Raw genomic sequence first — 111,008 nt, 5'->3', positions numbered from 1 at the left:
GTGGTCGAACATGCTCGCTCCTTACTCTTCCTTGGCACCGTCGGACGCCGGCGTGGCATCGCTATCATCGGGAGGTCCGCGACGACCCGTCAAGCCGGGATGTTGCCAGCCGGGGATGGTCCGGGCGCGGCTGCGCGCGACGGTCAGGGCGTCGGCCGGCGCGTCGCTGGTCAACGTTGTTCCGGCACCGATGGTCGCCCGGTCACCCACCTGGACCGGGGCGACCAGCTGGCTTCCCGAGCCGATGAAGGCGTCGTCGCCGATCCGCGTGCGGTGTTTGCGGGCACCGTCGTAGTTGCACGTGATGGTCCCCGCGCCGAGATTGGCCCGGGCCCCGACCTCAGCATCGCCGACGTAGGTGAGGTGATTAGCCTTGGCCCCGGGACCCAGACGAGCCGCCTTGGTCTCGACGAAATTCCCCACCCGGGCGCCCTCCTCGAGCACGGTCCCGGGACGGAGATGGGCGAAGGGGCCGATCCGGCACCCGGGGCCGATCCGGGCCTGCTCGATGACAGTATAGGGTCCGAGGCGCGCCCCGTCCTCGACAACGCAGTCCCGGAGCACGGTGCCCTGGGCGATGTGCACGTTGTCGCCGAGCGCCACCTCGCCTTCCAGGGTACAGTCGGGGTCGATGGCGCAGTCGGTGCCGAAGCGCACTTGACCGCGCAGAGTGAAACGCTCGGGGGCCACCAGACGCAGGCCTCCGCGCAGCAGCCGCCGGGCCTCGCGGCGCTGGTACGCCTGCTCGACTTCCGCGAGCTGGACAAGGTCGTTGATGCCGCTGGCCTCGCCGGGGTCCGCAGTGAACCGGGCGAGCACCGGGACGCCGTCCGCGACAGCAGCGGCCACCGCATCGGTCAGGTAGTACTCCCCCTGGGCGTTGTCCGCCGACAGGGCTGCCATCCAGCGGCGCAGGTCGGCGGCCGGAGCCGCCATAAGCCCGGTATTGATTTCATCTACGCCCCGCTGCCCCGGGTCGGCGTCCTTCTCCTCGACGATCGCCACCACGCCCCCGGCTGCATCGCGGATCACGCGCCCGTAGCCGGTGGGATCGGGCACCCGGGCGGCCAGCAGCTCCAAGCCGTGGCCGTCCACCAGCGGCTCGAGGGTGGCCGGGGTAACCAGCGGGACATCGCCGTAGAGGACCAAGACCCGATGATCATCGGGGATCTGCGGTAGGGCGCAGGCGACCGCGTGGCCGGTGCCAAGCTGCTCGGGCTGCTCGACCCAGTGCACCGGATAGTCGGCGTGCGCCGCGGCGACCTCCTGGCCGCCGTGACCATAGACCACGTGCACCTGCTCCGGCCCCAAGGCGAGGGCCGTATCGAGCACGTGGGAGAGCAGGGAGCGCCCAGCCAGCGGCTGCAGCACCTTAGGCTGGGCCGAACGCATGCGGGTCCCCTTGCCCGCAGCCAGTATGACCACGGCAACAGGTGCCCGCATGGTCGGTTCCTCCGTTCGCGTCAGCGCTTGGCCCGCTTGCGCAGGCTCTCGAGGGTTCTCAGCTGCGCCATGGCTTCGGCAAGCTCCGCCTGGACGGAGCTGTAATCCACCTCGTCCTTCTGCTCGCGGAGCTTCTCCTCGGCCCGCCGCTTGGCCTCCAGGGCCGCGGCCTCGTCGATGTCACGTGCACGCACTGCGGTATCGGCGAGTACCGTCACCTTGTGCGGCTGGACCTCGAGCAGGCCCCCGGAAGCGTAGAAGAAGAATTCCTCTTCGTCGCCCTCCGGGGTGATGCGCAGCTCACCCGGACGCAGCCGGGTCAGCAGCGGGGCGTGACGCGGGGCGATACCCACGTCACCCTCGGCCGCCGGCGCAATGACCATGCTCGCCTGGCCGGCGTACAGCTGCTCTTCAGCACTTACGATGTCGACTTGGAGCGTGCTCATGGCACCCCCGGATTACAGGTTCTTGGCCTTCTCGGCGGCCTCTTCGACGGTACCGACCATGTAGAACGCCTGCTCGGGCAGGTGGTCGTACTCGCCGTCGATGATCGCCTTGAAGGACGCGACGGTGTCCTTCAGCGGGACGTACTTACCGGACATGCCGGTAAACACTTCCGCCACGAAGAACGGCTGGGACAGGAAGCGCTGGATCTTCCGCGCCCGGGAGACGGTGAGCTTGTCCTCCTCGGAAAGCTCGTCCATGCCCAGGATCGCGATGATGTCCTTGAGCTCCTTGTAACGCTGCAGGACACCCTGGACCCCGCGGGCGACGTCGTAGTGCTCCTGGCCGATGACCAGCGGGTCGAGCTGGCGCGAGGTGGAGTCCAGCGGATCGACCGCCGGGTAGATACCGAGCTCGGCAATCTGGCGCGAGAGCACGATGGTCGCGTCCAGGTGAGCAAAGGTCGTCGCCGGCGCCGGGTCGGTGAGGTCGTCGGCCGGAACATAGACCGCCTGCACCGATGTGATGGAACCGGTCTTGGTGGAGGTGATGCGCTCCTGGAGCTTGCCCATCTCCTCGGCCAGCGTCGGCTGGTAGCCGACTGCCGACGGCATGCGGCCGAGCAGCGCGGAGACCTCCTGGCCGGCCAAGGTGTAACGGTAGATGTTGTCGATGAACATCAGCACGTCACGCCCCTCGTCGCGGAAGTACTCGGCCATGGTCAGGCCGGTCAGCGCGACGCGCAGGCGGTTACCCGGCGGCTCGTTCATCTGGCCGTAGACCAGCGAGACCTTGTCGAGGACGTTGGAGTCCTTCATCTCGTGGTAGAAGTCGTTGCCCTCGCGGGTGCGCTCGCCGACACCAGCAAAGACGGAGTAACCGGAGTGCTCCACCGCGATGTTGCGGATCAGCTCCATCATGTTGACCGTCTTGCCGACGCCGGCGCCGCCAAACAGGCCGACCTTGCCACCCTTGGCGAACGGGCACAGCAGGTCGATGACCTTGATCCCGGTCTCAAGCAGCTCCTGGCCGCCGGACTGGTCCTCGTAGGTCGGCGCGTTGCGGTGGATCGGCCAGCGCTCCTCGGTCTTCACGTCGCCGGCCTCGTCCACCGGCTCGCCGAGGACGTCCATGATGCGCCCCAGGGTCCCCTGGCCGACCGGCACCGAGATCGGGCCGCCGGTGTTCGAGACTTTCTCCGAGCGCGTCAGGCCGTCGGAGGACCCCATGGCGATCGTGCGGACGACGCCGTCGCCCAGCTGCTGCTGGACCTCGAGGGTCAGGCCCCGCTCGTCGACCACGAGGGCGTCGTAGATCTGCGGCACCTGGTCACGCGGAAATTCCACGTCGACCACTGCACCAATCACCTGAACGATCTTTCCAGCGCTCATTCGGATCCCCTCAGATAGCTTCTCGCGGGCCGCGCAGGCCCGCCGTTGATATTGGAAATCGGTATTAGCCCGAAACGGCCTCGGCGCCCGAGACGATCTCGGTCAGCTCCTGCGTGATCGCCGCCTGGCGGGCCTTGTTGTACGTGATCTGCAGGTCGTCGATGATCTCCGCGGCGTTGTCGGAGGCGCTCTTCATCGCGATCATTCGCGCTGCCATCTCGCAGGCGATGTTCTCGACCACGCCCTGATAGACCTGGGACTCGACGTAGCGGCGCAGCACATCATCCAGCAGCGAGGCAGCGTCCGGCTCATAGATGTAGTCCCAGTTCTCGAGCATTTCCTCCTCGCGAACCGGCTCGACCGGGATCAGCCGCTGGACCTGCGGCCGCTGGGTCATGGTGTTCACGAACTGGTTGCTCACCAGGTTCACCCGGTCGATGGTGCCGTCCACGTAGGCGTCGAGCAGGACCTTGATCGGCCCAATCATCTGCTCGAGCTTCGGGCGGTCGCCGATGTCGCGGACCTCGGCGGGGATCTCGACCCCGGTGCGCTCGAAGAAGCCGATGCCCTTGGCGCCGATGGGCACGACCTGGGCGCCGACGCCCTGCTCCTGCCAGCCCTTGAGGTCGTTGATCGCCGCCTTGAACAGGTTGACGTTCAGACCCCCGCACAGACCGCGGTCGGTGGAGACGACGATGTAGCCGACGCGCTTGACCTCGTCGCGCTCGACCAGAAACGGATGGCGGTAATCCGGATTGGCGTGGCCGAGGTGGCCGATGACCTGCCGGATTTTTTCGGCGTACGGCCGCGTCGCCTCCATACGCTCCTGGGCACGCCGCATCTTCGATGCGGCGACCATCTCCATCGCGCTTGTGATCTTCTGCGTGTTCTGAACGCTCTTGATCTTGGTCTTTACTTCTTTCGCCCCGGCCATGCCGTCACCTATGTGTCGTTAAGGGGCCGGCCGGGGAGCGTGCAGCTCCCCGGCAGCGCGTGCTCACCACGTGCGATTTTTCTTGAACGCGTCCATCGCCTTCTGCATCTCGGCGTGGATCTCGTCGTTGTAATCGCCGGTCTCCGTGATGCGCTGGAGCAGCTCGGCGTGCTCGGCACGCAGGTAGTCGAGCAGCGCCTTCTCGAAACGAACCACCTGGTCGTTCTCGACGTCGTCGACATAACCCTCGTTGGCGGCGAAGAGCACGAAGGCCATCTCACCGACCGACTGCGGCTCGTACTGCCCCTGCTTCATCAGCTCCATGGTGCGCTTGCCGCGCTCGAGCTGCTGGCGCGTGGTCTCGTCCAGATCGGAGGCGAACTGGGAGAACGCCGCCAGCTCGCGGTACTGGGCCAGCGCCAGGCGGACACCGCCGCCGAGCTTCTTGATGATCTTCGTCTGCGCCGAGCCACCCACGCGGGAGACCGACAGACCGGCGTTCACCGCGGGCCGCACGCCCGAGTTGAAGAGGTCCGTCTCGAGGTAGATCTGCCCGTCGGTGATCGAGATCACGTTCGTCGGCACGAAGGCGGACACGTCGCCGGCTTGGGTCTCGATGATGGGCAGCGCGGTCAGCGACCCCGTCTGGCCCTTGACCTCGCCATTGGTGCGACGCTCGACTTCCTCGGCGTTGATGCGCGAGGCGCGCTCGAGTAGCCGGGAGTGGAGGTAGAAGACGTCACCCGGGTACGCCTCACGACCCGGCGGCCGGCGCAGCAGCAGGGAGACCTGGCGGTAGGCCCAGGCCTGCTTAGTCAGGTCGTCGTAGATGATCAGCGCATCTTCGCCGCGGTCACGGAAGTACTCGCCCATGGCGCAGCCGGCGTAGGGGGCGATGTACTGCATGGCGGCCGACTCGGAGGCGCCGGCGTTGACGACGATGGTGTTGTCCATCGCGCCATGCTCCTCGAGCTTGCGCACCACGTTGGCCACCGTCGAGTTCTTCTGCCCGACCGCGACGTAGATGCACTTAATGCCGCTGTCCTTCTGGTTGATGATCGCGTCGACGGCCACCGCGGTCTTGCCGGTCTGGCGGTCGCCGATGATCAGCTCACGCTGACCCCGGCCGATCGGGACCATGGAGTCGATCGCCTTGAGGCCGGTTTGCACCGGCTGATCGACGCCCTCACGGGTGATAACGCCGGGAGCGACCTTCTCGATGGGCTCGCTGGCCTCGGTCTTGATCGGGCCCTTGCCGTCGCAGGGGCGGCCCAGGGCGTCGACCACACGGCCGAGCATAGCCTCACCGACCGGCACCTCGAGGATGCGGCCCGTGCACTTGACGGTGGCCCCCTCCTTGATGTGCTGATAGTCACCGAGGAGGACGGCACCGACGGAGTCCCGCTCGAGGTTCAGGGCCATGCCGAAGGTGTCGTCAGGGAACTCCAGCATCTCGCCGAACATGACGTCGGCGAGGCCGTGGATGCGGCAGATGCCGTCGCCGACACTGACGACGGTGCCTTCGTTGCGGGCCTCAGCCGCCGCGTCGAAGTTCTCAATGCGACGCTTGATGAGCTCGCTGATCTCCGATGGATTGACTTGCATCGTCCTACCTCGTCAATGAACCAGTGCACTCGAGAGGCGGGCCAGTTTGCCCTTCACCGAGCCGTCTATGGTGGTGTCGCCAGCGCGGATAATCGCCCCCCCGATGAGGGACTCGTCGATCCGCGTCTGCAGCCGCACCTCTCGGCCGAGGCGCTTGCGGAGCGCTTCGGCCAGGCGTTCTTGCTGCGCGTCCTCGAGCTGGGTCGCCGAAAGCACCTCGACATCGACGATGCCCTCGGCCTCGGCACGCAGCTGCTCGTAGACCCGGGCGACCTCCGGCGCGTACTGCAGGCGCCGGTTGCTCGCCAGCAGCCGGACGAAATTCTTCCCGGCCTGCCCGATGTCGCCTGCCGCCTCGCAGACTGTGCCGGCGAGTTCCTCGGCACTGATCCGCGGGTGGGTGAGCAGCGAGGCGAGCTGGGGCACCTGCACCACCTCGGCCACCGCCGCAAGCCGACGCGACCAAGCCTCGCGCTCGGTCGCGTCGTCACCGGCAAGCTCGAAGACGGCGCGCGCGTAAGGTCGGGCCAGTGTGCTGCGCTCGGCCATGGCGCCTCCCTAGATTTGCGTCGCCAGATCGTCGATCAGATCCTTGTGCGCCTTGGCGTCCACCTCGCGCTTCAGGATCTGGCTGCTCGCCTGCACGGCGATGGTTGAGACCTGCTTGCGCAGGTCCTCGCGGGCCCGCTGGATCTCCTGATCGATCTCCTCACGGGCGGAGGCCAGGATCCGGTCGGCCTCGGTGCGGGCCTCGGCCCGCGCCTCTTCGATCATCTCGGCCTGACGCTTGTTGGCCTGGTTGATGATCTGGCTGGCCTGCTCGCGGGCGTCCCGCAGCATGGCGTCGACCTCGGCCTGAGCCTTCTCCAGCTCCTCCTTGCCGCGTTCACCGGCGGCGAGGCCGTCGGCAATCTGCTTCTGCCGGTCGGCAAGCGCCTGTTGGATCGGCGGCCAGACGAATTTCATGGTGAACCAGACGAACAGCGCGAAGCTGATCATCGGCCCCCAGAACGTGGCACCAAAGTTCACGGTTTCACCTCCGATCGAGCTGGCGGCTTAAAAGCGCCGGCGTGTGTTTACGCGCCGGCGGCGGCCTCGACAGCACCCAGGAACGGGTTGGCGAAGGTGAAGAACAGCGCGATACCAACGCCGATCATGGCGACGGCGTCGAGCAGGCCGGCGACCAGGAACATGCGAACCTGCAGCATCGGGGCCATCTCGGGCTGACGGGCGACGCCCTCGAGGAACTTGCCGCCGAGGAGGCCGAAGCCGATACCGGTGCCGATGGCGCCGCCGGCGATCAGGATGCCCACGGTCAGGGCGGTCAGCCCCTGGACGTTAGCAATGAGCTCTGCGAGTTCCATGTGATTCCTCCCGGATTCTCAGTATCGAAAGTGGGGCAGTTTAATGTTCTTCATACGCCATGGCCAGATAGACCACGGTGAGCATCATGAAGATGAAGGCCTGCAGCGGCACGACCAGGATGTGGAAGATCGCCCAGGGCGTGCCGAGCGCCCACTGGATCCACCACGGGAGCAGAGAGATCAGGATGAAGACCAGCTCTGCGGCGTAGAGGTTGCCGAACAGTCGCAGGGAGAGCGACACCGGCTTAGCGATGAACTCCACGACGTTGAGGATCAGGTTGGCCGGAGCCAGCCACGGGCCCAGGGGATGGGTGACCCAGCTCTTGAGCCAGCCACCGACACCCTGGCCCATCACGCCGTAGATGATGATCAGCGCCAGCACGCTCAGGGACAGGCCGAAGGTGAAATTCAGGTCGACACTGGGAAGGATCTTCCAGTAGTCCACCCCCACGGCCATCATGATGCTCGGCACCATGTCGATCGGCACGAGGTCCATCAGGTTGGAGAGGAAGACCCAGCAAAAGATGGTCAGCGCCAGCGGCGCGATGACCTTGCTCTTCGCGTGGAAGGTCTCCTTCACCGTCTTGTCGATGAACTCGATCATGGCTTCGACGAAGTTCTGCAGCCCACCCGGTACGCCCGGCGTGGCCTGGCGGGCGGCCAGCCAGAAGACGTAGCAGAACAACGCGCCGAGACCGAACGACATGATCAGGGTATCGATATGGAGCGTCCAGAAGCCGGTGGCCCCGGAGTCGATCGTACCCTCGGTCAGGTCCAGGCGAAGGTTGGTGAGGTGGTGCTGGATGTAGTCCGTCGCGTCGAACTCGCTGTCGGCGCTCATGGCAAACGTTGCTCCCCGGTTTGGTACCGCGCGGATGCGCTAGGTACGGAGGGCCCCCAAGAAGAAGAACCAGTAGGTGCCTAGGGCGGCTGCGTACGTTGTTATCAGCGGCAGAAAGTGCCCGCTTAACCATCGGAGCGCGATAATAAAGAGCACCGCCGTGAGAATCAACTTCACGACTTCTCCGATGTAAAAAGCCCTGAGCACTTGCCGGGGCGCCGTCCCCGGCGCCTTGGAAAAGACGTGGGCCGCGTAGTAGGCCGAGGGGACGATGGCGATCGCGGCACCGCAGGCCGCGGCGATGGCCGACCAACCACCGTCCAGGAGCCAGAGGCCAGTGGCTATGGTGCCAACGCCGGCTTGGGTCAGCAGGACGGCGATAACCACCCGTAACGCCGGGCGGCGGCTGCGCCACATGCCCTGTGGCTCGTAATCCTGATTGAGGGCTTCGCTCACTTCCACGCTTTACGCCCTACGGCATCGATAAGTGGCGGAGTCTAAACGGCGGCATCAGGGGGGTCAAATCAGGCTCCCTTACTCAACGGATACGTCCGAGGATGCCGTCGAGTTCCTCGAGGCTGCTGTAACGGATGACCAGCCGACCCTTGCCCTGGCGGCGGCTGTGCTGGATGTCCACCGGCGCCCCCAGCCGATCGGCGAGCGTATCGCGCAGTCGCTCGACATCCGGGTCGAGGCGCCGGGCATCACCGCCCTGCTCCTGTTCGCTCTCCGAGGGCGCCGCGGCGGCCTTCTGGTAGCGGCGGACCAGGGATTCCGTCTGGCGCACGGTCAGCTGATCGCGGGCTACGCGGGCGGCCGCCTCGCTCTGCGCGGTGCCCGTCAGTCCGGCCAGGGCCTTGGCGTGCCCGGCTTCGAGGCGGCCTTCGCTGACCAATCGCTGTACATCCTCATTCAGTTCGAGCAGCCGCAGCAGGTTCGTTACCGCGGTACGGGAGCGCCCCACCGCCTCGGCGGTCTTCTGATGGGAGAGGCCGAACTCGTGGATCAGCCGCTGCAGGGCACCGGCGGCCTCCAGCGGGTTGAGGTCTTCGCGCTGGAGGTTCTCGATCAGACCGACGGCAATGGCGGCCTCGTCGGGGATGTCGCGGACCAGCGCCGGCACGTGGTCGATACCGGCGCGTTGAGCGGCCCGCCAGCGGCGCTCACCTGCGACGATCTGATAGCGGCCGGCCTCGGTGGGGCGAACCACCAGCGGCTGGACGACGCCCTGGGCGCGGATGGAGTCGGCCAGCTCCTGCAGGGCCTGATCGTCAAAGTGGCGCCGCGGCTGATGGGGGCCACGCTCCAGCAGATCCACGGGCAGGTCATGAAGCTCGCCGCCATCCACCGGCTGGCCGGCGGCGACGGCACCGGGCTCGGCACCGAGCAGGGCATCCAGGCCGCGGCCGAGACCACGCTTCTTGTTCGACATACGTCTGCTCTCTCCTCGGGTTGCGTGCGGTGAGTCGATCAGGCGGAGGCGGCCGTGGCCGCCTGGCCGCTGCGGTGGCGGCGTTCCATCTCGGTGGCCAGGGCCATATACGCCAGGGCGCCGCGCGAGGCGCGATCGTAAGCAAGGGCCGGTAATCCGTGGCTGGGCGCTTCGGCGAGGCGCACGTTGCGCGGGATCATGGTGCGATAGAGCTGCGCCTCGAAGTGGGCGGCGAGCTGCTCACCGACCTGATTGGCCAGGTTATTGCGGGCGTCATACATGGTACGCAGCAGCCCGTCGATGGCGAGGCTCGGGTTGGCGCTGGCCTGGACTCCGCGGACGGTATCGAGCAGCGCAGTCAATCCCTCGAGGGCGAAGTACTCGCACTGGATCGGGATCAGAACCCCGTGAGCGGCCACCAGGGCGTTCAGGGTGAGGATATTCAGCGAGGGCGGACAGTCGATGAGGATGTAGTCGTAGTCCTCGGTGACGGCGCGGAGCTGACGACTGAGTCGCTGTTCACGTCGGTCCGCCTCCAGCAACTCGACCTCGGCGGCGGTCAGGTCTCCGTTCGCGGGCAGGACGTCAAAGCCGGCGCCCTCGATGGCATGGATCGCCTCGGAGACAGCCGCCTGCTCGGCCAAGACCTCGTAGGCGGTCGGGGCAATCGCGCGGCGATCCAGCCCCGAGCCGACGGTGGCGTTGCCCTGCGGATCCAGGTCGATGAGCAGGACGCGCTTGCGGTTGGCGGCCAGCGAGGCGGCCAGGTTGACGCAGGTGGTGGTCTTGCCGACGCCGCCCTTCTGATTGGTGATTGCGATGATCCGACCCATGACACTCTCCTGCGTTTCGGCTCCCGGCCAGGCCGGGGTCAGGGTTGAACGGGCGCGCGGCGGATGACGAGTCGGGCGCGCCCCTGACCGGCGATGGCCGGCAACTCGTGAACCTCGAGCTCCGCGGCAATTTCGCCGGGAAGCTCGGCCAACTCTTCCTCGATGCGCTCGCCCTTGAGGGCGAGCAACGCCCCGCCCGGCGCGAGCAGGCACCGTGTTCCCTCGATCAGTCTGACCAGTGGGGCAACGGCACGTGCGGTGACAACCGCAAAGGTGCGCTGGTCGAACGATTCCATGCGCGCCTGACGGACCTGGACGTGGCTCAGACCCAGTTCGGTGGCGCATTGGCGGAGGAAGCGCGTCTTCTTGCCGTTGCTGTCGATCAGGGTGACCGGCCGTTCGGGCTCCACCAGGGCCAGAGCGAGACCGGGGAACCCTGCGCCACTGCCGACATCCGCCAGGGCGCCGGGCGGGAGATGGTGCCGCACCACCAGGCTGTCGAGCAGGTGGCGATCGATGAGCGTCCCGGTATCCCGCGCAGCGGTGAGATTGTACGCGCGATTCCAGCGCATGAGCAGGGACAGGTACGCCTCGAGGCGCTGCCGGGCAGGGCCATCGAGGTCGATATCGAGCTCCTCAAGGCGCGCATTCAGGTGGTTACGCGGCATCTTCATCCTCACTGACAGCCCGCAGCCACCCGCGGCGGCGCAGATGAATGAGCAGCAGCGAGATGGCAGCAGGGGTCACGCCGGGCAGGCGTGCGGCCTGCCCCACCGTTGTTGGGCGCATACGGGTCAGCCGCTCGCGCACCTCGGTCGAGAGGCCATCGATGGCCCCATAGTCCAGGGCGTCCGGGATACGGACGCTCGAATAGCGCTGGTGGCGCTGGTTTTCCAGGTCCTGCCGTTCCACGTAGCCGTCGTAGCGCGCCTCGATCTCCAGCTGCCGCACGGCACGCTCGGTTGGCCGGTCGGTCTCCAGGGCGCCGATGAATCGGACATCGTCGTACGAGAGTTCGGGGCGGCGCAGAAGGTCGTAGAGGCTCTGATCGCGCCGAAGACGTGCGCCCAGACGCTCCTCCTGCGCAGCGGAGAGCCCCCCCGGCTGAACACGCGTCGCCTGCAGGCGCTGGCGCTCGCTCTCCAGCGCATCCCGGTAGCGCGCGAAGCCGGCCCACTGCGCCTCTCCGACCGAGCCCAGGCCGCGGCCGATCTGCGTCAAGCGGTCCTCGGCGTTGTCATCACGCAGACGCAGTCGGTGCTCGGCACGGCTGGTGAACATTCGGTACGGCTCGGTGACGCCGGTGGTGACCAGATCGTCGATCAGCACGCCGATATAAGCCTCATCCCGCGTCGGGAACCAAGGATCCTCGCCGGCGGGTACACGGGCTGCGTTGAGTCCGGCGATCAGTCCCTGGGCGGCGGCCTCCTCGTAGCCGGTGGTGCCATTGATCTGCCCAGCCAGATAGAGCCCGCCGACGGTGGCACTTTCCAGCCAAGGGGTCAGTCCGCGGGGGTCGAGATAGTCGTACTCGATGGCGTAGCCGGGGCGGGTGATTTGTGCCTGCTCGAGGCCCGGCATGCTGCGGATCAGGGCCTCCTGAACGGCAAATGGGAGCCCGGTGGAGACGCCATTGGGGTAGAGCTCAGTGGCGTGGAGCCCCTCGGGCTCGAGGAACACCTGATGGTGATCGCGATCGGCGAAACGTACCACCTTGTCCTCGATGGACGGACAGTAGCGCGGCCCAGAGGACTGGATGGCACCGCTGTACATCGGCGACTCATCGAGCGCATCACGGATGATGCGGTGGGTCTCGGGGGTCGTCCAGCTGATCAGGCAAGCCGCCTCGGGGAGCGGGCGCTCCGGCGGACAGAACGGCGAGAACAGTGGGCGCGGGTTGTCCCCGTGTTGGGCGTCTAAACGGTCAACCGCGACGCTGCGGCGGTCGATGCGCGGCGGGGTGCCGGTCTTCAGCCGCTGAACCGGCAGACCGAGATCGCGCAACGATGCCGCCAACTGATCGGCCGCCGGATCGCCGGCACGCCCCGCGCTGTGGCGGGAGGCCCCGATGTGGATCCGTCCGGCCAGGAAGGTTCCGGCCGTGATGACCACTGCTGGGGCATGGAAGCGGGCACCGCTTTCGGTCCGTACGCCGCAACAGCGATCACCCTCGATCAGCAGCTCGTCGGCAGCATCCTGAAAGAGCGCGAGGCTGGGAAGGACGTCGAGTGCCTGTCGAGCGGCACGGGCGTACGTCGGTCGGTCCGCTTGGATGCGGGTCGCACGAACCGCTGGGCCCTTGCGCTGGTTCAGCACGCGCGCGTGGATAGCCGAGGCGTCGGCAAGGCGCCCCATGACGCCGCCAAGGGCATCAATCTCACGCACCAGGTGCCCCTTACCGATCCCGCCGATGGCGGGGTTGCAGGAGAGCGCACCAATAGTCTCAAGATTGTGCGTGATCAGCAGGGTCGAACGCCCCAGACGGGCGGCCGCAGCGGCGGCCTCGGTGCCGGCATGGCCGCCGCCTATAACGATGACATCGTAGCGGTTGGTGTTCATGCGGGGATTTTGGGCCGCCGGGGCAGAACCCTCAAGGGGGATGTTCCACGTGGAACAGTGCACACCCCCCCGACTGGGCTCCCCTCCCCAAAACCGGAGTGTTCCACGTGGAACTACTTGCCGATGCAGAACCCAGAGAAGATCCGATCCAGTAGTGCTTCGTGGCTGACGCGGCCTGTAATCTCGCCCAGCGAGCTCTGCGCCCGACGCAAGGCCTCCGCGACCAGCTCTTCCTCACCGCCCCGCGTCGCTGCCCCCAGCGCCTCTTCGAGTTCTCCGGCGGCCCGATCCAGCGCATCCAAATGACGCTGCCGCGCCGCCCAGGCGTCGTCCCCAGCCTCGCCGGCCACCAGCGACTCCAGACCGTCGCGAAACGCCTCCATGCCAGCCCCGGTCCGCGCACTGACCCGCGCCACCGACACGTGCCCACCGAGTGCGCCACCCTCTTCCCACCCGGGTGCCTCCCCGGTCTCGTCGATCTTGTTCCAGACCACAACCGCCGGCCCGGGCGCCTGCGCCTCCAGCCGCTCTCGCAGCTCCCCGTCGAGCGCCCCACCGGCCTCCACAACCACTAAAAGCAGATCCGCCTCCGCTGCAGCCGCCCGTGCACGCCGGGCGCCTTCAGCCTCGATTTCGTCCTGCTCCTCGGCACGCCGTAATCCGGCCGTATCCAGCAGCTCCGCCCGCCTCGCCCCGATCACCGCCCGCTGCCGCACCACATCCCGCGTGGTGCCCGCGCGACCCGAGACAATCGCCGCCTCCTCCCCGCTCAGTCCGTTCAGCAAGCTCGATTTCCCCGCGTTCGGCGGCCCAATGAGCACCACCCGCATTCCATCGCCGAGTCGGACCCCTGCCGATGCACGCCGCCGAATCTCCTCAAGCTCCCCCAGCAAACCTCGAACCTCTCTGCCGAGCTCCGGCGGATCGGCCGGCACGTCCTCGTCGTCCGGGAAATCCAGGAAGGCTTCCACATGCGCCCGCAGCTCGAGCATGCGCTCCCCGAGCCGATCCACCCGCTGCCCGAAAGCGCCGGAAAGAGCGCGCAGCGCCGCCCGACGAGCGCTGTCCGTCTCCGCCTCGATCAAAGACGCCACCGCCTCGGCCTGCGTCAGATCCAGCCGACCATTGAGGAAGGCGCGCTCCGAGAACTCCCCGGGCCCAGCCGGACGCGCTCCCGCCGCGCAGAGCGCCCCGAGGATCGCTCCCACCGCCGCAGGGCTCCCGTGGCCCTGCAGCTCCACCACGTCCTCCCCGGTATACGACGCCGGCGCCTTGAAAACCAGAACCAGCCCTTGATCGAGCACTTCCCCGGCCGCATCCCGAAAGCGCCGCAGTGCCGCCTCCCGCGCCGCCGGCAGCGGACCGGCCACCGCTTCCGCGACCGCCAGTGCCCGCCGACCGGATACCCGAACGACAGCGACCCCGCCCTGCCCGGACGGGGTCGCCATCGCACAGATCGTGTCGGCCTGCCGGCCGTCGTCTACGCTGTGTCGGATTTCTCCACCTGACGCAGTATGTACCATTGCTGTGCGATCGACAGGATGTTGTTGGTCAGCCAGTAGAGTACCAGTCCCGCCGGGAACAGCATGAAGAAGCCGGTGAACACGAAGGGCAGGACCTGCATCACCCGCTTCTGGATCGGATCCATCGGCGGCGGGTTCAGCTTCATCTGCACCAGCATGCTCGCGCCCATCAGCAACGGCAGGATGAAGTAGGGATCGCGGCTGGACAGATCCTGGATCCAGAGCATGAACGGCGCGTGCCGCAGCTCGACACTCTCGACCAGGACCCAGTACAGGGCGATAAACACCGGGATCTGCACCAGGATCGGCAGGCAGCCGCCCAGCGGGTTGATCTTCTCCTTCTTGTAGAGCTCCATCAGCGCTTGGTTCATCTGCTGCCGATCATCCGAGTAACGCTCCCGGATCTGTTGCATCTTCGGCTGAACCTTGCGCATCTTCGCCATCGAGCGATAGCTGATCGCAGAGAGCTTATAGAAGGCGATCTTAATCAACAGCGTCAGGATCAGGATCGCCACGCCCCAGTTCTTGACCAGGTTTTCGATCTGATCCAACGCCCAGAACAGCGGGTTGGCGAGGATGGTCAGGAACCCGTAATCCACGGTCAGACGCAGGTCGTCGACCTCCAGCGCCGACCCCACCGCCGTAAGCCGGTCCTGCTCCTTCGGGCCGATGAACAGCCGGTTCGTCTTCTGCCCGCTTTCCCCCGCCTCGAGCTGCAGCCACGGCGAAGACATGCCGAGCAGGTACGTCTCCTGCGGGAGTGCCCGCGTGTAGTAACGGTACGTCTCGCCACGCTCCGGGATCATCACCCCGAGGAAGTGATGCTGGAGCATGGCCGCCCACCCGTCACGCACGTCCCGCGACAGGTCCGAGTCCTCCATGTCGCTGAAGGAGATCCGGCTAAAGCGATCCTCCTGCGTATACAGCGACCCCCCGGTGAAGCTGTGGATGTACCACGGCGTGGTGCCCGGCGGATCCGGCCGCCGACGCAGCTGGATGAACTGGAACCCGCTCCAGTCCGCCTCGGCGTTGTTCTCGACCTCGTGGCGGACATCCACCAGGTAGCTGTCCCGCCGGAAGGTGTAGACCTTGCGCACCTTGACGCCGTCTTGCTCCCAGACCAACGGAACCTCGACGGTGTCCTCACCCTCGCCGAGCTCGAACGCCTCCTGCTCCACCTCGTAGCGGGCGTCTCGGCCTGGTACAGGTCCATCGCCGCCGAGCCCCGCCTGAGCGACGAACAACGGTTCACCCTCATCGCGCAACAGCCGGTACGGCGTCGGGTCGTCCGAAGCCTTCTGGTGCTTGAGCAGATCCAGTTGCCGAATGTCACCGCCCCGGGTGCTGATCTCCGCCTCAACCAGATCGGTCCTCACCCGCACCCGCTTGGCATCCTCCTCGTCCGGATCCACGACCCCTTCCGCCATCGGGTCCCCGGCGTCGGGCTCCTCGGCCCGGGACGGTGCATCCGGTGCCTCGTCGTCGACTTCGACCTCCTGTTCCTCCACCACTGTTTCCGCGGGTTCCATCTGCTCCCGCTCCCAGGCGAAGTACAACAGCAGGCTGATCCCGGCCAGGGCGATCAGGAGGATGAGGCGTTGATTCTCCATGGGGATCTACTCTCGCGTACGGTCGGTGCGCTCCGGTACGGGGTCGAGCCCGCCCGGATGCCACGGGTGACATTTGCCCAGACGCTTCACCGCCAGCCAACCTCCGCGCCACGGACCGTGACGGGAGATCGCCTCTGCGGCGTATTCAGAACAGGTCGGGAGGAAACGGCAGCGCGGCCCCAGAAACGGGCTCACCACATACTGATAGGTTCGAATCACCCCGATCAGGAGCCATCGCATGGCCGCCCCCGCGCGTGCGCCCAGAGTTCCTCCAGCGCGCTGAAAAGGGTCGCGTTGTCCGCCTCGGCGACGGCACCGCGCACCCCAACCACAAAATCGCGGTCCGGCAGAGCCGCCTGCCGGACCCGGAAACTTTCGCGGATGATCCGCTTGACTCGGTGCCGTTGTGTGGCCCGGCGCAGTACCCGTTTGGGCACGGCCAGCCCCAGCCGCGGGCGCCCGCACCCATTTTGCCGCGCGCTGATGCGGAAGTAGCGGTTCGACGCCCGCCACTCCGGGGTTCGGAGCACTCCCTCGAACTCCGCACGCTGGAGCAGCCGTGCGGCCCGCGGGAACCTCTCGTCGACCGACAAGAGGAAGCAGGGACCCGGATCAGGCCGTCGGGGTCAGACGCTTGCGCCCCTTGGCGCGGCGGCGCTTGAGCACGAGGCGACCGCCCCGGGTGGCCATGCGGGCGCGGAACCCGTGGGTCCGCTTACGCTTGATATTACTCGGCTGATACGTGCGTTTCATGGTTCACGACTCATTCATAGAAAGGGATCGGGAGGCCGTCCTCCGGCCAGTGAGCCGCGAATCTACTTCGCCATCAAGGGCCTGTCAATTGCTACAGCGACGCACCGCGTTGCTGTGGAAAACCGGGGAAACCTGTGGATAACCTCCGGACCCCCATTTAGACTGTGTCGTCCACAACCCCCGGCCTTCCCGGCCCACCACCCGGAACAACGAGGTAGCCGTCACGATGGACGACTCGGTCTGGAGCGCGTGCCTTCAGCAGCTAGAGCGCGAGATCCCCGAGCAGCAGCTCAACACCTGGATTCGACCCCTGCAGGCGCAGCTCGAGGGCGACGCCCTGCGCCTCTATGCGCCGAACCGCTTCGTCCTCGATTGGGTGCGCGACAACTTCTCCGCGCGCATCGGCGAACTCCTCGCCGAGATCCGTCCCGGTGAAGCGCTGCGCGTGGAGCTTGAGATCGGCTCCCCGCCCACGCCGGAACAGCGCCAGGGCAGCACCGGCGGTACGGCGCAGGCGTCCACGCAGCGCAGCTCCGAACCGCGACAGCGACCCGTCGACTCCAATCTCAACCCCGGCTTCACCTTCGATTCCTTCGTCGAGGGCAAGTCGAACCAGCTTGCCCGTGCTGCCAGCATGCAGGTCGCCGACAACCCGGGCGGCGCCTACAACCCCCTCTTCCTCTACGGCGGGGTCGGTCTCGGCAAGACCCACCTGATGCACGCCGTCGGCAACGCCATCCGCACGGCCCGCCCCGAGGCCCGCGTCCTCTACCTGCACTCGGAACGCTTCGTCGCCGAGATGGTCAAGGCGCTCCAGCACAATGCGATCAACGAGTTCAAGCGCCATTATCGCAACCTGGATGCCCTGCTCATCGACGACATCCAGTTTTTCGCAGGCAAGGAGCGCTCACAGGAGGAGTTCTTCCACACCTTCAACGCCCTGCTCGAAAGTGAGCAGCAGGTGATCATGACCTGCGATCGCTACCCGAAGGAGGTCAACGGCCTCGAAGAGCGTCTGAAGTCCCGTTTCGGCTGGGGGCTCACGGTGGCCATTGAGCCACCCGAACTCGAAACCCGCGTCGCCATTCTCAAAAGCAAGGCCATCCGCGACGGCGTCGATCTCCCCGATGAAGTCGCCTTCTTTGTGGCCAAACGCCTGCGCTCGAACGTCCGCGAGCTCGAGGGCGCCCTGCGCCGCATCACCGCCAATGCGCAGTTCACCGGCCGCGCCATCGATGTCGACTTCGCCAAGGAAGCCCTGCGCGACCTCCTCGCGCTCCAGGACAAGCTAGTAACCATCGACAACATCCAGAAGACCGTGGCGGCCTACTACAAGATCCGCGTCGGCGATCTGCTCTCCAAGCGTCGCAGCCGGTCCATCACGCGGCCCCGCCACATGGCCATGGTCCTGGCTAAGGAACTGACTTCCCACTCACTGCCCGAGATCGGCGACGCCTTCGGCGGTCGCGACCACAGCACCGTCCTCCACGCCTGCCGCAACATCAAATCGCTGATCGAGGACGATGCACGCCTCGCCGAGGACTACGACAACCTGTTGAGAACCCTGAGTACTTAACCGGGGGCAAGCTGTGGAAAACCCGTGGAGGCTTTCCCGCCTCATTTTCCTCCCCAGGTTTTCCACACGTGGCACACCACTGGCACCGGTACTTGTTGTGAACTCTTTGTTCCTTCCCAGACAGTGCCTTATCAACGCTTTCCACAGGTTGACGCGGGGCCAATAACAACAACAAGCTTTCTCTTTTCCTAAGCAGTCATTACAGCCAACGAGGACGAACATGCGCTTCGAGGTCCAACGCGAACCCCTGCTCGCCGCTCTCCAGTCCATCGTCGGGGTCGTCGAGCGCCGCCAGACCCTGCCCGTTCTCGGCAATATCCGGGTCGAAGCACGCCCGGAACAGCTCCAGCTGACCGCCACCGACCTCGAGGTGGAACTCGTCGCCTACCTCGAGGCTCACACCCAAGACGAGGGTGTCATTACTCTTCCTGCGCGGAAATGGCTGGATATCTGCCGTAATCTTCCGGAAGGTGCCTCGATCAGCATCGAAACGAACCAGGATCGCGCTACGCTTCGTGCCGCCAGCAGCCGTTTTTCCCTCGCCACCCTGCCGGCCGACGAATTCCCCGAGGTAGAGTCCATCGGCCAAACCGAGTCCGTCGATATACCACGCACGGAGCTGCGCAAACTGATCGAGCGCACCCATTTCTCCATGGCGCAGCACGACGTCCGCTACTACCTCAACGGTCTGCTCCTCGAGCTCACCGGCAGCGGCGCGCGTGCGGTGGCCACCGACGGTCACCGCCTCGCCCTGGCCGAGAGCGACAGCCCGGTGAGCGTCTCCCAACCTCGGCAGGTCATCGTGCCGCGCAAAGGTGTCCAGGAGCTCTTGCGCCTGCTCGATGACGCTGATGAATCCGCCACCCTGGAATTCGGCACCAACCACGTTCGCGTCACCCTCCAATCGGTGCGCTTCACCTCCAAGCTCATCGATGGTGTCTTCCCCGACTACAATCGGGTGATCCCCCAGGACGGCGACAAGCACGTGCTGATCGACCGCCAATACCTGCGTCAGGCCCTGACCCGCGTCGCCATCCTCTCCAACGAGAAATACCGGGGCATCCGCTTTGCGGTGGAGGGCGACACCCTTCGCATCGGTTCGCACAATCCCGAACAGGAAGAGGCCGAGGAGGAAGTCAGCGTCGACTATGGCGGTGACGCCGTGGAGCTCGGTTTCAACGCGAACTACCTCCTCGACGCCCTCGGCGCCCTGGACACCGAACGCGTGCAGGTCACCCTGACCGATGCCAGCAGCAGCGGCTTGATCCGCGGGGAGGGCCTGGACAACGCCCGCTACGTCGTGATGCCGATGCGGCTCTGAGCTGAATGGAACGCCTGGAGGTCCACGGCTTCCGCAATCTGGATGAGACCCAGCTGCGGCCCCACCCTCACGTCAACGTGGTGATCGGGCCCAACGGCGCGGGCAAGACCAGCCTGCTCGAGGCAATCTACTTCCTCTCGCGGGTTCGTTCCTTCCGCACCCGGCAGAGCGATCGGTTGATCCGCTGGGGGGCGGACGAGGCGCGGGTCATCGCCGGCCGCGGCCAGGATCGCCTGGGGGTGGCCCGCTCCCCCGGCCATACCCGGCTGCGTCTCAACGGCGCCGACGCCAGCACCCGGTCGGCGCTGGCAGCCCGCCTACCGGTGCAGCTGATCAACACCGAGCACCAGCGCCTGCTGCTCGATGGACCCCGGGTCCGCCGCCAGTTCCTCGACTGGGGCACCTTCCACCTGGAGCCCGGCTACCGCGCGCTGGCGCAGCGCTACCAACACGCGCTGCGCCAGCGCAACGCCGCCCTGCGGGTTGGTGACCGCCGCAGCGAGCAAGCCTGGACCCCTGTGCTCATCCACTGCGCGACGGCCGTCGATGCCGCCCGCCACCGCTTCATCCAAGCCCTCCGCCCGACGTGGGCCGATCTGGCGCGCCAGTGGCTCGGCCTGGAGAACCTGGAGCTGCGCTACTATCGGGGCGCTGCCGCCGAAGCCGCGTGGGAGGATGTCCTCGATGAGCAGCTCGAGCGCGACCGCACCGCCGGTTTCACCCACCGCGGCCCGCACCGGGCCGACCTGCTACTCAGCCGCGAGCGCATCCCTGCCGCCGACGCCCTTTCCCGGGGCCAGCAGAAGCTGCTGGTCGTCGCATTGCTGGTCGCCGAAGTTCAGCTCTGGGCACGCCAGGGTCTGGCGCCCCTGCTCCTGATCGATGATCTGCCTGCCGAACTCGATCCGGTGCACTTGCGCACGGTGCTGCACACCGTGACCGATCAGCCGACCCAGATCTTCCTGACCGCCATCGACGGCGACGCCCTCCCGGTCAATCTGCCCCCGGGCCACTGGTACGACGTACGCGAAGGCAGCCTGTCAGCGATGGTATAATGCCGTTTTACGGCCGGACCCCCGGTCCAGACGCACCCCTTGAGAGGCTGAATCATCGATGACCACGGAGATTACGCCGCAGTACGACTCCGAGAGCATTCAGGTGCTGCGCGGGCTCGATGCCGTCCGCAAGCGCCCGGGCATGTACATCGGCGATACGGACGACGGCACGGGCCTCCACCACATGGTCTTCGAGGTCCTCGACAACTCCATCGACGAGGCCCTCGCCGGACACTGCTCCGAGATCACCGTCACCCTCCACGCGGATCATTCCGTCACCGTGACCGACAACGGTCGCGGCATCCCGGTGGACACCCATGCTGAGGAGGGCGTCCCCGCGGCGCAGGTCATCATGACCGTGTTGCACGCCGGGGGTAAGTTCGATGACAACAGCTACAAGGTCTCCGGCGGCCTGCACGGCGTCGGTGTCTCGGTGGTGAACGCCCTCTCCGAGCGCCTGCGGCTGGTCATCGAGCGCGATGGCAAGGTCCACGTGCAGGAGTATGCCGACGGTGCTCCGGTCACCTCGCTCAAGGTCGTCGGGGAGACCGAGCAGACCGGTACGCGCATCACCTTCAAGCCCTCTGAGGCCGTCTTCACCGAGGTCCAGTACAACTACGACATCCTCGCCAAGCGCTTCCGGGAGCTCTCCTTCCTCAATCCCGGGGTGCGCATCGTCCTCAAGGACGAGCGGACCGAGAAAGAGGACGTCTTCGAGTACACCGGCGGCATCCGCGCCTTCGTGGAGCACCTCAACCGCAACAAGACCCCGCTGCACCCGACGGTGTTCTACGTCACCGCCTGGCGAGACGGCGTCGGCGTGGATGTGGCGATGCAGTGGAACGACTCCTACCAGGAGAATATCTTCTGTTTCACCAACAACATTCCGCAGCGCGACGGCGGCACCCACCTGGCCGGCTTCCGCGGGGCGTTGACTCGTACGGTGAACGGTTACCTGGAGACCGAGGGCTACCTGAAGAAGCTCAAGTCCACTCCGAGCGGCGAGGATGTCCGCGAGGGGCTGACCGCCGTGGTCTCGGTCAAGGCGCCGGATCCCAAGTTCTCCTCGCAGACCAAGGACAAGCTCGTCTCCTCCGAGGTGAAGGGGATTGTCGAATCCCTGCTCTCGGAGTCGCTGCAGACCTTCCTCGCCGAGCACCCGCCGGAGGCTCGCGCCATCGCCGAGCGGGTCATCCAGGCCAGCCGCGCCCGCGAAGCGGCGCGCAAGGCCCGCGAGATGACCCGGCGCAAGGACGCCCTGGACATCGCCGGTCTGCCCGGCAAGCTCGCCGACTGCCAGGAGCGCGACCCGGCCAAGTCGGAGATCTATCTAGTGGAGGGCGACTCCGCCGGCGGCTCTGCCAAACAGGGACGGGACCGGCGCACCCAGGCGATCCTGCCGCTCAAGGGCAAGATCCTCAACGTGGAGAAGGCGCGTTTTGACAAGATGCTCTCCTCCGCCGAGGTGGGCACCCTGATCACCGCGCTCGGCTGTGGCATCGGCCGTGATGACTTTGATCCGGATAAGCTGCGCTACCATCGGATCATCATCATGACCGACGCCGACGTGGACGGCTCGCACATCCGCACCCTGCTGCTGACCTTCTTCTATCGGCAGATGCGTGAGTTGGTCGAACGCGGCAACGTCTACATCGCCCAACCCCCGCTGTACAAGATCAAGCGGGGTAAGCAGGAACACTACGTCAAGGATGAGCGCGAGCTGACCGATTACCTGCTGGAGCTGGCCCTTGACGGCGCCGCCCTCCACCCCGGCGGTGGTGCCCCGCCGATCACCGGCGAGGCCCTGGGTCGGCTGGCCCGTCGTTACTATGAGGCGATGGAGCTGATCGAGCACGTCTCACGGCGCTGGGATCCGGCCATCCTCGAGCAGATGACCACCCTGGCCCCGCGCGGCGAGGACGACATCACCGATGCCGCGGCCATGCAGGCGTGGTTCGAACAGCTGGTCGAGCGGGTGGAAGCCGCCACCGATGCCAGCATGCGTTACCGCGTGACGGTCCAGCGCGGCCCCGACGGGGGCTTCCAGGAAGCCGTCGTTACCCGGCGTCGCCACGGCCTGGATCAGGAGTACCGTTTTAACCCGCAGTTCTTCCTCTCGGCGGAGTACGAGACGCTGAAGGCCCTCGCCTCGCTGCTCGACGGTCTCCTGCACGAAGGCGCCGAGGTGCTCCGTGGCGAGCGGCGGAGACCGGTCGCCAGCCTCCGCGAGGCGGTGGATTGGCTCATGGAGGAGGCCAAGCGCGGGCAGACCATTCAGCGCTACAAGGGTCTGGGCGAGATGAATCCGGATCAGCTCTGGGAGACCACCATGAATCCGGAGACCCGCCGCCTCCTGCGGGTGACCATCGACGACGCGGTGGCCGCCGACGAGATCTTCACCACGCTGATGGGGGATCACGTGGAGCCGCGGCGCGACTTCATCGAGCGCAACGCACTGGCGGTCTCCAACCTCGACGTCTAATACCGCGGTCGCTCCCGGCGACCACGGCGGGGCGGCCGCGCCGGGGCGTTGCCGCCCCCGGCGCGGTTATCCGTCCGGGGGCCGGCCCTCCAGCTCCACCATCTGCCGCTCGATCCAGGCCTCGACCTCCGCGGTGATTTCCTCGGCGCTGCGGCCCTGGGTGGCCACAGGGGGACCGATGACAACCTCGATCCGCCCGCTGCGCCGCAGCGGGCTGTTACGGCCCCAGAACGAGCCGGCATTGTGCGCCACCGGCACCACCGGGACCCCGGCCCGGATGGCCAGCTCGGCACCGCCACTGCGGTAGCGGCCCTTCTGCCCTGGCGGGATCCGGGTTCCTTCCGGGAAGATAATGACCCAGCGCCCGCGCCGCAGCCGATCCGTGCCCTGTTCGATCACCTGTTGCCGTGCGGTGCCGCGGGCTTGGCGGTCGATGGCGATCGGCTCGAGCAGCCGCAGTCCCCAGCCGAAGAATGGGATGCGCAGCAATGACTCCTTGAGCACCCACGTCTGCGGCGAGAACCACTTCAGTAGGGCTAGCGTCTCCCACGCCGATTGGTGCTTGGCCATGACCACCGCGGCTCCCTCGGGGCGGTTCTCCAGTCCCTGCACCCGATAATCGAGGCTGCACAACCAGCGCGCCGACTCGATGACCACCAGCCCCCAGGCGCTAAGAAAGCGGTAGCGCGACCAGTAGCCGAGGGGATACGTAAGCAGCCCCAGCACGGTCCAGATCGGGGCGGTGACAGCCATCAAGGCCAGGTGTAGGCTGCTGCCCAGCCACTCGCGTGGAGTGCCGCCCTTGATTGTCATGGTTCCTCCTCCTCGAGCAGACGCGCCGCCGCTGCGGCCAGGTCGGCGTGGATCTCCGTCCCCGGCGGCAGCCCGCCCCGCGCCAACGTTTCCTCGCCCTTGCCGGTGCGTACCAAGATCGGTCGTGCGCCGACCGCGGCGGCGGCCTCCAGGTCCCGCGCCGAGTCGCCGATCACGGGTACGCCCTCGAGCCGCTCCTCCAGCCGTTCGGCCAGTTCGCGGTACAGTCCGGGGGCCGGCTTGCGACAGGTACACCCGTCCCCAGGACCGTGCGGGCAGTACGCCAGCGCATCGATACAGCCGCCGGCTGCAGAGACGGCCTGCTCGAGCTTAGCGTGGATGGCTTCCAGGGTCGCTGCGTCGAACAGTCCCCGGGCCAGACCGGACTGGTTCGTAGCGATGGCCACCCGCCAGCCGGCCCGGCTGAGCCGGGCCATGGCCTCGATGCTGCCGGGGATCGGTACCCACTCCTGCGGGGTCCGGATGAAGGCCTCGGAGTCGCGATTGATGACACCGTCCCGATCCAGGATGAGCCACGGCATAACGGCGGCTTCAGCCCGGCAGGTGGGAGAGGTCGGCCACCGCGCGGAAGGCGTGCCGGACGGCCCCGAGGAGCTCCAGCCGGCGCTGGCGCACCGCTTCGTCGTCGGCCATCACCATGACATCAGTGAAGAATCGGTCGACGGGCTCGTGCAGGCCTGCCAGAGCGGTGAGCGCTGCGCCGTAATCGGCCGCTTCGATGCATGGATGAGCCTCCGCCCACGCCCCCCGCAGGGCCTCGGCCAGTGCCTGTTCGGCCGGCTCATCGCCGGCGGCCACGGCCTCCGGCCGCGTTTGAGGATCGAGTCCGGCACGGCGCAGGATATTGCCGATGCGCTTGTTCGCCTCGCCCAGGGTCTGTGCTTCGGCGCGCTCGCGGAACGCCGAACAGGCCGCCAGGCGGCGGTGGAAATCCAGAGGCGAAGCCGGTTCGACGGCGGCCACCGCCTCGAACACCTCGGCGGCGTAGCCCCGCTCGGCGTAGTAGCCCCGGAGCCGCTCGTGACAGAAGCCAGCGACCTGTTCGGCGATGCCGTCGGTCGCCACCCCGCACTCGTCGGCGATCATCCCGGCGGCGGTGTCCAGCAGCTCGCGCAGCGAGAGGTCATGGCCGCCCTCGATCAGGCAGCGGAGCAGGCCGATGGCCGCCCGGCGCAAGCCGAAGGGATCTTTGTCCGCCGAGGGCGGGCCGTCGGCGGCGAAGATGCCGACTAGGGTATCGATGCGGTCGGCGATGCTGACAGCCTGCCCCTCCGGCGTGTGAGGCAGGGCATCACCGGCAAAGGCCGGCCGATAGTGGGCGCCGATGGCCGCCGCCACGGCCTCGCCCTCGCCGTCGGCCCGCGCGTAGTGGCCACCCATGATCCCCTGCAGCTCAGGGAACTCGTCGACCATCTCGGTGACGAGATCGCACTTGGCCAGCAGCCCGGCGCGGCCTGCCGCATCGGCATCCGCACCGATCTGCCCGGTGACCCGCTCCGCCAGACGGCTGATTCGCTCGCTGCGTGCGCGCAGATCGCCCAGGCGGCGGTGGAAGACTACGTGCTGCAGCTGCTCGAGCCGCTCGCCCAGGGGCAGGCGCCGGTCCTGCCGCCAGAAGAACTCGGCGTCCGCCAGGCGGGGCCGGATCACCCGTTCATTGCCGTGGCGGACCTGCTGCGGGTCGCGGCTGTCGATGTTGGCCACCGTGATGAAGCTTGCCAGCAGTCGGCCCTCGGCACCGCGCACCGGGAAGCAGCGTTGGTGTCCCTGCATGCTGGAGATGAGGGCCTCTTCGGGCATCGCCAAGAAGCGTTGGTCGAAGTCGCCGGAGAGTGCCACCGGCCACTCCACAAGGCCCGTCACCTCGTCGAGTAGCGCCTCGTCACCCACCGGTGTGCCGCCGGCACGCTCGGCCTCCTGGCGCACACCCGCCTCGACGCGACGCCGACGATCGGCGAAGTCCGCCACGACCCGTCCTTCCTCCTCGAGCAATTGCTCGTAGACGCCGGGCTCGGGGAGGTCGATCCCGCTGCGACCCCGGCCGTGGAAGCGGTGGCCATATGTGGTCCGCCCGGTGGGAATGCCGAGAATGCTACCGGGGATCACCGCCTCGCCGAGCAGCGCCACCGTCCAGTGGATGGGCCGTACGAACTCGACCTCGCCGCTGCCCCAGCGCATGCGCTTGGGAATCGGCAGTCTTCCGAGCGCGGTCTCCACCAGCCCGGGGATGATCGCCTCGGCGGCCTCGCCCGGTTGGACCCCGCGCCAGACCAGCCGTGGGCCCTTGTCGGTGTCAACGCTCTCCAGGTCTTCGACGCTGACGCCGCAGGAGCGCGCAAACCCCTCTGCAGCCTTGGTGGGATTGCCATCGGCATCTTGGGCGGCGTCAAGCCGGGGCCCGAGCCGCTCGATCCGTTCGTCGGCCTGGCGGGTGTCCACGGCCTCAATGCGCACCGCCAGTCGCCGCGGGGTGGCGAACGCCTGCACCCCCTGCGGCTGCAGGCGCTGCTCCTCCAGGGCGCCGGCGAGGTCATCCCGGAAGGCGGTCATCAGCCGCTGCAGGGCCTTCGGCGGCAGTTCCTCGGTACCGATTTCGATGAGCAGGGGGCGGCGTTCAGCCATGGGTGGACTCCTTATCCTGCAGCAGCGGAAAGCCAAGCTCCTCGCGCGACTGGTAGTAGCCCTGCGCCACGGTGCGGGCCAGATTGCGCACCCGCAGGATGTAGCCCTGGCGCTCGGTGACCGAGATGGCGCCCCGTGCGTCGAGCAGGTTGAAGGTGTGCGAGGCCTTCAGGACCTGCTCGTAGGCCGGCAGCGGCAGCCCTACCTCGACCAGGCGTTGGCACTCCTGTTCCTGGTGCCGAAAGGCCTCGAGCAGCGCCTCCACGGGGGCCTGCTCGAAGTTGTATGCCGACTGCTCGCGCTCGTTCTGCAGGAAGACGTCGCCGTAGGTGACCGGCCCCGCATCGGTGTGCGTCCAAATCAGGTCGTAGACGCTCTCCACGTTCTGCAGATACATGGCGATGCGCTCGAGCCCGTAGGTGATCTCGCCCATCACTGGCCGGCAGTCGAGTCCGCCCACCTGTTGGAAATAGGTGAACTGGGTGATCTCCATGCCGTTGAGCCAGACCTCCCAGCCCAGGCCCCAGGCCCCGAGGGTCGGTGACTCCCAGTCGTCCTCGACGAAGCGGATGTCGTGGATCTGCGGGTCGATGCCGAGCTGCTCCAGCGAGCCGAGGTAGCGCTCCTGAAAATCCGCCGGCGACGGCTTAAGAACCACCTGGAACTGATAGTAATGCTGCAGGCGGTTGGGGTTGTCACCGTAGCGCCCGTCCGTAGGCCGGCGTGACGGCTGGACGTAGGCGGCGTGCCAGGGCTCGGGGCCCATGGCGCGCAGGAAGGTCGCCGGGTGGAAGGTCCCCGCGCCCACTTCCATATCCAGTGGCTGCAGCACCACGCAGCCCTGTCGGGCCCAGTACTGCTGCAGGTTGAGGATGAGTTCCTGAAAATCCCGCGGTAGCTCGGCCAAGCTCGCCTCCGTTGATCCCGTCGGCTCAGTGCGCAGTAGCGGCGCAGTATAGCGATCCGGTCCGGGCACTTGCACGGGCTCAACGACCGTTTTGGTAGAATTCTCCCTCCACTCCGATACAGTTGCGTGTCATGCCCGAGCAACCGAAAGCCGTCGCGCTCATCTCCGGGGGTCTCGATTCCATGCTGGCCGCCCGCGTGGTCCAGGACCAGGGTGTCCACGTGGAGGGGATCAATTTCTACACCGGCTTCTGCGTCGAGGGCCACACCCACGCCATTCGCAGCAAGGATCAGCAACGGCCCAAGCGCAACAACGCCCTGTGGGTGGCCGAGCAGCTGGGTATGCCGCTACACATCGTCGATGTCATCGAGGAGTACAAGGAGGTCCTCACCAACCCCCGCTACGGCTACGGCGCTAATCTCAATCCTTGCCTGGACTGCAAGGTGTTCATGGTGCGTAAGGCCCGCGAGTGGATCGAGGCCAACGGCTTCGATTTCATCGTCACCGGCGAGGTGATCGGCCAGCGGCCCAAGTCCCAGACCCGGGACAAGCTGCCGGTGATCACCCGGGATGCCGAGGTCGAGGACCTGCTCCTGCGTCCGCTCTCGGCGAAGCTTCTGGAGCCGACGCGGCCCGAGCGCGAGGGCTGGGTGGATCGTGAGCGCCTCCACGACCTGCATGGCCGCTCGCGCAAGCCCCAGTTCGCGCTGGCGCGCAGCCTGGGCATCGAGGCCTGGGCGCAGCCCGCCGGCGGCTGCTGTTTTCTGACCGATGCCAGCTACTCGGCCAAGCTGGCCGATCTTTGGCAGGCGCGCGGTTCCCGTGAGTACGACCTGGACGACATCATGCTACTCAAGGTGGGCCGTCATCTGCGCCCGCGCGAGCACTTCAAGCTCATCATCGCCCGTGAGGCCGGTGAGACCCGCTTTCTGCAGGGCTACAAGCGCCGCTATCCGCACCTGCGCACGATCAGCCACGGCGGTCCGGTGGCGTTGATCGACGGCACCTGGGACGAGCACGACCTGGAGCTGGCGGCACGGTTGGTGGCTCGTTACTCTTCCGGGCGGAATGCCGAACGAGTCGATCTGGAACTCGAGGATACCGAGGGCAACGTGCAATCGCTCGCCGTGCCTCCGATGGCGCCGGAGAATGTTCCCGACGCGTGGTACGTGGGAGGCGATCATGGCGACGGATAACGAGCTCGACTGCCGCCATCTGCTTTGCCCGCTGCCGGTGATCCGCACCCAGGCCCAGGTGGCACGATTGGTCGCCGGCGATGAGCTGGAGGTGGTGGTCACCGACCCTGGTGCCCTCGAGGACATCCCGGCCTGGTGCCGGGTCCACGGTCATGAGGTCATCGCCACCGAGCCCAGCGGCGATGAGCACCGGATCCGCATCCGGGTCGGTGGGGCGTGAAGCCCATGCCGGCCGTAGCACCACGCCACAGGTGCGTCGGGGCGCGAAATGCCCCACAATAAGGCGCGGCTGCGGGGTTGATGCACCCTCCGGGCGCACGCCCCGCCCCATTGTTTCCCACGCAGAGGCTGTGAGCTTATGGCGCGTACCGGAGAAGATGTCCTCAAGCTGATCGAGGACGAAGACGTCAAATTCGTCGACCTTCGCTTTACCGACACTCGCGGCAAGGAGATGCACGTGACCTTGCCCGCCTCCCAGGTCGACGAGGATCTGTTCGAGCACGGCTCCATGTTCGACGGCTCCTCGATCCAGGGCTGGAAGGGGATCCAGGAGTCGGACATGATCATGCTCCCTGATCCCGACTCCGCGACCCTCGACCCCTTCTACGATGAGCCCACCCTGAACCTGGTCTGCGACATCCTCGAGCCGAGCACCTTGCAGGGCTACGACCGCGATCCGCGCTCGGTGGCCCGGCGCGCCGAGGCGTATTTGGCCTCCACCGGTTTGGGGGACACCGCGCTGTTCGGTCCCGAGCCGGAGTTCTTTGTCTTCGACGATGTCCGCTGGGGCGCCGACATGAGCGGCACCTTCTACAAGATTGACTCGGAGGAAGCCGGTTGGAACTCCGAGCGGGTCTACAAGGATGGCAACATCGGCCACCGCCCCGGCGTGAAGGGCGGTTACTTCCCGGTCCCGCCGGTGGACTCGCTGCACGACATCCGCGCTGCCATGTGCCAGGCCATGGAAGAGATGGGCCTGGAGCCGGAGGTCCACCACCACGAGGTGGCCACCGCCGGGCAGTGCGAGATCGGTGTCGCCGCCCGCACCCTGGTCAAGAAGGCCGACGAGCTGCAGACGCTCAAGTACTGCGTGCACAACGTTGCCCACGCCTACGGCAAGACCGCCACCTTCATGCCCAAGCCCCTGGTGGGTGACAACGGCAGCGGTATGCACGTCCACCAGTCGATTTCCAAGGGCGGTAACAACATCTTCGCCGGCGACCAGTACGGCGGTCTCTCTGAGGAGGCGCTTTACTACATCGGCGGGATCATCAAGCACGCCAAGGCGATCAATGCCTTCGCCAACGCTTCGACCAACAGCTACAAACGCCTGGTGCCGGGCTTCGAGGCGCCGGTGCTGCTCGCCTACTCGGCGCGCAACCGCTCCGCTTCGGTGCGGGTGCCCTACGTGGCCAACCCCAAGGCGCGGCGTATCGAGGTACGCTTCCCGGATCCCACCGGTAACCCGTACCTGACCTTCGCCGCCATGCTGATGGCCGGTCTCGACGGCATCCGCAACAAGATCCACCCCGGCGAGGCGATGGACAAGGACCTCTACGACCTGCCGCCGGAGGAGGAGAAGGAGATCCCCAAGGTCGCCTTCCAGCTCGACGAGGCGCTGGAGGCGCTGGACAACGATCGGGAGTTCCTCAAGCAGGGCGGGGTCTTCTCCGACGACCTGATCGACGCCTACATCGACCTCAAGATGGACGACGTCACCCGTCTGCGCATGACCACCCATCCGGTGGAGTTCGACATGTACTACAGCGTCTGAGCCCTTCGGGCGGATGCTGCATCCATGGGGCGGGGCCGGATGGCTGCCGCCCTTTTTTATTGCATTGCACCAGGATGGTGCAATGGTTGCCTGATCATGGGCGCATCCGCACCGGGTCCACGCGGGACCGTCGGGGTGGCCCGGCCTTTGCACAGGGATGGACATGGACGAACAAGAGCGCGACCACTCGCAGATCCTCGAGGAACTGACGACCGCCGTGCTGTTGGTGGATGATCAGGTGCGCATCCTCCACGTTAACCACGCCGCCGAGACGTTGTTCCGGGTTAGCAGTCGGCAGGTGCTGGGCCAGCCCCTTGCCTCGGCCCTGCGCGGTGCGGAGCTGCTCGAGGGACTCATCCGCCAGACCCAGCGCACTGGCGGTGCCTACACCCAGCGCGAGCGCCGCCTGCCAGTGCGCGACGATCACCCGGTGACCGTCGACTGCACCATCACGCCGCTGTCGGCGCATCGGGTGCTCATCGAGATCGCCGAGGTTGACCGGCACGCCCGGATCACGCGCGAGCAGCACCTGCTGTCGCAGAATCGAGCCGTGCAAGAGCTCATACGTGGGCTGGCGCACGAGATCAAGAATCCGCTCGGTGGCCTGCGCGGCGCGGCGCAGCTGCTCGAGGCGGAGCTGCCCGAGCGCGATCAGCGCGAGTATACGCAGGTGATCATCCGCGAGGCCGACCGCCTGCAGCAGCTGGTTGATGCCCTGCTCGGCCCCAATGCGCCGGCGCGGGCGGAGTGGGTGAACATCCACGAGGTCCTCGAGCGCGTCCGTTCCCTGGTCATCGCCGAGGACGCCGAGAATCGCGAGGATGGTGGCCCGATTGTGCTTGAGCGCGACTACGATCCCAGCATCCCGCCGGTCAGCGCCGAGCACAACCATCTGGTCCAGGCGGTGCTCAACCTGGTGCGCAACGCCCGTCAGGCTGCCGGCCCGGGTGGCACCATCACCCTGCGCACGCGCACACAGCGCCAGTTCACCATCGCCGACAAGCCCCACCGCCTGGTGGCCCGCATCGACATCATCGACGACGGACCGGGGATTCCCCTGGATCAGCAGGAGCAGATCTTCTATCCGATGGTCACCTCGCGCCCCGAGGGCACGGGCCTGGGCCTGCCCATCGCCCAGAGCTTGATCAGTCGCCTCGGTGGTCTGATCGAGTGCGTTAGCGAGCCGGGGCGTACGGTGTTCACCATCTGGCTGCCCATGGAGACGGAAAATGACTGAGGCCGAATCGCAGGTATGGGTGGTGGACGACGACCGTTCCATCCGCTGGGTGCTGGAGAAGGCGCTGCGCCGCGCCGGCTTTGGGGTCCACACCTTCGAGAGCGGCGACGCGGCGCTGGAGGCGCTGTACCGGGAAGAGCCCGACGTGCTGATCACCGACCTGCGCATGCCCGGAATCGGCGGTCACGATCTGCTGCAGCGGGTACAGAGCACCTCGCCGCAGCTGCCGGTGATCGTGATTACCGCCTACTCGGACCTGGATGCGGCGGTCAGCTCCTACGAGGGCGGCGCCTTTGAGTATCTGCCCAAGCCGTTCGACGTGGACGAGGCGGTGGATCTGGCTGGCCGCGCTGTGGCGAGTCGGCGCAGGGGTTCGGCCGCGGAAGCCAGTACCGAGGGCTCGGCCGACATCCTCGGCGAGGCGCCGGCGATGCAGGAGGTCTTCCGGGCCATCGGCCGGCTGTCCCGCTCAAGCGTGACCGTACTGCTCACCGGTGAATCGGGCAGCGGCAAGGAGTTGGTGGCGCGTGCGCTGCACCGGCACAGTCCGCGCGCCGGCGGGCCCTTCGTGGCCCTGAACATGGCCGCGATCCCCCACGACCTGATGGAGTCGGAACTCTTCGGTCATGAGAAGGGCGCGTTCACCGGGGCGCAGCAGACCCGGCGCGGACGCTTCGAGCAGGCCGATGGCGGCACCCTGTTCCTCGACGAGATCGGCGACATGCCGGCTGACCTGCAGACCCGCCTGCTGCGGGTGCTTGCCGACGGGGAGTTCTATCGGGTGGGCGCCCACACTGCGATGAAGGTGGACGTGCGCATCATCGCGGCCACCCACCAGGATCTGGAGCAGCGCGTGGCCGAGGGGCGTTTCCGCGAGGATCTCTACCACCGCCTGAACGTAATCCGCATCCAGCTGCCGCCGCTGCGCGAGCGGCGCGAGGACATTCCTGCGCTGGCGCGGCGTTTCCTGGCGGCCGCTGCGCGCGAACTCAACGTTGATCCGAAGGCGCTGCATCCGGACGTCGAGCGCGAGCTGATGCAGCTCGATTGGCCGGGCAACGTCCGGCAGCTGGAGAATACCTGCCGCTGGCTGACGGTGATGGCCAGCGGCCAGGAGATCGTCCCTGAGGACTTGCCGGCGGACCTGCGCGGGGCGCGCAGCACTGGCGGTGGTGACGGCGGGGCGGCGGATGGCGGGGACTGGGAGACAGCGCTGGCCCGCTGGGCCGAGCAGGCCCTGGACGGTGGCGGGGATCACCTGCTCGACGAGGCCCTGCCGCGCTTCGAGCGCGCCCTGATCCGTGCCGCGCTGAGCCGCAGCGGCGGCCACCGTCAGGAAGCGGCGCGCCTGCTCGGCTGGGGGCGGAATACGCTGACGCGCAAGATCAAGGAACTCGGCATGGACTGACTCGGCGGTGGCCGCTCAGTCATCGAACTCCGCCTTGGGCGTTCGTTCCATGAGTTCGCGTACGGCCTGCTCAAGCGGGGTATCCCCGCCGACGACCCGGTAGACCATGTTGCAGATCGGCATCTCCACCCCGTGCCGTGCCGCCAGGGTGTGCAGCTCGGCGGCGGTGCGTGCGCCTTCGACGGTGCTACCCACCGAGGCCAGCGCACGATCCACGTCGGCTCCCTGCCCCAGGGCGAAGCCGAAGCGCCGGTTGCGCGACTGATCGTCGGTGCAGGTCAGCAGCAGATCCCCCATCCCGGCCAGACCGATGAGCGTCTGTGGATCGGCGCCGAGGGCGGCGCCCAGGCGCGAGATCTCGGCCAGCCCCCGGGTGACGAGCGCGGCGCGGGCGTTGGCGCCGAGCCCGAGTCCGTCGCTGACGCCGGTCGCCACGGCGAGCACGTTCTTCACCGCCCCGCCGAGCTCGACGCCGATCATGTCGGTGCTCGAGTAAGGCCGGAAGCGGTCGTTGTGGAAGGCGTGGACGACCTCGGCGGCCAGGTCCGAATCGGTGGCCGCTACGGTGATCGCGGTGGGCAGGCCGCGTCCAACCTCGGCGGCAAAGCTCGGCCCGGAGATGACCGCCATAGCGGGGGTCGGGTCGAGGACGCCCTCGACGACGCCGTGCAGGAAGCCGCCGGACTCCGATTCGAGCCCCTTGGTGGCCCAGACCACCTTGCCGGGGCGATAGGGCGCAAGGCGCTCGATCAGGCCGCGGAAGGCGCTGCTGGGGACGGCGATCAGCAGCCACTCGGTACCGGCGAGGGCCGTGTCCAGATCGGCCGTAGCAGCGAGGCTCTGCGGCAGCGGACAGTCGGGGAGATGGCGGCGGTTGACCCGCTCGGCGTTGATCGCCGCGGCGTGCTCGGCGTCGCGGGTCCAAAGCTGAACCGCGTGGCCATTGCGACCCAGCACCGAGGCCAGGGCGGTGCCCCAGGCCCCGGCGCCCAGTACCGCGATGGTCGCCACGGCGTTACGCCCTCCCCCCGTCCTGCTCGCCGGCCGGGGCGCTGTCGGCGTTGCCCTGCTCACGGCGCTGCTTCTGCTGCTGGTAGAGCGACTCGAAATTGACCGGGGCCAGAAGCAGCTGCGGGAATCCGCCCTTGACCACCAGGTCGTTGATCGCCTCTCGCGCGAAGGGGAAGAGCTGCGCGGGGCAGTAGGCACCGAGCACCCGCTCCATATCGGCCTCAGGGAAGCCCTCGAGGCGAAACACCCCGCCCTGCTTGACCTCGCAGAGGTAGGCGGTGCGCTCGTTGTTGCGCGCGGTCACGGTGACGGTCAGGACCACGTCGTAGGTGTTTTCGCCCAGTGGCTGGTGGCGGGTGCCCAGCTCCACGTCCAGCTGCGGTTTCCACTCGTCGCGGAAGGCCTCCGGGGCGCTCGGCGCCTCGAAGGAGACATCGCGCAGGTACATCTTGGCGATCTGGAAGCGCTGCCGCTGACCCGCGTCGGTGGCGCCGGTGCTGCCGTTGCCGTTGTTCTCTGCCATCGTCCCTTACCCCTTCTTGACGTTCTCCATCGGGTACCCGCTGCCCTGCCAGGCCCGCAGCCCGTGCTTGAGCCGGTAGACGCGGGAGAACCCGGCCTTGCGCAGCTTGCGTCCGACCCGTGCCGCCTGCGGCCCCTGATCATCGTAGACGATCAGCGGCGGATCACCGTCGGCCTCTTTGCGCAGCTTGTCGATCAGCTGATCGAACTCGGCCTCGGGCAGGCTAAAGGCGCCAGGCAGGTGCCCGCCGTCGAACTCCTTGCGCGGGCGCATGTCGATGAACCGGGCCGACTCACGGTTGTACATTCGCGTGGCGGTCTCGGCGTCGATCATCTTTACGCCGCTGTACCAGTGGAAGAGCTCTCCGCCGATCCACCAGCCGAGGATCAGCACGAAGGCCAGCACCAGGCCCCAATTGTTTTGTGCGAATTCGAGGAATTCCTGCATGGACGCTGCCGTGCCTCTGTCACCGGGATCAAGGCGGGGATGATACCAGCCGTCCGCGGTGCCTGCAGGTCCGGACGGCGTGATCGCGCTACCATGGGCGATCCGTGGTAAGGCAGTGGAGAAGGGCATGGCCGCAAGGCGACCGCGCACAGGTCTGGCGATGGGTGTCGTACTGATGGCGCTCGCCGGTGCGTCGTCGGCGGATTACGAAAGCGAGCGCGAGCAGCTCGAGGCCCTGCGCGACGATCTCGAGACGATCCAGGAGCAGCTTGCGGCGGATCGGGCCGCGCGCGACGAGGTCGAGGAGGAGCTGTCGCGGCTGGAGCGGGCGGTCTCGGAGGCGGCCCGCGAGTTGGAACGCCTGCGTGAGGAGCGCGCCCATGCCCGCGAGCGGGTGGCGGAGCTGCGCGAGGACTACGAGGCGGAGGCCGAGCGCCTCGGCCGCCACCGCGAGACCCTCGCCGGGCAGATCGTTGCTGCCTATGTCAGTGGTGGCGACGATCCCCTGCGCCTGCTGCTCAACCAGCAGGACCCGGCCGCAGTCCAGCGTCTGCTGGTCTACCACGACTACTTCAACGAGGCGCGGGCCGGGCACATCGAGGCGGCCATGGCGGAACTGCAGAGTCTGGCGGCCCTGCGCGAGGAGCTCCGCACCGAACTGACCGAGCTTGAACGCCTGGAGCAGGCGACGCGCGAGGAGCGCCAGGCCCTGGCCGAGCAACGCGCCGAGCGCGATGCCCGGCGCGAGCAGCTGGAGGCGCGCATCGCCGAGCGGGGGGCCGAGGCGGAGTCCCTGGAGGCCGAGGTGGCCGAGCAGGAGGCGCTCCTTGAGGATCTGCGCCAACGCCTTGCCGACGTGCCGGAAGAGGCTGCCGAGGTGGAGGCCTTCAGCGAGGCGCAGGGGCGGCTGCCGTGGCCGGTGGAGGGCGAGGTGGCCGAGGCGTTCGGCGAGGCCCGGGCTGGTGGTCTGCAGCGCACCGGCGTCGTGATCGCCGCCGATACGGGCGATGAGGTCCACGCCGTGGCGCCGGGCCGGGTGGTCTTCAGTGATTGGTTGCGTGGCCACGGGCTGCTGGCCATTATTGATCACGGCGATGGCTATCTGACGCTCTACGGCCATACAGAATCGCTCTATGTGGACGTCGGCGAGTGGGTCGAGGCCGGTGACCTGGTCGCCACCGTGGGCAACAGCGGCAGCCGTCGGGATCCGGGGCTCTACTTCGAGATCCGCGAGGGGGCCGAGCCGCGCAATCCGCTGAGCTGGCTACGCTGAGTCCGCCGGCCCGATGAAGGAGCTGCAATGCAATCCTGGAGCCTGACCCTGGCCGCTGCCCTGCTCGCGCTGTGTATCGGCGGTGCCGCCGCCGCGCCGCCGGCGGAGGTCGATGACGACCTGCCCATGGCCGAGCTGGAGCTGCTTACCGAGGTCTACAGCCGGATCAAGCGCGACTACGTCGACGAAGTGGAGGATGCGGATCTATTCCGCGCCGCCATCCGCGGCATGCTCTCCGAGCTCGATGCCCACTCGAGCTACCTCGACGAGCGCGAACTCGAGCAGCTTCGCGAGGGTACCCGTGGGGAGTTTGGTGGTGTCGGGCTGGAACTCAGCCGGCAGGATGGCGAGATCCGCGTGGTCGCCCCCATCGACGACACGCCGGCAACTCGGGCCGGCCTGCAGGCTGGTGACGTGCTGCTGCGCATCGACGGTGAGCCCGTGCGTGGCAACAGCCTCAACGATGTGGTGCAGCGTCTGCGCGGTGAGCCGGGCACCGCGGTGGAGGTGACCATCCGGCGCACGGACGAAGAGGGCCGGACCCGCACCTTCGAGCTTGAGCGCGACACCATCCAGGTGGAGAGCGTGCGCGCCCGGATGCTCGAGCCGGGCTACGGCTACGTGCGCATCAGTCAGTTCCAGGAGCGCACCGCCAGTGACCTCTATCCCGCCCTCGACCGCCTGCTCGATGAGGCCGGCGGCGGTCTCCACGGCCTCATCCTCGATCTGCGCAACAATCCCGGCGGGGTGCTCGATCCGGCGGTGGCCGTGGCCGATGCCTTTCTCACCGAGGGGCGGATTGTCTACACCGAAGGGCGCATGCCCCAGGCGCGCATGAGCTTCGAGGCCACGCCGGTGGACCGGGCCCGCGGTGCCCCGATGGTGGTGCTGATCAATCGCGGGTCGGCCTCGGGCTCGGAGATTGTCGCCGGCGCGCTGCAGGATCATCGACGCGCCGTGGTCATGGGTCGGGCGAGCTTTGGCAAGGGCTCGGTACAGAGCGTTATGCCGCTCGGCGGGGCCGCTATGAAACTGACCACGGCCCGCTACTACACCCCGCAGGGCCGCTCGATCCAGGACGAAGGGATCCAGCCGGATATCGTGGTCGAGGAGCTGCGTCTGGCCGAGGCCGCGGAGCGGGAGGCCGAGGTCGTTCCGGATACCCCGGCGGATGCCGATGACGCCGAGCAGGCGGCGGAGCTGGCCCAGGATGACTATGTCCTGAGCGAGGCGCTGAACCTGCTCAAGGGGCTGCGCGTGTTCGAGGGGCGTTGAGCATGGCGAAGGGTTATCGAGGGTTCTTCGCGGCCGGCGTCCTGGCGGTCTGGGGTGCGCCGCTCGCCGCGCATGGGCCGGCGGGCACAGACTGGATGTCGTTCCCCGAACCGCGGGCGGAGACGCCGGCCGGCCAGCCGGCGGCGCTGATCATCGACGACGTCGGCGACGACCGGGCCGCGGGGCGGCGCGCCATTGACCTGGATGCGGGGGTGACGCTCTCGGTGTTGCCGCACACCCCCCACGGCCGATACCTGGCCGAGCGCGCCCATGAGCGCGGTCGCGAGGTGATGCTGCACCTTCCCATGGAGGCAAAGAACGGGGCCGATCCTGGCCCCGGTGCGTTGTTCCTCGATATGGACGAGGTGCAGGTGCGCGAGACTGTGGCCCGTGCCTTGGAGGCGGTTCCCCACGCCGCCGGCGTCAACAACCACATGGGCAGCCTCATCACGCGCCACCCCGGGCACATGACGTGGTTGATGGAGGAACTGGCGGCGCGCGACGATCTGTACTTCATCGACAGTCGTACCTCGGCGCGCTCGGTGGCTCAGCGGATGGCCGATGAGCAGGGCGTGGATAACGCCGTGCGCCACGTCTTCTTGGACCCGCAGCGCGATGCCGATGTGATCGCCGAGCAGTTCGAGCGTTTCGTGGCCCTGGCGCAACAGGGTCAGGGGGTGATCGCCATCGGCCATCCCTACCCCGAGACCCTGGATCTGCTGGAGGAGGAATTGCCCGGACTGCGCGAGCGGGGTGTGACTCTCGTCCCCGCCGGCGAGCTGGTTGATGAACCGGCCACCGATCCAATCAAGGGAGATCGACGATGAGTGTACGAGTTCTGGTTCCGCTGGCCGAAGGCTGTGAGGAGCTGGAGGCAGTCACGGTGATCGACCTGCTGCGCCGGGCCGGAGCCGAAGTGGTGGTCGCCGGCCTGGAATCGGGAACGGTGCGCGCCAGTCGCGGCGTGCAATTGGTCCCGGATACCGACCTGGACCGCGTTGCCGAGGAGAGCTTCGACCTGATCGTGCTGCCCGGCGGACTGGGCGGCGCCGAGCGGCTGGAGAGTGACGCCCGCATCGTCCGCATGCTGCAGGCGCAGAATGAGAGCGACGGCTGGATCGCGGCGATCTGCGCTGCCCCGCGCGTGCTTGCCGAGGCAGGCGTCCTGCAGGGGCGCCGGGCCACTGCCTTCCCGACCCAGCTCGAGCGCCACGGCATTGAGCCGGAGGATAGCGCGGTGGTCATCGACGACAACCTGATCACCTCGCGCGGGCCGGGGACGGCGATGGACTTCGCCTTGCGCCTGATCGAGGTTGTCTACGGTGACGAGAAGGCGGCCGAGGTTGAGGGTACCCTGCAGCGTCCGCTCTCACACCAGCGCTACTGAGTTGCTCGGCCGTGGCGGCTCAACGCCGCCACGGCAGGGCCAGAACCAAAGCCATCAGCCCCAGTCCGCCCAGGCCCCAGGTGGCCGGGGGCACATCGGCCCAGGCCTCGGGCGTCCCCTCGCCGGTGTGGCTGAGCACGGCGGCGATGATCAGCGCAGCCCCGGCGATGGCGGCGTAGACCCGTCGGTTGCCCCGGTCGACCTCCCGACGCAGCTGTTCCATCTCCTGGCAGTGGCGGTGGAGTTCCGCGCGCATGCTGGCCAGGTCGTCCAGCCCGCGGTCGATTCGGTTGGGCAGCTCCGGTAGCTTGTCCCCCCACTCCGGCAGCTGTTTGCGGATGTTGCGCAGCGCTGCCGCCGGGCCCAGCTCCTCGCGCATCCAGCGCTCCAGGAATGGTTTGGCCGTGGTCCACAGGTCCAGATCGGGGTAGAGGTTGCGGCCCAGCCCCTCGATGTTGAGCAGGGTCTTCTGCAGCAGCACCAGCTGCGGCTGCACCTCCATGTTGAAGCGCCGGCCGGTCTGGAACAGCCGCAGCAGCAGCTGGGCGAAGGAGATCTCGTGCAGCGGGCGGGCGAAGGCCGGTTCGCAGACGGTACGGATGGCGGCCTCGAACTCCTCGACCCGGGTACCTGCCGGGACCCATCCCGACTCGACGTGCAATTCGGCCACCCGCCGGTAGTCCCGGTTGAAGAAGGCCATGAAATTACCGGCCAGGTAGTGGTGGTCCGTCGGTGCCAGCGAACCCATGATGCCGAAGTCGATCGCGATGTAACGCGGCTCGGTGGGCCGCGTGGGGTCGACGAAGATGTTGCCCGGGTGCATGTCCGCGTGGAAGAAGCTGTCGCGGAAGACCTGGGTAAAGAAGATCTCGGTGCCGCGCTCGGCGAGCTTCTTGAGGTCGATGCCGTGGGCCTTGAGGGCCTCGATGTCGCTGATCGGCAACCCGTGCACCCGCTCCATGACCATTACGTTGCGCCCGGTGTAGCGCCAGTAGACGGCTGGCACGTAGAGCAGCTCCGAGTTCTCGAAGTTGCGCCGCAGCTGCGAGGCGTTGGCCGCCTCGCGCATGAGGTCGAGCTCGTCGTAGAGGTTCTTCTCGAACTCGCGGATGACGTCCACCGGGTGCAGACGTCGTGCGTCGGGTACGTAGCGCTCGGCCAGGGCGGCGGCGGTATGTAGCAGGTCCAGGTCGCGGCGGATGACCGCCGGGATGCCCGGGCGTACCACCTTGACCACCACCTCGCTGCCGTCGTGCAGCTGCGCGCCGTGGACCTGGGCGATAGAGGCCGAGGCGATGGGGGTGTCCTCGAAGTGGGCGAAGACGTCCTGGATGGGGCAACCGTAGGTCCGCTCGACGATGCGCCGGGCATCCTCATGGGGGAACGGCGGTACGCGATCCTGTAGCCGCGCCAGCTCACGGGCAACGTCGGCCGGGAGCAAGTCCTGGCGCGTCGACAGGATCTGCCCGAGCTTGACGAAGATCGGTCCCAGCTCCTCCAGGGCACGCCGGACGCGCACCCCGCGGGGGACCTTGCGCCGTACCCAGCGCCAGGGCATGAAGATGACCAGAAAGCGCAGCGGGCGGAAGATGGGGGCCGCCAACACGACGTCGTCGACGCCGTTGCGGAGCATCACCAGCTGGATCCGGGTCAGGCGCAACAGGCGACGCGGTCCGATCATCAGCGCCCTCGTTCCAGCCGCTGGATGCGTACGGCGAGGCGGTCGGTGTCAGCGCGCAGGCGGTCCACGTCTTCCAGGAAGGCGCGGGCGCGCTCGGGCTCCGGCACTAGGCCGGACTCCTCGGCCAGCCACTCGCCGAGGTCGGTGGCGCTCTGCTGCGCGCTGTCGTTGAGCCAGCGGCCTGCGTTGCGCAGGGTGTCGGCGCTCCACTGTGCCAATGGGTCGCCGAGCAGGCGCGCCAGCGGTTCCTCCCAGTCCGGGCGCAGGCCGCTGAACAGGTTGCGCAGGTGCTCGACCACCGCCACCTCACCGCGGATGCGCAGTCGTCCCACGGCGTCGCTGCCCTGACTCAGTAGCGCCGTCAGTGCCTCGCGGCTGGCGATGATCTCGGCGTCGGTCTCCTCGTCGGCGTCGGCCCCGCTGCCGCAGAGCACGACACCCGATTCGCGGAAGCGCACCACCAAGTGCGGGAATCCCTCCACGCTCAGACGCACCCGCCGGCCGAGCAGCGGGGCGAGCAGCTCGGCGGCGTCGGGATCCAGGTGGATCCAGCGGTTGATCAGGGCGTCGAGCATGGCATCGGCGTCTTCAGTAGACCCAGCCGGTGTGGATGGCAGCCACACCGGCGGTGAGCAGGGTGTAGTCGCAGTCCTCGAAGCCGGCCTCCTCCATCATGCCCTTGAGCACCGGGGCCTCGGGGTGCATGCGGATCGACTCGGCCAGGTAGCGGTAGCTCTCCGCATCGTTGACCACCAGCTTGCCCATCATCGGCATGATGCGGAAGGAGTAGAGGTCGTAGAGTGGTCGCAGTGCCGAGACGTACACGTGGGAGAACTCGAGGATCACAGCCCGTCCACCGGGGCGTAGCACGCGGCGCATCTCGGCCAGGGCGTTTTCCTTGCGGGTGACGTTGCGCAGACCGAAACCGATGGTCACCCGATCGAAGGAGGCGTCGGGAAAGGGCAGTTCCTCGGCGTCGGCAAGGACGCAAGCAGCCTGTTCGCCGACGCCCTCGTCGATCATGCGGTCCCGCCCCCGGGCGAGCATGGAGAGGTTGATGTCGCTCATCACCACCCGGCCTTCGGGGCCAACGCGGGGCAGCGCCAGGCTGGCCAGATCGCCGGTGCCCGAAGCGATGTCCAGAACCTCGTGGCCCGGGCGCAGCACGGTCTGGCCGATGGTCTGGCGTTTCCAGATGCGGTGCAGGCCACCGGACATCAGGTCGTTCATGAAGTCGTAGCGGTCCGCCACCGAATCGAAAACCGAGCCGACCCGCTTGGCCTTCTCCTCCAGCGGGACCTCGCGGTAGCCGAAGTGGGTGGTCTTGTCGTCGCTCACGCTGTCCTCCCCCTACCCGCCCCTGCGGGTTGTCTCGGATGGGCCGGTCACAGGATGTACCGACTCAGGTCCTCGTCCTCGGCCAGGCCGGCCAGGTGCTCTTCCACATAGGCCGCATCGACGGTGCGGGTCTGGCCGCTGTGGTCCGCCGCCTCGTAGGAGAGCTGCTCGAGCAGGCGTTCCATCACGGTGTGCAGGCGCCGGGCGCCGATGTTCTCGGTTCGCTCGTTGACCTGACGGGCGATCTCGGCGATGCGGCGCACGCCGTCGTCGGTGAATTCCAGGGTCAATCCCTCGGCGGCCATCAGGGCCCGGTACTGCGCCACCAGCGAGCTGCTCGGCTCGGTGAGGATGCGCACGAACTCTTCGGTGCCCAGGGCCTCCAGTTCAACGCGGATGGGCAGGCGCCCCTGGAGCTCCGGGATCAGATCCGAGGGCTTGGCAACGTGGAAGGCGCCGGAGGCGATGAACAGGATATGGTCGGTACGCACCATGCCGTGCTTGGTGGAGACCGTGGCGCCCTCGACCAGCGGCAGCAGGTCGCGCTGGACGCCCTCGCGGGAGACGTCCCCGCCGCCGCTCTGCTCGGCACGCTTGGTGACCTTGTCGACCTCATCGAGGAAGACGATGCCCTGCTCCTCGACCCGCTTGACGGCCTCGGCCTTGACCTCTTCCTCGTTGACCAGTTTGGCGGCTTCCTCGTCCCGCAGCACCCGTTTGGCCTCGGCGACGGTTAGCTTGCGCCGCTGGGTCCGCTCCTGGCCCATGTTGCGGAACAGCCCCTGGAGCTGGTTGGACATCTCCTCCATCCCCGGCGGAGCCATGATGTCCACGCCGGGCCCGCTGGCCTGGACCTCGACCTCGATCTCGCGGTCGTCGAGTTCGCCGTTGCGCAGCTTCTGCCGGAACTTCTCCCGGGTGCGGTTCTCTACGTCCTCGGGTCCGCCGCCGCTGGGCCCGGGCAGCAGGGTGTCGAGCAGGCGGTCCTCAACGGCCCGATCGGCCTTGTGGCGCATCTCGGCCATGGCCTCTTCGCGAACCAGCTTCAGGGCCAGGTCGGTGAGGTCGCGGATGATCGACTCGACGTCGCGGCCGACGTAGCCGACCTCGGTGAACTTGGTCGCCTCGATCTTGATGAACGGCGCCCGCGCCAACCGTGCCAGCCGGCGGGCGATCTCGGTCTTGCCGACGCCAGTGGGGCCGATCATGAGGATGTTCTTGGGGGTGATCTCGCTGCGCAGCGGCTCGTCGACCTGCATGCGCCGCCAGCGATTGCGCAGGGCGATGGCCACGGCGCGCTTCGCCTCGCCCTGGCCGACGATGTGCTTGTCCAGCTCCTGGACGATCTCGCGCGGGGTCATCGTGGCTTCCGACATGTCGTTACGACTCCTCACGGGTCTCGGGCAGCGTCTCCACGGTGATGTGGCGGTTGGTATAGACGCAGATATCGCCGGCGATCTCCAGCGCCCGCTGGGTTATCTGGGCCGCGGGCAATTCGGTGGACTCGAGCAGGGCCCGGCCGGCGGCCTGGGCGTAGGGACCGCCGGAGCCGACGGCCATCAGGTCGTGCTCCGGCTCGATGACGTCGCCGGTACCGGAGAGCGTCAGTAGGGATTCGGTGTTGGCGACCACGAGCAGGGCCTCCAGGCGGCGCAGGACGCGGTCCGAGCGCCACTCCTTGGCCAGCTCGACGGCGGAGCGGGCCAGTTGCCCGTGGTGCTTCTCAAGCTGCGCCTCGAAGCGCTCGAACAGTGTGAATGCGTCCGCCGTGGCGCCGGCAAAACCGGCCAGAACCCGGCCGTGGTAGAGCCGGCGGACCTTGCGCGCGTTGCCCTTGAGCACCGTGTGCCCGAGGGTGACCTGTCCGTCGCCGCCGAGGGCGACCTGCCCCTCGCGGCGGACGGCGAGGATGGTGGTGCCGTGCAGTGTTTCCAAGATCGGCCTCCTGAGTGTTCGCGCCGCTCATTGTACCCGAGAGCATCGCCCGCGGGTCGACGCTGCCGTGGCACCGAGCCCGCGGTTCACTCCGGATCCGGGTCCCGGCGCCGCCGGGCTCGGGGGTGGGCGCGGTCGTAGACCTGGGCCAGGTGCTGGAAGTCGAGGTGCGTGTAGATCTGGGTGGTGGAGATGTCGGCGTGCCCGAGCAGCTCCTGGACGGCGCGCAGGTCGCCGCTGGACTCGAGCATGTGTGTGGCGAAGGAGTGGCGGAGCATGTGCGGGTGGACCCGCCGTTGGACCCCGCGCAGTCGGGCCAGGCGCTGGAGCCGGCGCTGCACGGTGCGCGGACCCAGCCGCGCACCGTGGCGGCCGACGAACACGGCGGTCTCCTCGGCGTCCGCCCAAGCCGGTCGGTGGCGGAGCCAGGCGTCGAGGGCTCGCAGGGCTTGGCGTCCGACCGGCACCACCCGGTCCTTGGCGCCCTTGCCGCGCAGCACGCGGACCAGCCCGTCGCGCCGGTCGATGTCCATCACGTTCAGCCCGACCACCTCGGAGAGGCGCAGCCCGCTGGAGTAGATGAGCTCGTAGAGCGCGGCGTCGCGGGCCTGGAGCGGGTGCTCGAAGTCGGCGCCGTCGAGCAGTCCGGCCGCCTCGTCCGGGTCGAGGGTGCCGGGCAGGCGCCGCGGGGTCTGTGGCGGACGCACCTCGGCGGCCGGGTCCGCGGCGGCCGCCCCTTCCCGGATCAGGAAGCGATAGAAGCTGCGCAGCGCGGCCAGCTGCCGGCCTAGGGTGCGGCCGGCCAGGCCGCGACGGCGGCCGCGGGCGACCCAGGCACGGACCACGTCGTGATTCACGGCGGACCAGCTGGAGAGGTCCTGCTCGGCGCAATAGGCGGCGAAGGCCTCCAGATCCTGGCGGTAGCGCTGCCGTGTCGGTTCAGCCAGGCGGCGCTCCGTGGCCAGGTGGCGGTCGAACCGCTCCAGCCAGCTAAGGTCCAAGGCTACCCCCGGTGCAGGAGCCGGTCGAATACGCGCGCCGCGGTGGTACCGAGCCGGCGCAGGAAGACCGTGCCCTGGCCCGGGTGGTAGCGCTGGGGATCGCTGCTGCCGATGCCGAGCACGCCCACGGCACGCTCGTCGATCATCGGTACCAGTGCGGCACTGGCCACGGTTGTCTCGGTGTCCGGAAAGATGGTCCGGGCCTGGGCGTCGGTGGGTGCCCCGCAGCTGGGGCGGCCGCGCTCGAGCAGGGGCCTGAAGCAGGTCAGCGTCGGGTCGCCGTCGCCGAGCAACTCGGGGAGGGGCTCGCGCGCCGCGGCACTGCCCTGCTCCGGGGCGATGAGCAGCAGACCGACGGCATCGGCCTGGAAACCCTCGCGCAGTCCGGCACGCAGGGCCTCGACCGCCGCCTGCAGGTCGTCGGCGGCGAACAGGTCCAGGGTCAGCTCGTGGAGCCGTTCGGCGGTTCCCTCGTTCTGCCGGGCCACCCGGACCATGTCGTCGAGACGCCGGCGCAGCCCCGCACTCTCCTCGCGCAGGACCCGGACCTGGTGTTCGATCAGCGAGGTGGCATCGCCGCAGTCGTGGCGGAGTTCGAGCCGCGCGAGAACTTCGGGGTGGCGGTGCAGCAGGTCGGGGTGTTCGACCAGGTAGGCGGCCACCTCGGCCTCGTCGAGCAGCGGGGCCTCTTCACGCTTCGCGCTCTCTGTCACACCGTTCGTCCTGCTTGCTTAGCGGGTCGGTCCCCGGGGCGTCACCGCGGCGGAGGCGGGTAGCTCGATCTCGCCGCGGAAAACGGTGCGTGCCGGGCCGGTCATCCACACCGAGCGCCCGGGACCGCGCCAGTGTATCACGAGCACTCCGCCGGTCAGCTCCACGGTCACCGTGGTGTCGAGCCAGTCGCGCAGGCGGCCGGCGACCACGGCGGCACACGCCCCGGTGCCGCAGGCCGGCGTCTCGCCGACGCCGCGCTCGAAGACACGCAGACGGATCCGATCGCGGCTGCAGACCTCCATGAAGCCGACGTTGACCCGCCGCGGGAAGCGCGCGTGCCGCTCGATCTCGGCCCCAAGCTCGGCCACGGCGGCGGTGTCGACGTCGTCGACGCGGAGGACGGCGTGCGGGTTGCCCAACGAGACCGCACCGATGGTCCGCTCACCGCTGCTAGTGGCCAGCCGGTACGCCTCCTGCCTCACCGGCGCCTGGAACGGGATCCGTGCGGGCTCGAGTTCCGGTGGACCCATGTCGACGCTCACCTGGCCGTCGTCGCGGGGCTCCGCCTCGGTGATCCGGCCGTCCGTCTCGATCCGCAGCACCCCCGGCGCGGCCAGCCCCTCGTCGATTAGGAAGCGGGCCAGACAGCGGACGCCATTGCCGCAATGCTCGACCTCGCCGCCGTCGGCGTTGAAGATCCGGTAGCGGACGTCGGCGGCGACGTGCGCCGGCGGCTCGGCGACCAGCAGCTGGTCACAGCCGACGCCGAGCCGGCGGTCGGCCAGGCTGCGGATGGTCTCGGTGGTCAGCTCCAGGCGCTGGCGGACGCCGTCGAGGACGACGAAGTCGTTGCCCAGCGCCTCCATCTTGGTAAAGCGCACGGCTTCAGTCCTCCGGTAGAGACGCTTCCCCGGTCATCAGCTCGTCGAGGGTCTCACGGCGGCGGATCAGGTGGCTCCGGGGACCGTCGACGAGTACCTCCGGCGGCCGAGGCCGGGCGTTATACGCTGAAGCCATGACGGCGCCGTAGGCGCCGGCGCTGCGGATGGCCAGCAGACCGCCGGCGGCGGCCGGCAGCGGGCAATCGCGGGCGAAGGTATCTGCGGACTCGCACACCGGTCCGACCACATCCACCGGGCGGCAGTGCGCGCTCGTCGGGGCGATGGACTCGACGGTGTGGGCGGCGTCGTAGAGCGCCGGGCGCAGGTAGTCGTTCATGCCGGCGTCGACGATGGCGAACTCCCTGCCTCCGTTTTGTTTGAGATACTCGATGCGCGTGACCAGGACGCCGGCCTCGGCGACGATGGCCCGGCCCGGCTCGACCAGAACCGCCACCCCGAGATCCCGCAGCGGCGCCGTGACGGCCTCGATGTGCTCCGCCGGGCTCGGTGGCCGCTCATCGACGTAGTGCACCCCGAGCCCCCCGCCGGCGTCGACGTGGTCCAGGACGATCCCCTGCTCCTGCAGACGGCGCGCCAGTGCCGCCAGCCGCTCGGCGGCCTCGGTCAGGGGAGCCACCGAGAGCAGTTGCGAGCCGATGTGGCAGGCGATGCCGCGTACCTGCAGGCGTGGGTCGTCGGCCGCCTGCCGATAGAGGGCTTCGGCCTCGTCGAGGGCGATCCCGAACTTGCTCTGTGCCAGTCCGGTGGCGATGTAGGGGTGGGTCTCGGGGTTGACGTCGGGGTTGACCCGCAGGGCCACCGGCGCCGGGGCGCCCTCGGCCTCCGCGACGCCGGCGATGCGTTCGAGCTCGGCGGCGGACTCCACGTTGAAGCAGCGGATGCCGGCGCGCAGCGCGCGGCGGATCTCGTCGGTGCCCTTGCCAACGCCGGAGAAGACCACCCGCGCGGCTTCCCCGCCGGCGCGCAGGACCCGTTCCAGTTCGCCGCCCGAGACGATGTCGAAGCCGGCGCCGTGGCGGGCGAGCAGATTGAGCAGGCCGAGGTTGCCGTTGGCCTTGACTGCGTAGCAGATATCGGCATCGCTGCCGAGGGCGGTGCGGTAGCGATTCCAGCGCGCCTCGATAGCGGCGCGGGAGTAGACGTAACAGGGGGTGCCGTAACGCTCGGCCACCTCGTCGAGGGGCAGTGATTCCACCCACAGGCGGTCATCGTGTCGGGTGAAGCCGGGGTGCGTCATGACGGGTCCTCTTCGCCGCTTTCGTCGGGGAGGTAGAGATCGGCCTTCTGGCCGCAGCCACCGGCGAGGATCAGCAGGGCGAGCAGCACCAGCGCCGCCGTCCGGGATCGCGTAGGCATGAGCCTCTCCACGGATGGGTGATAAACCGCTCATTATAGCGGCTAGCGGGGCCCATCGTGAGGGCGGCGGGTGCCGGCCGTTCCGCGGTTTCCGTCCCCGGACCCCCTCGTTATACTGATCCAACCATCAGATAAACTAAGGCATTGAGAGGGGTCATGACGGACAATCCGCTTCGAGGGCTGGCCGGCGTCGGGCAGAGCGTCTGGTACGACAACATCCATCGCGGCATGCTGCCGGAGGAGCTGGAGCGCCTGGTCCGGGAGGACGGGCTGAGCGGCGTGACCACCAATCCGGCCATCTTCCAGAAGGCGATCGGTGGCACCGACGCCTACGACCAGGCCATCACCGAGGCGATCGGGCAGGTCGGCCGTGACCCGGAAGCGGTCTTCGAGGCGCTGGCCATGGACGACATCCGCGCCGCGGCGCGGGTCCTGCGTCGGGTTTATGAGGCCAGCGACGGCGTCGACGGCTACGTCAGCATGGAGGTGTCACCGGATCTGGCCGGGGATGCGCGCGGCACAGTCACGGAGGCTCTGCGCCTCTCCGCCGAGGCCGGCGAGCCCAACGTCATGATCAAAGTCCCCGCCACCTCGGCCGGCGTGGAGGCCTTCGAGGAGCTGACGGTCCGGGGCATACCGGTGAACGTGACCCTGATCTTCGGGGTCGAGCGCTACCGGCAGGTGGCCGATGCGTACGTGCGCGCCCTTGAGCGGCGCCGTCAGGCCGGGGATCCGGTCGCCGCGCCGGCGTCGGTGGCGAGCCTGTTCATCAGCCGCCTCGACGCCAAGATCGATCCGCTGTTGTCGGACGATGCGTCGGCGCCCGTGCCGCCCGGGCAGGCGGCCATCGCCAACGCGCGGACCGCCTACTCGGTCTATCGGGAGATCTTCCACGGCGCCGGCTTCGCCGCCCTGGCCGAGGCCGGAGCGCGGCCCCAGCGGCTGCTCTGGGCTAGCACCGGGGTCAAGGGCGAGCGCTACCCGGAGACCTACTATGTCGAGGCGCTTGCCGGCCCGGAGACCGTCACCACCTTGCCGCCGGCCACCTACGAGGCATACCGCCGGGACGGCCAGCCGCAGGAGCGGATCACCGAGCGGCTCGAGCAGGCGCCCGCGGTGCTCGACGAGCTGCGGGCGCAGGGCATCGACCTCGACGGTGTCCTCGCCGAACTTGAGCGCGAGGGAATCGATGCCTTCGTCCAGGCCCACCGGGCCCTGCTCGAGGCCCTGGAGAAAAAGCTGCAGGCCGCCGCCGGGACGTGAGACCCTGACCCGCCGAGATCCCGTAGGCGTCATGCAGAGGAAGGAGGCTGCCATTGGCCACGTACGCGATCGGTGACATCCAGGGATGCTGCGACCCGCTCAAGCGACTACTGGAGCAGATCCGCTTCGATCCGGCGCAGGACACGATCTGGTTCGTGGGCGATCTGGTCAACCGTGGCCCGGACTCGCTCGGTGTGCTGCGCTTGGTGCGCAACGAGCTCGGCGATCGGGCGATCACCGTCCTCGGCAACCACGACATCCACCTGATGTCGGTCTGGAGTGGCCACGGCCGGCTGAAGAACGCCGATACCCTGCGCGGCACCTTGGATGCCCCGGACGTCGATGAGCTGATCGAGTGGCTGCGGCGCCGGCCGCTGATGCACGTCGACGAGAGCCTGGGCTACGCCATGGCCCACGCCGGCCTGCCGCCGGCCTGGAGCGTGGCCGAGGCGAAACTGCGCGCCCACGAGCTGGAGCGGGCCCTGCGCGGCGACATCCCCCTCGACGACCTGATGGACAACATCTACGGCAACCGGCCCATCGAGTGGTCCGACGAGCTCGAGGGCTACGACCGGCTGCGCTTCATCACCAACGCCTTCATGCGCATGCGCTTCGTCGACGGTCAGGGTCGGCTGCTGCTGCGCGAGAAGGGTCGACCCGACCGTGCCCCAGAGGGGCACTACCCATGGTTTGTCGCCCGGAGGCGGCTGCGCGCCTCGCCGGATCCGGTGAAGCTGGTGACCGGGCATTGGTCGCTGCTTGGCTTCCACAATGACCACGGGGTGCTGAGCATCGACACGGGCTGCCAGTGGGGCAATACGCTGACAGCCGTGCGGATCGATGACGGCAGCGAGGCGGTGCATAGCCTCAAGTGTCCCGAGCACGCCTGAGCGGCCGCTCAGAGCGCCTTGAGCAGTCGCTGCCAGTCGAAGGCCGGCCCCGGGTCCGTCTTGCGTCCCGGGGCGATATCGCTGTGGCCGGCGATGCGATCCGGCTTGATCGCCGGGTAGCGGGCCCGCAGCGTCTGTACCACCGGGAGCAGCGTCACGTACTGAGCCTCCGTGAACGGAGTGCGCTCGTCGCCCTCGAGCTCGATCCCCACCGAGAAGTCGTTGCACTCGGGGCGTCCCCGGAACGACGAGCGGCCGGCGTGCCACGCGCGGCGGTGGAACGGTACGTACTGCGTGACATTGCCTTGGCGGTCGATGAGCAGGTGGGCAGAGACGCGCAGATCGGCGATCGACTCAAAGGTGGGGTGAGCCGCCGGGTCGAGCTGGTTGGTGAACAGCTCGTCGATCCAGCCGCCGCCGAACTCCCCGGGGGGCAGGCTGATGGCGTGGAGGACCAGCAGGTCGACGACGCAGCCAGGCGGGCGGGGGCCGTGATTCGGTGAAGGGCAGTGGCGGGCCGGGTGCAGGAGCCCTGTGGCGGGATCAATGCTGTAGCGTCCGCTGCTGGGCACGGGACGGCTCCGGCAACCGTTGACCGATGGCCCCCGCCGCCTGGCGGGGGCCATCAGATACCGTCGAAAGGGGTCGCCTCAGCGGCCGATGGCCACGTCGAGGCGGGTGCCGAAGGCCGACTCGTAGCGGCTCTTGAAGCTATCGGCGTCGATGGAGTGGTTCTGCGTACCGCTCTGCTCGACCTTGATCGCGCCCATCAGCGAGGCGATACGGCCGGTGGTCTCCCAGTCCAGATCGCGCAGCAGGCCGAAGAGCAGCCCGGCCCGGAAGGCGTCGCCGCAACCCGTGGGGTCGGCGACCTGGCTGATCGGTGCCGCCGGCACGTGGATGATCTGGCCGTTGGTGTAGATGTGGGAGCCCTCGGCGCCGCGGGTCACGATCAGCGCCTCGACCTTGTTCGCGATGTCCTCGAGCTCCATGTGGGTCTTCTCGGTGAGCAGGCGCGACTCGTAGTCGTTGACCGCCACCCAGGTGGCGCCCTCGACGAACTCACGCAGCTGATCACCGTCGAACGCCGGCATGGCCTGGCCCGGGTCGAAGATGAACGGGATACCGGCGTCGACGAACTGCCGGGCGTGCTTGACCATGCCCTCCGGGCCGTTGGGGGCGACCACCCCGACCTTGCCGCCGGCGTCGGTGGGGACGTCAACCTTGTGGGCGTCGCCCATGGCGCCCGGGTGGAACGCCGTGATCTGGTTGTCGTCCATGTCGGTGGTGATGTAGGCCTGGGCAGTGTAGTGCTCGTTGAGCGTGCTGATATAGCGCTGCTCGATGCCGTGGCTTGTCATCCAGTCGGCGTAGCTGCCGATGTCGGCGCCGACGGTGGCCAGGGTGAGCGGCTCCTCACCGAGCATCTTCAGGTTGTAGGCGATGTTGCCGGCGCAGCCGCCGTATTCGCGGCGCAGCTGCGGCACCAGGAACGAGACGTTCAGGATGTGGACCTGCTCCGGCAGGATGTGGTTCCGGAAGCGGTCGTGGAACACCATGATGGTGTCGAAAGCGACAGAGCCGCTGATAATGGCGGACATTGAATCCTCCTTGTCGTGGGTGTTCGTTAGCCTTCCCAGCGCAGATCGAGCTCACGCGCGGCCTTGACGTCGTCGAGCCGGCGCACGGGCAGGCGGTACGGAGCGCCCTTGACCATGTCGATGTTCTCGCGCGCCTCCTCGCGGATGCGCACCATGGCGTCGACGAAGCCGTCGAGCTCGCGCTTGGACTCGGTCTCGGTCGGCTCGATGAGCAACGCCTCGGGCACCAACAGGGGGAAGTAGGTGGTCGGCGCATGGTAGCCGAGATCGAGCAGGCGCTTGGCGAAGTCCATGACGTTGGCGCCGAGCTCCTTGGCCTCGTGCTTGAGGCTGACGATGAACTCGTGGCTGGCCCGGCGCTCCGGGTAGGCCACGGTGAAGCCGGCCTCGCGCAGCCGGGTCATCAGGTAGTTGGCGTTGAGCGTCGAGTACTCGGCCACCCGGGGCATGCCCTCGCGGCCGAGCATGCGCATGTAGGCGTACGCGCGCAGCAGCACCCCGGAGTTGCCGTTGAAGGTGCACAGCCGGCCGATGGAACTCGGGCAGTCCGTCTCGGTGAGCCAGCGGTAGTGATCGCCCTCCCGGGTGACCCGGGGGATGGGTAGGTAGGGTAGCAGGCGCTCGCTGACGCCCACCGCACCGGCACCCGGTCCCCCGCCGCCGTGGGGCGTGGAGAACGTCTTGTGCAGGTTCATGTGGATGACGTCGAAGCCCATGTCCCCGGGCCGCGCCTTGCCGAGGATGGCGTTGAGGTTGGCGCCGTCGTAGTAGAGCAGGCCGCCGGCCTCGTGGACGGTGGTGGCGATCTCCTCGATGCGCCGCTCGAAGACCCCCACGGTCGACGGGTTGGTGAGCATGATCCCGGCGGTCTGCGGTCCGACGGCCGCCTTGAACGCCTCCATGTCGACGTCCCCGTCGGCACCGGTGGGGATCTCGCGCACCTTGTAGCCGCACATGGTGGCAGTGGCCGGATTGGTGCCGTGGGCCGCATCGGGCACCAGGATCTCGGTGCGCCCGTCGTCGCCGCGTGCGTCGTGGTAGGCGCGGATCATGGCCACACCGGCGAACTCGCCCTGGGCGCCGGCCATCACCGACAGCGTGACATCCTGCATGCCGGTGACGACGGCCAGATCCTGCTGGAGCTCGTGGATGCAGGCCAGGAAGCCCTGCCCCGTCTCGTCGGGCGCCAGCGGATGGCGCTCGAGGAACTGGGGCAGCATCGCGAGGTTGTTGGCACCCCGCGGGTTGTACTTCATGGTGCAGGAGCCCAGCGGGTAAAAATGGGTGTCGATGGAGAAATTCTTCTGCGACAGCCGGGTGTAGTGACGCACCGTCTCCAGCTCCGAGACCTGCGGCAGTTGAGGCTGGCGCTGGCGGCGGAAACGGCGCGGGAGGCTGTCAGCCCCCGGCGCCTCCTTGGGGGCCTGGGCGTAGGCACGCCGGCCCTCACGGCTGATGTCATAGATGAGCACAGCTTCGGACTCCTCAGTCATAATCACAGGGCGCGCTGCACGTCGTCGTAGTCGGGTTCCTCGGCGATCTCGGGGACGAGCTGCGTGTACACCACCTGCCCGCCGTCATCGATGATCACCACGGCCCGGGCGCACAGGCCCTCCATGGGGCCCTCCTCGATGCGCACGCCGTAGTCGCGGGCGAAGGCCGAATCGCGCATGGCCGAGAGCATCACCACGTTGCCGACGCCCTCCGCGCTACAGAAGCGCTGCTGGGCAAAGGGCAGATCGGCGGAGACGGTGGCGAAGGTGACCTCCGCATGGCTGCGGGCCAGCTCATCGAAACGCTTGGCCGAGGCGCTGCACACCGGGGTGTCGAGACTCGGCACGATGTTGAGCACCAGCCGCCGACCGGCGAAGTCGCCCAGTCGGTGATCCTGCAGCTCGCTGTCAACCAGCCGGAAATCCGGGGCTGCCGAGCCGGTGCCCGGCAGCTCGCCGCAGGTACGGAACGGGGTGCCCTTGAGGGTGACGGTGGCCATGGCGCGATACCTCCTCCGCGACGATGCGCGGTTGTGGGGCTCAGGCGCGGGCGCGCTGCCCGGTGTTGCGCAGGGCATCGGCCAGCGCCGCAGCGAACCGGTCGATCTCCTCGGAGGTGCGGGTCTCGGTGGCGCAGACGAGCAGCGCCGGACCCCACTCCGGGAATTCCTGACTGAGGTCGTAGCCACCGAGTACGCCGCGGTGGGCGAGCGTCGGCAGGACCTCCTCGGCAGGCGCGGGGATCCGCAGCGGGACCTCGTGGAAGAAGGGGCCGTCGAAGAGCCGCTCGACTCCATCGATGGCTGTCAGCTTCTGTACCAGCTCCCGTGTGCGCTCGTGGCTGACCGCCGCCACGCGGGCGAGCCCCTCGGCACCGAGCAGGGACAGGTGCACGGTGGCCGCGGTGACCATCAGCCCCTGGTTGGTGCAGATGTTGGACGTCGCCTTGGAGCGGCGGATGTGCTGCTCCCGGGCCTGCAATGTCAAGGTATAGCCGGTTCGCCCGTCGGCGTCGACCGTTCGCCCGACGATCCGGCCGGGCAGTTGACGCACGTGCTGCTTGCGCGTGGTCATGTAGCCGAAGTATGGGCCGCCGGAGGCCAGCGGGATGCCCAGCGGCTGCCCCTCGCCACAGGCGATGTCGGCGCCTTCGCTGCCCCACTCGCCGGGTGGGGTCAAAAGCGCCAGAGCGACCGGGTTACACACGGCAATGACCAAGGCGTTCAGACCGTGGGCCCAGTCGGTCAGGCGGTCCACCTCCTCGAGGGCGCCGAAGAAGTTCGGCTGCGGGACCACCACCGCGGCGAAGGGTTCGTCCTCGAAGCGGCCGAGTGCCTCGGGATCGATGCGCCCGACGGTGTCGTCCAGGGGAGCCTCAACCAGCTCGATGCCCTGGTTGGCGACAATGGTCTCGACCACGCGCCGGTAGTACGGATGCACGCTGCGCGGCATCAGTACCCGCTTGCTCTTGGCCTTGCGGTTGGCCCGCACGGCCATGAGCACCGCCTCGGCCAGCGCGGTGGCGCCGTCGTAGAGCGAGGCGTTGGAGGCGTACAGCCCGGTGAGCTCCGACATCATGGTCTGGAACTCGTAGAGCAGCTGCAGGGTGCCCTGCGACGCCTCGGCCTGATACGGCGTGTAAGCGCTGTAGAACTCACCGCGGGTGGTGATCTCCCAGACGGCCGCCGGAACGTGGTGATCGTAGGCGCCGGCGCCCACGAAGCAGGCCGGCTGCACGTCCTGCGCGGCCCGGCGACGCATAAGCTGCGTCACCTCCATCTCGTTCATCCCGGCGGGGATGGCATCGATGGACGCCTTACGCAGCGATTCGGGGATTTCGTCGAAGAGATCCTCGATCCGCTCGACGCCGATGGCGTCGAGCATCTCGCGGATCTCCTGCTCGGTATGCGGTACAAACGGCATCGTTCGGGTCCCGTGTTAGCGGACGGGTTTCAACCCTCGTCGGCCACCAGCTCCTGATAGGCGGCGGCATCCAGAAGACCGTCGATCTCACTAGTGTCGGCGGGCTGGATGCGCATGATCCACCCATCGCCGTAAGGGTCGGTGTTCACGGCCTCGGGGTTGTCGGCCAGGGCCTCGTTGCCCTGGGTGACCTCGCCACTGATCGGGGCGTAGACGTCGGAGGCGGCCTTGACCGACTCGACCACCGCGCACGCCTCTTCGGCCTGGACCTGGCTTCCGGCCTCCGGCGGTTCGACGAAGACCAGGTCGCCCAGCGACTCCTGGGCGTGCTCGGTGATCCCCACCGTCACGCTGCCATCGGCTTCCACGCGGACCCACTCGTGGTTGCGCGTGTACTTGAGGTCTTCAGGTACCTGACTCATGGGATGCGTTCCTCGCAATTCGGGGATGAATTCGCGTCTGAAAGCCGTGGAAGGGCTAGACGCATACCTTACCATGGCGGACGAAGGGCGGTTTGACACGCCGCGCGGCGGCCTCGCGGTTGCGGATGACCACGCGGAAATCGCCCTCGGCGTCGGCGGGGATGCGGGCCAGTGCGATGGGCCCGCCGAGGGTCGGCGAATGGGCGCCGCTGGTGATCACCCCGTCGCCAGCGTCAGTGCGCACGACGTAGCCCGCGCGGGCCGGGGCGCGACCCTCGACCACCAGGCCGATCAGGCGCCAGGCGACGCCCTGGCGGTGCTGCTCCTCGAGTGCCGCACGGCCGACGAAGTCGCGATCCTCCGGGGCCCACGCCACGGTCCACCCGAGCGCGGCCTCCAGCGGCGTGGTCTCCTCGTCCATCTCGTTGCCGTTGAGGTTGAGTCCGGCCTCGAGGCGCAGGCTGTCGCGGGCGCCGAGCCCGCACGGTTGGGCGCCGGCCTCAGTCAGCCGATCCCACAGAGCGGGGGCCTGGTCGGCCGGTAGGATCAGCTCGAAGCCGTCCTCGCCGGTGTAACCGGTGCGCCCGGCAAAGACCTCACCCACCGTGGCCGCCTGGAACGGTTTACAGGCCAGCGCTGCGGCAGCCTCGTCGCCGTAGAGCTGCTCGAGCAGGGAGGTCGCCCGCGGCCCCTGGACCGCGACCATGGCCAGGTCGTCCCGGGCCTCGGCGGTGACGCCGGCCTGCTGCGCCTGTTCGAGCAGCCGCGGGCGGACCTTCTCGCGGGTGGCGGCGTTGGAGACCAAGCGGTAGGTCTCCTCGTCGCGTAGGTAGACGATCAGGTCGTCGACGACACCGCCGCGCTCGTTGAGCAGGCAACTATAGAGGGCTTGGCCGGGGCGCCCGTCCAGCTTGGCGACATCGTTGGCCAGCTGTTGGCGCAGCAGGCCACGGGCAGCCGGGCCGGAGAGGTCGGTGACGGCCATATGGGAGACGTCGAACAGGCCGACGTCGCTGCGCACGGCCTGGTGTTCGGCCAGCTGAGAGCCGTAGTGAAGCGGCATCTCCCAGCCGGCGAAATCGACCACGCGGGCGCCGGCGCCCACGTGTCTATCGTAGAGCGGAGTTCTTTGCGGCATCTCTGGAATCGGTCGCTAGGGTGGCGAAATACTATACGCACAAAGTCCGATAAACCCAAACGAGGGGCCCTGAGGCGCCGGGTGCCGGGCCCTAGCGACCGCGGATCGTGCCCCGTACGAGCAGGATCACCGGCAGCAGCCCGACGCCGACCAAGGTGATCGCCGGCACCGCCGCCCGCTCCCACACGCCCTCGGTGGTGAACTCGTAGATGCGCACCGCCAGGGTATCCCAGCCGAAGGGTCGCAGCAGCAGGGTGGCGGGCATCTCCTTCATCACGTCGACGCCGACGAGCAGCAGTGCGGTGAGTAGCCCCGGGGCGAGCATGGGCACGTAGATCCGGCGGATCACCTCGCGGTCGCCGGCGCCCAGGCTTCGCGCCGCATCGCGCAAGACGGGACGGACCCGCTCGAGGCTGCTGTCCACGGCGCCGTAGGCGACTGCCATGAAGCGCACTACGTAGGCGAGGATCAGGGCGAAGATGCTTCCCGCAAGGAAGGTGGTGCCCAGTCCGCCCCAGGGGCCGACCAGGCTGGCTACCAGGTGATCGAGCCAGGTCAGCGCCAGCATGATGCCGACGGCCAGCACTGCGCCGGGTAGCGCGTAGCCCAGGGTCGCGGCGGTGACCGCGCGCTGGGTCAGCCGGTCCGGCTGCACGCGGCGGGCATAGGCCAGCAGCAGTGCGATCAGCACGGTGAGCACTGCGGCGCTGGCGCCGAGGGTGAGGGTGTTCTGGATCAGCGACCAGTAGGTGCTGTCCAGATCCTCGAGGCGCCGGGAGGCCCAGATCAGCAGCTGGATCATGGGTAAGACAAAGCCCAGCGCCAGCACGGTGCCGGCCGCCGCTGTGGCCGCCCAGCGGCGCCAACCCCGCAGCTGGATGCGCTCCAGGTGCTGGGTGCCGCCCTGGGAGAAGCGAGCCCGGCCGCGGGCCCGGCGTTCGACCCACAGCCCGGCGAGGATGATCAGCAGCAGGATGGCCGCCAGCTGCGCGGCGGCGTTGATGCTGAAGAAGCCGAACCAGGCACGGTAGATGGCCGTGGTGAACGTCTCGAAGTTGAAGATGGCTACAGCGCCGAAATCGGCCAGCGTCTCCATCAGGGCCAGGGCCGTGCCCGCGGCGATGGCCGGCCGGGCCATGGGGACGGCCACCCGGAAGAACGCCGCCCACGGTGACAGCCCCTGGATGCGGGCGGCCTCCAGGGGGCCTCGGCCCTGGGCGAGGAACGCCGTCCGGGTGAGCATGTAGACGTAAGGATAGAAGACCAGCGCCATGACCAGCACTACCCCCGGTGCCGAGCGCACCGAGGGTAGTTCGAAACCGGGGCCGATGAGCTCCCGCAGTCCGGTCTGCAGCGGGCCGGCGTACTCGAAGAAGCCGATGAATACGAAGGCCAGCACGTAGGCCGGAACCGCCAGCGGCAGCATCAGGGCCCAGTCGAAGAAGCGGCGCCCGGGGAATTCGCAGACCGCCGTCAGCCACGCCAGGCCCACGCCCAGGACCATTACGGCGCTGCCGACGCCAAAGATGAGGATGGCGGTGTTGCGCAGGATCTCGGGCAGCAGCGTGTCGGCCAGGTGGCGCCAGACCTCGTGATCCGGGTTCAGCCACGAGAACAGGGTCACCAGGATGGGCGTGAACAGCAGGCCCCCGGCGATGACCGCGAAGACACGCCAGGGGCCGATGCGCTGCCAGAGTCGGCGCAGCCTGGGGCTGCGCGCCGCGCTCGTGAGCGAGACCACGTCGCTTACCGGTACCCGGCCCGATCCATCAGCATGGTGGCCTGGCGCTGGAGCCGGCCGGCTTCGCTGACGTTGATGGTATCGGGCTTGAACTCGCCCCACCCGGCGACGATGGGATCGAGTTCGACGCCCTCCACCGCGGGATACTCAAGGTTAATGGCGGCGAACTGCTCCTGGGCGTCATCGCTGGCCAGCCACTCGAGCAGCTTTTGGGCCTTCTCGGGGTTGGAGGCGTGCCGGGTTACGCCGGCCCCGGACACGTTGACGTGGACGCCGTGGCCATCCTGATCGGGCCAGAAGACCTCGACCGGGAAGTCCGGGTCATCGCGCAGGATGCGCCCGAGGTAGTAGGTGTTGGTGATGCCCACGTCGCACTGGCCGGCCTCGATGGCCTCGAGGACCGAGGTGTCGTTGGAGAAGGGTGAGGTGGCCAGGTTGTCGACCCAGCCCTCGACGATGCGGGCTGTCTCCTCCTCGCCCTCGTGGTGAAGCATCATGGCCACCAGAGACTGGTTGTAGACTTGCTGCGAGGTCCGCAGGCACAGCCGTCCCTCCCACTGGTCGTCGGCCAGGCCGGCGTAGGTGTCGAGTTCTTCGGGATCGACCCGCTCGGGGCTGTACATGATGGTGCGTGCGCGCACGGACAGACCGAACCAGCGATCCTCCGGATCGCGCAGGTGCTCAGGGATGCGCTCGCGCAGCTGCGCCGAGTCGAGGCTGGCGAGCAGGTCGTTCTCGGTGGCCTGGTGCAGGTTGCCGGCATCCACGGTGAGCAGCACGTCCGCTGGGGTGCGCTCGCCCTCGGCCTTGAGCCGCTCCATCAGCGGGCCGGCGTCATCGGTGACGAAGCGCACGGAGATCCCGGTCTCTTCGGTGAAACGCTCGAGAATGGGGCTGATCAGGTGATCCTGGCGCGCCGAATAGACGGTCAGCTCATCGTCACCGGTGTCGCACCCGGTTACCAAGACGGCTCCTGCGACCAGCGCGGTCACGACGGGGATTCGACGGGACATGGGTTCTCCCTGTGTTTGGTCCATGACAGCGATCGATGATAATGATTCTTGTTTCTGGCTGGCAAGCGTCTTGTCACCCTGGACCGGAATTCGTTATACGCCAGGTCCGCGGGCGAGCTCCGGGAGGTCGCCGTGGAGGCCCATCAGACCGGTCATCAGCGCCTGTCGCAGGGGCGGCAAGCGGGCCGCGATGCGTAGCCCCGTGCCTCGCAGCAGGGGCAACGGCGCTGCCTGCGCGCCGAAAAGCCACTGGGTGATGTCCAGACCGTTCTGCATGCGCGCGTTGCTGCCCCGGCGACGCCGCTCGTAGCGACGCAGCGGGCCGATGCCGCCCGGATCGCGCCCGGCCGAGTGGGCCTCCAGGACGCACTCGATCAGCGTGGCGGCATCCAGCAGGCTGAGGTTCACTGCCTGCGCGGCCAGCGGGTGCACCGTGTGGGCCGCATTGCCGACCAGCGCCAGTCGCGGTCCGATGTAGCGCTCCGCACGCCCGCGGATCAGCCGTTGTGCCTGGCGGGCGGATGACGCCTCGATGCCGCCGAGCAAGGCGCCGCTGGCGATCTCCAGCTGATGGTGAAACGAGCTGCTGTCTGCCTCCAGAAGCCGCCGAGCGCGCGTCCGGGGTACCGGCCAGAGCAGGGCTGACTCGTGCTCGTCGAGGGGCAGCAGGGTCAACGGCTCGTCGCCGCAGAAGCGCTGGCGGACGGTGTGCCCCGGGGGGCGCTCGGTGCGGATCCGGGCGATCACGGCGTCCTGGCCGTAACCGGCGCGGCGCCAGCGGATACCCGCCAGCCGGCGCAGGGGGGAGTTGTCGCCGTCGGCGGCCACCAGCAGCCTGGCGGTCAGCGCCTGCCCGTCCTCGAGGTGAATGGTCAGCCGCTGCCGGTCGGCGGCGATGTCGCGGACAGGGCCCGTGGCCAAGCGGCGCGTCTGCGGTAGGGCGTCGAAGAGCTCGCGCAGGGCGCGGTCAATCACGCCCCGCTCAACCACGTGCCCGAGGCGCGTCTCGCCGACTTCACAGGCGCTGAGGGTCAGGTGAGCCGCGGCGTTGCAGTCCTCCAGTTCCAGCGCCTCGATCGGGTAGGTGCGGTCCCGGGTGATGAAGGGCCAGCCACCGAGATGGCGCAGGACCCGCTCGGAGACGATGTCGATCACCGAGTGCCGGGGCTCGCTCCCCGGTGCCGGGGCCGCACAAACCTCTGCGGCATCCAGCAGGGTGACCGCCAGGCCGCCTCGAGCGAGTCCGACGGCGGTCGCCAGCGCCGACGCGCCGGCGCCCTGGATGATGACGTCCGCTTCCTTCACGACGGGTCCTCCCCGGTGGCCTCAGGTGGTCGGCAGGCGGCGACCGGCAACGGGCCGACCCGCCCGGCGCCGGTGCGCAGCAGGGTGCGCCGCATGGGGGGGCAGCGCTGCAGGGCGGCTAGTCCGGCACTGCGCGCCAGCCGCAGCAGCGGGTGGGCTGACCCGAAGCCGCTCACCAGGGTGTTGGTAAAGGCCCGCGTGCGCAGGAGATCCTCGGAGCGTCGCCGGACGTAGGCCCGGAGCAGCGGTTCGGCGCCGGGGTCGCCGCCGCCGGCGCGGCTGTCGCCGATGAGCTCGACCAGCGTCGCCGCGTCGCGCAGAGCGAGGTTGAGGCCCTGTCCGGCGACCGGGTGCAGGGTATGCGCCGCATTGCCAAGCAGCAGCACCCGGCCGGTATACGGGGTCGGGGTGTAGCGTTCCACCAGCGGGTAGGTGAGGCGGTGACCGCAGCTGCGGAAGGGGCCCAGGCGGTAGCCGAAGGCCTGTTGGAGGGCGGCCAGGAACCGCGCATCGTCGCCGTCGCGGTAGGCCTCGGCGCGTTCCGGCGGCACGGACCAGACGATGGCGCAGCGCCCCTCGGCGATGGGCAGCAGCGCCAGGGGGCCGGCTCGGGTGAAGCGCTCGAAGGCCCAACCCTGGTGGTGTCGGGCCGGCGTCACGGTGGTGATCACCGCGCTCTGGCGGTAGTCACGGCTGTGCACCGAAAGTCCGGCCAGCTTGCGGGTCTGGGAATCGGCTCCGTCCGCGGCGACGAGCAGGCGCGCGCTGAGCCGTTGCTCACCGTCGGTCCCGGCCGAGGTCACCCGGACGCGATCGCTGCCCTGTTCCACGGCCTGCACCTGAGCGGGACTGATCAGGGTGATGCGCTCGTCGGTTTCCAGACGCTCGCCGAGGACGGTGCCCATCTGCCGGTTGGCGAGCAGCCAGCCAAGCGCATCCACCCCCTCTTGCCCGGCGTCGAAGTGGACGAAGCCCCAGCCGCCCTGCTCCGATACGTGGATGTGTCGGATCGGGGTGAGCACCGACCGCACTGGTTGCCACAGCCCCCAGGCGTCGAGGATGTAGCGGCTGGAGGGAGCGAGGGCCGTATGGCGTTCATCGAAACTTGGCTGTGCACCATGATCCGCTGGGACCGGCTCGATCACCGCCACGCGCAGCCCGGCCTGGGCCAGCCCGCAGGCCAGGGCGCCGCCGACCAGGCCGCCGCCGGCGATGATGATGTCGTAGGGCTCGGTCTCCAACGTCAGTCGAAATCTCCACTTTCCTCGTAGCCCGCGCCGCGCACGGCGCCCATCAGATCCTCGATGGCCTCGGGCGTTTTCGGGACGCCGCTGGTGAGCACGCGCGGAGTCTCCCGTTCGACAACCACGTCGTCCTCGATACGCACGCCGATCCCGTGCCAGCGACGGTCCACCTCCTCGCTGCCCGGTGGGCAATAGAGCCCCGGCTCGACGGTCACCACCATGCCGGGATGGAGGACGCGCCACGCTCCCTCTACTGCATAGCTGCCGACGTCGTGCACGTCCAGTCCCAGCCAGTGCCCGGTGCGGTGCGGGAAGAAGCGCCGGTGGGCGCCCTGCTCGATCAGGCCGTCGACTTCGCCTTCAAGCCAGCCAAGATCCACCATGCCCTGGGTGAGGATGCGCGTGGCGGTGCGGTGGAAGGCGTCGAAGTCGTTGCCGCTGCGCACCTGCTCGATAGCTGCCTCCTGGGCGGCGAGGACCACGTCGTAGACGGCCCGCTGTTCGGCGCTGAAGGAGCCGCTGACCGGGAAGGTGCGGGTGATGTCCGCGGCGTAGCCGTCCACCTCGGCGCCGGCGTCGATGAGCACCAGATCGCCCTCGCGCAACCGGTCGCGCAGGGTGATGTAGTGGAGCACGCAGGCGTTGGCGCCCCCAGCGACAATGCTCGGGTAGGCCGCCTCGCCGCCGTGGCGATGGAAGATGCCGAGCAGTTCGGCAGCCAGGGTGTACTCGGGCATGTCCGGCTGCACCACCTGCATGGCGCGCCGGTGGGCGGCCACCGAGATGCCGGCGGCCCGGCGCATGGCCTCCAGTTCAGCCGGGCGCTTGATCAGGCGCTGCTCGTGGATGTTGTGATCGAGCAGTTCGATGCTGCTCGGCGCCACGCTTAGGCCACGGGCGCGTTCGCGGCCGGCCTGCAGCCATTGCAGCAGCCTGCGATCCCAGTGTTCGTCGCGCCCCAGCGGACCGATGAGCCGCTCCCGGCCGACGAGCAGATCGGGCAGGCGTTGATCAAGCTCGCTCAGCGGCCAAGCCTGGTCAGCGCCGTAGGCCGCACAGGCCGCCTCGGGACCGGTGCGTGCCCCGGCCCAGCGCTCCGCGTCGGGATCCCGCTCGCGGACGAACAGGATGTACTCGCCTTCGGGCCGGCCCGGGGCGATGACCGCTACGGCGTCCGGCTCCGGGAAGGCGGTGAGGTAGCGGAAGTCGCTGTCCTGGCGGAACGGATGATCCACGTCGCGATTGCGCGGCTGCTCCCGTGCCGCCGGGATCACCGCCACCGCGGCCTCGCCCATGCGCCGTGCCAGGGTCTCCCGCTGCTCGCGGGCGAGCTGCCGGAAGTCGATGGCCTCGCTCATGAGTTCTGCGCCTCGATGCTCGGGTGCCCCATGTGCTCGCGGCAGAGCAGGACGCCGACGCGGATGTACTCGAGCAGCTCCGTGTAGGACGCCTCATCATCCTCGTCGTCGGCTGGCTCGGCGGCAACCCGGGCGATCTCGGCCAGGTCGCTGAGGAACTCGCGGACCTCGGCGGGCAGTTCGGTGTCCTGGCCGGGCTCGGTCCGGCCGATGCCGAACAGGAACCCGCTGCCCCAGGCGGCCAGGGCGCGGACCCGCTCGTTCAGCGGCTCGTCCTCGGGCGGCAGCAGCGGCGCAAAGCCCATGGCGTCGTCAGCGAGTTCGGTGGCGGTTTCGTCGTAGAGCAGCGTCAGGGTCTCTAGGCAGGCGCGGGCCGACTCGCCGCGCGGTTCGGTATCCGCCAGCACCTCGGCGATCCAGTGCGCCTGCCCGGCCTCGCCGGTGCCGCTGAGCATACCGGCCAGCATCCCGTGGGCTTCGGCTGCACCCACCGGCGTACCGACCGCCTCGAGGACCTCGGCGACCCCCTGATAACGTTGTCCGGAAGCCATGGCTCGTCCACCCTCATCTGTCGTGGAACCGGGATGGTCCCATCCTAACAGCGGCGCTGCCGATTGACCGTGCCCGACCGGCGCACTATAGTCGGCGATCAGGGGAGGTGACTCCAAGTGTCTGATTACTCGGTCGAAGAGCTGGTGCGTCTGGAGCAGCGCATCGAGCAGCTGCTGCGCCAGCACGAGCGCCTGCGCGAAGAAAACCGCCTGCTTCGCCAGGCGCAGGAGCAGCTCCAGGCGGATCGGGCCGCGCTTCAGGAGAAGAACGAACTCGCCCGGTCCCAGATCGAGTCGATGATCAGCCGGCTCAAGGCGATGGAGCAGTAGCGCATGACCGAAGCGGTCAAGGTACGCATCCTCGATCAGGACTTCACCGTGGCGTGTCCCGAGGACGCCAAAAACGAGCTGTTGCAGTCCGCGGACTATGTGGATCGCAAGATGCGCGAGATCCGCAAGAGCGGCAATGTGGTCGGCACGGATCGGGTTGCCGTGGTGGCGGCGCTGAACATCGCCTACGAACTGCTCAGCGTCCAGGCCGAGAACGAGCAGCTGGCAGACGTACGCCAGCGCCTGGCCCGGCTGGACGCGCGCATTTCGGAGGCTGTCGACGGTGGCTCCTGAGATTGCTTGCACGAAACCCTGCCGTGGGTGATCATGGAGTCACGGCATCCCCTGCGGTGTTCGATCTCAGGCCGAGTTATCTTGAGCCTCAGAGCAATGCCCAAGGGACCGGGCGTGGGTTGACCGGTGTGCATGTCCGCTTCGAGCGGAAAGCCTAAGGCAGCTCCCCCCGTCCCTACCTGAACCGAAGGGTTCAAGGGCAGGCCTGTACGGCATACGCGGGGGGTGTCCTTTTTCCCTTGCCGCGCATACCTCCTTCCCCCTTGTGTCGAGGAGTGCCGCCTTGGCTGCCAAGCGCGACATCCGCCGTCGCTTGCGCGAGCACCGTCGCCGGATCCCTGCCAGCGACCGTCGTCGTGCCGGACTCCGCTTGCGCGACGAGGTGCTCAGGCTGGTCGTGACCCGGGGCCTGCATCGCGTAGCCGGATACCTCGACGCCGACGGCGAGGCGCCTACCGGGGCGATCCTCACGGCACTGCACCAGCGCGGGAGGGCTGTCTACCTGCCGGCGTTGCGTCGGCACGGTCGCCGCATGGCCTTCCGGCGCTGGGTCCCGGGCACTCCGCTGCGCCCCAATCGGTACGGAGTCCCCGAGCCGCCGCCCGCGCTGGCGGACGAGGTGCCGGTGCGGGGGCTGGATCTGGTGCTGGCTCCGCTGGTTGCCTTTGATCCCGCCGGGCGGCGGCTCGGTATGGGCGGCGGATTCTACGACGCCACCTTCGCCCGAATGCGCCGCTACCCCTGGCACCCTCCGCGGATCGTTGGCCTGGCGTTCAGCACGCAGCAGGTGGCGGAACTGCCCGGCGAAGCCTGGGACCTGCCCCTGGACGGGGTGATCACCGAGCGTGGCTATGTCAGTCTGCCGGTACGCACGATCCGGCAGGAGGCGGCATGAACCGCTGGTTGATGAAGTCCGAGCCCGACGTTTTCGGCATCGAGGATCTCGCTGCGGCCCCGCAGGGGACTGATCGTTGGGATGGGGTGCGCAATTACCAGGTGCGCAACATGATCCGTGATCACATGCGTCCGGGTGATGTGGCCTTCTTCTACCACTCCAACACCCGTCCGCCGGGGGTGGTCGGGTTGATGGAGGTGGTCAGCGACCCTTACCCGGATCCTACGGCTTTCGATCCTGACGACCCCCACTACGACCCGAAAAGCACCCCGGAGGCGCCCCGCTGGTTCTGCGTCGATGTCCGCTTTCGCGAGCGCCTGTCCCGCCGGGTCACCCTTCAGGAGCTGCGGGATTGCCCCGAGCTTGAGGGGTTCCCGTTGATCCGGCGGGGCAATCGTCTGTCCATTGTCCCGGTCACCGAGGCGCAGTGGACGGCCATCCTCCGCCTGGCCGACGACTGAGCGGGGCCTTTCCAACCCGGGTGCGTCGCCGGCGTCCGCGGTCGGTGGGCTCATCTTCCCGTCGACGCGGCCGATCCCCTCTCCACGGGCCGGCGCCATGGCAGCGCCGGCATCAGCCCACAAAAGGGAGCCGACGCGATCATGAACGAATCCGGCACCAGAGACTGGCGCATGGGGCGCTGGGTGGTCATCAGCGCGATCCTGGCGGTGTTTTTCGCCGCGCCGGTGGCTTACTGGGGTTACCAGTCGTTTGAGGAGCGGGTCGACGGGCAGCCACCGCCGGAGGTCGTGGATCCGGAGCCGTTTCGGGTCCCCGAGCTGACCTTCATCGAAGCCGACAGCAGTGAGGTTCTGCTTGAGCGTCTGCGCGAGCACGGCGGCGAGCAGTGGCCTCCCGACGAAGTGGTTCCGGCGGTGACTGCGGGTAGCTTCCCCGAGGACCTCGACGAGGTGGACGTGCAGACCCGCAAGGAGGTCTTCTTCCGTATCCTGACGCCCATCGTACTGGCAGAAAATGCCCGTCTGCGCGAGGCCCGCGCGTTCGTGGTCGAGGCCGGGGCCCGTCGCGACGAGCTCGAAGGTGCCGCCGGCGAGCGCCTGGAGGCCCTGGCCGAGCACTACCGGGTCGATCTCGACGACGACGATGCCATTGAGGTGTTGCTCCACCGGCTCGACGAGATCCCGCCGGATATGGCTCTGGCCCAGGCCGCCAACGAGAGCGGCTGGGGAACCTCGCGCTTCACCCGGCAGGCCAACAACCTCTTCGGCGAGTGGACCTGGACGCAGGAGGAGGGTCTGGTCCCCGAGCGTCGCGGCGAAGGTGAGAGCCACCGCATCCGGGTTTTCCCGTCCCTGCAGCGCTCCGTGCGCTCCTACTACTTCACCCTCAATGTCGGGCACGCCTACGACGATCTGCGTGATCTGCGCGCCGAGATGCGGGATGAGGCGCGGGAGCTCGACGGGGAGGCACTGAGCGCCGGATTGACGGCCTACTCGGAACGCGGCCAGGCCTACGTTGAAGAGGTGCGCTCGATGATCCGTTTCAACGAACTCGCACGGATCAACGGCCTGCGTCTCGACGAGGTCGAGCACGAGCCGACGCAGCTGGCCGAAGCCGGGGGGCCGGACGAGGCGGAGGCGGCCGGCGAGTGATCGCCCCCGCCGCCCCGGGTCAGGGGTTGAGCCACTGCTTGCTGAACCAGAAGAAGCGCCCGCTGCCGTCGCGGTGCGGCGCGGTGCAGTTGTAGCGGGCGCGACCCTTGCCGAAGGGCTCCTCGGCCTGCACGGCGAAGCGGGTCTGCTCGTCGTCCAGCCATTCCACCTCCATCGCCCCCTGGCCACTGGCGAAGCAGTTCAGGCGGCCGGCGCCGACGTCGTGGTCCTCGGCCAGCTGGATCTCCATGCGCGGCGGGTTGTTGTCCGCGTCGAGGAGCGGGTCGAAGGGTTCCATCGACTCGACGGGCAGCGGCAGGCTGTTGGCACGCAGTTCGAAGTCCTCCATGTCGCCGAACTGTTCGTTGACCGCGAAGCGCGGCAGGGCACGCTTGTCGCTGAGTGTTCCGATGGCCCCGGAATGCTGTCCGAAAGCGGTGTACCCCTTGTCACGAAGCAGGTCGGCCAGTTCCGGGTTGTACTCGCCGAAGGGGTAGGCGTAGAGCTTCGGGTCGGTGTTCACGTCCTCGCCGAGTTCCTCCTGCAGGCGCTGCTGGGCGTTGTCGACGTCCTCGCGCATGCGCGCCCGCCACGCCTCGTCGTCCTCCTCGTCATCCCGGCGGACGAGGTAGTCGTGGCTGGAGGAGTGATTGGCGAAGCGGACGAGGCCCGAGTCGCGCATCTCGCGCATCTGCTCCCAGTCCATATAGGCGGAGCGGCCCGAGTCGACGTCGTCGGTGGCGACGAAGACCGTCATTGGCCAGTCGCGCTCCTTCAGGCGGGGGAACGCCTCCTCGTACACGGAGGCGTAGGCGTCATCGACGGTAATCGATACCGTCCGTTCCGGGAGCTCGCCACCGTGGCGGAGCACGTCGATGACCCACTCGACGGGCCAGACGTTGAAGTCCTCCTCCTCAAGGTAGTCGAGCTGTGCCTCGAACTGCTCGAGCCGGACGCTGGTGGACGGATAGCGGTCCTCGCCGAAGCGGTGATACATGAAGACGACGGCGCTGCCCCGGGGCTCGGCCTGCGGATCCTTTTCCGGCGGCTGTTGCCCGAGGGCGTGGCTGCTGCCGCCCGCCGTTAGGGCGGCCAGGGTGATGCCGAGCGGCAGCCAGGTGCGTGCGTGCATAACGGATCTCCTCGTGTGCGCGGGCTCAGCTCAGGAACAGCTTGTAAGCCGGGTTGTCCGTCTCCTCGACGCAGCTGTAGTCGAGTTCGTGCAGGAACTCCTGGAAGGCCTCGCGCGCGTCGGCGGGCACCTGGATCCCGCAGAGGACCCGACCGTAAGCGGCGCCATTGTTGCGGTAGTGGAACAGGCTGATGTTCCAGCGTCCCCCCAGGCTGGCCAGGAACTGCATCAATGCACCGGGGCGCTCCGGGAACTCGAAGCGGTAGACCACCTCGTCGGCGACACCGTGCCCACGGCCGCCGACCATGTGGCGCACGTGGACCTTCGCCATCTCGTCCCGGGTTAGGTCGAGCACGGGGTACCCCTGTTCGCGCAGCCGGTCGATCAGGGCGTGGCGCTCCTGGTCGCCCTCCTGCAGGGCGATTCCGGCGTAGACGTGGGCGGTGTCCGGGTCGGCCATGCGGTAGTTGAACTCGGTGATCGGTCGTTCGCCGATGGTCTCGCAGAAGCGCCGGAAGGCGCCCGGGCGCTCGGGGATGGTCACCGCCAGCACCGCCTCGCGGTGCTCACCCAGCTCGGCGCGCTCGGCTACGTGGGACAGCCGTGAGAAGTTCATGTTGGCGCCGCTGTTGATCGCCACCAGGGTTTCGTTGCGGATGCCGTGCGCGCTGGCGTATTTCTTGGCGCCAGCCACACCGAGTGCCCCGGCCGGCTCCAGAATGGAGCGGGTCTCCTCGAAGACCTCCTTGATCGACGCGCAAATCTCATCGGTACTGACCAGCACCACCTCGTCGATGTGGCGGCGCAGGATGGGCCAGGTATGCTCGCCGATCTGGCGCACCGCCACGCCGTCCGCGAACAGCCCCACCTGATCGAGGCGGACGCGCTCGTCGCGCTCGAGGCTGGTGGCCAGGGTCGGGGCATCCTCGGGCTCGACGGCCACGATGCGGATATCCGGGCGCAGCTGGCTGATGTAGACGGCGATGCCCGCGGCCAGTCCGCCGCCACCGACCGGGATGAACACGGCATGGATGTCGCGCGGGTGCTGGTGGAGGATCTCCATGCCCACCGTGCCCTGGCCGGCGATGACGTCCGGGTGGTCGTAGGGTGGGATGTAGGTCAGGCCGTGGCTGTCGATCAGTTCTTGCGCCTTGCCCGACGCGGCGTCGTAGCCGTCGCCGTGCAGCACGACGTTGCCGCCGAAGCGGCGCACCGCGTCCACCTTGATCTGCGGTGTGGTCCGCGGCATGACGATGGTGGCCTCGATGCCGAGCCGTCGCGCCGAGAGCGCAACACCCTGGGCGTGGTTGCCCGCCGAAGCGCAGATCACTCCGCGTTGGCGGGCCTCCTCGGAAAGGCGGATGATGCGGTTGTAGGCGCCGCGCAGCTTGAAGGAGAAGACCGGCTGGAGATCCTCGCGCTTGAGCAGCAGGTGGTTGCCCATGCGCGCTGAGAGGATCGGCGCGGCCTCCAGCGGCGTCTGCTCGGCGACGTCGTAGACACAGGCGGTCAGGATGCGCTCAAGGTAGGCGCGCTGATCCTGTTCCAGCGCCGGTTTGTCGGCGTCGGGCTTGACTTGGTTATGATGGGTAGCCATATCACCTACAGCATACCGCTAGCGGCGGTCGTACCGAACCCACTTGGATCAAAATGCATCAGGAGTCGAGATGAGCGATCAGGGCAAGCGTCTGGCCGCCGAGGCGGCGCTGGAGTACGTCGAGGAAGACGCCTATGTCGGCGTCGGGACTGGCTCGACGGTCAATCTGTTCATCGATGCCCTGGCAGACATGCGCGATCGCATCGCCGGGGCGGTCTCCAGCTCGGAGGCCAGCACCCAGCGGCTGCGTGACCGCGGCATCGACGTGACCGACCTCAACAGTGCCGGCCGCTTGCCGGTCTACATCGACGGGGCCGACGAGGCCAACCGCTTCCTGCAACTGATCAAGGGCGGTGGCGGGGCGCTGACCCGCGAAAAGATCGTTGCTTCGGCCTCGGACCGGTTCGTCTGCGTGGCCGATGAGGGCAAGATGGTCGATGTCCTCGGTGCCTTCCCGCTTCCGGTGGAGGTGATCCCGATGGCGCGCAGCACCGTGGCCCGGGAGCTGGTTCGGCTCGGCGGCCGGCCGGAGCTGCGCGAGGGGTTCACCACCGACAACGGGAACGTGATCCTCGACGTTCACGGTCTGTCGATCACCGAGCCCATGAAGCTCGAGCAGACCCTGAACAATATCCCCGGCGTGGTGACCAACGGGATCTTCGCCCTGCGCCCGGCGGATTTGCTGCTGCTCGGCAGCGGCTCGGGGGTCCGGCGTCTGACGGCCGAGTAAGGGCGTCCGCAACGGGAGGTCGTGTTGTCGGACATCCCTCGCCTGCTCATCGTCCTCGGGATCCTGCTGGTTCTGGTCGGGCTCGCCTGGCCCTGGATCGACAAGCTCGGTCTGGGTCGCCTGCCCGGGGACATCGCCATCGAGCGCGATGGATTCCGCTTCTACTTCCCCATCACCACCATGCTGCTGGTCAGCGCGGTGGTGACCCTGCTGCTGTGGCTGTTCCGCAAATAGCCCCAGGGCTAGCCACCGCTGACCGGTGGCAGCAGAACCAGGACGCTGTCGTCGTCCACCCGCGTATCCGGCGGGACCAGGGTATCGCCCACGGCCACGGCCACCTGCGGCAGGTGCTCGGCCAGCCCCGGGCAGGCCACGGCGGCCGCATCGAGCGCCGCGGCCACCGTGCCCTCGGGCGGGGCCGGCAGCTCGAGCCGGGTTGCTCCGGCGGCCTCGGTCAGTACCCCGTACAGTTCCAGTTGCATGGCCGTCTCCCTCCCCCGCCAGGCTGGACCTCTCCCCGCGGACCGGTCACAATCGCCGCATCCCGGCGCGGTTCGCGCTCCGTTCGTTCTTGCCGCTGAACAGGTTCTCGCATGGATCGGTCGATGACGCAAACGTCCCCGCGCCCGTCCTGGCCAACGATCGCCTGGCACGCGATCCGGCCGCGCACGCTGCCGCTTTCGCTGTCCCCGATCCTCGCCGGCTCCGCTGTGGGCTGGGTGGAAAGTGGTGTCCTGCGCCTGGACGTGACCCTGGTTGCGGCGCTTTCCACCGCGGCGATCCAGATCGGAACCAATCTGCAGAACGATGCCGCCGACACCCTCAATCAGACCGATAGCGCCGAGCGGATCGGTCCGGTGCGGGTTACCGAGCGCGGTTGGCTCACCCCGCGCCAGGTCATGGCGGCCGCCTACAGCGCCTTTGCTCTGGCCCTGGTCTGCGGTGCCTACCTGGTGGCCATCGGCGGGTTGCCGATCCTGGTGCTGGGTATCCTCTCGGTGCTGGCCGGTTACGCGTATTCCGGGGGGCCGTTCCCGATCTCACGCGGCCCCTTCGGCGAGTTGTTCGTCATCTTCTTCTTCGGGCTGGTTGCCGTCGGTGGTGTGGTCTATCTGTATACGGGGGCGATCAGCCCCCCGGCGCTGGTGATGGGACTGGCCGTCGGGTTGCCCGCGGCCGCGGTGCTCCTGGTCAATAACTTGCGCGACCGCGAGGGAGACCGTGAGGCCGGGCGCTGGACGCTGGCCATCCTGCTAGGGCCCTTGGGATCGGTCTGGCTGTTCGGCGGGCTGCTGGCTGGCGTGGCGCTGGGCTTGCTCGGGTTGGCCGCGTTCGGGGTGCCGTGGACCGGTGCGGCCCTGGGGCTGGCCGTGCTGCCCTTCGGGGTGCGCATCTGGCGCTCGCTGATGGGTGCGAGCAGCGGCGAGGATTACAATCGCTGCCTGGCCCGTACCGGGGTGTTCCAGCTGCTGCTCGCCCTCGTCGCCGGCGCGGGGCTGGTCGCCGGGGCCTACCTCCACGGGATCGCCTAGGGGCCGGGCCCGGCGCCATGGATGCTTGTTGAAGGCATCCGGGGCAAGCGTTATGGTCCGATTGACCGCCCGGTTGGTCGTCACCGCACGGATTCAATAGGCACAGGAGAGAGGCTAGCGATCATGCAAACGGCGCGAGATCTGCTTTTCGGAGGGGTGGCCCCGGCTACGCTGGTCGCTGATGCGGGGTTGACCGCGCTGCGGGTTGGCGCCGGACTGATGATGGCCGTGGGCCACGGTTTGCCCAAGATCCCGCCCCAGGAGGGGTTCGTCGGTATGGTGGAGGGCATCGGCCTGCCGGTGCCCCTGTTCTTTGCCTGGCTGGCGGGGATCGCCGAGTTGATCGGAGGCCTGCTACTCGCCGCCGGCCTGCTGACCCGCCCCGCGGCTGCGGTGATCCTCGGCACCATGCTGGTTGCCGCTTTCGGGGTGCATTTCGCCGCGGGCGACCCGCTGTTCGCCGTTGATGGCCCGAGCGCCGAGATGGCCGTGCTCTACGCCTTCGTCGCCCTGGCGTTCATGCTGGTCGGTTCCGGCCGGCTCGGTGTTGACCACCTGGTGCGCGAGCGTGTCGCGCGGCTGACCCCCTGAGGAGGTGCCATGAGCGAGGAAGAGGCTTCCACGCCCGCGGAGGGAACTTGGAAAAGCCGGCTGGGGCGCTGGCTGAACATTGCCCTGGCCATCGGTGCGCTGGTCGCCCTGGTCGGGACGTTCATCGTCTGGGGCGAGGGTGCATTCGGCTTCCTGCTGGCGTTCGTCGTCCTCTTCCCGGCTGCGCTGGTCTCGGCGCTGATGCGCTGGTGGCCGCGGCACTCGGCCGAGGGCGTGCGTGATGGCCTGTGCTGGCGGCGCCGGCTGTACATCAGCGCCGGCGGTATCGCCTTCGCGTCGCTGCTGTGCCTGGTCATCGGGGTGGCGTGGTTCGGGACCGCTCCCGGGACCATGTTGCTGGTGGCCGGAACCATGCTGCTGCCGCCGGCGGTGATACTGGGGCTGCTGGCCTTCTCCCTGCGCGATCGAGAGCGTCTGGCGGATACGGTGCGCGATCCGGGCGAGCCAATCGTCTACCAGGCCGAGGTGCACTGGGGGGTTTTCCTGCCCACCATCCTGGTGCTGACCGCGACGCTGCTGCTCGTGCTGGCGCCTCTGGGTACCTTCGGGTACGTCCTGGCCACCATCCTCTATTTGATCGTGCTGCCCGGCACCGCGGCCCATTCGCTCAGCATCTTCCTCAACACCGAGCTGGAGCTGACGCCGAACAAGCTGATCGCCGGTACCGGTCTGATCGTGCGCACGGCGCGTGTCTTCGAGCGTGAGCATATCCAGGCCGTCGGGGTCTACTACGGCTGGATGGGGCGCATCCTCGGATACGGACGCCTGAGCTTCGTCTGCAAGGACGGCACCAGCTTCAAGGTGCCGGGCATTGTCGATCCCGACGGTCTGCGCCACATCGTCGATCGAGGTCTGTAGGCCCTCGCGGTTACCCCGTAGTCGGCCGCGGTGGCGAGTCGACCCCGGTGTCCGCCAGGTACGGGTCGATGAGGCCGCGCAGGTCGACCCGTGCCTGCAGGCGCCGGCAGAGCATGAAGGTGCCCATGAACTTGCGGTGCAGGAACAGGGTATCGGAGGCTGGCGTCCCGGCGAAGCGGTCGCTGAAGAACATGGTCCGGCCCCGGTGGTAGACCCGCTCGAACAGGTCCGACGCGCCGAAGTCGTAGGCCCCTTGGTGACGCAGCGGCTCACTGGTCATCTCCAGCAGCTCCAGTAGCGCCCCCTCCTGCTCCGCTGACGCGCCAGGCTCCAGATACCCGAGTTCCCGTGCGCACGACTGCAAGACCTCACGGTCCCGATCCCGAGCGGCGCGCCCCATGCGCCGATAGGTTTCGACCAGTTCGGGGCGCACCGAGTGCGTGGCGCCGAAATCGAGCAGCACCAGGCAGCCGCGTTCGGCGTCGTAGAGGAAGTTGCTGAAATTGGGGTCGGTCTGCACCAGGCGGAACTCGAAGAGCTCGCGCAACGCCAGCCGGCTGAGCAACGAGGCCGCATGATCGCACAGGGAAGCCGGCTCGCCGCCCCGACCGGCCAGCTGATCGACCGGGGTGCCGTGGACATAGTCCATGGCCAGCACCCGGGGGGTGGTCAGGTCCCGGTGCACGCCGGGCAGGGTGATCTCCGGGTCGTCGCCCAGCGCCCGGTCGTAGGCCTCCAGGGCGTCGGCTTCCGCCTCATAGTCGGCCTCCTGGTGAAGCTGGCGCCTCGCCTCGTCGAGCAGGCTCTCGACGCGTAGGCCGCGCGGCATGAGGCCGCTGTGACGCATCACGAAACCGAGATTGTCCAGGTCGCTGTCGATGCTCTCGCGCACCCCGGGGAACTGGATCTTCAGCGCCAGTTCCCGCCCGTCGGCGGCCACGGCACGATGGACCTGGCCGATCGAGGCGGCGGCTACGGGGGTGAAGTCAAAATCACGGAACCGCTTGAGCCACCCTTTGCCGAACTCGCGGCGCAGGACGCTGTCGAGCTGGCTTAGCGGCATCGCCTCCGCCTCATGGCGCAGTGCGCCCATGATCTCCGCGATCTCGGGGGCCAGTACGTCGGTGCCGTCCATGGACATCAACTGGCCCATCTTCATCACGGCGCCCCGCATGCGCCCGAGTCGGTCGGTAATCCGCCGGGCGCGCTCCGGGGAGAGCTCGATCCGGCCCTGGCCCTCTTCGCCCCCGGTCAGGTCGCGCAGGCCGCTCCAGCCGATCCCCAGAGCTAGATCGCCGGTGGCCCGCCCCAAGTGATAGAGGCGACCCCACCGGCTGCTGGGTACAGCCCGGCTGCGGCGCTCGTCACCGCTGCCGCTCATGCGTTGTCGAGGGTCGAGAGCATGTACTCGATGGCCTTGATCAGTTCGTCCTCATCGGCCCGCCCGCGGTAGGCCGGCATGGCGCCCTTGCCCCGCAGGGTGGCGTCGAGCAGCTCGTCGATGTCGCGCGAGCGGTCCGCCCAGTCTGCCTCCTGCCCGAGGACCGGCGCACCGGCGATGCCGCGGTCGTGGCACGAACGGCAGCTCGGAGCGGTGCCACTGCGGTAGATGGCGAGTCCGGGGTGGTCTTCATTGCCCTGTTCGGTTTGGTCGGCCACTGGCTGTGCCTCAGCTTCCTCATCGGCCGATGTCGCCTCGTCGGTCGACACGCTGTTGTTTCCTTCCTCGGTTGCCGCCTCCTCGCGGGCGCCCTCCATCGGATCCTCGGCCGGCTCGAAATGCGCCTCCTGATCGCCCGTCTCGTCCGTCTCGGGGGTTTCAGGGGCGGATGAATCGTTGCAGCCCGAAAGGGCCAGCAGGCCCGCGGCGATGATCACCAACATCCAGTACCGCACGTGCATGGTGCACTCCTCTTGCTCAGACCGGCGTCTCTATCTCTGCAGTGTAGGCGGAGTGCGGTCTTCCGTCACGCTGCACCGATAGGGTCCCGGCGAGGGTGTTTTGCCCCTGGCACCGCCGGAGTCGGAATCAGTAAGCTGTGGCTCAGGATTCATTCGGGGGAGTGCCCATGCATTGGAGTCGCGAGTCCTGGATCGGGCTGGCAGCACTGGTGTTCGCCATCCTGATCTACTACCTGCTGCACTGGGTGGGGATGGCCTTCCTGGACGCCATCTGGGCCGGCCATGGCCTGGAACGCGGCTCGCCGGTGGCCGTGCTGCTCGGGCCGTTGGTCCTGGCTGTGGTCCTTGTCGTGACCGCCGCGGTCGCCGCAGTGCCGGCCTGGGCGCTGCTCTTTGCCATGGGGGTTGGGCGCTTCCTGGGCCACCGCGCCGGACTGTGGCCCCTGCTCGGATTGAGTGCTCCGGAGGGCAAGGATCTGCGTGCTCACCTCGGGGCCGCGCGTCACGCCGTGCGCACGGCGCTGGAGGCCGTGGTGGGGGTCGGCCTGTTCGTCCCGATGGGCATCCTCTACGGGGGGATCCTGATCGCTTTGGGTGGTGGCGGTGCACCCGGTGCTCTGGTCGACATCCTCGGTTACGGTCTGGGGTTTTTCCTGGCTTGGGCGACCATGCGGCTACTGGTGCGCTACTGGGGGCGCCTGGAAGCCCTGCGCGCCGATGCGCTGGCGCAGGCCGAGCGTGGGGCGCTGTGGCTCGAGCTCATCGGGCAGCGCATCCTGCGCCAGCTCAACGGCGGGCGACTGCCCCGCGATTGACGGGTGCGCACCGCCCTGGCGGCGGTGCGCTGGCTGGAAGTTCTCCCCCTCCCCGTTTTGTCGCTCTCCCGCAATCGAAGCGGGTTGTCAGGCATGCACCGGCGCTATGCTATAGGTGATTACTCTGGTCCCTCGCGTCGCGTCGCGCGGGATGGTCGGTGGCGATGAGATTGCCAGGGACGCGGTGGATAGCCGCGAAGCCGAGGGAGAGGTGCATGTTCGAGCGCATCAAAGACTGCCGTAATGTAAGTGACTTTCGCGAGCTGGCCCGCAAGCGGTTGCCCGGGCCCATCTTCCACTACATCGACGGGGCGGCCGAGGACGAGATCACCTATCGGCGCAATACCCAGGCCTTCGAGCGGTGCGATCTGGTACCGAACGTGCTCGCCGGGGTGGAGGAGGTCGACCCCTCGGTGACCGTGATGGGGCAGCGGCTGGGCATGCCCGTATTCTGCTCGCCGACCGCGCTCCAGCGCCTGTTTCACTACCAGGGTGAGCGCGCGGTGGCCGCAGCCGCGCAGAAATACCATACGTTCTTCGGTATCTCGTCGCTCGGTACGGTCAGCATTGAGGAGATCGGCGAGCGTTACTCCACGCCGAAGATGTTCCAGTTTTATTTCCACAAGGACCGCGAGCTGAACCGGGCGATGATCGAGCGTTGCCAGGCCGCCGGTTTCGAGGCTCTGACGCTGACCGTGGATACCATCACCGGGGGGAATCGTGAGCGGGACCTGCGCACTGGTTTCACTTCACCGCCGCGACTGACGCTGCGCAGCCTGGCTAGCTTCGCTTGGCACCCGCGCTGGGCATTCAACTACTACACCAGGGAGCCCTTCAGCCTGCCGCAGCTCAGCACCCACGTGCGCGAGGGGAGCAAAGTCCCCATCTCGGTGGGCGAGTACTTCTCGACCATGCTCGATCAGGGGCTGACCTGGCGGCACGCCGAGCAGTTGTGCGCCCAATGGGGAGGACCGTTCTGTCTCAAGGGCGTGATGAGCCCGGAGGATGCGCGGCGGGCGGTGGATATCGGTGCCTCGGCGATCATGGTCTCGAACCATGCGGGAAGGCAGCTCGATGGCTCGCGGGCGCCCTTCGATCAGATCGCGGAAATCGCGGACGCCGTCGGCGGGCAGATCGACATTATATGTGATGGCGGCATCCAGCGCGGTACTCACATCCTCAAGGCGCTTGCTGCCGGCGCCACGGCCTGTTCCGGCGGTCACCTGTACCTTTACGCGCTGGCCGCCGGTGGCCAGGCGGGGGTCGAGAAAGCGCTTGACAATCTCTACAACGAGGTCATCCGTGACATGAAGCTGATGGGGATTACGTCGCTGGATCAGTTGACACGGGATCATCTGCGCTATCGATAGGCGGTCCGCGTCGATCCATCGGCACCGCCGTCGCTGTCCGCCAAAACCATGCAGTCAGCAGATGCGGGCGGGCTCAGGAAGCCTCCCAAGCATCTCTCAAAGGCGCTGCCGAGGAGGCCCCGCAGCAAGCATGTGGTTACGAGTCAGTTGCCATCTGGAACTCGAGCTGGAGGGCGAGAGCCTCATGCTATTCATGCTGCGTGCACGCAGCAGTGGACGGCAGTGGGTGGCCCGGGATCGCTACGCCGTGCGGCCAAGCCTGCCCATCACGGAGTACCGCGACCTCTACGGCAATGCCTGCCAGCGCCTGCTCGCTTCTGCGGGAGCGCTTACGGTGTCGGTGAGCGCTGATGTTCGCGTGCCGGCTGGCGTCGAGCAGCAGCCGGGCGCGCCGTTCGTGCCCGTACAGGACCTTCCCCAGGAAACACTCATCCACCTGCTGCCCAGCCGCTATTGTGAATCGGACCGACTCCTTGCGCAGGCGAGCGATATCGTTGCCGGCCAGTCACCCGGCTATGACCAGGTGGCAGCCATCGCGACGTGGATCTATCACAATGTCGCATACCAGCCGACAACGGATCCGGAGCCGATCTCAGCGCAGCAGGTCCTTGAACGCCGTGCGGGGGTCTGCCGTGACTTTGCGCATCTGGGTATTGCACTCTGCCGCAGCCTCAGTATCCCGGCGCGCCTCGTGACGGGTTATCTCCAGGGGTTGGAGCCGATGGACCTTCACGCTTGGTTCGAGGCGTATGTTGGTGGTGGCTGGTTTACCTTTGATCCGACCAGGGAGACCCTTGAGGGTGCGCGGGTTCAACTCGGGCACGGCCGCGATGCGGCCGATGCCCCGGTCTTCCACCAGTTCGGACCGTCCGTCGTGCCGAGCGTGATGCAGGTGCAGGTTGAGCCGATCTCCGGTCCTGACGCAGGTCTCTTCGCCGCCGGGGTGGAACGATCCGCACGGGATGTTGGCTGACCCGGGGTCTGAAGAGACAGCGCCTGTGCCTCAGGGTTCAGCTATACAGGGGGCTAAGGTGGCGTTGGGGCTTTGCAGGACGCCGCGGGAAAGAGAAATGGTGGCCGGGGACGGAATCGAACCGCCGACACTGAGATTTTCAATCCCATGCTCTACCGACTGAGCTACCCGGCCATCGGCTGCGTATTCAAGCTGAAACCGCCCCCCGAGTCAAGGGGCGGCGCCGTTTTCAGCTGCCATCAGGGCTGAAATCCGGCGGTGGTGCCGAGCCTTGGCCAAAGAAGAAGTTCTCCATCTCGCGCTCGAGAAAGGCGCGGGCCTTGGGGTCGGCCGGGGTGAGCCGGTATTCGTTGATGAGCATAGTCTGCTGCTGGACCCACATGCTCCAGGCCTGCTTGCTTACGTTTTCGAAGATCCGCTGGCCCAGCTCGCCGGGGTACGGTGGGCGGTCCAGGGCGTCGGCCTCCTGCTGGAGCTTCACGCAGTGCACCTTTCTCGACATGCTGCCCTCTTGATGGATGTAAGCGTCCGGTTAGTGTACCGACCCGGTCCATGTTGCTGCCAGCGTACCTGGATTCAGGTCACCGGATAGCCGGCATCGCGGAGGATCCGCCGGATCGGTGCCGGCAGTCCGGGCAACGTCTCCTGGCCGGGACGGAACCAGCGGCGTTGGGCGGTGGGCTCGCCGACGGCGGTTGCCGCTGTGTGCCAGCGCAGCCGCACCGGCTGCAGGATCAGCTCAAAGTGGGTCAGTGCGTGGTGTCGCTCGGGTAGCCTTCCGGCCGGTTCGCAGTGCGCGCCCAACGCCTGTGCCCGCGCCAACGGGTCTTCGTCCGGCTGGCACTCCGGCAGGGACCATAGCCCGCCCCAGATGCCCGTGGCTGGGCGGCGTTCCAGCAGCAGGGTGTCGGTGTGCTCGATCAACAGCAGCTGCCGTTGGCGCCGGGGGCGCCGGCGCGCCGGTCGGGGGGCCGGGTAGGCCTCGGGATGGCCCGCCGCCCGGGCCGTGCACGCCGAGGCCAGGGGGCATAGCAGGCACGCCGGTTCCTGCGGCGTACAGACCAGTGCCCCGAGATCCATCAGCCCCTGGTTGAACCGGCGGCAGTCGTCTTCAGGGATGAGGGCGGCGGAAAGCGCCCACAGCTCCCGCGCGACCGGGTTGCGCCCGGGCCAGCCCTCGATGCCGGCGAGCCGCGCCAGCACCCGTTTAACGTTGCCGTCGAGGATCGGCGCGGGTAGGCCGTGGCCCAGCGAGCGGATGGCACCCGCCGTGGAGGGGCCGATACCAGGCAGCGTCTGCAGGGCCGCGAGCTCGTCGGGCAGGTGACCGTTCCAATCGGCCTCAATTCGCTGTGCGGCGGCATGCAGGTTGCGGGCACGGGCGTAGTAGCCCAGCCCGGCCCAGAGCCCGAGGACATCGTCGAGTTCGGCGTGGGCGAGGTCGATTACGTCCGGGTAGTGCCCCATGAAGCGCTCGAAGTAGGGTACGACGGTCTCGACCCGGGTCTGCTGCAGCATGACCTCGGAGATCCACACCCGGTAGGGCGTGGCCGGCTGCTGCCAGGGCAGGTCGTTTCGCCCGTGCTGCCGCTGCCACGCGATCAGTTGCTCCTGAAGCGCCTGGCAGCGGTCTGGGGTGGCCCAGCGGCGCATCCGCTCAGCGCAGCCGCCGCAGGAAGCTCTCCGCCTCCTGACGGATGCGGTCCTCGGCGCGGTCGGTTTGCTCCTCGAGCTCCTGTTCAATCCGCTCCCGGAAGCCCTCTCGGACCTTCTCTTCGGCCTCCTCGAGCCGCTGCTGGGCCTCGCGCAGACGCCGGATCTCCTGCTCGGTCAGCGCAGCGCGGAGGTCGAAGCGGATGCGTGGGCTGAACAGGTCACCGCTGAACTCCAGGGGTACGGTGATGTCCTTGAGCTCGCGAATCGGTCGGCCGTCGGCGTCCTCCAGGTTGTCGATCACCGATAGGCGCACGCGGTAGTCGATGGTCTCGCTGAGCACGTTGGCGTGACCGGCGCCGCGAGCGCGCAGGATCGGCGATTCGGCGCGCAGGTTGTCGTTGTGAATCTCGCCGTCGCGCAGCTCGAAGCCTGCCGTCAAGGATCCGAAATCCGTGCGTGCCTCGTCCTCCGGCGGCTCCGGCCTCGGCTGGGCCCGGACTCGGGCCACGCCCTCGCGGAACATGTGCGGGATGTTCAGGCCAAGCACCGCGCCCTCGCTGACATCCAGCTCGGCATCGCCGCGGAAGTCCTCGATCAGCTGGTAGAGGTTCTCGCCGCCGCCTTCGCCCCGCAGAGCGAAGCGGCCCCGGCCGTGGAGCCAGTCCCGCTCGAGGAGGTCCTCGAGCAGCGGTGCGAACCGCACGTTATCCAGGCGGTGGTCGAGCTCGAAGTACGGATAGTCGCCGCGGGCATCGAGGAAGGTGGCGGCGCGATACTCGCCCTCGTAGAGGCGAGCCTCCATGCCGGCAATGCCCACGCGGCCGTCTTTGCCGCTGAGATCTCCGCGGATGTCCTCGATCAGCAGCCCGGAGAGGGTCAGGGCGCCGATCTCCAGCCCGCCATTGAGTGCTAGGGTGCGCAGGGGCTCCAGCGGCAGGTCGAGAGCGACCTCCTCGAGATCGGGCAGGCCGGTATCCGGCGCCGTCGGCTCGTCCACGGCACGCCGTTGCTCGGCGGGCAGGTAGCGGTCCAGGTTGATCTCGTCGACGGTCAGATTGAGGGTCATGGCCGGGCCGGTCCAGTTCTCGATCCCGCCGTCGAGCTCGATGCGCGATTGATCCACATCCAAGCCGAATTCGGGCAGCAACAGTTGCTGGCCATCCAGCTCGATCCGTCCCGTGCCGCCGACACGGGTCAGCGCCGTGGCGTCTGCCGGCGTGGGCATGCCGACGTCCAGCCGGCTTAGGGCTGTGCGCAGATTGAACGCGGGCAGTTGCCAGTCGATGCCGCCAAAGGCGCCGTCTTCATCCATCTCCAGGTCGGCCGCCGCCTGGAGGGTGATCCCGGCGGCAGTGGCTTCCAGCTCCGGCCAGTCCACCCGCAGCGTCTCGCCCAGGCCGATGCTGCCGTGGCCGGTCACACCCAGACGCTGTTGGCGGCCGGGCACCTCGGCCCCCTGGGCCTCGATGAGCATCTCGAGTCCGTCCAGGTCGAACTGTTCCAGGGCCTCGTCCAGGGTGGCCTGCAGGCGCAGTTGACCGTCGATTCGGGGCAGATCTTCGCCCTGGCCGACCCAGCTCGACTGCACGGCCACCGGGCGCCCAAGGCGCAGCGCCTCGATGTCCAGGTCGAAGCGTTCCACCTCCTTGCGGTCATCGATGCTGCGGTCCTCCCAGAACAGCTGCCCGCGCCGGACCTGCAGTCCGCCGAAGGCGGCATCCCGGAGGATGGGTGGCAGCTCGCCGAGCGGTGCCCCGTCCGTCGGTTCCGCCGGCGGTTCTTCCTCCTCGGCGAACCGCGCGACCAGGTCCTCCCAGTTGCCTTCGCCCTCCTCGTTGATCATGAGCCGGGCGATGGGAGCCTCGACACTGACCAGCCGTGTCTCGAGCTGGCCCCAGAGCAAGGGCAGGAGACGCACCGCCGCGTCCACCCGTTCCACCTCCAAGAAGGGGTCCTCGTGGAATCCGTCCCGGTCGGCGAGGGTGACGCGGCCGGCTTCGACCCCCAGCCACGGGAAGAAGGAGAGCCGGATGTCCCCGTCGATGGTCAGCTCCCGTCCGGTCTCTTCCTGAACGGCAGCCGCGATGTCGTCCCGGTAGTCATTGGGGTCGAGGATCACGCTGATCAGCGTTGCCGTCGCCACCAGCAGGGCGAACAGCCCGATCACGGCGTAGAGGAACCACTTGAGTATCCAGGGCATAAACCGAGTCCTGCGTTGAACGTGTCCGATGGCTGGCATTCTATCGTGCCACGCCGTCAGGCTTGTCCCCGAGGATACGTGGGCTGGTATCGTACCGGTAAGGTCTTCGCGGAGTCCGCCATGCGTTTTTACCTGTACGTGGTTGTTGCCCTGATGATCCTCATGCTGGTCTGGACGTTCTTCATCTGGGATCCGGAGGAGATGATCCCCCCGGCCACCGAGCGTGAGGCGCCCGTCCACCCCGATGAGCAGCAGGAGTAGCCGAGGTGGCAGGACACGCCGGCGAGGTGTTTAAGCCCCTGGCCCTGTCGGTGCTCACCGTTTCCGACAGCCGGGGGTTGGCGGAGGATACCTCCGGGGCCGCGCTGGCGGAGCGGCTTGAGTCAGCCGGCCACGCCCTGGCCGGTCGGACCATCGTCCCGGATGATCGCTATCGGATCCGCGCCGAGGTCTCGGCCTGGGTTGCGGATGATCGGGTGGACGGGGTGCTCATCAACGGTGGGACTGGGCTCACTGCCCGCGACGTGACGCCGGAGGCGATCAGGCCGCTTTTTGATCGCGAGATCCCGGGCTTCGGCGAGCTTTTCCGGCAGCGCTCCTTCGAGGAAATCGGCAACGCCACCCTGCAGTCGCGGGCCGTGGCGGGTGTGGCCAACGCTACGCTCATCTTTGCCCTGCCGGGGTCCACCGGCGGGTGCTGCACCGCGTGGGATCGAGTGCTCGCCGATCAGCTCGATGCCCGCACCCGGCCGTGCAATTTTGCGACCTTGCTGCCCCGCATGCGTGGTTCGGAGCCCTTGGCGTAGCGCCCGAAATTCGGTACGCTACACCCCTTACCGCCCGTAGCTCAGCCGGATAGAGCGTCGGCCTCCGGAGCCGAAGGTCGCAGGTTCGAATCCTGCCGGGCGGGCCACCTTCCCCATCGCTTAACGCCAATCGCCCCCGCGGCAATCCGAAAGAACCGCGTCCGCTGCGCGGGCGCCGGAGCGCAGTGCGCCTTGCTGCGATCCGTGGGCCCGGTGGTCGCCGCAGGCATAGAGGCCCCCGCCGAGCCGCGCGCCCTGATAGGGCTCGGTCAGAGCAGGCGGTGCCTGGACCGGTTGTCCGTACGGGATGCGCTCTAGGCGCAGAGGCCGCCAATGATCGACCACCGGCCCGAACCAGTCACGCAGCTGCGATACGGCCTCGCACTGCAGGGTGGGGTCGTCCAGATCCTGCGCGTCCCCGAGCACCGTCGCGCTGACTAGGTGCCAGCCGGCTGGGGCATACTCCGGCGCGACCACGCTAGGCACCGCCAGGTGCAGGACGGGCCCCTCGCCCTCGCCGTTAAGCAGGATCAGTGGGTCGGTGACCGGTGGCTCAGGGACGGCGAACTGCAGACAGGTTACCGGTCGGCCGGCGGCGGTGGGCTGCCCGGTCAGTCGGGTGAAAGCCGGGCCGTCGGTGGCTACAACGACCGCATCGGGGCTGAGCCGTTCACCGTCCGCAAGCCGCACGCTTGGCCCATCCTCGATGGCCTCGGCGGCGGTGCCCAGCCGCAGTGTCACCCGCTCCGCGGGCAGCTGGTCTGCCAGCTGCCGGGGTAGGTCGCCCACGCCAGCGGCGGGGATCGCCGCATCGCCCTCGGCGAACATGCGAAAGACGAAGTTGAGCAGCCGGGCCGAGGTCTGGAGCTGCGGGTCGAGCAGCACGCCGCCGAACAGCGGCCGCAGGAAACGCTCGATCATCGGCCCGGAGAAGCCCTCGGCGGTGAGCGACTCGGCACTGCTGCGTTGCGGTCCGTACAGGGGGCTCTCGGGATCGCCGCGGCGCAGACGCGCCCGCAGCCGGGCGATGCGCACCTTGTCGCCCAGGCTGCCCACCGGCGCCCGCAGGGTCTTCAACAGCGCCTGCGGGGCGCGGAATGGATCGCTGAGGCGGTGCAGGCCGCCCTCGGTCCGGATCAGGGCCCCGGGGGCGAAGCGGCGCAGGCGTAGGGCGCCCAGGTCAGCGCGGGTGCGCAGCTCCGGGTAGGCGGTCAACAAGACCTGGAAACCGCGATCCAGCTGGAAGGCCGGCTCCTGATCGTCGGCCAAGCCGCCATCGAGGCGCAGGCGGTCGGTGCGAACCCGCCCGCCCACCTCCCTGGAGGCTTCCAGCAACCGGACGTGGGCACCACCCAGGGCCAGATCGCGGGCTGCGGCCAGGCCGGCCAGGCCGGCGCCGATCACCACCACTTGCGGATGTTCCGCGCTCATACTGCTCCTCCTGGGTGCGGACTCTGCGGGCTAGAGACCCTGCCGTTCGCGCCAGCGCTCAATGGCCTCCGCCACCTTTGCCGGGCACTCCTCCTGCGGGAGGTGGCCGCACGCCTGCAGTTCCACCCGCTCGGCGTTGGGCAGGGCGTCAGCCACGCGGTGGGAATCCGCGGCAGGGATGACTTCGTCCTCGACGCTGATGATGACCTGCGTCGGGGTCTCGATGCCTGCCAGGGGGCCGCGCACTTGCAGGGCGTCGGTCAGCGAGCGGTGCATCAGCTGCCCCCAGGCCCGGTCCCAGCCGGCCATGGCGGTGTGCATGGTCATGCGGGCCTCGCGCTCCGGGGTGATGGCGTCCTCGTCGTAATAAGAGCGCTCGAGCAGTTCGGTGCTTTTCCCGAACCAGCGCCCTCCCAGCAGGCTCAGGCGCTTGGCCTGCGGCAGTTGCGCCAGCCACTGGGGTAGCGTGGGTCGCTCTAGGGCGGCCATTGGGTTGATCAGCACCAGACCGGCGACCCGCTCGGGTGCCTGGCGTGCCGCCTCCAGAGCGATCACCCCGCCGGCGGAGTTGCCCACCAACACCGCCTCCTCCTGGCCGAGTTCATCCATGAGGCTGAACAGGTGGTCGACGTCGGCCTCCAGGGTGAAGGGGTTGGGTCCCTCGCCGGGATAGTCGGGCTTGTCGCTCAGCCCGTAGGGGATCTGGTCGTAGGCCACGGTGTAGCGGTCGCGTCCCAGTTTCGGCAGAAGCGGTTCCCAGGTCACGGTACTGAACGAGAAGCCGTGCAGGAGAAGCCAGGCCGGCCGCCCGGTATCGGCGTGCTCTTCGCCAGCGGCGACGTAGTGCAGCTGCAGCCCGTCGGGGTAACCGGGGAACGAGATCGAGACAAAGCGGCTGTCGTCACCGCCGAGTTCGCGGCCGTCCTTGACCCCGTCCGCCGGCTGCGTGGGGATCATGAACGGCCCGATGGCGAGAACCAGGCCCGCGAGTATGAATAGGCCGCCGACCACGATACCGATGCCCTGCAGGATGGTGCCGACTGTCCCCACGCTCATCCCCCTTGCTGGTCTTCCGTTCCGGGCCAAGGCTACCACGGCCGTGGCGGCGCTTGCCGCGTGCGGCGGTCTGTGCAGTTGACCCGGTCGCGCGGCGGCGCTAGCGTTCACGGGAGCCTGGCAACCACGCGCACCTGCGCCGGAGTCGGCAGAGCATGGTCCCTTCCGGCGGTTATCGCGGCTTCGTCCTGGCGGCACTGTTCCTGATGCTCGGCCTTTCTGCGGGGACCGCCGGGCCGGAGCGGGGCTGCCCGGACGCCGACTACGGCGAGCGCTTCCACGAGGCCCTGGAGGCGGCGCGCGCCGATGACTGGTCCCGCGTGGCCGAGCTTGAGCCCTGTCTCGGCGATGCCCACCCGATGGCCGCCTACCTCGACTTCCACCGTCTGCGCAGTGCGCTCCCCGAGGTCGATCCGCAGCGTGTGGTGGCCTACCGCCAGCGCTATGCCGGTACCCCGCTGGCCGATGTCCTCAAGCGCGTCGCCTTGCGTCGCTACGCCGAGGCGGGGGACGACGCGGCGGTGCGCCGGGTGACCGACGAGCCACCCGCCCGCCTGGCTCTGCGCTGTCACTGGTGGCAGGCCCATCTGGAAACGCGCCGGGGAGAGGCCCTCGCCTTTGCCCGGCGCACCTGGCACGCCGGGGTCTCGCGGCCGTCAGCATGCGACGGGCTATTCGAGGCAGCCCGCGGGGCTGGCGTCATCGACGACCGGGCTGTCTGGGAGCGTATGCGTCTGGCCTTTCGCAACGAGCAGGCGGGTCTGATGCGCTATCTCGAGGGGCTGCTCGGTGGGGAGCGCTGGCTGGTCGCCGCCGAGTGGCTCCAGCGGCTCGACCGAAATCCGGCGCGGATCATCGAGCTCGATGAGGGTCTGCCGCCGCGGCTGCGTCGACAGCTTACTGCCGACGGGCTCTACCGGCTGGCCCGCGTGGACACCGCGGCCGCGCGCAGTTATCTGGAGCAGAGTGGCGACGGGCTTGCCGAGCTGCCCGCGGGCGAGCGGCGGGAGGTGTTTGAGCGGGTTGCCTGGTACTCGATCATCCGGGGCATCCCTGAGAACCGCGGTTGGGTCGACCGGTGGCTGGCCGAGCAGGACGATACCGATTTGCTCGAGCAGCGCATGCGCCGGGCGGTGATCGAGGAGCAGTGGACCGACCTGGTCTACTGGTACACCCGTCTGCCCGAGGCCTCCGCACGCAGTGCGCGCTGGCAGTACTGGCTGGGTCGGGCGCGGGCCGAGCTGGGAGACCCGGCGCTGGCAGGTGAGCACTGGCGGGAGGCGGCGGGGGAGCGCTCGTTCTGGGGGTTCATGGCGGCCGAACGGGTCGGGCGGCCCTATGCGCTGCGCGAGGTCCGCCCGGAACCGGATCCGCCTGCTCCGGATCCCGCCCTCCTGCGGGTCCGCCTGCTCCACGGTGTCGGTGAACTGCGTCTGGCCCGGGACGAGTGGCGCCACCTGCTGCAAGGCCGTGAGGCGGCGGAACAACGCGCCCTAGCTGCCCACGCCTACCGGCAGGGGTGGCACGAGCTGGCGGTGGTCGCCGCCAACCGCGCCGGGGCCCACGAGGCGTTGCAGTGGCGTTTCCCCCATGCCTACCGGGATGCCTTCCGGCGGGCGGCCGCGGAGACCGGCATCGAATCCTGCCTGCTCATGGCGGTCGCCCGGCGCGAGTCGGGTTTCCATCGGGATGCCGTCTCGCCGGCGGGGGCCCGCGGGCTGATGCAGCTGCTGCCGGGTACTGCCCGCCAGATGGCCCGTTCCAACGGTGAGCCCCTGCCGGATGCCCGGGCGCTGAACGATCCGGAACTCAATGTGCGCCTCGGTGCCGAGTATATGCAGCGGCTATTGGAGCGCTTCGAAGGCAACCGGCCGAAGGCACTGGCGGCCTACAACGCCGGTCCGAGCCGTGTCGCGGGGTGGCTGGAGCGGGATGGACGCCCTCTGGATGTCTGGATCGAGTCGATCCCCTACTACGAGACCCGGCGATACGTGCAAGCGGTGCTTGCCTACCGCACGATCCTGGCCCACCTAGGCGGGCTGGAACCGGTGGCCTCGGTGGTCACGCACGAGGAGATGGCCCTGGTCTACGGGGAGCCGACGGACGACCGGGAACCGGCCACGGTGCGCCTGAGCCGGCACCCGGCGGATGGCCCGCTGCCGGGGTCTGACGATCCTCTGCGGGACTGAGCGGCGCGCCGCGCCCTGTTACCCTGATCCCCCGTTCGCCCGGTCGCGGCTCTGCTGCACCCGGGCGTTTCCGGAGTCGCTCAAGCGTTAGGGAAACCGACGTGACCGTACTCAACCAGAAAGGACCCTCCTCTTGGCACTGGCTGGTGGGCGGGGCTGCGCTCGTGATCATCCTGGCCGGGCTCCAGGCGGTCTCCGGCATCGTCAATCCGCTGCTGCTGGCCGCGTTCCTGGCCATCGCCTCGGCGACCCCGCTGAACTGGATGCAGCGCCGCGGCGTGCCGGCAGCGGTGGCGGTGATGATCCTCTTCCTGGGGGTGGGGCTGGTCTTCTTCCTGCTCTTCCTCGCCCTGCGCGGCGCGGTGGAGACCATGGCTGCGCAAGCGCCGCAGTATCAGGAGCAGCTCACCGTGGTCTTCGGTCAGGTGCGCGATTACGTCGTCGCCATGGGTGTGCCGCCGGAGGCCCTCCCCGAGGAGGTGCCGCTGCCGGCAGTGGGTACGCTGACCGATGCGGCGGCGACCATCGCCAGCGGCATCGGCCAGTTTACGGCGGCCACCTTCCTGGTGCTGCTCGCCTTCATGTTCCTGCTGCTCGAGGAGAGCACGCTGCCCGGCAAGCTCTCGGTGGCCTTCCCGGCCAGTCGTCGGGCGCGGGTGCGCACTCGCCGGTTCCTCCACGCCGTTGATCGCTACATCTTCATCAAGAGCGCGACCAGCACGCTGACCGGCGTGATCATCGGCACCGGGCTCTGGCTGATTGGGGTGGATTTCCCGATCCTCTGGGGCATCCTCGCCGGATTGCTGAACTTTATCCCCACGGTCGGGTCGATCATTGCTGCCGCCCCTGCGGTGGTGGTGGCCCTGCTCGGGGGAGGGCTGCTCGATGCGGTGCTCACCGTCGTCCTTTACGTGGCGGTGAATGTGGCCATCGGTTCCATCACCGAGCCGCGATTGATGGGGCGGACTCTGGGGCTGTCGCCACTGGTGGTGTTGATCTCGTTGATGGTCTGGGGCTGGGTGTTCGGGCCGGTAGGGATGCTGCTGTCGATCCCGCTGACCATGATCGCCAAGCTGGCCCTTGAGGCGCAGCCCGAGACCCGCTGGATCGCCGCGCTGCTCAGCGATCGCGCCGACGAGCGCATCGGCTGACCCGCACGGCCCCGCCCCGGATCGGGCGTGCCCGATCCGGGGCGGCCTGCAGCGACCTCGTGGCGGTCAGCGCCGCGGGCCGAACTCCTCACGGAAGCGTTCGCGCTGCTCGGCGTCGAGCAGTCCGATCATCTCGTTGCGCATGCGCACGCGCTCGGCCAACAGCTCGCCCTGCAGCTCGGACATGCGGCCATGGAGCTCTTCGATGGCGTCGGGGTCCGGCTGCTCGACCGCCATCAGCTCGGCCATATCGTCGCGCATTTCGGCCAGTTCGACCCCTACGTGGGCCTCGAACTCCCGGTAGGCGCGGCGGAGCTTGCGCATCTCGGCGAGCTTGTCGCCCTCAAGCTCCAGCTCCCAGAGGGGCGTCCGTGGATCACCGAAGCCGCCCTCAAAACCGCCGCGCATCCAGTCCCAGCACGCGCCGTAGCCCAGGCCGGAGCCCATGCCCATTCCCATGCCGGGTTGCTGCATCGCTCCGGCACCCGGGCCTCCAGGCCCGAAACCTTGTCCCATGCCGGCGCCGCGATCGGCCTGAGCCGCTGCCAGCCCGCTGCCGAGCAGCGCCGCGGTAGCGAGGGCGATCAGGGATGCGGTTCTTCTGCTGCCGCGAACTCGTCCTGCCATGGTCATGCCTCCCTTGAGAGTCGCTCTCTCCATCGATGCGTGATCCGGCGGCAGCGGTGCCGCCGCCGGGTCCTGTGGAAAACGGGTCGGGCGGCCGATCAGGCCGCCGCGGCGGCGAGGAACAGGCCGATGACGCAGGCCAAAGCGGCCATCCAGGCCAGGCTGCGCAGGCTCGCGTAATCGCCGATGTAGAACAGCCCGTAGGCAATTCGCAGCAGGACGAAGAGCACCGCCAGGGTGTCGATCACGCCCTGCGCCGCGCCGACTTGGTGGGCGATGATCACCGCCGCCGCAAAGGGCGGGAAGGCCTCGTAGCCGTTCTGCTGGGCCCAGTGGGCGCGCTTTGGCCACCCTTCCTGGCGGTCGAGCCACTCCCGGGGGCGGGTGTTGTCGAACTGCCCGCCACCAAACTTGGCGGCGCCGGCGAAGGCCATGGGCAGGATGGCGGCGACGAGGACCATCCAGTAGCCGAGGGACATGGGCATCTCCTTCCACTGGCTGCGACCCCCGTCCGGGGGCCTCCGGCCCCAGTCTAGGGCAATCCGCGCCTCCCCGCCTATTGTCCCGTCGACGATGCCGGCGGGCCCGGCGCTCAGCCGGTCTCGTTGCGCAGCTGCTCGGCCCGCTCAATGAGTTCGGCCCGGCGGATCTTGAGTCCCCGCGTCTCGGGCAGCGGGTGCCAGGCAACCGGGGTCATGTGCGGGCTCAGTCGGGCTCGCAGCCACTCGCGCAATGCGCTCACGGGGAGCTCGTCGCCGTTCGTCTGCACGAACGCCACTGGGCGCTGGCCGAACTCGCGATCGCTGCGTGGGACCACCACCGCCTCGCGGACCACCGGGTGCTCGCGGAGAGCCGCCTCGATGGTCTCAGGCTGGATGTTTTCGCCGCCGCTGATGAACTGGTTGTCGCGGCGTCCCGTGATCACCAGGCGCCCCGCATGCCAGTACCCCAGGTCGCCGGTTGAGAACCAGCCGTCCCCGTCGGTCAGCGGCGCCACGCTGCCGCCGTCAAGGTACCCCGGGCAGAGCGTCTCGCCGCGCACGCGGATCTCACCCTCGTCGATGCGCAGCTCGCGGAAGGGCAGGACCCGTCCGCCACCGCGCAGCGCAGGCCAAGTGGCCACCTGAGCGGTCATCTCGGTCAGGCCGTAGCTCATGTAGCACGGAACCCCCCGCGCCTGCGCCTGCTCCAGCAGATCGGCCGCTACCGGCCCGCCGCCGAGCAGCACGCAGCGCAGGAAGGGCAGGGGGGTGTCGGCCGCATGCAGCAGGCGGCGCAGCTGGGTCTCCACCATGGAGACATGGCTGATGCGGTGGGTGCTCAGGAAGGCCGCGTCCTCGCTGCGACCACCAACGACCATGGGTACCCCGGCCTCCAGGCAGCGGAAGATGATCCCCAGCCCGCCCACATGGAACAGGGGTAGGGAGAGCAGGTAGCGATTCGGGCTGCGCAGCGGCAGGTATGCCAGGGCGCCCTGGGCGCTGCGTACGTAGTTGGCGTAACTGTGTGCCGCGATGCGCGGCGTCCCGGTCGAGCCGGAGGTGGCCACCCCGGCGCAGGGGGCGTCGGCCTTGAAGCGCCACTGCAGGTCCGCAGCGGGTGTGCCGGGCGGGCCTTCGCCGGTGTGTCGGAGTTCGGCGCCGGGGGCTGGGATCAGACCGGAGATGCCGTGCCCGGCCAGCAGCCCCTGCAGGGCGGCCTCCGGCATGCGCTCCGAGACCGGCAGGACACGCCCGCCGGCCCGCAACACGGCCAGCCAGTCGATGACCCCGGCGGTGTCGGTGGTGATGCGAAGGGAGGTCCATGTCCCGGCGCCGAGGCCCTGCTCCTGCAGGGCCCGGGCGCGCCGGCTGACCGCCTCGTGGAGGGCTGCGAAGGTGTAGCAGAACCCCGGTTCGATGAGCGCCGGGTGCTGCGGCCAGCGGTGGCTGGCCCGCGTCAGTCGGCACGGGAACCGGGCGGGCATGGTCACAGCAGCGGGGCCTCCGCAGTGAGCTGCTCACGCCGGCGTACCGGCTTGGTTGTGTGCCCGGGCTGGCTGCGCAGGGGCTCGAGCAGGGCCTCGGGCCAGGCGCCGAAGGTATCCAGTCCCGGAGTGGCCTGCAGCCCCCACCTCGCGGCCAACCGGGCGTAGAGGTCCAGGGTGATGTTGCTTTCGAAGGCAGCGCTGAGCACCACCTGCACACCGGCGCTGGTGGCGGCGTCGATCCACGCGCGGGTGCGGGTCAACCCGGTCAGCATCGGCTTGAGGACCACTGCACCGAGCCCGGCGGTGGTGAGGTCGGCGTCCGGATGCTCGCGGAGTGTCTCATCCCAGGCGAAGGGGATGGCTGTCCGTGACGACCATCCGGCGTACGAGGCACCCGGGCGCAGCGGCTCCTCGATGAAGGCCACGCGCTCCGCGGGCAGCCCGGCGCAGAGGCGTGCCGCCTCCTCGGGGGTCCAGCTGCGGTTGGCGTCCAGTCGCAGCTGCGTGGTAGCGGGCAGCCGGTCAAGGATGTACGCCAAGCGGCGTGCGTCCTCCGCCACGCTGGCCCGGCCCACCTTCACCTTAACGCAGGGGCCGACCGGTGCGTCGATGCGGCGTTGCTCGTGGCCGATCAGGCGGCAGCTGGTCACCTGCGGCGTCTCTCCGGGAGGGTGGACCCACTGCAGCCAGCCGGCCTCCAGGCCGAAGCGCGCGGCCGGTGGGAGCGCCCGCAGCGCCTCGGGGACGCCGGTGCCGGAGGTGGCCTGCTGCAGCTCGCCGGCGGCCCTTTCGGCACCGGCGGCGAAGAAGTGCCGGCAGGCGTCGATGCATTCGTCCAGGCCCTCGGTGCTGAACCCGGGCAACGGGGCGATCTCCGAGATGGCCCGGCATCCTTCCTCGCCCTCCCAGAACAGCAGGGCGCCGTGGCGCTCCGCAACCGGGGCCGTGCCGGGCAGAAGCGCCACCCGGTAGCGGCGAACCTCCACCGAGCGCAGCTGCGTGGACACGGTTAGGGGTTGTGCTTGAAGCGCCGGAAGTTCGGCTTGCGTTTCTCCAGGTAGGCGTTACGGCCCTCCTGCCCCTCTTCGGTCATGTAGAAGAGCATGGTGGCGTTGCCGGCCAGCTCCTGGATGCCGGCCTGCCCGTCGACGCCGGCGTTGAATGCGGACTTGAGTGCGCGCAGGGCGATGGGCGAGTGCTCGAGGATGCGCTGGCACCAGGCCACCGTCTCGCGCTCCAGGTCCTTCAGCGGCACCACCTTGTTGACCAGGTCCATGGCCCGCGCCTGCTCGGCGTCGTACTGCCGGCACAGGAACCAGATCTCCCGGGCCTTCTTCTGGCCGACGACGCTGGCCATGTAGCTGGCTCCGAAGCCGCCGTCGAAGGAGCCCACCCGCGGTCCGGTCTGGCCGAAGCGCGCGTTGTCGGCGGCCACCGTCAGGTCGCAGATCAGGTGCAGCACGTGGCCGCCGCCGATGGCGTAGCCGGCCACCATGGCGATCACCGGCTTCGGACAGGAGCGGATGTCGCGCTGCAGGTCGAGGACGTTCAGGTGGTGGGTGCCCTGCTCGTCCTGGTAGCCGGAGTCGCCGCGCACCCGCTGATCACCGCCCGAGCAGAAGGCCAGGTCGCCGTAGCCGGTCAGGATGACCACGCCGATCTCCTGGTCGAAGCGGGCATCGGCGAGGGCCTGCTGCATCTCAAGGACGGTGCGCGGCCGGAAGGCGTTGCGCACCTCGGGGCGGTTGATGGTGATCTTCGCGATCCCGTCGGCCTTGTGATAGAGGACGTCCGTGTAGCCGCTGGAGCAGTCGGTCCAGTCCAGCGCCGTTTCGATGGAGTTCGGGTGCTCTTCGCTCATATCAGGGGTGCTCACCGGTGCAGATGCGTTGGATGACTGCGGCCACCGCCTCGGGGGCCTCGGCGTGGCAGTTATGCCCGACGCCATCGATTTTGACAACCGTAAGCCCCGGGGTCTGGGTGGCCAGGTCGTCGGCGATGGCCGAGAACTTCTGATCCCGCGCGCCGGCGATGTAGGCGCAGGGGGCTGCGAGGCGGCGCAGCGCCGGGCGCAGATCCGGCTGTCCGGCCAGGCTGGCGGCGCGCAGGGTCGCGGCCAGGTGTTGGGGGTCGTGTCCGGCCCGGCGCTGTATCAGGGCCCGGCGACGTGGCTCGCTCAGGTCGGCGAAGACCGGTTGGCGGTACCAGGCGTCCAGGTTCTCCAGCCATGAGCCGGTGCTCAGACGTCGGGCCCAGGCATCATCGTGGCGACGCCGCTGCGCCCTTGCCGAGGCATCCTGCAGCCCCGGGTGGGCGCCCTCTAGGATCAGCGCGCTGATTCGCTGGGGATGCCGGTCGGCAAGCGCGAGGGCCAGGCGACCGCCGAGGGAGTAGCCAACCAGGGCGAAGCGCGGCGGCAGTTCGGGGGCCAGGCGCGCCCAGAGGGCGTCGGCCAGCGCATCAAAGGTTTGCCCCGGCGGCGGTGCGCCGTCGTGTCCAGGCAGGGGCGGGGTTCGGCAGCGCAACCCCGGCGCCAGCGCCTCGGCCACCGGCCGCCACTCGTCGGGATCGCCCAGGAAGCCGTGCAGGCAGACGACATCGGGGGTGTGGGCGGTGGGTCCTGCATCCGCCATCGGTCACAACGCCTCGAGGGCGCGGAACAGGGCCGCTATCTGCCCGCTGCCGGCGCCGGGCGGGCACACCACTTCGATGACGCTGCCGCCGGGCCTGGATCGCGCCTCGCGGTGAGCCGCCTGGAGGCTGTCGCCGTCGCCGCAGTGCCAGTAGGGCAGCCGGAACTGCTCGGCCGCACGGGCGAACCCGTAGCCGTGGGGCATGCGGAACAGGCGGCGATGGGCCTCGCCGGTCTCTTCGCGGGCCGGCAGCAGATCGAAGATGCCGCCGCCATCGTTGTTGAGCACCACCACCACGCAGGTATGTCGGGCCTCGCCGAGCAGGGCCAGGCTGTTGAGGTCGTGCAGGGCCGATAGGTCGCCGACCACCAGCGTGACGCCGTCCCGGTGGTGGTGGGCGAAACCGGCGGCGGTGGCGATCAGCCCATCGATGCCGCTGACGCCGCGTTGCGTGACGCAGGGGTTGCCGTGGGCGGGTGCGGCAAAGAGATCGAAGACCCGGATCGGTAGGCTGTTGCCGGGGAACAGCGCCATGCCTGGTGGCAGCACCTGGCTGATTCGCTCGGCGGCGGCCGGCTCCGCGAACGGGGCGTTGGCCAGCGCCGTGCGGCACGCCTCGGCCACCCGGGCGCGGGCCTCGGCAAGGCCGGGTAGTGGCGGCTGTGGCGCGTCGGGGCGAAGGGTGCGGCATGCGGCGGCGATATCCGCCTGAACCGTGGTCGCGTGCCAGTCGGGGTCGAGATCCTCATCGCCACGGGTGACCAGCCAGCGCTGCGGTGCGTGGTCGGCGAGCCAGGCGGGCAGCCGGCGGCCGGTGAGCCGGCCACCGAACTGGACGACCTGGCGGGCGTGGCCCAGGGCCTCGCGCCCGGCGGCCGTGGCAAGCAATAGCTCCGCCCCGCCGACCACGCACGGGTGGGCGCGCAAGCGCAGCTGGCTGCCGGGGTCGGCGAGGACGGGGATGTTGCCGGCGGCGGCGGTCTCCAGCACCGCTTCGGCCTCGTCGCTGCGCAGCTCACCGGCGACGAACAGCTGCGGTGGGTCCGCCTCCTTAAGCGGCGGCGCCGCTACTTGCCCCTGGTGGCCGGGTGGCAGGGGCGGGGGCGCCGCGGGTTGTTCGGCGCCCCCGTAGAGGGGTTCGCGCAGCGGCATGTTGATATGGATGGGCCCGCTGCCGCCGGGGTCGGTGGCGGCGGTCAGGGTGGCGTCCAGACGCCGGTTCAGCCAGCGGCCGCACAGCGCCGTCTCGGGTGTCGGCAGTGCCAGGGTGGCCCGTACCAGCGGGGCGAAGAGGCCCTCCTGGGGCATGGCCTGGTTGGCGCCGCAGTCGTGTAGTTCGGGCGGTCGATCGGCGCTGATCACCACCAGGGGTAGCCGGCTCTGCCGGGCCTCCGCGACCGCGGGGTGGAGGTTCGGCACTGCTGTGCCCGAGGTGGTGATCACCGCTACCGGGCGCTGGCTGGCGCGAATCAGCCCCAATGCGTAGAAGGCCAGGCCGCGTTCGTCGAAGTGGGTGTGCACGCGCAGCCCGCAGGCGGCCTCGGTTCGTCGGGCGGCGGCCAGTGCCAGAGGGGCACTGCGGCTGCCGGGGGCGATGCAGAAGTCCACCACGCCGTGGCCGTGCAGACGGTCGATAAGGCTGCCGGCCCAGGTGGCGTTGAGGTCCTCGGTGCGCACGCTGTCCCCCGGACTAGCCCTGCACGGCGGAGAGGAAGGACTCGATCTTGGCCTCCAGCTCCTGCCACTCGGCCTCGGGCTCGGAGCCCTGGACGATGCCGACGCCGGAGTAGCACCAGGCCCGGTCGCCGGCGACCAGCGCCGAGCGGATAGCCACGGCCAGCTCCGAGGCATCGCCGGAAAGCAGGCCGATGACCCCGCTGTACCAGCCGCGGCGGAAACCCTCCTGGCGGCTGATCAGGTCCTGGGCCCGGCGGCGCGGGAAGCCGCAGACCGCCGGTGTCGGGTGGAGGGCATCGAGCAGTTGGTGGTCGCCGACCCCCGGGCGCAGGGTCGCCTCGATGGGCAGCCGGCGGTGCTGGATGCGGTCGAGTTTGAGCACTCCGGCCTGCTCGGGGGCGTCGATGCGGATCGCCCAAGGCTCGAGTTCCCCGCGGATGTAGCGGGTGACCCAGGCGTGTTCGCGGACCAGCTTAGAGTCCTCCCGCAAGGACGCCTCCAGGGCGGCGTCCTCCGCCGCGGTCTCACCGCGGCGCACAGTGCCGGCCAGGGATTCGGTCTGGACCGAACGCCCGCTGCGGTAGAACAGCCGCTCCGGCGAGCAGCCCATGAAGATCCGTCCGGCGTGCTCGATGGCGAAGCAGTAGCTGCCGTCGGTGATCGCCGACCAGCGGCGCAGCGTGGTGAAGGCGGCCAGCGGGCGGTCGAGTCGGAGGGCTACCTGCCGGGCCAGCACCGCCTTGTGCACGTGGCCGACCCGGATGTCTCGGAGGATCGCCTCGATGCGGCTGCTGCACTCGGCGAAATCCAGGTCCTCCGTGCGGTCGGTGACCCGTGCCGGCCGGTGTTCGCTCACGGCTGCCGGGCGCAGATCCTCAAGGAGCCCGGTCAGCTCGCTCCGGCGTTGCCGGAGTTCCGCAGCACTTTCGGCGTACAGGTTGACACTCAGCTGCTGCCCGGCGCGGTTGCCTTGCAGTTCCACTGCGGGGAGTAGGGCCAGGCTGGCTGGGAAACCCTGCCACTCGCCGGCACCAGAGCGGCCATCGAAGGAGAAGGCGCAGAGCAGGTGGACCCCGGGGTGGCGCGCCAGGCTCTGGGCGTGGCGCAGCAGCGCGGGGTGGTCGTCCGGGGTGTCGGCCGTGTACCGCCAAGCGGCGCCGATGCCGGCCAGGCGGATCTGACCGGAGCGGTCCTGCCAGTAGCAGCGCGGCGCCAGCGGGTTGGCCTCCAGCCAAGCGAGCGGGTCGACCTCCGGTACGGGCACGCTGGCTCGCACCAGGCCCGGGCTCTCGAACCGCCACTGCCGCACCTGCACGAGCAGGTCCTCGATGGCCTGCTCCGCGGGGTCGCAGGGGCTCCCTCGACGGTGGCCGGCGTCCCCGCTCGGTGGGGTACCCGGCACGTTGGCACGTTGCGGGCTGTGAGGCATCGCGATCCAGGGGTTGGTGGTGCTGCGCCCGGCACGGATCAGGGTGTCGCGCAGGGGTTATACACTACCTGAACGAGCACTCGCGCGCACGCATGCGGCGTGCGGTTGGCGGTTCGGCGGCGCGGTGCCTGCGCGGCCCCGTGGGCCGGTTCAGCGGCGACGCACGAACCGGCCGGTCAGAGCCTCGATGCCGGCGATGCGCTCGGTGACCGCCTGCAGCCGTTCGTCGGTTCGCAGCGATTCGCCGGTGACCCGCTCGGCCACCCCCTCGATGCTCGAGACGCTGCGCGCGATCTCCTGCGAGGTGGCCCCCTGCTGTTCGGTGGCGGTGGCGATCTGGCCGGCCATGTCGCGGATCTCGTCGACGGCCGCCTGGATCTCCTGCAGCGAGCTGCTGGACTCGTCGGCGTGCGCCAGGGTCTGCTCGGCGCGACTGCGGCTCTCACGCATGGCCTCGACGGCCTCGGCCGAGCCGCTCTGCAGCGACTCGATGATGCCATCGATCTCGCGGGTCGATTCCGCCGTCTGCCCGGCGAGCTTGCGCACCTCCTCGGCGACGACGGTAAAGCTGCGCCCCGCCTCGCCGGCGCGGGCGGATTCCACCGACGCATTCAGGGCGAGCAGGTGGGTCTGCTTGGTGATCTTGCCGATGAGGGTGGCCGCCTTGCCGATGCGCTCCGCCTCGCCGTTGACCCGTTCGATGGTGGCCGCGGCGTTCTCGATGTCGCGGACCAGGGAGCGCACCGCGGCGGTGCTCTGTTCCACGGTCTGCCGGCCCCGCTCGGTCTGTTTCCCGGCGCGCTCGGTGGCATCGGCGGTGGCCGAAGCGTTCTGGGCCACCTCCTGGACCGTCGCGCTCATCTGTTCCATGGCGGTGGCTACGCTGCGGGTTTCGTCGCTCTGCTGCTGCGCCTCGTCGCGCACCGCGTGCATCGACTGGCGGGCCTCGGCGGCCTCTGCGGAGAGGCGGCGGGCGTCGTCCCCCAGGCGCTTGGCGATGGCCTGGGTCTCGGAGGCGAGGTGCAGCAGCGCCAGATGGATCGACGCTCGATCGTCGCGGCGGCCGAGGTAGATCGCCTCGCTGAGCGGGTCATCGAGCAGCGCTCGGGCCTGCTCGCGGGCGCCACGGAGCTGACTCAGCACCTGCAGGCCGGCGGCGCCGAGGGCGGCGATGCCGGCGGTGCCGAGCGACAGCTGGCCCCCGGTGCCGACCGGCAGCAGGGCGCCGAGGGCGACGCCGAGCAGTGCGGCCAGCGCACCGCCGGCCAGCCAGACGCCACCGCCCGGGCGCCGCCGTTCGATCAGCCCGGCGGGCAGGGGGCCCTTGTCCGGCTCCGCGGCGCGCAGGCGCCGGTAAGCGCGTTCGGCCCGCTCGATCACCGCCTCGTCGCCGATCTGCTGACGCACCGACTGGATCTCGGTGATGTTGCCCGTATCGTCTCGGATGGGCGTGGCGTAGGCGTGAACCCAGTAGTGATCGCCGTTCTTGCAGCGGTTCTTGATCACCCCCATCCACGGTTGCCCGGACTGCAGGCGCTGCCACATGTGCTCGAACACCACCCGCGGCATGTCCGGGTGACGGATCACGTTGTGGGGTTGCCCGATGAGTTCGTCCGGTTGGTAGCCGCTGATGCGGACAAAGTCCTCGTTGATGTAGCGGATCCGTCCGCGGGAGTCGGTGGTCGACAGGATGTTGGCGCCATCCCAGACGGCAACACGGCGCTGCGTGACCGGTTCGTTGACTCGCAACGCGGAGCCCTCCTCTGTGTCGGCGGCGGCGCGGCCGCGCCTGAACCAATGTATGATCCAGAGTACGGTCTTTCGTTGGTGGAGTCACTTCCCTGTGGGCGCGGTCGGGGTTGGGCCAACCGCTGCTCCGGGGCTACAGTGATCCCGTGGGGAATCGGTCCCCGCAGGGCCGTGGGCCGCTGGTTCCTGCACTGCTGAGGGTGGACGTTTGCCCAGATTGAATGCCGAGTCCGACCCGGACGACTTACTTACCCTGGCCGCCGAGTCGGTGGGCTTGGGCGTATGGCGTATCGACCTGCAGACCGAGTGCATCGAGCTGTGTCCGCGCGCCCGGGCCCTCTTCGGCTTGACCGACGACGCCCCGCGGCCGGCCCGCGAGGGGCTGGACCACTATGCCCTCGAGCATCGCGAGCGGTTGCAGGAGGCCTATCGCCGGTGCATCGATGACGGCACCGCCTACGATGTCGAGTTCCAAGCCCGGGTTGCCGGCGGGGAGCAGCGCTGGCTGCGCGCGACCGGGACGCCGGTGCGCGATGCCGCCGGCCGGATGACCGCGGTGGCCGGCGCCCTGCTCGATATCGAGGATTATAAGGCGCGCGAGTCCGAGCACGCCGAGGCGCGGGTGGCGGCCGAGCGCACGGACCGGGCCAAGTCGGAGTTCCTCTCGGCGATGAGCCACGAGCTGCGCACCCCGCTCAACGCCATCGTCGGCTTCGCGCAGCTGCTCTATGCCGACGATGAGCTCGATGCCGCCACCCGCAGCGAATACTTGCGCCACATCCTCAGTGCCGGCTGGCACCTGCGTGATCTGGTCGGCGACATCCTGGATCTGGCGCGGATCGAGGCCGGCCGTGCGTCACTGACGCCGGAGACGGTGCGCGTCTCCGATCTGCTGCAGGAGGGTCTGCGCCTCGTGCGTGATCAGGCCGCCGACCACGGCGTCAGCCTGCGCCTGGAGGGTTCCGGGCGCTCCAGCGGGGTGTGTGTCTGGGCGGACCGGCTGCGGCTCAAGCAGGTGGTGCTGAACCTGCTGACCAACGCCATCAAGTACAACCGTGAGGGCGGATCGGTGGTCCTCAGCTACGGATGCGACGAGGCCGGGCAGGTGTGGGTCGACGTGGCCGACACGGGGCTGGGGATTGATCCGGAGCGCCGCGAGGGGCTCTTCGAGACCTTCGACCGGCTCGGGCGCGAGACGGGAAGCATCGAGGGCGTGGGGATCGGGCTACCGCTGGCGCTGCGGCTCAGCCGCCTGATGGGCGGTGATCTGCATTTGGTCGAGAGCGCACCGGATCAGGGCTCCCGCTTCCGGCTGAGCCTGCCCGGCATCGACGGTGAGGGCTGGGATCGGCACCACACGCCGAGCCTCGACCCGCAGTTGCTGGATGAGCGCGCCGATGATCCGCCCCTGCGTGTGCTGGCGGTGGAGGACAATCGGGTCAACATGCTGCTGCTCAGCGGTTTGGTGGCCAAGCGCCGGGGCGTGGAGCTGCTCGAGGCCTACGACGGAGGCACCGGGCTGGAGATGGCCAAGCGCAAGCGGCCGGATCTGATCCTGCTCGACATGCACCTGCCGGATACCGACGGCTTTGCCTTGGCCCGGCAGCTGCGCGCCGATCCGGCGCTGCACGAGACACCGCTGGTGGCGGTCAGCGCCGATGCCAGCGACGAGGTCCGTCGCCGAGCCATGGACGAGGGGTTCAACGACTATATCGTCAAGCCTTTCGAGCTGGAGCAGCTCGATGCGCTGATCCGCGAGGTCCGGCTGAGTCGCTAGCCGTGGGAGCCGGGGTGCAGCAGGACGCCACCACCTACTGCCTGACGCTGTTCCTTACCGAGGCGATGCGGGTCAGAGTGGGCCGGCTCGGGATGGTGGGATTCCCCGCCGGCTGGTGGGTCTACACGGGCAGCGCGCGGCGCAACATGGATGCCCGGATCGCCCGGCACCTGCGCCGGGACAAACCGCGGCGCTGGCACCTGGACTACCTGACCGGCGACCGGCGCGTCATCGTGGTGTCGGTCACCCGGCACGCCGAGCCGGAGTGTCGGCGCAACCGCCGCAATGGCGGTATCGTGGTGGTGTCGGGCTTCGGCGCTAGCGACTGCGTGGCCGGCTGTGGTAGCCACCTGCGCTGGCTCGGCGCGGCGCCTGTGCCGGACGCTGCGAGTGGCGGCGCCGATAGCCTCCGGCAGCACCCGCAATCCCCGGAAAGAGGACACCCATGTACGTAGATCCCATGCCCCTGAGCGCTTACCCCTGGTACCTGCGCCCTTGGTTCTGGTGGCAGCGGCGGCGCGCCGGCTCGGTGTCCGAACCGATCCGCCTGTGGGCGCGCCGGCCCCGGTTGCTGGCGCCGCTGATGCTCCTCGGGGCGGCGTTCGAGCGCCGGCGCGCCGACCTCGAGCCCGGTCTGCGCGGGTTGGTGGGGCTGCGCGTGGGGCAGCTCAACGAATGCCCTTTCACGGTTGATCAGAGCGCCCACAGCCTCCAACGACAGGGTGTGCCCTGGGAGAAGATCCGTGCGGTCGCCGATTGGGCCGAGGGGGAGGGTTTCACCAGCCGGGAGCGGGTGGTGCTCGGCTACGTCGAGGCGGTCACGCGCAGCGACACCCCGGTCAGCGCCGACGTGGTCGGGGCGGTGAAGCGCCATCTGGATGATGAGGCCCTGATCGAACTCACCGGGCTGGTGGCCTTCCACAACATGACCACCAAGTTCAACAATGCCCTCGATGTCCCGCCCCAGGGGCTGTGCGTGCTGAGCGTCAACGAGCGTGGCGAGGCGGTGGCCCGGGAGGCGAACCCGGCCCGGGGCGAGTAGGGTATCCTCCGAAAGGTGTGGATCCGAGTGACGAGGAGGTCCCGTGAGCACGCTGGAGCAAGCCCTGATTGGCAACTGCGCCTTTGCCGCGCTGGTCAACCGCCAGGCCGAGATCACCTGGGCCTGTATGCCCCGCTTCGACGGCGATCCGGTGTTCTGCTCCCTGCTCGGCGATCCGGCCGCCGGCGCCGGGGCGGGGCGGTTCGCCATCGAACTCGAGGGGTTGGCGCGCACCGAGCAGTGGTACGAGCGGAACACCGCCATCGTGGTGACGCGGCTCTACGATCATCAGGGCGGGGTGGTGGAGGTGACCGACTTCGCCCCGCGCTTCGAGCAGTTCGGACGAACCTTCCGCCCGGTGGAGTTGATCCGCCAGGTGCGCCGGGTGGCCGGTTCGCCCCTGATTCGGCTGGTGGTGCGGCCGGTGTTCGATCATGGTCGGGCGTTGCCCAGCGTCACCCAGGGCAGCAATCACGTGCGCTACGTCGGCCCGGGCCAAGTCCTGCGCCTGACCACCGACGCCTCGCTGACCGCGATCCAGGATGAGACCCCGTTCATCCTCGAGGACGACCTGACGCTCGTGTTCGGTCCCGACGAGACGCTGCCCCAGTCGCCCCATGAGACGGGCTACCAGTTCTATGAGCACACCTGCATCTATTGGCAGGAGTGGGTGCGCAACCTGGCCATCCCCTTCGAGTGGCAGGAGGCGGTGATCCGCGCCGCGATCACGCTTAAGCTCAACACCTACGAGGACACCGGTGCGGTGATCGCCGCGGTGACCACCTCGGTCCCCGAGGCGCCGGATACCGGTCGCAACTGGGACTACCGGTACTGCTGGCTGCGTGACGCGTACTTCGTGATCAACGCCCTCAACCGGCTGGGGGCGACCAAGACGATGGAGCACTACGTGCGCTTCATCATCAACACCACCGCCGGTATCGAGGGTCGCTCCCTGCGCCCGGTGTATCGCATCAACGGCCGCGATGATCTCTTCGAGACCATCGCCTACGGGTTGCCCGGATACCGGGAGATGGGCCCGGTCCGCATCGGCAACCAGGCCTACGAGCAGCAGCAGAACGACGTCTACGGCTCGGTGATCCTGGCCACGGCGCACCTGTTCTTCGATGAGCGCCTGCGCCGCCGCGGCGATGAAGCGCTGTTCCGTCGCCTTGAGCAGCTCGGCGAGCAGGCCGTGGCCGTCTACCGCGAGCCGGATGCCGGCCCCTGGGAGTTCCGCGGTTTTGAGAAGGTGCACACTTTCTCGGCGGCAATCTGCTGGGCGGCTGCCCGCAACCTGCGCGCTATCGCCGCTAAACTGGGGCTGATGGAGCGGGCCGACTACTGGCGCCGCCGCGCCGACGAGATGGCAGCCACCATCCGCACCGAGGCCTGGAACGAGCAGCGCAACAGCTACATGGCCAGCTTCGGCGGCCAGGATCTCGACGCCAGTCTGATGCTGCTCTACGAATGGGGTTTCCTGCGCGCGGGCGACCCGCGTCTGGCCGGAACCGTGCGCGCCGTGGAGCAGGAGCTGCGCCACGGCGACTTCCTGTTCCGCTACGTCCACGAGGACGACTTCGGCAAGCCGCACACGGCCTTCACCACCTGCACCTTCTGGTATATCGATGCCCTGGCCGCGGTCGGGCGTGACGCGGAGGCCCGCGCGCTGTTCGAGCGCCTGCTCGAGTGCCGCAATCACGTCGGTCTGCTCTCGGAGGATATCGACCCGTACACTGGAGAACTCTGGGGCAACTTCCCGCAGACCTACAGCATGGTCGGACTCATTAACTCGGCCATGCGCCTGAGTCGTACTTGGGAGGAACCGCTGTGAGTCGACTGGTGACCGTTTCCAACCGTGTGGCCCTGCCCAGCCAGCTGCAGGCGGCCCAGGGTGGGCTCGCTGTCGGCCTGCGCTCGGCGCTGGAGGAGTCTGGCGGGATCTGGTTCGGCTGGGACGGCGGCGTCGACGAGCGCATCGACGGGTTGCGCCAGCCGCGCGTGCAGACCGCCAACGGGGTGCGTTACGCCACCCTGCGTCTGAGTCGCAGTGAATACAACCGGTACTACCTGGGGTACGCCAACCAGGTGCTGTGGCCGCTGTTCCACTACCGCATGTCCTTCGTGCACTGCCGCCGGGAGCGCGTCGAGGGCTACTGGGAGGTGAACCGGCTGTTCGCCGAGCACCTACCGCCGCTGCTTGAGGGCGACGAGGTTATCTGGGTCCATGACTACCACTTCATCCCGCTCGGGCAGTTGCTGCGCGAACAGGGCGTCGAGGCGCCCATCGGCTTCTTCCTGCACACCCCCTTCCCGCCCTGGGATGTCTACCGCGCTCTACCGGGCCACGAGCGTCTGCTTGAGTCCCTGTGCCGCTACGACCTGGTGGGGTTCCAGACAGCCATCGACCGGGACAACTTCTTCGACTGCCTGGCGCATTACCGCCCGCAGCTCCCGCGCCCCCGGGCCGAGGTCTTCCCCATCAGCATCGATGTCGATCAGGTAGCCCGCGAGGCCCAGCGGGGTTACAACTCCCAGCAGGGGCGGCGGCTGCAGCAGAGTCTGCGCGATCGGCGGCTGATGATCGGGGTCGACCGGCTCGACTACAGCAAGGGCCTGCGCAACCGGTTCGAGGCCTACGAGGCCCTGCTCGAGCAGCACAGCGAGCAGCGCGGGGATGTGGTCTTCCTGCAGATCGCCCCCGTCTCACGCGGGGATGTGCCCGAGTACGAGGAGATCCGCCAGCACCTGGAGTACCTGGCCGGCCACATCAATGGTCGTTTCGCGGAGTACGACTGGGTGCCGCTGCGCTACCTCAACCGCGGCTTCCACCGCTCGAACATCCTTGGCTTTCTGGCGCGCAGCGATGTCGGGCTGATCACCCCGATGCGCGACGGCATGAACCTGGTGGCGAAGGAGTTCGTCGCCGCTCAGGATCCCGGTGATCCGGGTGCCCTTGTGCTCTCGCGCTATGCGGGCGCGGCGCAGGAGTTGGATGGCGCGGTGCTGGTCAATCCCTACGATGTGGACCAGATGGTCGATGCTATGCACCAGGCGCTGACCATGCCGCTGGGTGAGCGACGCGAGCGCTGGCAGCAGATGATCGAGGCCCTGCGCCGGCAGGATATCCACCGCTGGCGGACGGAGTTCATCCAGGCCCTGCACGATGCTCACCGCGCAAGGAGTTCGGAGGCGCTGTGACCCGTTACCTGCTGGCCGACATCGGCGGTACGCATACCCGCGTGGCGGAGGCGGTTCCGGGCGAACCCCCGGGGCCGGTCACGCAGTACCGCAATCGCGATCTCGCCGGCCCCAGCGAGGCGCTGCAGCGCCACCGCACCGGGCACGCCGACGAAGACTGGTGGGTGGCGGCGGCAGTGGCCGGACCCGTGGCTCAGGGGGAGGTTCGGCTGACCAACCTCGGCTGGCAGCTCGAGGTCGGCGAGCTGGCGTGCCGTACCGGGGCGGCTCGTGCCGAGCTGGTTAACGACTACCAGGCGCTGGCCCGCGCTCTGCCCGAACTGGATCCGGCGGCGCACTGCACTGTGCTGCGATCCGGTACGCCGGCGTCGGGTGGGGCGATGGCGGTGCTTGGGCCGGGCACGGGCCTGGGCGTCTCCGGGCTGGTGCCGGCCGTCCGGGGCTGGGGGGTGATCGCCGGCGAGGGCGGCCACGTCACCCTCGCCGCCGCCGACGAGACCGAGGCAACGTTGCTCGGTGCCTTGCGCGGGGAACTCGGCCACGTCTCCGCCGAGGCGGTGCTCAGTGGGCCCGGGTTGAGCCGGCTGCACCGGGTGCTCCACGGGGTCGAGGCGGCCCCGGAGGCCATTACTGCCGCCGACGGCGAGGCCGACCCGGCGGCCCGGGAGACCATCGACCGTTTCCTCGCCCTGCTCGGCGGGACCGCCGGCAACCTCGCGCTCACCCTGGGTGCGCGCGCAGGTGTGTTCCTCGCCGGCGGGATCCTGCCGCGGTTGAGTGCCTCGCGGCTAGCCGACTCGCCGTTGCTCGAGCGCTTCCTGGCCAAAGGGCGCTTCCGTAGCTACCTCGAGCCGGTGCCGGTTTGGCGCATCGACGATCCGGCGGCAGCTGCGCTGCTCGGGCTGCGCGCGTGGCTGGATGACTTGCGGTACCCTTGAGACCCGAGTGGATTCAGGCATGCGGCTGGCAGGCGAGGCCTTCTGACCATGGCATCATCCCGCATCCCGGCGGACGAGGCGCACCGCCTCGAGGCCCTGGCGCGGTACCAGGGCGGTGAAAGCGGCCCCGAGGTGGCCTTTGACCGGCTGGTGGGCTTGTGCGCAAGGGTCTTCGAGGTGCCCATCGCTTTCATCTCGCTGGTCGAGCGCGAGCGGCAATGGTTCAAGGCGGCTCGCGGGCTGGAGCTGACGGAGACGCCGCGCGAGATCGCCTTCTGCAACTGCGTGATCGAGGCCGGGGATCCGCTGGTGGTCACTGACAGCCACCGGGATCCGTACTACGCGGACCATCCGCTGGTTACCGGGCCCCCGCACCTGCGCTTTTACGCCGGGGTGCCGCTGGTCGTCGATGGCGGCGCGCGGATCGGCACCCTATGCCTCGGGGATCGCCGGCCGCGGACCCTCTCCGGCGCCGAGCTGGAGACCCTGCAGGAGCTGGCGGCCATGGTGGTGGACGAGTTCGAGCTGCGCCGGGCCAACCAGCGCCTCGATCAAGAGCGGGCGGCCACCGAGCTGCGCCGCGCCAACCTCGAACTGCAGCAGGCCCGCGAGGAGGCCGAGCGGGGTAATCGGGCCAAGAGCCAGTTCCTCTCAAGCATGAGCCACGAACTGCGCACGCCGCTGAACGCCGTGCTCGGTTTCGCCCAGATCCTCGATCAGGACCCGCGCGAGCCGCTCTCCGAGCGCCAGGCCGGCTACGTCGAGCAGATCCTCGGGGGTGGTCGGCACTTGCTGTCGCTGATCGACGACATCCTCGATCTCTCCCGGGTTGAGGCCGGTCGGGTGCAGCTGCAGCCGGAGTGGGTGGCGCCGGGGTCGCTGGTTGATCAGTGCGTCGAGCTGCTCGGTCCCCTGGCCGCCGATGCTGGGGTGCACCTGTCGGTGCAGCAGGCCGCTGATGCCCCGGCAACGATCCGGGCCGATCCACAGCGCATCCGGCAGGTGCTGTTCAACCTGCTCAGCAATGCCGTGAAGTACAACCGGCCGCAGGGGCGGGTGGACCTCGAGGTCGAAGCGTCCGCCGCCAACCGGATCCGGTTCCGGGTGCGGGACACCGGGGTCGGCATCCCTGAGGAGCGCCAGCGCGAGGTCTTCTACCCCTTCAATCGCCTGGGCCTGGAATCCTCGGAGGTGGAGGGGACCGGAATCGGCCTGGTGGTGACTCGCCGCCTGGTTGAGCAGATGGGCGGAGAGCTAGGCTTCTCCAGCGAGCCCGGGGTCGGGTCGGTCTTCTGGGTCGAACTGCCCTGTTTCCCTGCGGAGAGCGAGGTTTCCGGCGATGGATAAGCCGAGCTACGAGGGCAGCGGGCTGGTCAACCTGATGGCCTCCCTGGGTCGCGCATTCGCGGCCGGGTCGAGCCACTATCCAGCCCTCGACCCCGATCCGGACCTGGGGCTGGAGGATGCCCGCACGGTGATCCTCTGGATTATCGACGGCCTCGGCGACCACTTCCTGGCCCGACAGCCGGCCAGCACACTGGCCCGAGACCGGGTTCGGGGGCTGACCTCGGTTTTCCCGGCCACCACCTCGGCGGCGCTGACCAGTATCAGTACCGGCCGCCCACCGCGGGGGCACGGGGTCACAGGCTGGTTCATGTACGTCCACGAGCTCGGCGCCGTCACCGCCTGGCTGCCTTTCGGGCCGCGGGTGGGCAAGGGGCAGTGGTCCGGTATCGAGCCGGAAAGCGCCGAGTTGCTTCAGCGCGACCCGATCTGGGATCGCTTCGAGGCCGAGACGCACGTCGTCCAGCCCTCTTGGCTGGTCGATACGCCGTACAGCCGCGGGGTCACGGGACGCTATGCCCGGCGCCACGGTTATCAGGGGCTGGACGAGCTGCGCGAGGTGCTCGTGCGGATCGCCCGCGAGCCCGGCCGGCAGCGCCGATTCGTCTACGCCTACTGGCCGGATCTGGATACGCTGAGCCATCAGCACGGGGTCGACAGTGCGCCGGTGCGCGATCAGTTTCGCTCCATCGATATCGCCTGGCAGCGACTGCTCGACGGGGTCCAGGGTACCGATACCGTGGTGCTGGCCACGGCCGATCACGGCCTGATCGACACCGCCCCCGAGCGGACCCTCTACCTCGAGGACCATCCGGAACTCGCCGAGATGCTGGCCCTGCCGCTGTGCGGCGAGCCGCGGGCGGCTTACTGCTACCTGCGTCCCGGCACCGAGACCGACTTCCAGCTCTATTGTCGGGAGCGCCTGGGGGCCGTCTGCCAGGTCGCCCGGGCCGAAGAGCTGCTTGCAGCCGGTTGGTTCGGTCCGATGCCCGAGCACCCCCGGCTGCGCCGGAGGATCGGCGACTGGGTGTTGTTGCCTGCGGACGGCTGGGTGATCAAGGATCGGCTGGTGGGTGAGGGCCGTTTCGCCCAGGTGGGCGTGCACGGTGGCGCCTCGGCCAGTGAGCAGTGGGTGCCGCTGATTGCCGCACGGCCGTGATAGCATCAGCAGGATGGAATCCCTGCTCTACACCGCCGAGGTGCCCTTCGAGGCCGCGCGACGCGTTGGCCGGGGCTGGCACGGCCACTCCTTCCGGCTGCGTGTGCGGGCGGCGCCCGATGGTGGTGCCGCCGATCCGGACGCGCTGGCCGATGCGTGCGCCCGCGTGACGGCGCCATTTGACTACACGCTCCTCAACGAGCGCCTCGAGGATCCCGCTGACGACCGGCTGCTCGACGAGCTCGGCCGGTGCTTGCGCACCGCTGGCGTGACCCCGCGGCGGCTGGCGCTGCGCAGTGCCCCGGATCGCGGCGTCGGCCGCGGTGAGGTGGACTGGGCGTGGCGGGCCTTCCGGTTCGAGGCGGCCCATCGGCTGCCCTACGTCCCCGAAGGCCACCCGTGCGGGCGCATGCACGGGCACGGGTACCTGGTGGTGCTCGAGGCCACCGGCGCCGATGCTGAGGGGCTGGGGGCGGCGTGGGCGCCGCTGGGCGAGGCCCTGGACCGCGCCTGCCTGAACGACTTCCTGGACAACCCCACCAGTGAACTCATTGCCGTCTGGCTCTGGGAGCAGCTCCGTCCCCGCTGCCCCGGGCTTACCCGATTGCATGTCCATGAGACGGAGCACTCTGGCTGCACCTACGACGGCGAGCGGCACACCATCTGGAAGGCCCAGCGTTTTGAGGCCGCCACCTGCGTTTCGGGGCCCGGAGATCGACGCGGCCGGTTGCACGGGCACGGCTATCGGCTGCGGGTCCATGTCACTGCCCCGCTGGACCGCGTGCTCGGCTGGACGTTGGACTACGGCGACGTCAAGGCGGCCTTCGCGCCTGTGCGCCAGGCGCTGGACCACCAGCGCCTGGACGCGATCGCCGGTCTCGAGGCCGGGGACGTGGCCAGTCTGGCCGCCTGGGTGGCGCGCTCCGCGCACCAGCGGCTGCCGGAACTCCACCGCGTGGACTGCTACGAGCGCGACGGCGTCGGGGCCATCGCCTGGCCGGATTGAGCCGTGAGCTACGCCGTCCACAGTCTGTTCTATACCCTGCAGGGCGAAGGAGGGCGAAGCGGCCGGCCGGCTGTCTTTGTGCGTTTTGCCGGCTGCAACCTGTGGAGCGGCCGGGAGTCCGATCGAGCGACGGCCGTCTGCAGGTTCTGCGATACCGAGTTCGTGGGTACCGGCGGTCCCGGCGGGGGGCGTTTCGGTGACGCCGGGGAGCTGGCCGCGGCGGTGGCGGCGCAGTGGCCCGACGGCGGCGCGCCCTATGTCGTTTGCACCGGCGGTGAACCGGCGTTACAGCTCGACGCGGACCTGCTGGCAGCCCTGCACGCCCGGGGGTTTGAGGTGGCCGTGGAGACCAACGGCACCTTGCCCCTGGCGCCGGGCGTGGACTGGCTTTGCGTTAGCCCCAAAGCAGGGACCGAGCTGGCGGTCACCGCCGGTGACGAACTCAAGCTGATCTATCCGCAGCCCGGAGCAGAGCCGGAGCGCTACGCCCACCTGGCATTCCGCCACTTCTATCTCCAGCCCTTGGACGATGCCCAGCGCGATGCGCATACCCGTGCGGCACTGGACTACTGCCGTGCGCACCCGCAGTGGTGGCTGAGCATGCAGATCCACAAAGACCTGGGTATCCCGTAGCCCTCGGGGCGCCGCTTGCGCTCGGCCGGGGACCCAGGCAACGTGGACCCTCAGGTCCGCCTCTGGCGAGGGGAAAGGTCATGTTCGAGGTCAGTCTGGATACTGTCTGCTTTATCATCCGCAAGTGCCGGGAGTTCCAGGCTAAGGAGGCGGTGGTCATCCCCGACTCGCCGGATGGCCCCGAGGACGACTGGGCGCTTCAGGTCCTTGCCGACCACGCCGATGACCTGAGCGTGCAAGAGCTGCGTGCCACCTTCGAGGACATGGAGCCGGCGGAGCAGGCCGAGGTCGTGGCGCTGATGTGGATCGGACGCGGCGATTTCGATGCCAGCGAGTGGACGGAGGCGCGCAGCGAGGCGAAGTCGGCGTGGAACCCGCGGACCGCTGACTATATCCTCGCTACGCCGCTGGCGGCCGACTACCTGGAAGAGGGACTGGATGCCTTCGGTTTCGAGTGTGACGACTGAAGGCCGCGCGGGCCGGCTACGACCGCCCGAGCCGGTTCGATAGCCAGGTGTCCAGGCGCTGGATCTCGGGCATGCAGACCGCGTGCTCCATAGGGAAATCGTGCCACTCCACGGGATGGCCTGCGGCCTCCAGCTCGGCAGCCGCCTGGCGGCCGAGTTCGATGGGAACGATCGGATCCTGCGTCCCGTGGGCCATGAAGACCGGGGCCCGTGCCCCGTCGTGGCCGGTCTCCGTGGCGCTCGGCAACCAGCCCGAAAGCGCAATGACCCCGGCCGGCGGGGTTGACGA

The 111,008-nt window shown here is 68.7% G+C and carries 113 protein-coding genes, 2 tRNA genes and 1 other RNA gene (2 of these 116 running past the window's edge); 45 read left to right on the top strand and 71 right to left on the bottom strand.

Annotated features, from left to right (window positions below):
• The 20 genes from CCR79_RS07030 to rpmH all read right to left on the bottom strand — a co-directional run.
• Positions 1–12 carry the 5' end (the start) of a universal stress protein gene (locus CCR79_RS07030; RefSeq protein ID WP_201170258.1) on the bottom strand. It extends 816 nt beyond the left edge of the window, so the window shows 12 of its 828 coding nt (coding positions 1–12); the start codon lies at positions 10–12; its stop codon lies off the left edge, out of view.
• Positions 13–21: 9 nt separating this feature from the next.
• The gene (gene glmU, locus CCR79_RS07025; RefSeq protein ID WP_201170255.1) at positions 22–1,443 is read right to left on the bottom strand and encodes a bifunctional UDP-N-acetylglucosamine diphosphorylase/glucosamine-1-phosphate N-acetyltransferase GlmU; all 1,422 of its coding nucleotides are present in this window, start codon (positions 1,441–1,443) and stop codon (positions 22–24) included.
• A gap of 20 nt (positions 1,444–1,463) precedes the next feature.
• Entirely contained in the window at positions 1,464–1,889 is a 426-nt protein-coding gene (locus tag CCR79_RS07020) for a F0F1 ATP synthase subunit epsilon (RefSeq protein ID WP_011815214.1), read from the bottom strand.
• 12 nt (positions 1,890–1,901) lie between these two features.
• Positions 1,902–3,278, bottom strand: coding sequence for a F0F1 ATP synthase subunit beta (gene atpD, locus CCR79_RS07015; protein WP_201170253.1), 1,377 nt, complete (start codon positions 3,276–3,278; stop codon positions 1,902–1,904).
• A 64-nt stretch (positions 3,279–3,342) separates the two neighbouring features.
• The gene (gene atpG / locus CCR79_RS07010) at positions 3,343–4,212 is read right to left on the bottom strand and encodes a F0F1 ATP synthase subunit gamma (protein ID WP_011815216.1); all 870 of its coding nucleotides are present in this window, start codon (positions 4,210–4,212) and stop codon (positions 3,343–3,345) included.
• Positions 4,213–4,275: 63 nt separating this feature from the next.
• On the bottom strand, positions 4,276–5,817 hold the full coding sequence (gene atpA / locus CCR79_RS07005) for a F0F1 ATP synthase subunit alpha (protein WP_201170251.1): 1,542 nt from the start codon (positions 5,815–5,817) through the stop codon (positions 4,276–4,278).
• 12 nt (positions 5,818–5,829) lie between these two features.
• Complete coding sequence (locus tag CCR79_RS07000) at positions 5,830–6,366, bottom strand: F0F1 ATP synthase subunit delta (RefSeq protein ID WP_201170249.1); 537 nt, start codon at positions 6,364–6,366, stop codon at positions 5,830–5,832.
• Between the two features lie 9 nt (positions 6,367–6,375).
• Positions 6,376–6,846 (bottom strand): F0F1 ATP synthase subunit B, encoded by a 471-nt coding sequence (locus tag CCR79_RS06995; RefSeq protein WP_201170247.1) that lies wholly within the window; start codon positions 6,844–6,846, stop codon positions 6,376–6,378.
• A 47-nt stretch (positions 6,847–6,893) separates the two neighbouring features.
• On the bottom strand, positions 6,894–7,181 hold the full coding sequence (atpE, locus tag CCR79_RS06990) for a F0F1 ATP synthase subunit C (protein ID WP_011815220.1): 288 nt from the start codon (positions 7,179–7,181) through the stop codon (positions 6,894–6,896).
• 40 nt (positions 7,182–7,221) lie between these two features.
• Positions 7,222–8,022, bottom strand: coding sequence for a F0F1 ATP synthase subunit A (gene atpB, locus CCR79_RS06985; RefSeq protein ID WP_201170245.1), 801 nt, complete (start codon positions 8,020–8,022; stop codon positions 7,222–7,224).
• A 39-nt stretch (positions 8,023–8,061) separates the two neighbouring features.
• The gene (locus CCR79_RS06980) at positions 8,062–8,484 is read right to left on the bottom strand and encodes an ATP synthase subunit I (protein WP_201170242.1); all 423 of its coding nucleotides are present in this window, start codon (positions 8,482–8,484) and stop codon (positions 8,062–8,064) included.
• A 76-nt stretch (positions 8,485–8,560) separates the two neighbouring features.
• Entirely contained in the window at positions 8,561–9,454 is an 894-nt protein-coding gene (locus CCR79_RS06975; RefSeq protein ID WP_201170239.1) for a ParB/RepB/Spo0J family partition protein, read from the bottom strand.
• 38 nt (positions 9,455–9,492) lie between these two features.
• Positions 9,493–10,287, bottom strand: coding sequence for a ParA family protein (locus CCR79_RS06970; RefSeq protein ID WP_201170236.1), 795 nt, complete (start codon positions 10,285–10,287; stop codon positions 9,493–9,495).
• Between the two features lie 38 nt (positions 10,288–10,325).
• On the bottom strand, positions 10,326–10,955 hold the full coding sequence (gene rsmG, locus CCR79_RS06965; RefSeq protein WP_201170234.1) for a 16S rRNA (guanine(527)-N(7))-methyltransferase RsmG: 630 nt from the start codon (positions 10,953–10,955) through the stop codon (positions 10,326–10,328).
• Entirely contained in the window at positions 10,945–12,846 is a 1,902-nt protein-coding gene (gene mnmG / locus CCR79_RS06960) for a tRNA uridine-5-carboxymethylaminomethyl(34) synthesis enzyme MnmG (RefSeq protein ID WP_201170232.1), read from the bottom strand. Before mnmG ends, rsmG begins: the two co-directional genes overlap by 11 nt.
• A 113-nt stretch (positions 12,847–12,959) precedes the next feature.
• Positions 12,960–14,369 (bottom strand): tRNA uridine-5-carboxymethylaminomethyl(34) synthesis GTPase MnmE, encoded by a 1,410-nt coding sequence (mnmE, locus tag CCR79_RS06955; protein ID WP_201170229.1) that lies wholly within the window; start codon positions 14,367–14,369, stop codon positions 12,960–12,962.
• Positions 14,327–15,979, bottom strand: a complete 1,653-nt coding sequence (gene yidC / locus CCR79_RS06950) for a membrane protein insertase YidC (protein WP_201170226.1) — start codon at positions 15,977–15,979, stop codon at positions 14,327–14,329. Before yidC ends, mnmE begins: the two co-directional genes overlap by 43 nt.
• Before the next feature lie 6 nt (positions 15,980–15,985).
• Complete coding sequence (yidD, locus tag CCR79_RS06945) at positions 15,986–16,219, bottom strand: membrane protein insertion efficiency factor YidD (RefSeq protein WP_201170223.1); 234 nt, start codon at positions 16,217–16,219, stop codon at positions 15,986–15,988.
• Entirely contained in the window at positions 16,204–16,572 is a 369-nt protein-coding gene (gene rnpA, locus CCR79_RS06940; protein ID WP_201170220.1) for a ribonuclease P protein component, read from the bottom strand. Before rnpA ends, yidD begins: the two co-directional genes overlap by 16 nt.
• A gap of 19 nt (positions 16,573–16,591) precedes the next feature.
• Positions 16,592–16,732, bottom strand: a complete 141-nt coding sequence (gene rpmH, locus CCR79_RS06935) for a 50S ribosomal protein L34 (protein ID WP_011814026.1) — start codon at positions 16,730–16,732, stop codon at positions 16,592–16,594.
• A 226-nt stretch (positions 16,733–16,958) separates the two neighbouring features.
• Here rpmH and dnaA point away from each other — a divergent pair, with 226 nt between their 5' ends.
• From dnaA to gyrB, 4 genes are all read left to right on the top strand, one after another.
• Complete coding sequence (gene dnaA, locus CCR79_RS06930; RefSeq protein WP_201170217.1) at positions 16,959–18,308, top strand: chromosomal replication initiator protein DnaA; 1,350 nt, start codon at positions 16,959–16,961, stop codon at positions 18,306–18,308.
• A gap of 220 nt (positions 18,309–18,528) precedes the next feature.
• Positions 18,529–19,629 (top strand): DNA polymerase III subunit beta, encoded by a 1,101-nt coding sequence (gene dnaN / locus CCR79_RS06925; RefSeq protein WP_201170215.1) that lies wholly within the window; start codon positions 18,529–18,531, stop codon positions 19,627–19,629.
• Positions 19,630–19,634: 5 nt separating this feature from the next.
• Positions 19,635–20,684 (top strand): DNA replication/repair protein RecF, encoded by a 1,050-nt coding sequence (gene recF, locus CCR79_RS06920; protein WP_201170212.1) that lies wholly within the window; start codon positions 19,635–19,637, stop codon positions 20,682–20,684.
• A 58-nt stretch (positions 20,685–20,742) separates the two neighbouring features.
• Positions 20,743–23,166: a DNA topoisomerase (ATP-hydrolyzing) subunit B gene (gene gyrB / locus CCR79_RS06915; RefSeq protein WP_201170209.1), complete on the top strand. Its 2,424-nt coding sequence runs from the start codon at positions 20,743–20,745 to the stop codon at positions 23,164–23,166.
• Positions 23,167–23,232: 66 nt separating this feature from the next.
• Here gyrB and CCR79_RS06910 read toward each other — a convergent pair whose 3' ends face one another.
• The 4 genes from CCR79_RS06910 to glyQ are packed head-to-tail and all read right to left on the bottom strand — an operon-like array spanning position 23,233 to position 27,529.
• Positions 23,233–23,979, bottom strand: coding sequence for a lysophospholipid acyltransferase family protein (locus CCR79_RS06910; RefSeq protein WP_201170206.1), 747 nt, complete (start codon positions 23,977–23,979; stop codon positions 23,233–23,235).
• Entirely contained in the window at positions 23,976–24,521 is a 546-nt protein-coding gene (gmhB, locus tag CCR79_RS06905) for a D-glycero-beta-D-manno-heptose 1,7-bisphosphate 7-phosphatase (protein WP_201170203.1), read from the bottom strand. Before gmhB ends, CCR79_RS06910 begins: the two co-directional genes overlap by 4 nt.
• A gap of 10 nt (positions 24,522–24,531) precedes the next feature.
• Positions 24,532–26,622, bottom strand: a complete 2,091-nt coding sequence (glyS, locus tag CCR79_RS06900; protein WP_201170200.1) for a glycine--tRNA ligase subunit beta — start codon at positions 26,620–26,622, stop codon at positions 24,532–24,534.
• Entirely contained in the window at positions 26,615–27,529 is a 915-nt protein-coding gene (gene glyQ / locus CCR79_RS06895; protein ID WP_201170197.1) for a glycine--tRNA ligase subunit alpha, read from the bottom strand. Before glyQ ends, glyS begins: the two co-directional genes overlap by 8 nt.
• Positions 27,530–27,660: 131 nt before the next feature.
• On the opposite strand from glyQ, the gene CCR79_RS06890 reads away from it, so the two are divergent.
• The 5 genes from CCR79_RS06890 to glnG all read left to right on the top strand — a co-directional run bounded on the left by CCR79_RS06890 (position 27,661) and on the right by glnG (position 33,144).
• Positions 27,661–28,725 carry a tRNA (5-methylaminomethyl-2-thiouridylate)-methyltransferase gene (locus tag CCR79_RS06890; protein ID WP_201170195.1) on the top strand — a complete coding sequence of 355 codons (1,065 nt, stop codon included), beginning with the start codon at positions 27,661–27,663 and terminating at the stop codon, positions 28,723–28,725.
• Positions 28,712–28,945 carry a sulfurtransferase TusA family protein gene (locus CCR79_RS06885; RefSeq protein ID WP_201170193.1) on the top strand — a complete coding sequence of 78 codons (234 nt, stop codon included), beginning with the start codon at positions 28,712–28,714 and terminating at the stop codon, positions 28,943–28,945. The genes CCR79_RS06890 and CCR79_RS06885 overlap by 14 nt, the downstream gene beginning before the upstream one ends.
• A gap of 138 nt (positions 28,946–29,083) precedes the next feature.
• Entirely contained in the window at positions 29,084–30,499 is a 1,416-nt protein-coding gene (glnA, locus tag CCR79_RS06880; RefSeq protein ID WP_201170191.1) for a glutamate--ammonia ligase, read from the top strand.
• A gap of 163 nt (positions 30,500–30,662) precedes the next feature.
• Positions 30,663–31,736 carry a nitrogen regulation protein NR(II) gene (gene glnL / locus CCR79_RS06875; RefSeq protein WP_201170189.1) on the top strand — a complete coding sequence of 358 codons (1,074 nt, stop codon included), beginning with the start codon at positions 30,663–30,665 and terminating at the stop codon, positions 31,734–31,736.
• Positions 31,729–33,144: a nitrogen regulation protein NR(I) gene (glnG, locus tag CCR79_RS06870; protein WP_201170186.1), complete on the top strand. Its 1,416-nt coding sequence runs from the start codon at positions 31,729–31,731 to the stop codon at positions 33,142–33,144. Before glnL ends, glnG begins: the two co-directional genes overlap by 8 nt.
• A gap of 15 nt (positions 33,145–33,159) precedes the next feature.
• Here the strand turns inward: glnG and CCR79_RS06865 are convergent, their stop codons facing one another.
• The 3 genes from CCR79_RS06865 to CCR79_RS06855 are packed head-to-tail and all read right to left on the bottom strand — an operon-like array spanning position 33,160 to position 35,125.
• Positions 33,160–34,155, bottom strand: a complete 996-nt coding sequence (locus CCR79_RS06865; protein WP_201170184.1) for an NAD(P)H-dependent glycerol-3-phosphate dehydrogenase — start codon at positions 34,153–34,155, stop codon at positions 33,160–33,162.
• 4 nt (positions 34,156–34,159) lie between these two features.
• Positions 34,160–34,678 (bottom strand): protein-export chaperone SecB, encoded by a 519-nt coding sequence (gene secB, locus CCR79_RS06860; protein ID WP_201170181.1) that lies wholly within the window; start codon positions 34,676–34,678, stop codon positions 34,160–34,162.
• 6 nt (positions 34,679–34,684) lie between these two features.
• Positions 34,685–35,125 carry a rhodanese-like domain-containing protein gene (locus tag CCR79_RS06855; protein WP_201170178.1) on the bottom strand — a complete coding sequence of 147 codons (441 nt, stop codon included), beginning with the start codon at positions 35,123–35,125 and terminating at the stop codon, positions 34,685–34,687.
• A gap of 127 nt (positions 35,126–35,252) precedes the next feature.
• On the opposite strand from CCR79_RS06855, the gene CCR79_RS06850 reads away from it, so the two are divergent.
• The 4 genes from CCR79_RS06850 to CCR79_RS06835 are packed head-to-tail and all read left to right on the top strand — an operon-like array spanning position 35,253 to position 39,060.
• Positions 35,253–36,398, top strand: a complete 1,146-nt coding sequence (locus CCR79_RS06850; protein WP_201170175.1) for a murein hydrolase activator EnvC family protein — start codon at positions 35,253–35,255, stop codon at positions 36,396–36,398.
• 27 nt (positions 36,399–36,425) lie between these two features.
• Positions 36,426–37,673 carry a S41 family peptidase gene (locus CCR79_RS06845; RefSeq protein ID WP_201170172.1) on the top strand — a complete coding sequence of 416 codons (1,248 nt, stop codon included), beginning with the start codon at positions 36,426–36,428 and terminating at the stop codon, positions 37,671–37,673.
• 2 nt (positions 37,674–37,675) lie between these two features.
• Positions 37,676–38,500 (top strand): divergent polysaccharide deacetylase family protein, encoded by an 825-nt coding sequence (locus tag CCR79_RS06840; protein ID WP_201170170.1) that lies wholly within the window; start codon positions 37,676–37,678, stop codon positions 38,498–38,500.
• On the top strand, positions 38,497–39,060 hold the full coding sequence (locus CCR79_RS06835) for a DJ-1 family glyoxalase III (protein ID WP_201170168.1): 564 nt from the start codon (positions 38,497–38,499) through the stop codon (positions 39,058–39,060). The genes CCR79_RS06840 and CCR79_RS06835 overlap by 4 nt, the downstream gene beginning before the upstream one ends.
• A gap of 19 nt (positions 39,061–39,079) precedes the next feature.
• Here CCR79_RS06835 and ubiB read toward each other — a convergent pair whose 3' ends face one another.
• The 10 genes from ubiB to lptM all read right to left on the bottom strand — a co-directional run bounded on the left by ubiB (position 39,080) and on the right by lptM (position 47,987).
• Positions 39,080–40,741: a ubiquinone biosynthesis regulatory protein kinase UbiB gene (gene ubiB / locus CCR79_RS06830; RefSeq protein WP_201170166.1), complete on the bottom strand. Its 1,662-nt coding sequence runs from the start codon at positions 40,739–40,741 to the stop codon at positions 39,080–39,082.
• The gene (locus tag CCR79_RS06825; protein WP_201170165.1) at positions 40,741–41,316 is read right to left on the bottom strand and encodes a ubiquinone biosynthesis accessory factor UbiJ; all 576 of its coding nucleotides are present in this window, start codon (positions 41,314–41,316) and stop codon (positions 40,741–40,743) included. The genes ubiB and CCR79_RS06825 overlap by 1 nt, the downstream gene beginning before the upstream one ends.
• A gap of 13 nt (positions 41,317–41,329) precedes the next feature.
• Positions 41,330–42,079 (bottom strand): ubiquinone/menaquinone biosynthesis methyltransferase, encoded by a 750-nt coding sequence (locus tag CCR79_RS06820; RefSeq protein ID WP_201170163.1) that lies wholly within the window; start codon positions 42,077–42,079, stop codon positions 41,330–41,332.
• A 47-nt stretch (positions 42,080–42,126) separates the two neighbouring features.
• Positions 42,127–43,455 carry an ATP-dependent protease ATPase subunit HslU gene (gene hslU / locus CCR79_RS06815; RefSeq protein WP_201170160.1) on the bottom strand — a complete coding sequence of 443 codons (1,329 nt, stop codon included), beginning with the start codon at positions 43,453–43,455 and terminating at the stop codon, positions 42,127–42,129.
• A gap of 4 nt (positions 43,456–43,459) precedes the next feature.
• On the bottom strand, positions 43,460–44,014 hold the full coding sequence (hslV, locus tag CCR79_RS06810) for an ATP-dependent protease subunit HslV (protein ID WP_201170157.1): 555 nt from the start codon (positions 44,012–44,014) through the stop codon (positions 43,460–43,462).
• A gap of 86 nt (positions 44,015–44,100) precedes the next feature.
• Positions 44,101–45,015, bottom strand: a complete 915-nt coding sequence (gene xerC, locus CCR79_RS06805) for a tyrosine recombinase XerC (protein WP_201170154.1) — start codon at positions 45,013–45,015, stop codon at positions 44,101–44,103.
• 2 nt (positions 45,016–45,017) lie between these two features.
• Positions 45,018–45,728, bottom strand: coding sequence for a DUF484 family protein (locus CCR79_RS06800; RefSeq protein WP_201170151.1), 711 nt, complete (start codon positions 45,726–45,728; stop codon positions 45,018–45,020).
• Between the two features lie 18 nt (positions 45,729–45,746).
• On the bottom strand, positions 45,747–46,595 hold the full coding sequence (gene dapF / locus CCR79_RS06795) for a diaminopimelate epimerase (RefSeq protein WP_207189768.1): 849 nt from the start codon (positions 46,593–46,595) through the stop codon (positions 45,747–45,749).
• Positions 46,596–46,614: 19 nt separating this feature from the next.
• The gene (lysA, locus tag CCR79_RS06790) at positions 46,615–47,868 is read right to left on the bottom strand and encodes a diaminopimelate decarboxylase (RefSeq protein WP_201170145.1); all 1,254 of its coding nucleotides are present in this window, start codon (positions 47,866–47,868) and stop codon (positions 46,615–46,617) included.
• On the bottom strand, positions 47,865–47,987 hold the full coding sequence (lptM, locus tag CCR79_RS06785; RefSeq protein WP_201170142.1) for an LPS translocon maturation chaperone LptM: 123 nt from the start codon (positions 47,985–47,987) through the stop codon (positions 47,865–47,867). Before lptM ends, lysA begins: the two co-directional genes overlap by 4 nt.
• A 156-nt stretch (positions 47,988–48,143) precedes the next feature.
• On the opposite strand from lptM, the gene tal reads away from it, so the two are divergent.
• Positions 48,144–49,250 carry a transaldolase gene (gene tal / locus CCR79_RS06780; protein WP_201170139.1) on the top strand — a complete coding sequence of 369 codons (1,107 nt, stop codon included), beginning with the start codon at positions 48,144–48,146 and terminating at the stop codon, positions 49,248–49,250.
• A 53-nt stretch (positions 49,251–49,303) separates the two neighbouring features.
• Entirely contained in the window at positions 49,304–50,140 is an 837-nt protein-coding gene (locus CCR79_RS06775) for a symmetrical bis(5'-nucleosyl)-tetraphosphatase (protein ID WP_201170136.1), read from the top strand.
• A gap of 8 nt (positions 50,141–50,148) precedes the next feature.
• Here the strand turns inward: CCR79_RS06775 and ampD are convergent, their stop codons facing one another.
• The 13 genes from ampD to CCR79_RS06710 form a co-directional block, all read right to left on the bottom strand.
• Positions 50,149–50,712, bottom strand: a complete 564-nt coding sequence (gene ampD / locus CCR79_RS06770; RefSeq protein ID WP_238633647.1) for a 1,6-anhydro-N-acetylmuramyl-L-alanine amidase AmpD — start codon at positions 50,710–50,712, stop codon at positions 50,149–50,151.
• A 78-nt stretch (positions 50,713–50,790) separates the two neighbouring features.
• Positions 50,791–51,741, bottom strand: coding sequence for a carbohydrate kinase family protein (locus CCR79_RS06765; protein ID WP_201170132.1), 951 nt, complete (start codon positions 51,739–51,741; stop codon positions 50,791–50,793).
• A gap of 26 nt (positions 51,742–51,767) precedes the next feature.
• Complete coding sequence (gcvPB, locus tag CCR79_RS06760; RefSeq protein ID WP_201170131.1) at positions 51,768–53,234, bottom strand: aminomethyl-transferring glycine dehydrogenase subunit GcvPB; 1,467 nt, start codon at positions 53,232–53,234, stop codon at positions 51,768–51,770.
• 2 nt (positions 53,235–53,236) lie between these two features.
• Complete coding sequence (gene tpx, locus CCR79_RS06755; RefSeq protein ID WP_201170130.1) at positions 53,237–53,734, bottom strand: thiol peroxidase; 498 nt, start codon at positions 53,732–53,734, stop codon at positions 53,237–53,239.
• 40 nt (positions 53,735–53,774) lie between these two features.
• Positions 53,775–55,157 (bottom strand): aminomethyl-transferring glycine dehydrogenase subunit GcvPA, encoded by a 1,383-nt coding sequence (gene gcvPA, locus CCR79_RS06750; protein WP_201170129.1) that lies wholly within the window; start codon positions 55,155–55,157, stop codon positions 53,775–53,777.
• 29 nt (positions 55,158–55,186) lie between these two features.
• Positions 55,187–55,579 carry a glycine cleavage system protein GcvH gene (gene gcvH / locus CCR79_RS06745; protein WP_201170128.1) on the bottom strand — a complete coding sequence of 131 codons (393 nt, stop codon included), beginning with the start codon at positions 55,577–55,579 and terminating at the stop codon, positions 55,187–55,189.
• Between the two features lie 55 nt (positions 55,580–55,634).
• A complete protein-coding gene (gcvT, locus tag CCR79_RS06740) occupies positions 55,635–56,717 on the bottom strand; it encodes a glycine cleavage system aminomethyltransferase GcvT (RefSeq protein ID WP_201170127.1) in 1,083 nt (360 codons plus the stop codon).
• 91 nt (positions 56,718–56,808) lie between these two features.
• Positions 56,809–58,458, bottom strand: coding sequence for an ABC transporter permease subunit (locus CCR79_RS06735; RefSeq protein ID WP_201170125.1), 1,650 nt, complete (start codon positions 58,456–58,458; stop codon positions 56,809–56,811).
• A gap of 5 nt (positions 58,459–58,463) precedes the next feature.
• Positions 58,464–59,471, bottom strand: a complete 1,008-nt coding sequence (locus CCR79_RS06730) for a Fe(3+) ABC transporter substrate-binding protein (RefSeq protein WP_201170124.1) — start codon at positions 59,469–59,471, stop codon at positions 58,464–58,466.
• Between the two features lie 93 nt (positions 59,472–59,564).
• The gene (locus CCR79_RS06725; protein WP_201170122.1) at positions 59,565–60,776 is read right to left on the bottom strand and encodes an FAD-dependent monooxygenase; all 1,212 of its coding nucleotides are present in this window, start codon (positions 60,774–60,776) and stop codon (positions 59,565–59,567) included.
• The gene (gene ubiH, locus CCR79_RS06720) at positions 60,773–62,017 is read right to left on the bottom strand and encodes a 2-octaprenyl-6-methoxyphenyl hydroxylase (protein WP_201170120.1); all 1,245 of its coding nucleotides are present in this window, start codon (positions 62,015–62,017) and stop codon (positions 60,773–60,775) included. The genes CCR79_RS06725 and ubiH overlap by 4 nt, the downstream gene beginning before the upstream one ends.
• A gap of 2 nt (positions 62,018–62,019) precedes the next feature.
• Positions 62,020–63,378: an aminopeptidase P N-terminal domain-containing protein gene (locus tag CCR79_RS06715; RefSeq protein ID WP_201170119.1), complete on the bottom strand. Its 1,359-nt coding sequence runs from the start codon at positions 63,376–63,378 to the stop codon at positions 62,020–62,022.
• Positions 63,375–63,929, bottom strand: coding sequence for a UPF0149 family protein (locus CCR79_RS06710; protein WP_201170118.1), 555 nt, complete (start codon positions 63,927–63,929; stop codon positions 63,375–63,377). The genes CCR79_RS06715 and CCR79_RS06710 overlap by 4 nt, the downstream gene beginning before the upstream one ends.
• A gap of 117 nt (positions 63,930–64,046) precedes the next feature.
• On the opposite strand from CCR79_RS06710, the gene CCR79_RS06705 reads away from it, so the two are divergent.
• From CCR79_RS06705 to CCR79_RS06680, 6 genes are all read left to right on the top strand, one after another.
• The gene (locus CCR79_RS06705; protein ID WP_201170117.1) at positions 64,047–64,259 is read left to right on the top strand and encodes a TIGR02449 family protein; all 213 of its coding nucleotides are present in this window, start codon (positions 64,047–64,049) and stop codon (positions 64,257–64,259) included.
• Positions 64,260–64,262: 3 nt separating this feature from the next.
• Positions 64,263–64,553: a cell division protein ZapA gene (locus CCR79_RS06700; protein ID WP_201170116.1), complete on the top strand. Its 291-nt coding sequence runs from the start codon at positions 64,263–64,265 to the stop codon at positions 64,551–64,553.
• Positions 64,554–64,598: 45 nt separating this feature from the next.
• A non-coding RNA gene (ssrS, locus tag CCR79_RS06695) (6S RNA) lies at positions 64,599–64,782 on the top strand.
• 54 nt (positions 64,783–64,836) lie between these two features.
• On the top strand, positions 64,837–65,448 hold the full coding sequence (locus CCR79_RS06690; protein WP_201170114.1) for a 5-formyltetrahydrofolate cyclo-ligase: 612 nt from the start codon (positions 64,837–64,839) through the stop codon (positions 65,446–65,448).
• On the top strand, positions 65,445–65,909 hold the full coding sequence (locus tag CCR79_RS06685; protein WP_201170111.1) for an EVE domain-containing protein: 465 nt from the start codon (positions 65,445–65,447) through the stop codon (positions 65,907–65,909). Before CCR79_RS06690 ends, CCR79_RS06685 begins: the two co-directional genes overlap by 4 nt.
• Before the next feature lie 141 nt (positions 65,910–66,050).
• The gene (locus CCR79_RS06680) at positions 66,051–67,061 is read left to right on the top strand and encodes a glucosaminidase domain-containing protein (RefSeq protein ID WP_201170107.1); all 1,011 of its coding nucleotides are present in this window, start codon (positions 66,051–66,053) and stop codon (positions 67,059–67,061) included.
• Positions 67,062–67,080: 19 nt separating this feature from the next.
• Here CCR79_RS06680 and CCR79_RS06675 read toward each other — a convergent pair whose 3' ends face one another.
• Together CCR79_RS06675 and ilvA are read right to left on the bottom strand one after the other, a co-directional pair.
• Positions 67,081–68,193, bottom strand: coding sequence for a polysaccharide deacetylase family protein (locus CCR79_RS06675; protein WP_201170105.1), 1,113 nt, complete (start codon positions 68,191–68,193; stop codon positions 67,081–67,083).
• 25 nt (positions 68,194–68,218) lie between these two features.
• Positions 68,219–69,790: a threonine ammonia-lyase, biosynthetic gene (ilvA, locus tag CCR79_RS06670; protein ID WP_238634667.1), complete on the bottom strand. Its 1,572-nt coding sequence runs from the start codon at positions 69,788–69,790 to the stop codon at positions 68,219–68,221.
• A 70-nt stretch (positions 69,791–69,860) separates the two neighbouring features.
• Here ilvA and rpiA point away from each other — a divergent pair, with 70 nt between their 5' ends.
• Positions 69,861–70,520: a ribose-5-phosphate isomerase RpiA gene (gene rpiA, locus CCR79_RS06665; protein WP_201170104.1), complete on the top strand. Its 660-nt coding sequence runs from the start codon at positions 69,861–69,863 to the stop codon at positions 70,518–70,520.
• A 24-nt stretch (positions 70,521–70,544) separates the two neighbouring features.
• Complete coding sequence (locus CCR79_RS06660) at positions 70,545–70,754, top strand: DUF2905 domain-containing protein (RefSeq protein ID WP_201170103.1); 210 nt, start codon at positions 70,545–70,547, stop codon at positions 70,752–70,754.
• 8 nt (positions 70,755–70,762) lie between these two features.
• Here CCR79_RS06660 and CCR79_RS06655 read toward each other — a convergent pair whose 3' ends face one another.
• Positions 70,763–71,002, bottom strand: a complete 240-nt coding sequence (locus CCR79_RS06655) for a MoaD/ThiS family protein (RefSeq protein WP_201170102.1) — start codon at positions 71,000–71,002, stop codon at positions 70,763–70,765.
• 123 nt (positions 71,003–71,125) lie between these two features.
• Here CCR79_RS06655 and menA point away from each other — a divergent pair, with 123 nt between their 5' ends.
• The 3 genes from menA (at position 71,126) to CCR79_RS06640 (ending at position 73,522) form a co-directional block, all read left to right on the top strand.
• Entirely contained in the window at positions 71,126–72,052 is a 927-nt protein-coding gene (gene menA, locus CCR79_RS06650) for a 1,4-dihydroxy-2-naphthoate octaprenyltransferase (RefSeq protein WP_201170101.1), read from the top strand.
• Between the two features lie 123 nt (positions 72,053–72,175).
• The gene (locus CCR79_RS06645; protein ID WP_201170100.1) at positions 72,176–72,643 is read left to right on the top strand and encodes a DoxX family protein; all 468 of its coding nucleotides are present in this window, start codon (positions 72,176–72,178) and stop codon (positions 72,641–72,643) included.
• Positions 72,644–72,652: 9 nt separating this feature from the next.
• A complete protein-coding gene (locus CCR79_RS06640; protein ID WP_201170098.1) occupies positions 72,653–73,522 on the top strand; it encodes a PH domain-containing protein in 870 nt (289 codons plus the stop codon).
• 10 nt (positions 73,523–73,532) lie between these two features.
• Here the strand turns inward: CCR79_RS06640 and CCR79_RS06635 are convergent, their stop codons facing one another.
• Both CCR79_RS06635 and CCR79_RS06630 read right to left on the bottom strand, forming a co-directional pair.
• A complete protein-coding gene (locus CCR79_RS06635) occupies positions 73,533–74,903 on the bottom strand; it encodes an ABC1 kinase family protein (protein WP_201170096.1) in 1,371 nt (456 codons plus the stop codon).
• Positions 74,900–75,424 (bottom strand): c-type cytochrome, encoded by a 525-nt coding sequence (locus CCR79_RS06630; protein ID WP_201170094.1) that lies wholly within the window; start codon positions 75,422–75,424, stop codon positions 74,900–74,902. The genes CCR79_RS06635 and CCR79_RS06630 overlap by 4 nt, the downstream gene beginning before the upstream one ends.
• A 167-nt stretch (positions 75,425–75,591) precedes the next feature.
• Here CCR79_RS06630 and CCR79_RS06625 point away from each other — a divergent pair, with 167 nt between their 5' ends.
• From CCR79_RS06625 to CCR79_RS06615, 3 genes are all read left to right on the top strand, one after another.
• On the top strand, positions 75,592–76,239 hold the full coding sequence (locus CCR79_RS06625; protein ID WP_201170091.1) for a hypothetical protein: 648 nt from the start codon (positions 75,592–75,594) through the stop codon (positions 76,237–76,239).
• A 215-nt stretch (positions 76,240–76,454) separates the two neighbouring features.
• Positions 76,455–77,609, top strand: a complete 1,155-nt coding sequence (locus tag CCR79_RS06620; protein ID WP_201170089.1) for an alpha-hydroxy acid oxidase — start codon at positions 76,455–76,457, stop codon at positions 77,607–77,609.
• Positions 77,610–77,739: 130 nt separating this feature from the next.
• Positions 77,740–78,582 carry a transglutaminase-like domain-containing protein gene (locus CCR79_RS06615; RefSeq protein WP_201170087.1) on the top strand — a complete coding sequence of 281 codons (843 nt, stop codon included), beginning with the start codon at positions 77,740–77,742 and terminating at the stop codon, positions 78,580–78,582.
• A gap of 98 nt (positions 78,583–78,680) precedes the next feature.
• On the opposite strand, the gene CCR79_RS06610 is transcribed toward CCR79_RS06615, so the two are convergent.
• The 4 genes from CCR79_RS06610 to CCR79_RS06595 all read right to left on the bottom strand — a co-directional run bounded on the left by CCR79_RS06610 (position 78,681) and on the right by CCR79_RS06595 (position 82,438).
• Positions 78,681–78,756: transfer RNA gene (locus CCR79_RS06610), tRNA-Phe, on the bottom strand.
• 55 nt (positions 78,757–78,811) lie between these two features.
• Entirely contained in the window at positions 78,812–79,084 is a 273-nt protein-coding gene (locus CCR79_RS06605) for an oxidative damage protection protein (protein WP_201170085.1), read from the bottom strand.
• A 74-nt stretch (positions 79,085–79,158) separates the two neighbouring features.
• Positions 79,159–80,235, bottom strand: coding sequence for an A/G-specific adenine glycosylase (gene mutY / locus CCR79_RS06600; RefSeq protein ID WP_201170082.1), 1,077 nt, complete (start codon positions 80,233–80,235; stop codon positions 79,159–79,161).
• Positions 80,236–80,239: 4 nt separating this feature from the next.
• Positions 80,240–82,438: an AsmA family protein gene (locus tag CCR79_RS06595; protein WP_201170080.1), complete on the bottom strand. Its 2,199-nt coding sequence runs from the start codon at positions 82,436–82,438 to the stop codon at positions 80,240–80,242.
• A 120-nt stretch (positions 82,439–82,558) separates the two neighbouring features.
• On the opposite strand from CCR79_RS06595, the gene CCR79_RS06590 reads away from it, so the two are divergent.
• The 3 genes from CCR79_RS06590 (at position 82,559) to CCR79_RS06580 (ending at position 83,351) form a co-directional block, all read left to right on the top strand.
• On the top strand, positions 82,559–82,699 hold the full coding sequence (locus CCR79_RS06590) for a hypothetical protein (protein WP_201170078.1): 141 nt from the start codon (positions 82,559–82,561) through the stop codon (positions 82,697–82,699).
• Positions 82,700–82,704: 5 nt separating this feature from the next.
• Positions 82,705–83,244, top strand: coding sequence for a molybdenum cofactor biosynthesis protein B (gene moaB / locus CCR79_RS06585; RefSeq protein ID WP_201170076.1), 540 nt, complete (start codon positions 82,705–82,707; stop codon positions 83,242–83,244).
• A 30-nt stretch (positions 83,245–83,274) separates the two neighbouring features.
• Positions 83,275–83,351, top strand: a tRNA-Arg gene (locus tag CCR79_RS06580).
• Positions 83,352–83,364: 13 nt separating this feature from the next.
• On the opposite strand, the gene CCR79_RS06575 is transcribed toward CCR79_RS06580, so the two are convergent.
• Both CCR79_RS06575 and CCR79_RS06570 read right to left on the bottom strand, forming a co-directional pair.
• Positions 83,365–84,675 (bottom strand): NAD(P)/FAD-dependent oxidoreductase, encoded by a 1,311-nt coding sequence (locus tag CCR79_RS06575; RefSeq protein WP_201170074.1) that lies wholly within the window; start codon positions 84,673–84,675, stop codon positions 83,365–83,367.
• A gap of 30 nt (positions 84,676–84,705) precedes the next feature.
• Entirely contained in the window at positions 84,706–85,731 is a 1,026-nt protein-coding gene (locus CCR79_RS06570; RefSeq protein WP_201170072.1) for an alpha/beta fold hydrolase, read from the bottom strand.
• A 155-nt stretch (positions 85,732–85,886) separates the two neighbouring features.
• On the opposite strand from CCR79_RS06570, the gene CCR79_RS06565 reads away from it, so the two are divergent.
• Together CCR79_RS06565 and CCR79_RS06560 are read left to right on the top strand one after the other, a co-directional pair.
• Positions 85,887–87,920, top strand: a complete 2,034-nt coding sequence (locus tag CCR79_RS06565; RefSeq protein WP_201170069.1) for a transglycosylase SLT domain-containing protein — start codon at positions 85,887–85,889, stop codon at positions 87,918–87,920.
• A 101-nt stretch (positions 87,921–88,021) separates the two neighbouring features.
• Positions 88,022–89,071, top strand: coding sequence for an AI-2E family transporter (locus CCR79_RS06560; RefSeq protein ID WP_201170067.1), 1,050 nt, complete (start codon positions 88,022–88,024; stop codon positions 89,069–89,071).
• A gap of 66 nt (positions 89,072–89,137) precedes the next feature.
• On the opposite strand, the gene CCR79_RS06555 is transcribed toward CCR79_RS06560, so the two are convergent.
• From CCR79_RS06555 to CCR79_RS06515, 9 genes are all read right to left on the bottom strand, one after another.
• Positions 89,138–89,698, bottom strand: a complete 561-nt coding sequence (locus CCR79_RS06555) for a Spy/CpxP family protein refolding chaperone (protein ID WP_201170065.1) — start codon at positions 89,696–89,698, stop codon at positions 89,138–89,140.
• A 98-nt stretch (positions 89,699–89,796) separates the two neighbouring features.
• Positions 89,797–90,177: an MAPEG family protein gene (locus CCR79_RS06550; RefSeq protein WP_201170063.1), complete on the bottom strand. Its 381-nt coding sequence runs from the start codon at positions 90,175–90,177 to the stop codon at positions 89,797–89,799.
• Positions 90,178–90,290: 113 nt separating this feature from the next.
• A complete protein-coding gene (locus tag CCR79_RS06545; RefSeq protein ID WP_242510849.1) occupies positions 90,291–91,664 on the bottom strand; it encodes an AMP-binding protein in 1,374 nt (457 codons plus the stop codon).
• Between the two features lie 2 nt (positions 91,665–91,666).
• On the bottom strand, positions 91,667–92,674 hold the full coding sequence (menC, locus tag CCR79_RS06540; protein WP_201170056.1) for an o-succinylbenzoate synthase: 1,008 nt from the start codon (positions 92,672–92,674) through the stop codon (positions 91,667–91,669).
• Positions 92,675–92,676: 2 nt separating this feature from the next.
• Positions 92,677–93,528, bottom strand: a complete 852-nt coding sequence (gene menB / locus CCR79_RS06535) for a 1,4-dihydroxy-2-naphthoyl-CoA synthase (RefSeq protein WP_201170053.1) — start codon at positions 93,526–93,528, stop codon at positions 92,677–92,679.
• A gap of 1 nt (position 93,529) precedes the next feature.
• Positions 93,530–94,300, bottom strand: a complete 771-nt coding sequence (menH, locus tag CCR79_RS06530; RefSeq protein WP_201170050.1) for a 2-succinyl-6-hydroxy-2,4-cyclohexadiene-1-carboxylate synthase — start codon at positions 94,298–94,300, stop codon at positions 93,530–93,532.
• A gap of 3 nt (positions 94,301–94,303) precedes the next feature.
• Positions 94,304–95,977 (bottom strand): 2-succinyl-5-enolpyruvyl-6-hydroxy-3-cyclohexene-1-carboxylic-acid synthase, encoded by a 1,674-nt coding sequence (menD, locus tag CCR79_RS06525; RefSeq protein ID WP_201170047.1) that lies wholly within the window; start codon positions 95,975–95,977, stop codon positions 94,304–94,306.
• Between the two features lie 13 nt (positions 95,978–95,990).
• Entirely contained in the window at positions 95,991–97,379 is a 1,389-nt protein-coding gene (locus tag CCR79_RS06520; protein WP_238633622.1) for an isochorismate synthase, read from the bottom strand.
• Positions 97,380–97,556: 177 nt separating this feature from the next.
• On the bottom strand, positions 97,557–99,155 hold the full coding sequence (locus CCR79_RS06515; RefSeq protein WP_201170042.1) for a methyl-accepting chemotaxis protein: 1,599 nt from the start codon (positions 99,153–99,155) through the stop codon (positions 97,557–97,559).
• A 208-nt stretch (positions 99,156–99,363) separates the two neighbouring features.
• On the opposite strand from CCR79_RS06515, the gene CCR79_RS06510 reads away from it, so the two are divergent.
• The 11 genes from CCR79_RS06510 (at position 99,364) to CCR79_RS06460 (ending at position 110,719) form a co-directional block, all read left to right on the top strand.
• Positions 99,364–100,932, top strand: a complete 1,569-nt coding sequence (locus CCR79_RS06510) for a PAS domain-containing hybrid sensor histidine kinase/response regulator (protein WP_201170040.1) — start codon at positions 99,364–99,366, stop codon at positions 100,930–100,932.
• Positions 100,933–100,934: 2 nt separating this feature from the next.
• Positions 100,935–101,387, top strand: coding sequence for a GIY-YIG nuclease family protein (locus tag CCR79_RS06505; RefSeq protein ID WP_345941484.1), 453 nt, complete (start codon positions 100,935–100,937; stop codon positions 101,385–101,387).
• Positions 101,378–101,974, top strand: coding sequence for a carboxymuconolactone decarboxylase family protein (locus CCR79_RS06500; RefSeq protein WP_201170038.1), 597 nt, complete (start codon positions 101,378–101,380; stop codon positions 101,972–101,974). The genes CCR79_RS06505 and CCR79_RS06500 overlap by 10 nt, the downstream gene beginning before the upstream one ends.
• 43 nt (positions 101,975–102,017) lie before the next feature.
• Entirely contained in the window at positions 102,018–103,805 is a 1,788-nt protein-coding gene (locus CCR79_RS06495; protein WP_201170036.1) for a glycoside hydrolase family 15 protein, read from the top strand.
• Positions 103,802–105,172, top strand: coding sequence for an alpha,alpha-trehalose-phosphate synthase (UDP-forming) (locus tag CCR79_RS06490; protein ID WP_201170034.1), 1,371 nt, complete (start codon positions 103,802–103,804; stop codon positions 105,170–105,172). Before CCR79_RS06495 ends, CCR79_RS06490 begins: the two co-directional genes overlap by 4 nt.
• Positions 105,169–106,110, top strand: a complete 942-nt coding sequence (locus CCR79_RS06485) for a glucokinase (protein ID WP_201170032.1) — start codon at positions 105,169–105,171, stop codon at positions 106,108–106,110. The genes CCR79_RS06490 and CCR79_RS06485 overlap by 4 nt, the downstream gene beginning before the upstream one ends.
• A 48-nt stretch (positions 106,111–106,158) precedes the next feature.
• Entirely contained in the window at positions 106,159–107,457 is a 1,299-nt protein-coding gene (locus CCR79_RS06480) for a GAF domain-containing sensor histidine kinase (RefSeq protein ID WP_201170029.1), read from the top strand.
• Positions 107,450–108,613 carry an alkaline phosphatase family protein gene (locus tag CCR79_RS06475; protein ID WP_201170027.1) on the top strand — a complete coding sequence of 388 codons (1,164 nt, stop codon included), beginning with the start codon at positions 107,450–107,452 and terminating at the stop codon, positions 108,611–108,613. The genes CCR79_RS06480 and CCR79_RS06475 overlap by 8 nt, the downstream gene beginning before the upstream one ends.
• A gap of 13 nt (positions 108,614–108,626) precedes the next feature.
• Positions 108,627–109,619, top strand: a complete 993-nt coding sequence (locus CCR79_RS13945; protein ID WP_201170025.1) for a 6-carboxytetrahydropterin synthase — start codon at positions 108,627–108,629, stop codon at positions 109,617–109,619.
• Positions 109,620–109,622: 3 nt separating this feature from the next.
• Positions 109,623–110,252, top strand: a complete 630-nt coding sequence (gene queE / locus CCR79_RS06465; protein ID WP_201170023.1) for a 7-carboxy-7-deazaguanine synthase — start codon at positions 109,623–109,625, stop codon at positions 110,250–110,252.
• Positions 110,253–110,332: 80 nt separating this feature from the next.
• Entirely contained in the window at positions 110,333–110,719 is a 387-nt protein-coding gene (locus CCR79_RS06460) for a DUF3775 domain-containing protein (RefSeq protein ID WP_201170021.1), read from the top strand.
• A gap of 16 nt (positions 110,720–110,735) precedes the next feature.
• Here the strand turns inward: CCR79_RS06460 and CCR79_RS06455 are convergent, their stop codons facing one another.
• Positions 110,736–111,008: the final stretch of an alpha/beta hydrolase gene (locus tag CCR79_RS06455; protein ID WP_201170019.1), read on the bottom strand. It continues 399 nt past the right edge of the window; the window shows 273 of its 672 coding nt (coding positions 400–672); the start codon falls outside the window, past its right edge; it ends in the stop codon at positions 110,736–110,738.

Origin of the sequence: Halorhodospira halophila (genome assembly GCF_016653405.1) — a bacterium.
Classification (GTDB): Bacteria; Pseudomonadota; Gammaproteobacteria; order Nitrococcales; family Halorhodospiraceae; genus Halorhodospira; species Halorhodospira halophila_A.
Note: the sequence above shows the minus strand (reverse complement) of the source record. Positions and strands in the feature narration are given on the sequence as shown.

Bases quoted from the DNA above. Each gene is read 5' to 3' on its own strand.
- CCR79_RS06545 (WP_242510849.1), bottom strand. From the start codon at position 91,664: ATGCCCGCCCGGTTCCCGTGCCGACTGACGCGGGCCAGCCACCGCTGG.
- CCR79_RS07020 (WP_011815214.1), bottom strand. From the start codon at position 1,889: ATGAGCACGCTCCAAGTCGACATCGTAAGTGCTGAAGAGCAGCTGTAC.
- gmhB (WP_201170203.1), bottom strand. From the start codon at position 24,521: ATGCCGTGGCTCATCCTGGATCGGGACGGTGTCATCAATCGCGACTCC.
- atpG (WP_011815216.1), bottom strand. From the start codon at position 4,212: ATGGCCGGGGCGAAAGAAGTAAAGACCAAGATCAAGAGCGTTCAGAAC.
- atpE (WP_011815220.1), bottom strand. From the start codon at position 7,181: ATGGAACTCGCAGAGCTCATTGCTAACGTCCAGGGGCTGACCGCCCTG.
- glyS (WP_201170200.1), bottom strand. From the start codon at position 26,622: ATGGCTGAACGCCGCCCCCTGCTCATCGAAATCGGTACCGAGGAACTG.
- gcvT (WP_201170127.1), bottom strand. From the start codon at position 56,717: ATGCCGCAAAGAACTCCGCTCTACGATAGACACGTGGGCGCCGGCGCC.
- CCR79_RS06620 (WP_201170089.1), top strand. From the start codon at position 76,455: ATGTTCGAGCGCATCAAAGACTGCCGTAATGTAAGTGACTTTCGCGAG.
- CCR79_RS06645 (WP_201170100.1), top strand. From the start codon at position 72,176: ATGCAAACGGCGCGAGATCTGCTTTTCGGAGGGGTGGCCCCGGCTACG.
- CCR79_RS06975 (WP_201170239.1), bottom strand. From the start codon at position 9,454: ATGTCGAACAAGAAGCGTGGTCTCGGCCGCGGCCTGGATGCCCTGCTC.
- atpA (WP_201170251.1), bottom strand. From the start codon at position 5,817: ATGCAAGTCAATCCATCGGAGATCAGCGAGCTCATCAAGCGTCGCATT.
- CCR79_RS06890 (WP_201170195.1), top strand. From the start codon at position 27,661: ATGCCCGAGCAACCGAAAGCCGTCGCGCTCATCTCCGGGGGTCTCGAT.
- CCR79_RS06685 (WP_201170111.1), top strand. From the start codon at position 65,445: ATGAACCGCTGGTTGATGAAGTCCGAGCCCGACGTTTTCGGCATCGAG.
- gyrB (WP_201170209.1), top strand. From the start codon at position 20,743: ATGACCACGGAGATTACGCCGCAGTACGACTCCGAGAGCATTCAGGTG.
- CCR79_RS06730 (WP_201170124.1), bottom strand. From the start codon at position 59,471: ATGTCCCGTCGAATCCCCGTCGTGACCGCGCTGGTCGCAGGAGCCGTC.
- ubiB (WP_201170166.1), bottom strand. From the start codon at position 40,741: ATGATCGGACCGCGTCGCCTGTTGCGCCTGACCCGGATCCAGCTGGTG.
- lptM (WP_201170142.1), bottom strand. From the start codon at position 47,987: ATGCCTACGCGATCCCGGACGGCGGCGCTGGTGCTGCTCGCCCTGCTG.
- CCR79_RS06625 (WP_201170091.1), top strand. From the start codon at position 75,592: ATGCATTGGAGTCGCGAGTCCTGGATCGGGCTGGCAGCACTGGTGTTC.
- menA (WP_201170101.1), top strand. From the start codon at position 71,126: ATGACGCAAACGTCCCCGCGCCCGTCCTGGCCAACGATCGCCTGGCAC.
- rsmG (WP_201170234.1), bottom strand. From the start codon at position 10,955: ATGCCGCGTAACCACCTGAATGCGCGCCTTGAGGAGCTCGATATCGAC.
- CCR79_RS07000 (WP_201170249.1), bottom strand. From the start codon at position 6,366: ATGGCCGAGCGCAGCACACTGGCCCGACCTTACGCGCGCGCCGTCTTC.
- tal (WP_201170139.1), top strand. From the start codon at position 48,144: ATGACGGACAATCCGCTTCGAGGGCTGGCCGGCGTCGGGCAGAGCGTC.
- CCR79_RS06835 (WP_201170168.1), top strand. From the start codon at position 38,497: ATGAGTGTACGAGTTCTGGTTCCGCTGGCCGAAGGCTGTGAGGAGCTG.
- CCR79_RS06680 (WP_201170107.1), top strand. From the start codon at position 66,051: ATGAACGAATCCGGCACCAGAGACTGGCGCATGGGGCGCTGGGTGGTC.
- glmU (WP_201170255.1), bottom strand. From the start codon at position 1,443: ATGCGGGCACCTGTTGCCGTGGTCATACTGGCTGCGGGCAAGGGGACC.
- CCR79_RS06475 (WP_201170027.1), top strand. From the start codon at position 107,450: ATGGATAAGCCGAGCTACGAGGGCAGCGGGCTGGTCAACCTGATGGCC.
- CCR79_RS06850 (WP_201170175.1), top strand. From the start codon at position 35,253: ATGGCCGCAAGGCGACCGCGCACAGGTCTGGCGATGGGTGTCGTACTG.
- tpx (WP_201170130.1), bottom strand. From the start codon at position 53,734: ATGGCCACCGTCACCCTCAAGGGCACCCCGTTCCGTACCTGCGGCGAG.
- glnA (WP_201170191.1), top strand. From the start codon at position 29,084: ATGGCGCGTACCGGAGAAGATGTCCTCAAGCTGATCGAGGACGAAGAC.
- hslU (WP_201170160.1), bottom strand. From the start codon at position 43,455: ATGTCGGAAGCCACGATGACCCCGCGCGAGATCGTCCAGGAGCTGGAC.
- CCR79_RS06845 (WP_201170172.1), top strand. From the start codon at position 36,426: ATGCAATCCTGGAGCCTGACCCTGGCCGCTGCCCTGCTCGCGCTGTGT.
- ilvA (WP_238634667.1), bottom strand. From the start codon at position 69,790: ATGGCTACCCATCATAACCAAGTCAAGCCCGACGCCGACAAACCGGCG.
- CCR79_RS06840 (WP_201170170.1), top strand. From the start codon at position 37,676: ATGGCGAAGGGTTATCGAGGGTTCTTCGCGGCCGGCGTCCTGGCGGTC.
- mutY (WP_201170082.1), bottom strand. From the start codon at position 80,235: ATGCGCCGCTGGGCCACCCCAGACCGCTGCCAGGCGCTTCAGGAGCAA.
- dnaA (WP_201170217.1), top strand. From the start codon at position 16,959: ATGGACGACTCGGTCTGGAGCGCGTGCCTTCAGCAGCTAGAGCGCGAG.
- CCR79_RS13945 (WP_201170025.1), top strand. From the start codon at position 108,627: ATGGAATCCCTGCTCTACACCGCCGAGGTGCCCTTCGAGGCCGCGCGA.
- CCR79_RS06855 (WP_201170178.1), bottom strand. From the start codon at position 35,125: ATGCAGGAATTCCTCGAATTCGCACAAAACAATTGGGGCCTGGTGCTG.
- CCR79_RS06500 (WP_201170038.1), top strand. From the start codon at position 101,378: ATGTACGTAGATCCCATGCCCCTGAGCGCTTACCCCTGGTACCTGCGC.
- CCR79_RS06640 (WP_201170098.1), top strand. From the start codon at position 72,653: ATGAGCGAGGAAGAGGCTTCCACGCCCGCGGAGGGAACTTGGAAAAGC.
- gcvH (WP_201170128.1), bottom strand. From the start codon at position 55,579: ATGAGTCAGGTACCTGAAGACCTCAAGTACACGCGCAACCACGAGTGG.
- yidC (WP_201170226.1), bottom strand. From the start codon at position 15,979: ATGGAGAATCAACGCCTCATCCTCCTGATCGCCCTGGCCGGGATCAGC.
- CCR79_RS06675 (WP_201170105.1), bottom strand. From the start codon at position 68,193: ATGCACGCACGCACCTGGCTGCCGCTCGGCATCACCCTGGCCGCCCTA.
- CCR79_RS06710 (WP_201170118.1), bottom strand. From the start codon at position 63,929: ATGGCTTCCGGACAACGTTATCAGGGGGTCGCCGAGGTCCTCGAGGCG.
- gcvPA (WP_201170129.1), bottom strand. From the start codon at position 55,157: ATGCCGTTTGTACCGCATACCGAGCAGGAGATCCGCGAGATGCTCGAC.
- CCR79_RS06655 (WP_201170102.1), bottom strand. From the start codon at position 71,002: ATGCAACTGGAACTGTACGGGGTACTGACCGAGGCCGCCGGAGCAACC.
- CCR79_RS06565 (WP_201170069.1), top strand. From the start codon at position 85,887: ATGGTCCCTTCCGGCGGTTATCGCGGCTTCGTCCTGGCGGCACTGTTC.
- rpiA (WP_201170104.1), top strand. From the start codon at position 69,861: ATGAGCGATCAGGGCAAGCGTCTGGCCGCCGAGGCGGCGCTGGAGTAC.
- CCR79_RS06885 (WP_201170193.1), top strand. From the start codon at position 28,712: ATGGCGACGGATAACGAGCTCGACTGCCGCCATCTGCTTTGCCCGCTG.
- dapF (WP_207189768.1), bottom strand. From the start codon at position 46,595: ATGGAGGCGCTGGGCAACGACTTCGTCGTCCTCGACGGCGTCCGCCAG.
- menH (WP_201170050.1), bottom strand. From the start codon at position 94,300: ATGGCGGATGCAGGACCCACCGCCCACACCCCCGATGTCGTCTGCCTG.
- mnmG (WP_201170232.1), bottom strand. From the start codon at position 12,846: ATGAACACCAACCGCTACGATGTCATCGTTATAGGCGGCGGCCATGCC.
- CCR79_RS06700 (WP_201170116.1), top strand. From the start codon at position 64,263: ATGACCGAAGCGGTCAAGGTACGCATCCTCGATCAGGACTTCACCGTG.
- CCR79_RS06550 (WP_201170063.1), bottom strand. From the start codon at position 90,177: ATGTCCCTCGGCTACTGGATGGTCCTCGTCGCCGCCATCCTGCCCATG.
- CCR79_RS06635 (WP_201170096.1), bottom strand. From the start codon at position 74,903: ATGAGCGGCAGCGGTGACGAGCGCCGCAGCCGGGCTGTACCCAGCAGC.
- yidD (WP_201170223.1), bottom strand. From the start codon at position 16,219: ATGCGATGGCTCCTGATCGGGGTGATTCGAACCTATCAGTATGTGGTG.
- CCR79_RS06765 (WP_201170132.1), bottom strand. From the start codon at position 51,741: ATGTCCGCCATTATCAGCGGCTCTGTCGCTTTCGACACCATCATGGTG.
- CCR79_RS06460 (WP_201170021.1), top strand. From the start codon at position 110,333: ATGTTCGAGGTCAGTCTGGATACTGTCTGCTTTATCATCCGCAAGTGC.
- secB (WP_201170181.1), bottom strand. From the start codon at position 34,678: ATGGCAGAGAACAACGGCAACGGCAGCACCGGCGCCACCGACGCGGGT.
- lysA (WP_201170145.1), bottom strand. From the start codon at position 47,868: ATGACGCACCCCGGCTTCACCCGACACGATGACCGCCTGTGGGTGGAA.
- CCR79_RS06480 (WP_201170029.1), top strand. From the start codon at position 106,159: ATGGCATCATCCCGCATCCCGGCGGACGAGGCGCACCGCCTCGAGGCC.
- CCR79_RS06630 (WP_201170094.1), bottom strand. From the start codon at position 75,424: ATGCACGTGCGGTACTGGATGTTGGTGATCATCGCCGCGGGCCTGCTG.
- gcvPB (WP_201170131.1), bottom strand. From the start codon at position 53,234: ATGACTGAGGAGTCCGAAGCTGTGCTCATCTATGACATCAGCCGTGAG.
- CCR79_RS06575 (WP_201170074.1), bottom strand. From the start codon at position 84,675: ATGAGCGCGGAACATCCGCAAGTGGTGGTGATCGGCGCCGGCCTGGCC.
- CCR79_RS06570 (WP_201170072.1), bottom strand. From the start codon at position 85,731: ATGAGCGTGGGGACAGTCGGCACCATCCTGCAGGGCATCGGTATCGTG.
- CCR79_RS06825 (WP_201170165.1), bottom strand. From the start codon at position 41,316: ATGCTCGACGCCCTGATCAACCGCTGGATCCACCTGGATCCCGACGCC.
- mnmE (WP_201170229.1), bottom strand. From the start codon at position 14,369: ATGGTACATACTGCGTCAGGTGGAGAAATCCGACACAGCGTAGACGAC.
- CCR79_RS06595 (WP_201170080.1), bottom strand. From the start codon at position 82,438: ATGCCCTGGATACTCAAGTGGTTCCTCTACGCCGTGATCGGGCTGTTC.
- recF (WP_201170212.1), top strand. From the start codon at position 19,635: ATGGAACGCCTGGAGGTCCACGGCTTCCGCAATCTGGATGAGACCCAG.
- CCR79_RS06715 (WP_201170119.1), bottom strand. From the start codon at position 63,378: ATGAGCGAGGCCATCGACTTCCGGCAGCTCGCCCGCGAGCAGCGGGAG.
- CCR79_RS06910 (WP_201170206.1), bottom strand. From the start codon at position 23,979: ATGACAATCAAGGGCGGCACTCCACGCGAGTGGCTGGGCAGCAGCCTA.
- atpD (WP_201170253.1), bottom strand. From the start codon at position 3,278: ATGAGCGCTGGAAAGATCGTTCAGGTGATTGGTGCAGTGGTCGACGTG.
- CCR79_RS06970 (WP_201170236.1), bottom strand. From the start codon at position 10,287: ATGGGTCGGATCATCGCAATCACCAATCAGAAGGGCGGCGTCGGCAAG.
- glnL (WP_201170189.1), top strand. From the start codon at position 30,663: ATGGACGAACAAGAGCGCGACCACTCGCAGATCCTCGAGGAACTGACG.
- dnaN (WP_201170215.1), top strand. From the start codon at position 18,529: ATGCGCTTCGAGGTCCAACGCGAACCCCTGCTCGCCGCTCTCCAGTCC.
- CCR79_RS06605 (WP_201170085.1), bottom strand. From the start codon at position 79,084: ATGTCGAGAAAGGTGCACTGCGTGAAGCTCCAGCAGGAGGCCGACGCC.
- menB (WP_201170053.1), bottom strand. From the start codon at position 93,528: ATGAGCGAAGAGCACCCGAACTCCATCGAAACGGCGCTGGACTGGACC.
- atpB (WP_201170245.1), bottom strand. From the start codon at position 8,022: ATGAGCGCCGACAGCGAGTTCGACGCGACGGACTACATCCAGCACCAC.
- CCR79_RS06555 (WP_201170065.1), bottom strand. From the start codon at position 89,698: ATGGCAGGACGAGTTCGCGGCAGCAGAAGAACCGCATCCCTGATCGCC.
- CCR79_RS06615 (WP_201170087.1), top strand. From the start codon at position 77,740: ATGTGGTTACGAGTCAGTTGCCATCTGGAACTCGAGCTGGAGGGCGAG.
- glnG (WP_201170186.1), top strand. From the start codon at position 31,729: ATGACTGAGGCCGAATCGCAGGTATGGGTGGTGGACGACGACCGTTCC.
- rpmH (WP_011814026.1), bottom strand. From the start codon at position 16,732: ATGAAACGCACGTATCAGCCGAGTAATATCAAGCGTAAGCGGACCCAC.
- CCR79_RS06590 (WP_201170078.1), top strand. From the start codon at position 82,559: ATGCGTTTTTACCTGTACGTGGTTGTTGCCCTGATGATCCTCATGCTG.